At 62.5% G+C, this 87,086-nt stretch carries 73 protein-coding genes and 2 tRNA genes (1 of these 75 only partly in view); 29 read left to right on the top strand and 46 right to left on the bottom strand.

The window, feature by feature from the left end:
• A partial coding sequence (locus tag Q5H92_RS19015; RefSeq protein WP_305013139.1) for a zinc-dependent metalloprotease occupies positions 1-2,916 on the top strand: 2,916 nt, incomplete at its 5' end.
• Between the two features lie 217 nt (positions 2,917-3,133).
• Here Q5H92_RS19015 and hflX read toward each other — a convergent pair.
• Together hflX and Q5H92_RS19005 are read right to left on the bottom strand one after the other, a co-directional pair.
• Positions 3,134-4,465 carry a GTPase HflX gene (hflX, locus tag Q5H92_RS19010; protein ID WP_305013138.1) on the bottom strand — a complete coding sequence of 444 codons (1,332 nt, stop codon included), beginning with the start codon at positions 4,463-4,465 and terminating at the stop codon, positions 3,134-3,136.
• A gap of 103 nt (positions 4,466-4,568) precedes the next feature.
• Positions 4,569-4,859 (bottom strand): c-type cytochrome, encoded by a 291-nt coding sequence (locus Q5H92_RS19005; protein WP_305013137.1) that lies wholly within the window; start codon positions 4,857-4,859, stop codon positions 4,569-4,571.
• Positions 4,860-5,018: 159 nt separating this feature from the next.
• Between Q5H92_RS19005 and Q5H92_RS19000 the strand changes: the two genes are divergently transcribed.
• Positions 5,019-6,131 (top strand): glycosyltransferase family 4 protein, encoded by a 1,113-nt coding sequence (locus tag Q5H92_RS19000; protein WP_305013136.1) that lies wholly within the window; start codon positions 5,019-5,021, stop codon positions 6,129-6,131.
• 50 nt (positions 6,132-6,181) lie between these two features.
• A complete protein-coding gene (rfbC, locus tag Q5H92_RS18995; protein ID WP_305013135.1) occupies positions 6,182-6,730 on the top strand; it encodes a dTDP-4-dehydrorhamnose 3,5-epimerase in 549 nt (182 codons plus the stop codon).
• 93 nt (positions 6,731-6,823) lie between these two features.
• Here rfbC and Q5H92_RS18990 read toward each other — a convergent pair whose 3' ends face one another.
• Positions 6,824-8,131: a UDP-N-acetylmuramoyl-tripeptide--D-alanyl-D-alanine ligase gene (locus Q5H92_RS18990; protein WP_305013134.1), complete on the bottom strand. Its 1,308-nt coding sequence runs from the start codon at positions 8,129-8,131 to the stop codon at positions 6,824-6,826.
• 102 nt (positions 8,132-8,233) lie between these two features.
• On the opposite strand from Q5H92_RS18990, the gene Q5H92_RS18985 reads away from it, so the two are divergent.
• Entirely contained in the window at positions 8,234-10,561 is a 2,328-nt protein-coding gene (locus Q5H92_RS18985; RefSeq protein WP_305013133.1) for a T9SS type A sorting domain-containing protein, read from the top strand.
• A gap of 206 nt (positions 10,562-10,767) precedes the next feature.
• On the opposite strand, the gene Q5H92_RS18980 is transcribed toward Q5H92_RS18985, so the two are convergent.
• The 5 genes from Q5H92_RS18980 to msrA all read right to left on the bottom strand — a co-directional run bounded on the left by Q5H92_RS18980 (position 10,768) and on the right by msrA (position 19,154).
• Complete coding sequence (locus Q5H92_RS18980; RefSeq protein ID WP_305013132.1) at positions 10,768-11,550, bottom strand: amidohydrolase; 783 nt, start codon at positions 11,548-11,550, stop codon at positions 10,768-10,770.
• A gap of 37 nt (positions 11,551-11,587) precedes the next feature.
• Positions 11,588-12,670 carry a tetratricopeptide repeat protein gene (locus tag Q5H92_RS18975; protein WP_305013131.1) on the bottom strand — a complete coding sequence of 361 codons (1,083 nt, stop codon included), beginning with the start codon at positions 12,668-12,670 and terminating at the stop codon, positions 11,588-11,590.
• Positions 12,671-12,839: 169 nt separating this feature from the next.
• Positions 12,840-14,021, bottom strand: a complete 1,182-nt coding sequence (locus tag Q5H92_RS18970) for a methionine aminotransferase (RefSeq protein ID WP_305013130.1) — start codon at positions 14,019-14,021, stop codon at positions 12,840-12,842.
• Between the two features lie 67 nt (positions 14,022-14,088).
• On the bottom strand, positions 14,089-18,327 hold the full coding sequence (locus tag Q5H92_RS18965; RefSeq protein ID WP_305013129.1) for a PAS domain-containing sensor histidine kinase: 4,239 nt from the start codon (positions 18,325-18,327) through the stop codon (positions 14,089-14,091).
• A 152-nt stretch (positions 18,328-18,479) separates the two neighbouring features.
• On the bottom strand, positions 18,480-19,154 hold the full coding sequence (gene msrA, locus Q5H92_RS18960; RefSeq protein WP_305013128.1) for a peptide-methionine (S)-S-oxide reductase MsrA: 675 nt from the start codon (positions 19,152-19,154) through the stop codon (positions 18,480-18,482).
• A 365-nt stretch (positions 19,155-19,519) separates the two neighbouring features.
• Between msrA and Q5H92_RS18955 the strand changes: the two genes are divergently transcribed.
• Together Q5H92_RS18955 and Q5H92_RS18950 are read left to right on the top strand one after the other, a co-directional pair.
• Complete coding sequence (locus Q5H92_RS18955) at positions 19,520-19,918, top strand: hypothetical protein (RefSeq protein ID WP_305013127.1); 399 nt, start codon at positions 19,520-19,522, stop codon at positions 19,916-19,918.
• Positions 19,919-20,011: 93 nt separating this feature from the next.
• The gene (locus tag Q5H92_RS18950; RefSeq protein ID WP_305013126.1) at positions 20,012-21,016 is read left to right on the top strand and encodes a fatty acid desaturase; all 1,005 of its coding nucleotides are present in this window, start codon (positions 20,012-20,014) and stop codon (positions 21,014-21,016) included.
• Positions 21,017-21,105: 89 nt separating this feature from the next.
• Here Q5H92_RS18950 and Q5H92_RS18945 read toward each other — a convergent pair whose 3' ends face one another.
• The 4 genes from Q5H92_RS18945 to Q5H92_RS18930 all read right to left on the bottom strand — a co-directional run bounded on the left by Q5H92_RS18945 (position 21,106) and on the right by Q5H92_RS18930 (position 24,164).
• Positions 21,106-21,528, bottom strand: a complete 423-nt coding sequence (locus tag Q5H92_RS18945; RefSeq protein ID WP_305013125.1) for a hypothetical protein — start codon at positions 21,526-21,528, stop codon at positions 21,106-21,108.
• Positions 21,529-21,558: 30 nt separating this feature from the next.
• Positions 21,559-21,966 (bottom strand): hypothetical protein, encoded by a 408-nt coding sequence (locus Q5H92_RS18940; RefSeq protein ID WP_305013124.1) that lies wholly within the window; start codon positions 21,964-21,966, stop codon positions 21,559-21,561.
• Positions 21,967-22,155: 189 nt separating this feature from the next.
• Positions 22,156-22,716, bottom strand: a complete 561-nt coding sequence (locus Q5H92_RS18935) for a YceI family protein (RefSeq protein ID WP_305013123.1) — start codon at positions 22,714-22,716, stop codon at positions 22,156-22,158.
• A gap of 113 nt (positions 22,717-22,829) precedes the next feature.
• Positions 22,830-24,164: a Gfo/Idh/MocA family protein gene (locus Q5H92_RS18930; protein WP_305013122.1), complete on the bottom strand. Its 1,335-nt coding sequence runs from the start codon at positions 24,162-24,164 to the stop codon at positions 22,830-22,832.
• A gap of 268 nt (positions 24,165-24,432) precedes the next feature.
• On the opposite strand from Q5H92_RS18930, the gene Q5H92_RS18925 reads away from it, so the two are divergent.
• On the top strand, positions 24,433-27,312 hold the full coding sequence (locus Q5H92_RS18925; RefSeq protein WP_305013121.1) for a TolB family protein: 2,880 nt from the start codon (positions 24,433-24,435) through the stop codon (positions 27,310-27,312).
• Positions 27,313-27,536: 224 nt separating this feature from the next.
• Here Q5H92_RS18925 and Q5H92_RS18920 read toward each other — a convergent pair whose 3' ends face one another.
• A complete protein-coding gene (locus Q5H92_RS18920; protein ID WP_305013120.1) occupies positions 27,537-28,370 on the bottom strand; it encodes an alpha/beta fold hydrolase in 834 nt (277 codons plus the stop codon).
• 363 nt (positions 28,371-28,733) lie between these two features.
• Between Q5H92_RS18920 and Q5H92_RS18915 the strand changes: the two genes are divergently transcribed.
• From Q5H92_RS18915 to Q5H92_RS18905, 3 genes are all read left to right on the top strand, one after another.
• Positions 28,734-29,330 carry a DUF4136 domain-containing protein gene (locus Q5H92_RS18915; RefSeq protein ID WP_305013119.1) on the top strand — a complete coding sequence of 199 codons (597 nt, stop codon included), beginning with the start codon at positions 28,734-28,736 and terminating at the stop codon, positions 29,328-29,330.
• An 86-nt stretch (positions 29,331-29,416) separates the two neighbouring features.
• Positions 29,417-30,712 (top strand): AAA family ATPase, encoded by a 1,296-nt coding sequence (locus tag Q5H92_RS18910; RefSeq protein WP_305013118.1) that lies wholly within the window; start codon positions 29,417-29,419, stop codon positions 30,710-30,712.
• 5 nt (positions 30,713-30,717) lie between these two features.
• Entirely contained in the window at positions 30,718-31,329 is a 612-nt protein-coding gene (locus Q5H92_RS18905; RefSeq protein WP_305013117.1) for a DUF4276 family protein, read from the top strand.
• A gap of 33 nt (positions 31,330-31,362) precedes the next feature.
• On the opposite strand, the gene Q5H92_RS18900 is transcribed toward Q5H92_RS18905, so the two are convergent.
• The 3 genes from Q5H92_RS18900 to Q5H92_RS18890 all read right to left on the bottom strand — a co-directional run bounded on the left by Q5H92_RS18900 (position 31,363) and on the right by Q5H92_RS18890 (position 33,930).
• Positions 31,363-31,974, bottom strand: a complete 612-nt coding sequence (locus tag Q5H92_RS18900) for a DUF3885 domain-containing protein (RefSeq protein ID WP_305013116.1) — start codon at positions 31,972-31,974, stop codon at positions 31,363-31,365.
• A 61-nt stretch (positions 31,975-32,035) separates the two neighbouring features.
• Positions 32,036-33,370: an NAD(P)/FAD-dependent oxidoreductase gene (locus Q5H92_RS18895; protein WP_305013115.1), complete on the bottom strand. Its 1,335-nt coding sequence runs from the start codon at positions 33,368-33,370 to the stop codon at positions 32,036-32,038.
• Between the two features lie 116 nt (positions 33,371-33,486).
• Entirely contained in the window at positions 33,487-33,930 is a 444-nt protein-coding gene (locus Q5H92_RS18890; protein WP_305013114.1) for an META domain-containing protein, read from the bottom strand.
• A 179-nt stretch (positions 33,931-34,109) separates the two neighbouring features.
• On the opposite strand from Q5H92_RS18890, the gene Q5H92_RS18885 reads away from it, so the two are divergent.
• Both Q5H92_RS18885 and Q5H92_RS18880 read left to right on the top strand, forming a co-directional pair.
• On the top strand, positions 34,110-34,544 hold the full coding sequence (locus tag Q5H92_RS18885) for a DUF2141 domain-containing protein (protein WP_305013113.1): 435 nt from the start codon (positions 34,110-34,112) through the stop codon (positions 34,542-34,544).
• Between the two features lie 244 nt (positions 34,545-34,788).
• The gene (locus tag Q5H92_RS18880) at positions 34,789-36,624 is read left to right on the top strand and encodes a T9SS type A sorting domain-containing protein (protein ID WP_305013112.1); all 1,836 of its coding nucleotides are present in this window, start codon (positions 34,789-34,791) and stop codon (positions 36,622-36,624) included.
• A 12-nt stretch (positions 36,625-36,636) separates the two neighbouring features.
• Here the strand turns inward: Q5H92_RS18880 and Q5H92_RS18875 are convergent, their stop codons facing one another.
• From Q5H92_RS18875 to proB, 3 genes are all read right to left on the bottom strand, one after another.
• Positions 36,637-37,119: a YdeI/OmpD-associated family protein gene (locus Q5H92_RS18875; protein WP_305013110.1), complete on the bottom strand. Its 483-nt coding sequence runs from the start codon at positions 37,117-37,119 to the stop codon at positions 36,637-36,639.
• 136 nt (positions 37,120-37,255) lie between these two features.
• On the bottom strand, positions 37,256-38,506 hold the full coding sequence (locus Q5H92_RS18870; protein WP_305013109.1) for a glutamate-5-semialdehyde dehydrogenase: 1,251 nt from the start codon (positions 38,504-38,506) through the stop codon (positions 37,256-37,258).
• 1 nt (position 38,507) lies between these two features.
• Positions 38,508-39,599 (bottom strand): glutamate 5-kinase, encoded by a 1,092-nt coding sequence (gene proB, locus Q5H92_RS18865; protein WP_305013108.1) that lies wholly within the window; start codon positions 39,597-39,599, stop codon positions 38,508-38,510.
• Between the two features lie 101 nt (positions 39,600-39,700).
• On the opposite strand from proB, the gene Q5H92_RS18860 reads away from it, so the two are divergent.
• A complete protein-coding gene (locus tag Q5H92_RS18860; protein ID WP_305013107.1) occupies positions 39,701-40,285 on the top strand; it encodes a hypothetical protein in 585 nt (194 codons plus the stop codon).
• A 16-nt stretch (positions 40,286-40,301) separates the two neighbouring features.
• Here Q5H92_RS18860 and Q5H92_RS18855 read toward each other — a convergent pair whose 3' ends face one another.
• On the bottom strand, positions 40,302-41,300 hold the full coding sequence (locus Q5H92_RS18855; RefSeq protein ID WP_305013106.1) for an aldo/keto reductase: 999 nt from the start codon (positions 41,298-41,300) through the stop codon (positions 40,302-40,304).
• A gap of 283 nt (positions 41,301-41,583) precedes the next feature.
• Between Q5H92_RS18855 and Q5H92_RS18850 the strand changes: the two genes are divergently transcribed.
• Positions 41,584-42,288: a DsbA family oxidoreductase gene (locus Q5H92_RS18850; RefSeq protein WP_305013105.1), complete on the top strand. Its 705-nt coding sequence runs from the start codon at positions 41,584-41,586 to the stop codon at positions 42,286-42,288.
• A 139-nt stretch (positions 42,289-42,427) separates the two neighbouring features.
• Here the strand turns inward: Q5H92_RS18850 and Q5H92_RS18845 are convergent, their stop codons facing one another.
• From Q5H92_RS18845 to mfd, 4 genes are all read right to left on the bottom strand, one after another.
• Positions 42,428-43,900, bottom strand: a complete 1,473-nt coding sequence (locus tag Q5H92_RS18845; protein WP_305013104.1) for a PAS domain-containing protein — start codon at positions 43,898-43,900, stop codon at positions 42,428-42,430.
• Between the two features lie 59 nt (positions 43,901-43,959).
• Complete coding sequence (locus Q5H92_RS18840) at positions 43,960-44,469, bottom strand: GNAT family N-acetyltransferase (protein ID WP_305013103.1); 510 nt, start codon at positions 44,467-44,469, stop codon at positions 43,960-43,962.
• 77 nt (positions 44,470-44,546) lie between these two features.
• A complete protein-coding gene (locus tag Q5H92_RS18835; protein WP_305013102.1) occupies positions 44,547-45,236 on the bottom strand; it encodes a DUF6624 domain-containing protein in 690 nt (229 codons plus the stop codon).
• A gap of 193 nt (positions 45,237-45,429) precedes the next feature.
• Positions 45,430-48,849: a transcription-repair coupling factor gene (gene mfd / locus Q5H92_RS18830; RefSeq protein WP_305013101.1), complete on the bottom strand. Its 3,420-nt coding sequence runs from the start codon at positions 48,847-48,849 to the stop codon at positions 45,430-45,432.
• A 160-nt stretch (positions 48,850-49,009) separates the two neighbouring features.
• Here mfd and Q5H92_RS18825 point away from each other — a divergent pair, with 160 nt between their 5' ends.
• From Q5H92_RS18825 to Q5H92_RS18815, 3 genes are all read left to right on the top strand, one after another.
• A complete protein-coding gene (locus tag Q5H92_RS18825; protein WP_305013100.1) occupies positions 49,010-50,569 on the top strand; it encodes a toxin-antitoxin system YwqK family antitoxin in 1,560 nt (519 codons plus the stop codon).
• 133 nt (positions 50,570-50,702) lie between these two features.
• Complete coding sequence (locus tag Q5H92_RS18820; RefSeq protein WP_305013099.1) at positions 50,703-51,443, top strand: metal-dependent hydrolase; 741 nt, start codon at positions 50,703-50,705, stop codon at positions 51,441-51,443.
• A 412-nt stretch (positions 51,444-51,855) separates the two neighbouring features.
• The gene (locus Q5H92_RS18815; protein ID WP_369811164.1) at positions 51,856-52,854 is read left to right on the top strand and encodes an NYN domain-containing protein; all 999 of its coding nucleotides are present in this window, start codon (positions 51,856-51,858) and stop codon (positions 52,852-52,854) included.
• Positions 52,855-53,073: 219 nt separating this feature from the next.
• Here the strand turns inward: Q5H92_RS18815 and Q5H92_RS18810 are convergent, their stop codons facing one another.
• Entirely contained in the window at positions 53,074-53,556 is a 483-nt protein-coding gene (locus Q5H92_RS18810) for a PaaI family thioesterase (protein ID WP_305013097.1), read from the bottom strand.
• A 121-nt stretch (positions 53,557-53,677) separates the two neighbouring features.
• Entirely contained in the window at positions 53,678-54,139 is a 462-nt protein-coding gene (locus Q5H92_RS18805) for a GNAT family N-acetyltransferase (RefSeq protein WP_305013096.1), read from the bottom strand.
• Between the two features lie 104 nt (positions 54,140-54,243).
• On the opposite strand from Q5H92_RS18805, the gene Q5H92_RS18800 reads away from it, so the two are divergent.
• Positions 54,244-54,735 carry a YajQ family cyclic di-GMP-binding protein gene (locus Q5H92_RS18800; RefSeq protein ID WP_305013095.1) on the top strand — a complete coding sequence of 164 codons (492 nt, stop codon included), beginning with the start codon at positions 54,244-54,246 and terminating at the stop codon, positions 54,733-54,735.
• A gap of 163 nt (positions 54,736-54,898) precedes the next feature.
• Positions 54,899-55,675 carry a TerC family protein gene (locus Q5H92_RS18795; protein ID WP_305013094.1) on the top strand — a complete coding sequence of 259 codons (777 nt, stop codon included), beginning with the start codon at positions 54,899-54,901 and terminating at the stop codon, positions 55,673-55,675.
• A gap of 130 nt (positions 55,676-55,805) precedes the next feature.
• On the opposite strand, the gene Q5H92_RS18790 is transcribed toward Q5H92_RS18795, so the two are convergent.
• Together Q5H92_RS18790 and Q5H92_RS18785 are read right to left on the bottom strand one after the other, a co-directional pair.
• Entirely contained in the window at positions 55,806-56,213 is a 408-nt protein-coding gene (locus Q5H92_RS18790) for a hypothetical protein (RefSeq protein ID WP_305013093.1), read from the bottom strand.
• Positions 56,214-56,280: 67 nt separating this feature from the next.
• On the bottom strand, positions 56,281-56,814 hold the full coding sequence (locus Q5H92_RS18785; protein WP_305013092.1) for an RNA methyltransferase: 534 nt from the start codon (positions 56,812-56,814) through the stop codon (positions 56,281-56,283).
• A gap of 250 nt (positions 56,815-57,064) precedes the next feature.
• Between Q5H92_RS18785 and mutS the strand changes: the two genes are divergently transcribed.
• From mutS to galB, 5 genes are all read left to right on the top strand, one after another.
• Positions 57,065-59,758 (top strand): DNA mismatch repair protein MutS, encoded by a 2,694-nt coding sequence (gene mutS / locus Q5H92_RS18780; RefSeq protein WP_305013143.1) that lies wholly within the window; start codon positions 57,065-57,067, stop codon positions 59,756-59,758.
• A 131-nt stretch (positions 59,759-59,889) separates the two neighbouring features.
• A tRNA-Gly gene (locus tag Q5H92_RS18775) sits at positions 59,890-59,965 on the top strand.
• A 52-nt stretch (positions 59,966-60,017) separates the two neighbouring features.
• Positions 60,018-60,506: an HNH endonuclease signature motif containing protein gene (locus Q5H92_RS18770; RefSeq protein ID WP_305013091.1), complete on the top strand. Its 489-nt coding sequence runs from the start codon at positions 60,018-60,020 to the stop codon at positions 60,504-60,506.
• 8 nt (positions 60,507-60,514) lie between these two features.
• Positions 60,515-60,597 (top strand) — tRNA-Leu (locus Q5H92_RS18765).
• A 181-nt stretch (positions 60,598-60,778) separates the two neighbouring features.
• On the top strand, positions 60,779-63,253 hold the full coding sequence (gene galB / locus Q5H92_RS18760; RefSeq protein WP_305013090.1) for a beta-galactosidase GalB: 2,475 nt from the start codon (positions 60,779-60,781) through the stop codon (positions 63,251-63,253).
• Positions 63,254-63,330: 77 nt separating this feature from the next.
• On the opposite strand, the gene Q5H92_RS18755 is transcribed toward galB, so the two are convergent.
• The gene (locus tag Q5H92_RS18755) at positions 63,331-65,514 is read right to left on the bottom strand and encodes a T9SS type A sorting domain-containing protein (protein ID WP_305013089.1); all 2,184 of its coding nucleotides are present in this window, start codon (positions 65,512-65,514) and stop codon (positions 63,331-63,333) included.
• A 122-nt stretch (positions 65,515-65,636) separates the two neighbouring features.
• Positions 65,637-67,844, bottom strand: coding sequence for a T9SS type A sorting domain-containing protein (locus Q5H92_RS18750; protein ID WP_305013088.1), 2,208 nt, complete (start codon positions 67,842-67,844; stop codon positions 65,637-65,639).
• A 246-nt stretch (positions 67,845-68,090) separates the two neighbouring features.
• On the opposite strand from Q5H92_RS18750, the gene Q5H92_RS18745 reads away from it, so the two are divergent.
• Positions 68,091-68,717, top strand: coding sequence for a TIGR04282 family arsenosugar biosynthesis glycosyltransferase (locus Q5H92_RS18745; RefSeq protein ID WP_305013087.1), 627 nt, complete (start codon positions 68,091-68,093; stop codon positions 68,715-68,717).
• A gap of 152 nt (positions 68,718-68,869) precedes the next feature.
• Here Q5H92_RS18745 and arsS read toward each other — a convergent pair whose 3' ends face one another.
• From arsS to Q5H92_RS18725, 4 genes are all read right to left on the bottom strand, one after another.
• On the bottom strand, positions 68,870-69,916 hold the full coding sequence (arsS, locus tag Q5H92_RS18740; RefSeq protein WP_305013142.1) for an arsenosugar biosynthesis radical SAM (seleno)protein ArsS: 1,047 nt from the start codon (positions 69,914-69,916) through the stop codon (positions 68,870-68,872).
• A 128-nt stretch (positions 69,917-70,044) separates the two neighbouring features.
• On the bottom strand, positions 70,045-70,884 hold the full coding sequence (locus Q5H92_RS18735; protein WP_305013086.1) for an SDR family oxidoreductase: 840 nt from the start codon (positions 70,882-70,884) through the stop codon (positions 70,045-70,047).
• On the bottom strand, positions 70,877-71,872 hold the full coding sequence (locus tag Q5H92_RS18730; protein ID WP_305013085.1) for an NAD-dependent epimerase/dehydratase family protein: 996 nt from the start codon (positions 71,870-71,872) through the stop codon (positions 70,877-70,879). The genes Q5H92_RS18735 and Q5H92_RS18730 overlap by 8 nt, the downstream gene beginning before the upstream one ends.
• A complete protein-coding gene (locus Q5H92_RS18725) occupies positions 71,872-72,564 on the bottom strand; it encodes a TIGR04283 family arsenosugar biosynthesis glycosyltransferase (protein WP_305013084.1) in 693 nt (230 codons plus the stop codon). The genes Q5H92_RS18730 and Q5H92_RS18725 overlap by 1 nt, the downstream gene beginning before the upstream one ends.
• Positions 72,565-72,716: 152 nt before the next feature.
• On the opposite strand from Q5H92_RS18725, the gene Q5H92_RS18720 reads away from it, so the two are divergent.
• From Q5H92_RS18720 to Q5H92_RS18710, 3 genes are all read left to right on the top strand, one after another.
• Complete coding sequence (locus Q5H92_RS18720) at positions 72,717-73,514, top strand: DUF547 domain-containing protein (protein WP_305013083.1); 798 nt, start codon at positions 72,717-72,719, stop codon at positions 73,512-73,514.
• A 164-nt stretch (positions 73,515-73,678) separates the two neighbouring features.
• A complete protein-coding gene (gene arsM, locus Q5H92_RS18715; protein WP_305013082.1) occupies positions 73,679-74,647 on the top strand; it encodes an arsenosugar biosynthesis arsenite methyltransferase ArsM in 969 nt (322 codons plus the stop codon).
• A gap of 83 nt (positions 74,648-74,730) precedes the next feature.
• Positions 74,731-75,345 (top strand): DUF6134 family protein, encoded by a 615-nt coding sequence (locus tag Q5H92_RS18710; protein ID WP_305013081.1) that lies wholly within the window; start codon positions 74,731-74,733, stop codon positions 75,343-75,345.
• A 6-nt stretch (positions 75,346-75,351) separates the two neighbouring features.
• On the opposite strand, the gene Q5H92_RS18705 is transcribed toward Q5H92_RS18710, so the two are convergent.
• From Q5H92_RS18705 to Q5H92_RS18665, 9 genes are all read right to left on the bottom strand, one after another.
• Positions 75,352-76,512: a 3-hydroxyacyl-CoA dehydrogenase NAD-binding domain-containing protein gene (locus Q5H92_RS18705; RefSeq protein ID WP_305013080.1), complete on the bottom strand. Its 1,161-nt coding sequence runs from the start codon at positions 76,510-76,512 to the stop codon at positions 75,352-75,354.
• Positions 76,513-76,521: 9 nt separating this feature from the next.
• Positions 76,522-77,031, bottom strand: a complete 510-nt coding sequence (paaD, locus tag Q5H92_RS18700) for a 1,2-phenylacetyl-CoA epoxidase subunit PaaD (RefSeq protein ID WP_305013079.1) — start codon at positions 77,029-77,031, stop codon at positions 76,522-76,524.
• A complete protein-coding gene (gene paaC / locus Q5H92_RS18695) occupies positions 77,025-77,825 on the bottom strand; it encodes a 1,2-phenylacetyl-CoA epoxidase subunit PaaC (protein ID WP_305013078.1) in 801 nt (266 codons plus the stop codon). The genes paaD and paaC overlap by 7 nt, the downstream gene beginning before the upstream one ends.
• 11 nt (positions 77,826-77,836) lie before the next feature.
• Positions 77,837-78,124, bottom strand: coding sequence for a 1,2-phenylacetyl-CoA epoxidase subunit PaaB (gene paaB / locus Q5H92_RS18690; protein WP_190928204.1), 288 nt, complete (start codon positions 78,122-78,124; stop codon positions 77,837-77,839).
• A gap of 160 nt (positions 78,125-78,284) precedes the next feature.
• Positions 78,285-79,241 (bottom strand): 1,2-phenylacetyl-CoA epoxidase subunit PaaA, encoded by a 957-nt coding sequence (gene paaA, locus Q5H92_RS18685; RefSeq protein ID WP_305013077.1) that lies wholly within the window; start codon positions 79,239-79,241, stop codon positions 78,285-78,287.
• A gap of 174 nt (positions 79,242-79,415) precedes the next feature.
• Positions 79,416-80,489: a 1,2-phenylacetyl-CoA epoxidase subunit PaaE gene (gene paaE / locus Q5H92_RS18680; protein WP_305013076.1), complete on the bottom strand. Its 1,074-nt coding sequence runs from the start codon at positions 80,487-80,489 to the stop codon at positions 79,416-79,418.
• A 138-nt stretch (positions 80,490-80,627) separates the two neighbouring features.
• Positions 80,628-81,188 carry an XrtX-associated membrane protein gene (locus Q5H92_RS18675; protein ID WP_305013075.1) on the bottom strand — a complete coding sequence of 187 codons (561 nt, stop codon included), beginning with the start codon at positions 81,186-81,188 and terminating at the stop codon, positions 80,628-80,630.
• Positions 81,172-81,741, bottom strand: a complete 570-nt coding sequence (gene xrtX, locus Q5H92_RS18670) for an exosortase X (RefSeq protein ID WP_305013074.1) — start codon at positions 81,739-81,741, stop codon at positions 81,172-81,174. Before xrtX ends, Q5H92_RS18675 begins: the two co-directional genes overlap by 17 nt.
• Positions 81,742-81,836: 95 nt before the next feature.
• Positions 81,837-82,058 carry a PID-CTERM protein-sorting domain-containing protein gene (locus Q5H92_RS18665; RefSeq protein ID WP_305013073.1) on the bottom strand — a complete coding sequence of 74 codons (222 nt, stop codon included), beginning with the start codon at positions 82,056-82,058 and terminating at the stop codon, positions 81,837-81,839.
• A gap of 433 nt (positions 82,059-82,491) precedes the next feature.
• Here Q5H92_RS18665 and Q5H92_RS18660 point away from each other — a divergent pair, with 433 nt between their 5' ends.
• Positions 82,492-83,490, top strand: a complete 999-nt coding sequence (locus Q5H92_RS18660; protein WP_305013072.1) for an AAA family ATPase — start codon at positions 82,492-82,494, stop codon at positions 83,488-83,490.
• A 75-nt stretch (positions 83,491-83,565) separates the two neighbouring features.
• On the opposite strand, the gene Q5H92_RS18655 is transcribed toward Q5H92_RS18660, so the two are convergent.
• The 3 genes from Q5H92_RS18655 to Q5H92_RS18645 all read right to left on the bottom strand — a co-directional run.
• A complete protein-coding gene (locus Q5H92_RS18655; protein ID WP_305013071.1) occupies positions 83,566-85,506 on the bottom strand; it encodes an NIDO-like domain-containing protein in 1,941 nt (646 codons plus the stop codon).
• Between the two features lie 180 nt (positions 85,507-85,686).
• Complete coding sequence (gene mnmH, locus Q5H92_RS18650) at positions 85,687-86,703, bottom strand: tRNA 2-selenouridine(34) synthase MnmH (protein WP_305013070.1); 1,017 nt, start codon at positions 86,701-86,703, stop codon at positions 85,687-85,689.
• Between the two features lie 168 nt (positions 86,704-86,871).
• On the bottom strand, positions 86,872-87,086 hold the 3' portion of the coding sequence (locus tag Q5H92_RS18645) for a pyridoxine 5'-phosphate synthase (protein ID WP_305013069.1). Its footprint extends 499 nt past the window's final position; only the last 215 of its 714 coding nucleotides appear in the window; its start codon lies beyond the right edge, outside the window; it ends in the stop codon at positions 86,872-86,874.

The raw sequence follows: 87,086 nt of genomic DNA, 5'->3' as shown, positions 1-87,086 counted from the left end.
ACGCCGCGGGCCCTCACGGCGCAGGTGCTGGCCGGGGCCGAATCGGCCAGCCTGCGGCCCGCTGCCGACGGCAGCGGGGCCTACCTGCTGCAGCCCACGCCGCCTAACACCGGCCCCTGCGCCACCCTGGACCCCGCGGGCGCCCAGGCCCGCTCGACGGCCGCCAACCTGCCCGCGCCTTTCAGCTTTGGCACGCAGTTGCGCAGCATTCGGTACGCTATTCTGGTGACGCAGGAATATTACACCGCCAACGGCAGCACCGATGCCAGCGTGGAGCAGGCCGTGGTGACGGCCATGAACCAGATGACGGCCCTGTACTCGCAGGAACTGGCGGTGGGCTTCACCTTGGTGAAACCCACCGGTGGCAGCTACTACTTTTCGGCCGTGACCACGCCCACGCTTGCTAGTTCCGACCCGGCCACCGCCGGCCGCCTGCGCGAGCAAAACCTGGGCGAAGTGGCCGGCTTCATCAGCAGTCGGTTCGATGCCAGTACTTATGATTTGGGGCACTGTTTTCACAACACGGGCGGCGGCGTGGCCTACGTGGGCATCATTTGCAACAGCAACCTGACCTATCGGGCCGGGGCGTGGTCGGGGGTGGGCACCAGCGGATTCCGGCAGGTGCTGGCCCACGAAATGGGCCACCAGCACGGGGCCGCCCACACGTTCACGGGGCCGTGCGGCTCGGGCTCGCCGGGCAGCAACATCGAGCCGGGCGGCGGGGCCACCATCATGGCCTACACCTACGTGTGCAACGTGCAAACCCTGCAGGGCCTGGGCCCCACCGACGAAGACCATTTCAACACGCACTCGTTGCGGCAGATGCGCGACGAACTGCTCAGCGTGAGCTGCCCCACGGTGACTGCCAACGCCAACCGCCCGCCCACGCTCAACGCCGGGGCCGACTACGTGATTCCGCGCAACACGCCTTTCACCCTCACCGCCAACGGCTCCGACCCCGACGGCGATGCCCTGGCCTACACCTGGAACCAGTTCGACTACACCACCAACCTGAACGCGCTGGGCTCCATTGTGGGCACTGGCGGGCTGGCGGCCGTCGACGACCCCGAGGCGCCACTCTTCCGGCCCCGGCCGCCGCGCAGCACGCCCAGCCGCACCTTTCCCGACCTGCAGTACGTGCTGGCCAACAGCAACGGCCCGGCCGACCGTATCGGCGAGGCGCTGCCCAACGTGGGGCGCAGCCTCAACTTCGTGGTCACGGCCCGCGACCAAGTGAGCACCGGCGGCACCTTCAGCACCGACAACGTGACGCTGACCGTGGCCCCCAACACCGGCCCCTTTGCCGTGACCACCCAGAACGCCCCGGCCCTCTGGATTGCCGGGCAGACGGCCACGGTGACCTGGTCGGTGAACGGCACCGACCAGGCGCCGATTGGCGTGAGCCAGGTCCGCATCACGCTCTCGACGGATGGTGGGCAGACGTTTGGCACGGTGCTGGCCGCCAGCACACCCAACGACGGCTCGGAGGCCGTAGTTATTCCGAACGTGACCACCGCGCAGGCTCGCCTGCGGGTGGAAGCCGTGGGCAATGTCTTCTTCGATATCAATGACGTGGACTTTCCCATCGGGCCGTGCGCGCCGGTGGCTTCGCAAATCCTGCCCGCCACCAGCCTGACGGCCAACGCTGGCGACGCCGCCCTGAACCTTGCCCAGAACGCCTACAGTCTCACCGAGCTCACGGGCGCCAACCAGATTACCGGCGCCATCACCGCCACCGACGCTACCACTTTCCTGACGGACTACGACGGCAGCAGCTGCGCGCGCTACGGCGGCAACCCATCGTATTACGACAGCTACGTATTCGTGCCCTCCACCACGGGCACGTACACCATCAACACGCCCACGGGCTTTGGCAACATGGTGATTCGGGTGTACTCCGGAGCCGTCTTCACGCCCGGCGACCCGTGCCAGAATATTCTGGTCGACAATGTCGTCAGCACTTTTTTGCCGCGCAGTGTGACGGTATCCCTCACGGCGGGGCAGCCCTACACGCTGGTGCTGTCCGACTTCGGTGGCTCGCCGATGTCGGCCCCGGCCAATGGCAACTACAGCGTGACGTTCACGACTTCGCCGGCCGGCGGCACGGCCTATGCCCCGCTGCAAAGCGCTGGCTACGAATACCAATACGTGGTGGTGAATACGGCTAACAACACCGTGGTACGCATTGCCCCCACCGCCGACCTGCGCACCCTGCCCGGTGGCACCTACGACGTGTACGGCCTGCTGTTTCAGCGCAGCTACGCCGTGAGCAGCCTGCAGAACGGCACCCTCGGCAGCTTGCAATCGGCCCTGGCCGCGGTGGCGCCCTGCGGCCGGCTCAGCGGCAATGCCCGCCGCGTCACCATCGTTGGCGGGCCGCTGCCGGTGGGGCTCAGCAGTTTCACGGCCACGGCTGCCGAGGGCTGCGCCACCCGCTTGGCCTGGACCACTGCCACTGAGTCGAACAGCGACCGGTACGAAGTAGAGCGCAGCACCGATGGCCAAGCATTTGCGCGCCTCGCCGCCGTGCCCAGCCACAACCGCGCCACCGGCAGCACCTACAGCTACCTCGACCGGCAGGCGCTGGCTGCCGTGCGCTACTACCGCCTCCGAATGGTGGACACCGATGGCACGGCCACCTACAGCCCGGTAGCCACCCTCACCACCGCCTGCGCTGCCGCGACGCATCTCACCCTGGCCCCCAATCCCACCTCCGCTCGCATCGAGGTGGGCGGGCTGCAAGCCGGCCAGCAGCTGCTCATCTACAGCAGCGCCGGCCGCCTGACGTACGTCGGCACCGCCACGGGCGCCACGCAAACGCTCGACGTGCAGGGCTGGGCCGCCGGCCTCTACCTGGTGCAGGTGCTGCAGGCCGATGGCTCGTCGGCCGGCAGCCTCAAGTTCATCAAGGAGTAGCATCGACTGTTTCGCAGTTAGGGTATATCCAAACGATGTAGGGGCGGGGCCTGTCCCCGCCCGGATGCTGAACGAAATCGGTGGTTTTGCGCGACTATCCGGGCGGGGGCAAGCCCCGCCCCTACGTCAACCTGACTGCGAAACAGCTCTTAAGCAAAACGAAAGCGTCTGCCCCAACCGGAGCAGACGCTTTCGTTTTGCTTAAGAGCGGAGCTCCTTATTCCTGCTCGTAGCCCGCGTTTTGGTAGGGGTAGCGCTGCTGGTGCAGGGCGGCCACGCGCTTGGAAATCAGCTCGCGCAGCTCTTCCAGATTGGTGCGCTGCTGGGCTGAAACGAACACCACCGGGTCGTGCAGCTTGGCCATGTAGGTGGCCTGCAACTGGGCCAGCGGCGGGCGTGGGGCGGTGCCATCGTCCTCAGCGTCCAGCACTTCACCGAAGGGGTCGTGCTGCGCGTCGTCCTGCTTGTATTGGTCTATTTTATTGAATACCAAAAGCATCGGTTTGTCGGCCGCGCCGATTTCGGCCAATGTATCATTCACCACCTGAATCTGCTCCTCGAAGCTGGGGTGCGAAATGTCGACGACGTGCAGCAGCAAGTCGGCTTCGCGGATTTCATCTAGCGTGCTTTTGAAGCTCTCAATGAGCTTGGTGGGCAGCTTGCGGATGAACCCCACCGTGTCGGAGAGCAGGAAGGGGTGGCCGTCGAGCACCACTTTGCGGGTGGTGGCGTCGACGGTAGCGAAAAGCTTGTTTTCGGCGAAGACGTCGGCCTTGCCCAGCACGTTCATCAGGGTGCTTTTGCCCACGTTGGTGTAGCCCACCAAGGCCACGCGGATGCTGCCGCCGCGGGTTTTGCGCTGGGTGTGGGCCTGCTTGTCGAGGTCTTCGAGCTTCTCTTTGAGGAAGGCAATCCGGTCGCGCACGATGCGGCGGTCCGTCTCGATTTCCGTCTCGCCCGGGCCCTTCATGCCCACGCCGCCGCGCTGCTTGTCGAGGTGAGTCCAGAGGCCGGTGAGGCGGGGGAGCAAGTACTGGTACTGCGCCAGCTCTACCTGCGTGCGCGAGGTGGCCGACTTGGCCCGCAGGGCGAAAATATCAAGGATGAGCAGCGAGCGGTCCACGATTTTCACCAGCAGCTCGGCTTCCAGGTTGCGGAGCTGGGAAGGGGATAGGTCATCATCAAAAACGACCATGCTGGTGCCCTCGTGCTGCACGTATGCCTTGATTTCGGCCAGCTTGCCCTCGCCCACATAGGTGCGGATGTCGGGCTTTTCGAGGCGCTGCACGAAGCGCTTGGTGGCGGTGGCGCCGGCCGTTTCAATCAGAAACGCCAACTCGTCGAGGTATTCGGTAGTCTGGGCTTCGGACTGCCGGCGCGGGGGCACCGAAACCAGTACGGCGGTTTCCTGCTCTTTGGCGGTTTCGTAGGTGCCGTTGGCGGCGGCTTTGAGCAGAATGCGGCCGGCCCGGCCCTTCACGTTGTCGGTGGCCCCGACGTGGCGGGTGCTGTTGCCGGGCTTGCGGCCGCCGGATTGGGTATTTGCCATATGGATGGTTTGTAATCGGTATTGGATGGGTCAGAAGAGGCTAAACGCAAATTCGACCAAAAAGAACGTCACGGAGAAAGAACGTTCTGCATATCGTCCTGGCTTACTTCAACGTCAGCGAATAAGCTACCACTTGCTGCACCTCGGCCGGCGTGAGCGTTTTGCCGAAAGCCGGCATCTTGCCCATGCCATTGGTGACGAGGTAGGTGCGTCCGAAAGCGTTGAGGTTGCTCTTGGTGAGGTCGTGGGCGCCGTTGGCGCCTTTCTTGCCGTTGGCGCCGTGGCAGCGGGCGCAGTTTTTCTGGAACAGGGCCTGGCCTGGCAGCAGCGGCGGGCCCGCCTGGGCCAGCAGGGGCAGCCCCAGCAGGAGGAAGGCAGTAAATCGGAAGTTCATACGAGAGCTAACACAAAATCAGGCCACAAAGTACCGGCTTAAAGGTGAAATGGTGAGGTGGTGAAATGGTGAGTGGCCGGATAAATGCATACGGGTAAAATCCGTAGCCCCGACCTTTGCCCCAAACTCACCATTTCGCCACCTCACCAACCCACCATTTTGCGCGTCGCCCTCGTCATCAATACCAGTTGGAATATTTGGAATTTCCGGGCCAGCCTCGTGCGAGCCCTGCAGGCCGCGGGCCACGAAGTGCTGGCCATTGCCCCGCCCGATGACTATTCGGCGCGCCTCGAAACCGAGCTGGGTTGCCGTTTCGTGCCCATTCTGATGGAAAACAAGGGCACCAACCCGGTGAAAGATGCCGCCCTCACGCGCCGCTTCTACCAGATTTATAAGCGCGAGCGGCCCGACGTGGTGCTGCACTACACCATCAAGCCCAACATCTACGGCAGCATTGCGGCCAAGCTGGCGGGCATCCCCAGCATCAACAACGTGAGCGGGCTGGGCACGGTGTTTATCATCAAGAACTTCGTGAGCAAGGTGGCGCTGGGGCTCTACCGCTTCGCCTTCCGCTTCCCGGCCAAGATTTTCTTCCAGAACGACGACGACCGGCAGCTATTCCTCGATAACGGCCTCGTGCGCAAGGAAATCACCGACCTGCTGCCCGGCTCCGGCGTGGCCACCGACCGTTTTCGGCCCGCCGCCGAGTTTGTGCGCAACCAGCCCTTTGTGTTTCTGATGGTGGCGCGGGTGCTCTATGAAAAAGGCGTGGTGGAGTACTTTGAAGCCGCCAAAGCCATCCGGCAGGCCGTGCCGGGCACCCGTATTCAGCTGCTGGGCGGCCTCGACGAGGCCGGCGGCGTGGGCGTGCCCCGCGCCACGTTCGAGGAGTGGCTCAAGAGCGGCGACATTGAGTACTTGGGCCGCTCCGACGATGTAGCCGCCCACCTCCACCGGGCCGACTGCGTGGTGCTGCCCAGCTACCGCGAGGGCACCCCCAAAACCCTGCTCGAAGCTGCCGCCTGCGGCAAGCCCCTTGTGACCACCGACGTGCCCGGCTGCCGCGAAACCGTGGTGGACGGCCGCAACGGCTACCTCTGCCAGGTGCGCAGCGCCGACGACCTGGCCGCCAAAATGCTGCAAGTGCTGCGCCTCTCCGATGCCGACCTGCGGGGCATGGGCCAGAACAGCCGCTACCTCGCCGAAACCAAATTCGACGAGAAAATCGTGCTCAACAAGTACCTCGCGGCCGTGGCCGCCGTGAAGAAATAACGCCGGCCGGGCCCGTTTCGGCCGGGCCCGGCCGCCTAACTTTGCCCCCGATGCAAGTAAAAGAACACGCCCTGCCGGGCCTCCTCGAATTCATTCCCCGTCTGTTCGGCGACCCGCGCGGGGTGTTCTACGAAACCTACAGCGCCCGCCTGATGCAGGAAATGGGCCTGCCCGCCAACCTGGACTGGGTGCAGGATAACCAATCAAAATCGCAGCCGGGCGTGGTGCGCGGCCTGCATTTCCAGCGCCCGCCCCACGCCCAGGCCAAACTGGTGCGCGTGGCGCAAGGCAGCGCCCTCGATGTGGTGGTCGACATTCGGCGCGCCTCGCCCACCTTCGGCCAGCACGCCACCGTGGAGCTGAGCGCCGCCCTGGGCAACATCCTGTTTGTGCCCGCCGGTTTCGCCCACGGCTTCGTGGCGCTGGAAGAAGACACGCTGTTCCTCTACAAGTGCTCCGATTATTATGCCCCTTCTTCCGAAGGCGGCCTGCTCTGGAACGACCCCGCCCTGGGCATCGAATGGGGCGTGGCCGAACCCATTATTTCGCCCAAAGACGTCGTGCTGCCTACATTGGCGGAACTGGAAAGCCCGTTTTGAGTCATTTAACAGGTATCAATTAACATTTAACAGCCGTTCTACTTGCCCTTTAATTGGCGGCTGTTAAATGTTAATTGATACCTGTTAAATGACCTATAACAGCGGCACCAGCGTTTCCAGGCCCATGCCGCGGCTGCCTTTGAGCAGGATGTGCCGGCCGGTGATGGGCTGCCATTTTAGCCAGTCGGTGGCCGCTTCTTTGGTTTTGAAGTGCAGCGTGGTGGCGGGGGTGCTCTTGTTCCAGGCCTGCGCCATTTCGGGGCCGATGAGAATGGCCGTGCCGAACTGCAGCTCGGCCAGCAGTTTGCCCAGGGCGCGGTGCTCGTGCCCGCTGGCTTCGCCCAGCTCGAACATGTCGCCCAGAATCACCACCTTATCGGCCAGGGCGCCAGGCCGGCCGGCGAAGCTGCGCAGGGCCGCCGCCATGCTGCTGGGGTTGGCGTTGTAGGCGTCGAGAATGAGGTCGTTGCCGCGCTCAGTCCGCACCAGCTGCGAGCGGTTGTTTTGGGGGTTGTACTGCGCCAGCGCGGTGGCCACTTTGGCTGGCGCGATGCCGAAATGCAGGCCCACAGCGGCGGCGGCAGCCAGGTTGGGGAAGTTGTAGTCGCCGGTGAGCTGGGCGGCCACGTCGGTGCCGTCGGCCAGGCGCAGGGCCACGGCGGGGTCAGCGGCGAGCAGGGTGGCGGGGAAGTCGTCGGCCGGGCCGGGGTAGGAGAGGCGCGTGGGCACGGCGGCAGCCAGGCCGGGCAGGCGCGCATCCAGCGTGTTGACGAAGGCCGTGCCGCCGGTGCGGGCCAGGTAATCAAACAGCTCGCCCTTGCCCAGAGCTACGCCCTCGGCTCCGCCGAAGCCTTCGAGGTGGGCCAGGCCGATGTTGGTGATGAGGCCGTGCGTGGGCTGGGCCCACTCGCAGTAAGCCGCGATTTCGCCGCGGTGGTTGGCGCCCATCTCAATCACAGCGAAGTCGTGCTCGCCCGCGCGCAGGCGCAACAGCGTGAGGGGCACGCCAATGTGGTTGTTGAGGTTGCCGATGGTGGCCAGCACGTGGAATTGCTGGGCCAGCACAGCCGTGAGCAGCTCCTTGGTGGTGGTCTTGCCGTTGGAGCCCGTCACGGCCAGCACCGGAATGCGGAACTGCTCGCGGTGCTCTCGGGCCAGCTGTTGCAGGGCTAGGAGCGGGTCGGGGGCGAAGGTGTAGCGGGCGGGGTCGGTGGCGGCCAGGGCCTCGTCGTCGACCACGGCGTGGCTGGCGCCGGCGGCCAGTGCCTGCGGGGCAAAAGCCGCGCCCCGAAAGCTGGGACCGTTGAGGGCGAAGAAAAGCGTGCCGGGCTGGGCCTGGCGCGAGTCGGTGCTGACGAGGCCCTGAGCGGCCAGGTAGTGGGAATAAAGCGGCGTGGGCATGAACTGAAACGGGTGGCCAGGTGTAACTTGCTGCAAAGGTGGGCGTGATTTTTGTACCGCACGGTGCGGTCCTTTCTCATCACCGGCTTTCCCATGCTGCTTATGCTTCGTTCTTACGCTTTTTTGCTGGCGCTGCTGGCTTTTTCTTTTGCGGCCCGGGCCCAGGCCACGCGCTTCGGGTTTGAATACCGGGCGGCGGCCAAGGTGGTGCACGGCACCGACACGCTGGCCAATGCCTGGGCCGGCGGCTTCAACACGCCCCAATTCAGCACCATCGACCTCGACAACGACGGCCGGCAGGACCTGTTCGCCTTCGACCACGAAAGCAGCCGCGTCTACACCTTCCTGAACGTGGCCGCGCCGGGCACCACGGCCGGGCGCCGCTGGCAGTATGCCCCGCAGTACGAATCCATTTTTCCCGATAGCCTGAACGGCTGGGTGCTGCTGCGCGACTACGACTGCGACGGACGCCCCGACATCTTTACCTACGCTCCCGGTGGCAACATTGCCGTGCTGCGCAACGTGCTGGCCAACGGCCGGCCCAGCTTCCAGCTCACCACCAACCAGATTCGCTTCTCGTACGGCGCCCCGGGCACGGCCAACCTGACCATTGGCGGCTACAACCTGCCGGCCATCCAAGACGTGAACGGCGACGGCAAGCTCGACATCATGAGCTACGACTTCCTGGCGTCGGTCGTCATCGAGCAGTACATCAACACCAGCCCCGGCACTTGCGGCAGCGCCCTCACTTTCACCCGCACGGCCACCCAGTGGGGCGACCTGCGGGCCTGCGGCGGCTGCGCCGAGTTTGGCATCGGCACGGTTCCTTGCTTCACGGCGCCCCGAACCAACCACACCGGCGGCCACAGCCTGCTGCTGGTGGACCTGGACGGCGACGGCGACCAAGACCTGCTCGACGGCCGCGACAACTGCCCCGAACTCGCCAGCCTGCTCAACCAAGGCACCACCGCGGCGCCGGTGCTCACGCAGGCCGGCATCTCAGCCAGCTTCCCCTCGGCGGCCACGCCGGCGCGGGTGCCGGTGTTCCCAGCTGGCTATTCGTTCGATACCAACTTCGACGGTACCCCCGACCTGGTGGTGGCGCCCAACATGCTGACCAACCAAGCCGACCAGGTGAGCATGCGCAACAACGTGCAGCTTTTCACCAACGCGGCCGCTACCAGCGCGCCCGTTTACACCAACCAGGCCGCCGGCTTCCTGCAAAACACGATGATTGACGTGAGCGAAGGCGCCGCGCCCACCCTCGGCGACATCGACGGCGACGGCCTGCCCGACCTGCTCGTGGCCAACCACGCCGACCGCGTGAACAACGTGTACCGTGCCACGCTTACGTATTACCGCAACGCGGGCACCCGCGCCCGGCCGGTGTTTCAGCTCATCAGCAGCGACTACCTGGGTTTGTCGGCCCTCAACCTGACGGGCCTCAAGCCCGTGCTCGTGGACCTGAACCGCGACGGCGCCCTCGACCTGGCCTACGCCGCCTGGGGCCGCGGCACCAACGTCTTGTACTACATCCTGAACACGGCCCGGGCCGGCCAGCCCGCCGTGTTTGACCCCAGCACAGCGCAGTATTTCAAAGCCCAAGGACCCACCACCACCAACCCGCCCGCCACCCCCTCGCTGACGGACGGCATTCTGCCCTACCGCCAGGGCGACATGCCCTGCTTCACCGACGTGGACAACGACGGCTACGTCGACCTGCTCATCGGCACGAATGAAACCCGCGAGCCCGGCATGGCCCTGCGCTACTTCCGTAACCGGGGCCGCGGGCCGCTCGACAGTGCGTTTGTGCTGGTGAACAACGATTTCGGCCGCATTCGCGAAGCCAACGGCGTCCGCCCCTTCAACCTGGCGCCCGCCGTGGCCGACTTCGACGGCGACGGCCTGCCCGACCTGCTCACGGCCGATGTCACGGGCTACCTGCGCCTGTTCTCCAACTACCGCGCCCAGAACCCCACCCTTTTCCTGGAGCGCACCGACCTGCTCTACAACCCCCTCAAGGCCGCCTACGAGCCCACCCGGCTGGGGAAGGGCGATTATGCGCACTACGGCTTGGCGGCGGCCGACCTCAACGGCGACGGCGCGCCCGAGCTGCTGGTGGGCACGCAGGCCGGCGGCATTCTCAGCTTCGGCACCCGTAACCGCACCCCCACGGCCACTCGCGCCGAAGCCGCCGCAGCCCTGGCCCTGAGCATTTACCCCAACCCCGCCACAGCCACGGCCACCGTCGAAACCGCCCAGCCCACCCGCCTCACCGTACTCGACCTCACCGGCCGCGTGGTGCTCACGCCCGGCCTCGCCCAGCGCCGCCACGCCCTCAGCCTAACCGGCCTGGCGCCCGGCGTGTACCTGGTGCGCGCCACGGCCGCCGATGGCACGGCCGCCGTGCGCCGCCTGGCCGTGCAGTAGGGGCGAGGCGCCGTCATTGCGAGCGGAGCGAGGCAATCCGTCCTGTTCTCAGCAACCAACCTTCCAGTGTGACAACCGAAGGTCAGCGAAGCTAAAGCCCAATGAAAAGCCCCGGCGCTGCACAGTGCCGGGGCTTTGTGATGAAAGGGCATGTCTGGTTTTGAGAGAACGGATTGCCGCGGGCTGCGCCCTCGCAATGACAGGCGCTAGCCCATCAACTCGAACGCATCCCCATCCTGCAGGGCCGTGAATTTGGCTCGAAAATCCTCCAGCTCGGCGCGGCTGAGGGTGTGGGTGAAGAGGCCGTTCCGTTCGTGGACTTCCACCAGATAGGTGCCTTTGGCATCGATAAGGGCCGAGTCGCCGCTGTATTCGTGGCCGGGGCCGTCGTGGCCGGTGCGGTTCACGCCGAGGGCACAGGCCACGTTCTCGATGGCGCGGGCGCGCAGCAGCGTGCGCCAGGCAGTGCGGCGCACGGCGGGCCAATTGGCTACGTACAGGAGCAGGTCGTAAGGCTCAGTGGCTTGGTTGCGGCTCCACACGGGAAAGCGCAGGTCGTAGCACACCAGCGGGCAAATGCGCCAGCCGCGCCAGTCTTCCACCAGGCGCGTTTGGCCGGGGGTATAAGTATGCTGTTCACCGGCCAGGGTGAAGAGGTGGCGCTTGTTGTAGTAGCTCAGGCTGCCGTCGGGCCGCACCCAGAGCAGGCGGTTGTAGTAGCTGCCGTCTTCCTCGATGATAACGCTGCCCGTGACCACGGCATCGTGCGCGGCGGCGCGCTCGCGCAGCCAGGCCACAGTGGGGCCGGCCATGGTTTCGGCCTGCGTCCGCGCCTCCATGCTGAAGCCGGTGGTGAACATCTCGGGCAGCACAATCAGGTCGGTGGGCCGGGCGAGGCCGGCCAGGTGCCGGTCTATGGCCGCGCGGTTGGCGGCGGCATCGTGCCAGTGCAGCTCGGTTTGGAGGAAGGTGACGGTGAGGTCGGACATGAGGAATGCGGAGCGTAACAGAGGACCCTACAAATGATTACTGGTACTGCGCCCGATAAAACATGTGCTTACTGTTGAGTTGCAAGGGGTTTTCTTTAAACCATCCGAGAAAGCTGTTCCATTTCTCTGGATTGGCTTTCTCCCACTGTGAAAATCCCGTTTCGTCGCCAGCCAGTAGCAGCCAGTGGTTATAGGCTTCAAGGTGACCGGCTTGTTTGATTTGGCGTTGATAATCGAACAACACGTTGGGTACGTCTTTGCTGGCCGGCAGGCGGTAGTAATTCTCTACAAAATTGGTTCGAATGCGGTCCAGCGCGTTCAGATTGACGCTTTTTTCTCCAATGGTTGACATCAGCATCACCGGCTCGTATACCATGCCCCCATACGGCAGCTTTAGCTTTTTCCCCTTCACCGGCACAATGATGTTGTTCGTGCTGAAACTCACCTTCACCGTGTCGGCCCCGGTGAATTTAATTTCGCTTTTGTAGGTGTCGTACAGCAGCTTGCTAATTTCAAAGGTACGTTGGCTGTTAGGCTCCAAATTGATGAACAACTCGCCGTAAATCATGCCCCACACTTCCTCCGACGAGTTGCAGAAGAGCTTGGCGGCCCAGTAGTAATTTGAGGAAAACGCAGGCGCTACCCGGATGCCGTTCTCGAAATAGCCAATGGCTTTGTCGTACTCTTTTTGCCCCATATACACAATGCCCAGCTCCAGCGGTAGCCGCCCCGAAGCAGGAAATTTGCGCATCCCGGCCTCGTACGCTTCAATGGCTTTCTGAGGATTGCCATTATCGTCGTAAGCATTGCCGAGCAGCTCAAACGTGCGGTCGCTGGCATCAGTTAGCTTTATCAGCGGTTCAAGCATCTCCAGTGCCTGTGGATATTTCTTCTGCTGATAGTAGGCATAGCCCAACTCATATGCGTAATCCGAGCGGGCGGGGTCGAGCTTTTGCGCCTCCCGAAGCAGGCCGATGGCTTCATCGAGCTTGCCTTCGTCCATGAGTCGAATGGCATTCACGCCTTTGGCTTCAGCCTCCTGTTTCGGGGTTTGGGCAACGGCGGCCAGGCTAGTACCGAGGGCCAGTGCAAGGCTGGCTAAACGTAAGCGTTTCGACATATGGCAGGAAAATGAATGGGCCAAAGTACGGCGATGCGGCCTTCGGGCAATGGCTTTCTTTTGAAGCTGTTCTGAAACCGATAACTGCCAGAACAACGCTGCGTGGTAACGATGCTTCGCCGCTGCTTTATGCACGGGGTGCGCTACATGGCGCCTTGAAATTCCTCCTTCACCGCAGCCGGGCCGCGGCAGCTTCCAGCGTGGCGGCCTCCTTCGCGAAGCAAAACCGCACCAGTCCCTCATCAAACCCATCGTGGTAAAACGCCGACACCGGCACCACGGCCACGCCCTTTTCGCGGGCCAGGTACTGGGCGAAGGCCAGGTCGGAGGCCGGCGAGAAAGCGTCGTAGCGGGCAAGCTGGAAGTAGCCGCCGGGCACGGGCAGCAGGTCCCAGCCGCCGGTGGCCAGCAGCGTGCGGAACTGGTCGCGCTTCTGCTGGTAGAAGGGGGCCAGGCCACGGGCGTGGGCGTCGGTGGGGTCGGCTTCGAGGGCGTCGGCCAGGGCGTGCTGGGTGGGCGTGCTCACGGCGAAGGTGAGGAACTGGTGCACCCGCCGTACCTCGGTGCTGAGGGACGGCGGGGCAATGCAGTAGCCCACTTTCCAGCCCGTGGCGTGGTAGGTTTTGCCGAAGGACGAGAGCACGAAGCTCCGCTCGCGCAGCGCCGGGTGCTGGCGGGCGCTCATGCGCGACGCGCTGTCAAACACCAGGTGCTCATACACTTCGTCGCTCAGCACGAGGGCGTTGGTGCCGGCCAGCAGCTTGTCCAGCGCGTCCCAGTCCTCGGGCGTGAACACGGCGCCGCTGGGGTTGTGGGGCGTGTTCACCATCACCAGCCGGGTGCGGGCCGACACCACGCGGCGCACGGCGTCCCAGTCGGGCCGGAAGTGGGGCGACGGCAGGCGCACGTAGCGCGGCACCCCTCCTTGCAGCCGAATGGCCGGACCATACAAATCATACGCCGGCTCAAACACCACCACCTCGTCGCCGGGCCGTACCACGGCCGCCAGCACGGCATATAGGGCCTCGGTGGCGCCGGCCGTGATGGTGATTTCGGTGGCGGGGTCGGGCGCGGGGGCGTCGGGCTGGAGGCGGGCCACCTGGGCGGCAATGGCCTCGCGCAGCCGCGGCAGGCCGGGCATGGGCGCGTACTGGTGGTGGCCGGGCGTGCGAGCGTGGCGGGCCAGGGCCTCCAGCAGCTCCTGCGGCGGGTCGTAATCGGGAAAACCTTGGGCTAGGTTGATGGCGCCGGTTTCCTGGGCCAGCGCGGTCATTTGAGAGAAAATGCTGACGCCGACATCGGGCAGCTTGGATTGCAGCGACACGGTGGGCAGGGCGGAAGGAACGCTCATGGGCAAATTGGAGAAGGGTGCGGTCCAACAAAGAAAGCAACCTGCATCTTGGCTGGCGCGAGGCCGTCTACAGATGAATGCGGAACGTGGTGCCCTCGCCTACGGCGCTGCTCACCTCCAGCCGGCCGCCGTGGATTTGCACGATGCGATTGACCAGATAGAGGCCCATGCCCGTGCCCTCGACGTGGGTATGAAAGCGCCGGAAAAGCTGAAAAAGCTGGTCGCCGTAGCGCTCCATGTCGATGCCCAGCCCGTTGTCGGCCACGGTGAGGATGGGGCGGCCGGTGATGGCATCGGGGCTGCAGCTGAGGCGGACGACGGGCGCCCGCTCGGGGTCGGCATACTTCAGCGAGTTGCTGATGAGGTTGTAGAGCAGGCTCTGCAGGTTGGGCCGCACGAAGGTGATGGTGGGGCAGGTGTCGAAATCCAGCTCGAAAGTGGCCCCGAGCTGCGTCACCTGGTCCTGCAGGCTGTTAATGATTTCGGCGGCCAGCGGGGCCAGGGCCACGGTTTCTGCGGGCACCTCCTGCTGCTGGCGCTGCCCGCGCACAATGGCGCTCAGGTCGTCGATGGTGCCGAAAATCTGGCCCAGCGCCCGCTCAAAATAGCTGATGAGCTTGATGGCGTCGGGGTCGCGGAAGTAGGCCGTGCGGGTCAGCTCCTCAAAAATGCCGGCCATGTTGTTGATAGGCTGCTTGAGGTCGTGCGAGGCCGTGTACACGAAGTTGTCGAGGTCCTCATTGGTGCGCAGCAGGCGGGCGTTCTGCTCCTCCAGCTGAAGCTGCACCTGCTTGAAGTCCTGTACGTCGGTGTTGGCCCCCACCCACAGCACCACGGCCCCCGACGAGTCCCGAATAGCCTCGGCCCGCACCAGAAACCAGCGGTACTCGCCCTGCTCGTTGCGCCAGCGGTTCTCGGTCTCGAACGGCTCGCCGGTGGCCAGGCTGTGCTGCCAGCGGCGCAGGGAGGCGGGCTGGTCGTCGGGGTGCATAAATTGCTCCCAGCCCCAGTCGCGCAGCTCCTCAAAAGTGGCGCCCGTGAAGTCGTACCAACGCTGATTGTAGTAGTTGATGCGGCCGTCGGGGCGCGACGTCCAGGCCATCTGGGGTAGGGTTTCGAGCAGTTGCTGGAAGCGCGTCTGGCCGGCCAGCACCTGCTCCTGCAGCTGGCGCTGCTGGTGCACGTCAGTGCTCGTGCCGTACCACTTCACTACCTGGCCGCCGGGCGCGCGGCGGGCCTGCGCCTGGCCCAGAAACCAGCGGTACTCGCCGTCGTAGCGGCGCAGGCGGAACTCAGCTTCGTAGTAGCGCTGGCTGGCAATGGCCTGCTGCCAGCGGGCCTGCATCAGGTCCCGGTCGTCGGGGTGCACGAATTCGAGCCAGTGGGCGGCGCCGTTTTTCTCCATCGACACGCCCACGTAGGCGGCCGTGCGGTGGTTGTAGAAGTCCACCGTGCCGTCGGGGCGGGCCGTCCACACCTGCTGCGGAATGCTCTCGGCCTGAATGCGCAGCTCCTCCTCGCTCTCGCCCAGTCGGTCCTGCAGCTGGCGCAGCTCGGTCACGTCGGTATTGGTGCCGAACCAGCGCAGCACCGCGCCAGTAGCCGCGTCCCGAATGGGCCGCGCCCGGCTCAGAAACCAGCGGTATTCGCCGTCGTGCCGCCGCAGCGGGAAGGTGTCTTCGTAGGTTTCGCCGCCCGCAATGGCGGCCAGGTAGCGCGCGTTCACGGCCGCCATGTGCTCGGGGTGGTAGGCCGGGAGCCACTCCTGGGCCAGGGCCTCCTCCGGCGTGGCGCCCGTGTAGTCGTACCACTGCTGGTTGTACCAGAAAATGCGGCCGTCCTGGTCGGCCATCCAGGCCAGCTGGGCCATGTTGTTGGCCAGGGCCGTGAAGTCGGTGCGGGTGCGCTCCAGCTCCTCGGTGCGCGTTTGCAGCTCGTGCACCTCCACCGTAGCCGCGCTGAAGCCGGCCAGCTGCCCGGCCGCGTCGGCGTAGGGCTGGGCCTTGGTCTGGAACCAGCGCAGCGCGCCATCGCGTCGCCGCACCCGGAAAGTGCCCTGCCAAGGCTGGCCCTGGGCCATGGCGGCCTGTGCCACTGCACCCAGGGCGGCGCGGTCGGCCTCGTACAGTGCCTCCCAGGCCTCGTCGAGCGGGCCGGCGGGGTTCAGGCCGGTGTACTCGTAGAAGTAGGGGTTGGTGTAGGTGATGGCGCCCTGCGGGTCGAAGTTGAAGATGAACACCGGTACGGCCGCCGTGAGGGCGCGCAGCTGTTCGTCGCGCTGCTGCATTTCGGCGGTCAGCAGCTCGGCCTGCTGGCGGGCCTGCACGCGCACCGTCACGTCCTTCGAAAAGCTTAGCACGCTGTCTACCTCGCCGCGCTCGTTGCGCAGGGCCAGGTAGGTCAGGTCGACGTAGGTAAGGGTTTCGGGCTGGCCGGGGTTGCGCAAGCGCAACGGCAGCTCCTGGCGCACCTGGGTTTCGCCGGTGCGGTACACGTGGTCCAGCAGTTTGGCCAGGCCTTGCTCGGCCAGGTCGGGCAGCAACTCGGCCACGGGCTGGCCCAGGCGGGCGCGATGGCCCACCAGCTGGGCATAGGCCGGGTTGAAGAACGAGTAACGGTGCTCCGGCCCGGCCAGCGTGGCCACGAAAGCCGGCAGTTGCTCCAGAATCTGGCTGAGCTGCTGGTCCTTGGCCTCCAGGCGCTCCTGCGTCTCGTGCAGCTCATGAATATCCAGGTCGGAGCCGAACCATTGCCGCAGACGGCCGGCGGCTTGAGCGTCTTCCAGCGGCTCGGGCACACCCTGGCTCACAAACCAGCGAAACTGGCCATCGTGTCGGCGAAGGCGCAGCTCGTAGCGCCAGGGCGTGCCGGCGGCCAGCGCGGCGGCGTAGGCGGCGGCCACGCGGGCCTGGTCGTCGGGGTGCAGGCAGGCTTTCCAGGCGCGGTCAAGGTCGTCGGCGGCGGTGGTGCCGGTGTAGGCGTACCACTGCGGGCTGAGGTAAAGCACCTGCCCCTCCTGGTCGCTGATGAAGGTGATGGAAGGCAGGCTCTCGGTCACGCGGCGCAGGCGCTGGTCGGCGGCCTGGGCCTCGGCCTGCAGGGCCTGGCTGCGCTGGCGAGCCAGCACCTGCTCGGTCACGTCGATGCCGTAGGCCAGCACGCTGGTGCCGTCCTCGTCGCGCAGGGGCACGTAGCCGTAGTCGTTGTAGCGCGTCTGCGGCTCGCCAGTGGCCGGGTCAATCAACTGGGTGGGCTCCTCGAAGCCAAAGTGGGGCTGGCCGCTTTCGCGCACCTCGTTCAGCAGCCGAACGTAGCCCTGGGCGGCCACTTCGGGCAGGCTATCGGCCACGCTGCGGCCCACCACGGCGCGCTCGCCCATGGCTTCCCGGGCCTTGGCCGACAGGAAGCTGAACGTCAGCTCCGGCCCCGACATCGTGCTGATAGTCAGCGGCAGTTGGTCCAGAATGCGCTGCATGTGGGCCTGCTGCTGCTCCAGCTGCAGCTGGGCCCGGTGCCGGGCGTCCACATCGGTGCAGGCCCCAAACCAGCGCCGCACCTGCCCGGTATCGTCGCGCTGCACCATCACGTGCGAGTCGAACCAACGAAACTCGCCGTCGGTGCCGCGCATTCGGAATTCCAAATCAAACGCCTGGCCCGAACCCAGGGCCTCGCCCCAGCGGGCGTACATGCCCGGCAGGTCGTCGGGATGGATGATGCGCTGCCACAGGGCGTTGCGCGCGGCCGCATCAAGCCGCAGCACATCGTGGCCGGTGTAGTCGATGAAGCGCTGGTTGGTGTACTCCACCTCGCCCGTGGCCGAGGTGGCCCACACCAGCTGGGGCATGTTTTCGGCCAGAAACCGGAACTGCTCGTGTTCCTGCGCGGCGGCCTGCTGGCTCTGCACCTGGGCCGTCACATCCAGCAGGCGCACCAGCAGGTAGCGCGGCGCGCCGGTGGCGGGCACGGCCAGCAGCGAGGTCTGCCAGTAGCCATTCGGCGCGGTGGGGAGCGGTGCGGCCAGCCCTGCGGGGAGCAGCGTTTGCGGCGTGCCGGCCAGGGCGGCGGCGCGGGCAGCGGCCCAGGCCGGGGCGGCGGCCAGTACCGCGCCGGTGGCTTCGACGGCGGTGCGCAGCGCGGCCAGGGGCTGGCCGGGCAGGCTGGCCGCCGCTTCGGCCGACACCAGGGCGGCCAGGGCCGCGTTCAGGCCCAGCACCGTGCCGTCGAGCGCCAGCACTGCGTGCGGAGCCGGCAGCAGGTCAAACAGCAGCTCAAAATCCAGGGCGGGCAGAACGGCGGGAGAGGGCATAGCGGGCGAAACTCGGCAACACGAAGCCGGTTTATGCCGCTTCCATTACCAAAGATAAGGCCCCGGCCGTGCTCAATCAGCCCCCAGCAAAAAGCCCTGACCGATTTGGCCAGGGCTTTTTGCTGAAGCAGAAAAACAGGTTTTTCCGGCTGCTAGAGCGGGTTTTTCAAATCCTTCCGAAACGCCTTCTGCACGTGCTCCACCTTGGCGGCCGATACGTGGGTGATGTAGGGGTTTTCGGGGTGCAGGCGGTAGTAGCCCTGGTGGTAGTCCTCGGCCGGCCAGAACTTCTGGAACGGCACTACTTCGGTCACAATCTTGCCCGGGTACTCCTTCGACGCGTTGACGCGGGCAATGGTGGCTTCGAGTATTTTCTTCTCCTCGGGCGTGCGGTAGAAGGCCGCCGAGCGGTACTCCGGCCCCACGTCGTTGCCCTGGCGGTTGAGCTGGGTGGGGTCATGCGAGGCGGTGAAGAAAATGTCGGCCAGCTTCTGGTAGCTGATGATTTTGGGGTCGTAGTAAATCTGCACTGTTTCGGTGTGGCCGGTGGTTTTGTCGGCCACTTCCTCGTAGGTGGGGTTGGCCTTGGTGCCGCCGGCGTAGCCGCTCACCACCTGCTTCACGCCCTTGATTTGCTCAAAGGCCTCTTCCTGCGCCCAGAAGCAGCCACCGGCAAACGTGGCCATGGCCAGGCCCGTGAGATTGGTGGGGGCGAAGCCGGCCGTGGAGCGCGGCGGATTCTGGGCCTCGGCCGCGGGCTGCGAGCCACAGGCAAACACAAAGGCCAGCAAACTCACGCTGGCGAAGGATTTCAGTCGGTTTTTCATGGGGAATAGGGAAGTCGGAAAAGCCGGAACGGCGGGTTTCAAGAGGATAGACGCGCGAATGTCTTCACCCTTACACTCCGTCCCAACCTTGTGCAGTGCTATACGAAATCGGGCCGCCTGCGGCTTGCGGGCGCCACGGAATTAAGCTAAACCGGAAGCCGGAGCCGTTGGCTGAAAAACAGGCGATTTCAGCCGGCATGGCAAGGAGATGAAATGCGGACTCCGTATTTATTCGGGTGAAACGGGCGGTTCTAAAACAGTTAACCGGTACCTGTTAACGAGGTTCTGCCTCTAAATTTGAACCCGTGCGATATCCTTCACTACGTATTTGCCGTAGTACGCCGCACTGTCCTCCTATTCCCGCTATGTCCTTACAAACCTTACTCGAAACCCCTCACATCACCATTAGCTACGACCACCTGGAGGAATGGCTGCTGGCCGACTGGCACGGCGACCAGGACCTGACTTCGGTGCAGCACGGTGGCCACGAAATGCTGCGCCTGATGCAGGGGCAGCGCTGCCACAAAGTGCTGAACGACAACACCGGCGTGACCAGCATGTGGAGCGAGGCTGCCGAATGGGCCGGCAAGGTCTGGTTTCCGGCCATGGCCGGGGCCGGGCTGCAATATTTTGCCTGGGTGTATTCGCCCAACGTCTACAGCCGCCTTTCCACCGACCTCACCCTGCAGTTCACGGGCAGCAGCCCGGTGGTGTCGACGTTCGACGACATCGAAACCGCCAAGGTTTGGCTGCGGCAGATGTAGGCCTGCCGGCGCCTCGCGCTGAACCAATTTGCCGTATTTTTGTCTGAAAGCCCAGGCGCTGCTTCTTAGCGCCGCGCCCGCTTCCAGTTCTTTATGGCATCAGCTCCTACCGCTTTCACCGTGGCCACGGCCACCGAGCCGCACCGCGTGCGCACCCGCCAAATCATCAAGGCCCACCCCGAGGTGAAGCAGCTGATGACGCGCAACCCCACCACCTTCCTCATCGGCGCGGGCTGCGTGGTGGCCCAAGTGGCGCTGGCCTACCTGCTGCGCAACCAGGCCTGGTACTGGACCATCCCGGTGGCCTATTTGGTGGGCGCGTTTTTCTCGCACACGCTGTTTGTGGTGATTCACGAAGCGGCGCACAACCTGGTTTTCCGCAAGCTGTGGCAGAACGTGGCCACCGGCATTCTGGCCAATTTTCCGTCGGTATTTCCCACGGCCATCAGCTTCAAGAATTTCCACATCAAGCACCACGTTTTTCAGGGCGTGCACGAGCTCGATGCCGACCTGCCCGACTGGTACGAGGCCAAGCTGATTCACAACTACAGCATTGGCAAGGCCATCTGGCTGTTTTTCTTCCCGCTGTTTCAGGTCATCCGCACGGCGCGCTGCCGCGAGGTGGCCACCATCGATAAGTACGTGGCGGCCAACATCGTGGCCCAACTGGCCTTCAACGTGGCCATCGTCTACTTCTTCGGCTGGACGGCCCTGCTGTATTTGTTTCTGAGCTTCTGGTTCTCGGTGGGCCTGCACCCGCTGGGCGCCCGCTGGATTCAGGAGCACTACCTGACGCTCAGCCCCGAGCAGGAAACCTATTCCTACTACGGCCGCCTCAACGGCATCAACCTTAACGTGGGCTTCCACAACGAGCACCACGACATGCCCAGCATTCCGTGGAACAACCTGCCCAAAATCAAGGCCCTGGCGCCCGAGTTCTACGAGCCGCTGCTGGCCCACACCAGCTACACCAAGCTCTTCTTCCGCTTCCTGTTCGACCAAGAAATTAGCCTGTACTCGCGCATCACGCGCAAGGAGCGCGGCAACGCTACCCTGAAAGACCAGAGCGTGCCGGACAAGGAACTGCTGTCGGCGTAAGCCGCCGCGCCCACGTGTTTTTTGCCAAAAAGGCGACCTCCACGGGTCGCCTTTTTCGATGGCTGCAACCCGGCTCGTTGCTTACCGGCTTAGCGGTTGAGCACGCCGCAGGGCACGCCCGAGAGGTTGGCCACCACCAGATGCGGAACAGAAAGCGGCGCCCTGTAGGTGGTGCACACGCGCACCGTGGCCTGGTGGTTGGGGTCGGTATTGTAGGTGAAATATACGCGTTGGCCCCGCCGGTTGAGCAGGCTGCCAAAATCGGCGGAGTTGGTGGCCGCAATGACGTTGGTCGTGGCCAGGCTGTCGGGAGCGGGGGCCAACTGAATGGCCTTGCCAATCGGAAACTGGCTGTCGACCTGAATCAGGACGCCGTCCCAGCACTGGTCGCCCAGCACCACCCCCGAGAAACAGGTGAGCTCGGGCGGCACGCTGTCATTCTCATTTGCACAGCCGGATAAAGCGCCACTGCCAACCACGGCGAGGGCAAAAAATAGGCGTTTGGAGAACATGGCGGCGAGGAAAAACAGTTGACCAGGAGATTATCGAGTGCTGACCGAATCGCAGGACAGCGTCGAGACGTTGTTGAGCGTCACAATGGGTACGGGCGTGGTGGTGCCGTCGGCGGCCAGGCAGACCATCCCGGAGTTAGTCTGCGCGCTAGTGTAGGTGAAATGAAGGCGTTGGCCCACACGGCCCAGGTTTTGCAGGCTGCCCGAATTGGCCACCGACACCACGTTGTTGCCCAAAAACTGGTTGCCGTACGCCGAAACCGCTGGGGCCCCGATGGGATAAGCCGGGTCTACCTCAATCAACACGCCCAGCATGCAGGTGGTGGCCACCACCGTGCCGCTGTAGCATTTGGGGTGCGGGGCAGAGTCTTTGCTGCAGCCCAGCAGGGAAACGGCCAGCAGGGCAGCCAGGCCAAAAGGGGAACAAATACGAAGCATGAGCGGCGCGGGAAAAGGGTAATTATCGGAAGTACAGCCCTGACCGCCAGTCCACGCGCAGCGTTGCACCGGGCGCAAAAAAAGCGGCGGCCTCCGAAGAAGCCGCCGCTTTTTTATTGTAGCGTGGACTCTGCGAGTCCGCGCATTGCCTGGGTAAGACGCGGACTCGCAGAGTCCACGCTACAGCAATTACGCCTGCTTGGCAAACTGCACGTTGGCAATCAACTTCACGTCGTCGCCCAGCACGATGGCGCCGGCTTCGGTGATGCCACCCCAGCTCAGGCCGAACTCCTTGCGGTTGATTTTGCCGGTTACCTCAAAGCCGGCCTTGGTGTTGCCGTAGAAATCGACGGCCGAGCCGCCGTATTCGGCTTCTAGGGTCACGGGCTTGGTCACGTCTTTCATCGTGAGGTTGCCGTTGATTTTGTAGCTGTCGCCGTCTTTCACGAAGGAAGTCGACACAAATTTGATGGTCGGGAATTTGGCCACGTCGAAGAATTCTTCGCTTTTCAGGTGGCCGTCGCGCATTTCTTGGTTGGTGTCGATGCTGTCCACGTCGAGCGAAAGCTCCACCTGGGCGTTGGCGAAATCAGAGTCGCTCTCGCTCTGCATCGAGCCCTGGAAGGACTTGAACGAGCCCGTAACGGTGGAAATAACGAGGTGCTTGATTTTGAACTGCACTTCGGAGTGCGTGGGGTCCAGCGTCCATTTGGTGGCGGTGGTGGCGGCGGAAGCAGTGGTTTCAGACATGGCGGTTGGGGTTGAAAAGGTGAATTGAGAATGCAAAGCTAACAGATGTATCGACATTTAATGTTGATACATCAATTTATTTTTCAGCCTCAACAACTCTTTCGGTAATTGGTTCACACGCCCCGCGTGCCCGAGGGCTTGAGCGAAGTCAAGTCCCCGATTTTGACCGGCTTGCCGCTGTCGATGCTGTGGCGGGCGGCAATGCCCACGAGGCAGGCCATGGCGCCGTCGCGGGTACCGGCGGCCTGGCGCCAGGGGTCTTTGCCGTCGCCGGCGAAGATTTGCTTGCGCAGGCGCACGTCGCCGCCGCCGTGGCCTTCCTCGTTGTTGGGGATGCGGATGATTTCGCGCTTGCCGAAATTGGTGGTGAGCTGGATTTCGTCAAACGCCTCTTCTTCCCACGGCTGGCGCTCCTTTATCCAGGCTTCGAGCCGGCCCTTGGTGCCGTTGAAGGCAATGCGGTAGCCCTCGTAGGGCGAGTGCGTGGTGAGCGAGTAGCTGACCTGCACGTTGTTAGCGTACTTTATCTGCACGGCCATCTTGTCGAAAATGTCGATGTCTTCCTTCCACACGCAGCCATCGCGCAGGTAGCCGTCGTACTTCTCGTTGTCGGCGTAGAGGGCCATCAGGCGCTTGTCCTTCGTCATGTCGAAGTAGAACTTGCACTTGTCCTTATGCGGGCAGGGCCGGCAGTTGGTGGAGCGGAAATCGTTGTTTTTGCCGTAGAAATCGAGGCTGCCGTAGGCAAACACTTCCTGCGGGTCCGATTCGAGCCACCAGTTCATCAAATCGAAGTGGTGGGTGGCCTTGTGCACCAGCAGCGAGCCGCTATTCTGGCGCAGGCGGTGCCAGCGGCGGAAGTAGTCGGCCCCGTGGTACACGTCGAGGTACCAGTGGAAATCGGCGGCTTCCACCTTGCCAATCACGCCGGAGCGCAGCAGCTCGTACAGCTTCTGGCGGTGCGGCGAGTAGCGGTAGTTGAAGGTGACTTTCACCTTCCGGCCGGTGCGCTTTTCGGCGTCGAGAATCTGCTGGCACTTCTTCTCGTCGGTGGTCATGGGCTTCTCGGTCACGATGTCGGCGCCGTATTCCATTCCCTTCACGATGAATTCGTTGTGCGTCGCATCCACGGTGGTCACGATGAGGATGTCGGGCTTGGTTTCCTTCATCATCTTGTCGAAATCGGTGTAGGTGGGGCAGCTGACGCCCAGCATCTTCTTGCCCGTGGCCACTCGGCCGGGGTTGATGTCGCAAAGGCCCACAAATTCAAGCTGGCTGCCGAATTCGGCCAGCACGGGCATGCCCCACATGCCCAGGCCGCGGTGGCCGGTGCCCACCATAGCTACGCGCTGCTTCTTGGGGGCGAGGGTGTCGGCCAGAGCGTTGTTGGCGAGCAGCGAGCCAGCCAGAGCCGCGCCGGAGAGCTGGGTAAATTGACGTCGTTCCATAAAGAGTGGGAATGAAGGGGTTTGGAGGGTGTAAGTTGGGTGGTTTGAAGGGCATTGCGGTTGGGTTGGGGCGGGAATAGTTGCGCAATCGTTCCCGGCGATTGGGACCTCACCCCCGGCCCCTCTCCCGCGGAGAGGGGAGCCTGGCGATTAGAGGAGAAATCCAGCATTCGCGCCGCCGTGGCTCCCCTCTCCGCAGGAGAGGGGCCGGGGGTGAGGTTCCCCGCGCCTGCCGTTCTTTATGCTTCATTTCCGAAACCTGCTTCTCATGCGTCGTTTGTTGCTGCTGGGCTTCCTGGCTGCCGGCCCTGCTTACTCCCAAAGCCTGCCCGTGCTCTCCCAAAACCCGCCCGCGCTGCGCTGGCGTGAGGTGCGTACGCCCCATTTCCGGGTGCTGTATGCGGGCGGCATCGACACGGCGGCGCAGCGCACGGCCGGGCGCCTGGAGCAGCTGCACGGGCCCACCACGGCCACGCTGGGCGTGAGCCCACGGCCTATTTCGGTGGTGCTGCAAAACCAGACCACCGTGCCCAACGGCTTCGTGACCTTCCTGCCGCGCCATGCTGAGTTTTTCACCACGCCGCAGCAGGGCTTCGGGCTGGGTACCGTGGATTGGCTGGATGGGCTGATAGTGCACGAGTTCCGGCACGTGGGGCAGTTTGAGAAGGCGCGGCAGGGGGTGGGCCGCGTGCTGGGCCCGCTGCTGGGCGATGGCGCGCTGGGCGTGGCCGCCGTGGGCGTGCCGCAGTGGTTTTTCGAGGGCGACGCGGTGGGCACCGAAACGGCCCTCACGCGCAGCGGGCGCGGGCGCATCCCCAATTTCAACGTGGGCCTGCGGGCCAATCTGCTGTCGGGCCGCCGCTACTCCTACCAGAAGGCGGTTAATGGCTCGCTGCGCGACAACGTGCCCGACTGGTACGTGCTGGGCTATTTCATGACGTCCTACTTGAAGGCGCACTACGGCGCCAACGTCTGGTCGCGGGTGTTCGACCGCTACTACCGGTTTCCGTTCTACCCGTTCTCGTTTTCCAACGCCATCAGGCGCACCACGGGCCTGCGCGTGGAGCAGCTCTACGAGCGCAGCATGAGCGAAGTCGATTCGCTGTGGATGCAGCAGCACGCGGCGGCCGCCAGCCCCACCGAGCCGAATTTTACGGTGGTGAAACTGCTGCGGCAGGAAGACCTGAGTCCCATTTTTACTCAATACCAATACTCGCAATACCTGACTGACAGCACGGTGCTGGCCCTGAAAACCGGCCTCGACGACATTCCGCATTTCGTGCGGCTGAGCCGGCGCGGCGCGGAGCAAAAGGTGTTCACGCCCGGCCAGCTCAACATCCCCGAAATGCTGTCGGTGAACGGCGGCAAGGCCGTGTGGCCGGAGTTTCAGCAGGATGCGCGCTGGGGCCAGCGCATCGCCTCCGAGCTGAAAGTGCTGGATTTGCAAACTGGCCAGCTCACGCGCCTGGGCCGGGGCCAGCGCTACACCGCCGCCGCCCTCTCGCCCGATGGCCGGCGTCTGGTGGCCGCCCTCACCGATGCCGCTTACCACCACGCCCTGGTCATTCTGGATGCGCAGACCGGCGCCGAAATCCAGACCCTGCCCAACCCGCACAACGACTTCTACCAGCAGCCCCGCTGGCACCCCGACGGCCGCCGCCTGGTGGCCGTGGCCCTCAGCGCTGCTGGCAAAACCATTGCCGTGCTTGACCCCGCCACCGGCGCGGCCCAAAACCTGCTGCCCGTGGCCAACGTGAACCTGGCCAACCCGCAGCCATGGCGTGGCTTCGTGCTCTACAACTCCTCGCAATCCGGCATCGACAACCTGTATGCCGTGAGCGCCCGCACCGGCCGAACCTTCCGCGTCACCTCGCGGCCGTTCGGGGCCTACCACGCGGCTGTGGCGCCGGATGGCCGCACGCTGGCATTCCACGATTACCGGGCCACCGGCGCGCGGGTAGTGGAGATACCGCTTGATTCTACTGCCTGGGTTCCCGTGCCCGTGGCAACCAAGGACACCGCCGGCCCCTACGCCGAGACTCTGGCGGCCCAGGAGCCATCCGGCGCGCGGGTAGCGGCCCTACTGGCGCGGCCCGATTCGGCCGGGCCGCGCTACGGGGTGCGGCGGTATTCACCGCTGGCGCACGCCTTCAACCTGTTCAGCTACGGGGTGGTGCAGAGCCCCAGCGGCAACGCGGTGGCCGTAGGGCTGCGCTCGCAGGATTTGCTGAACACCACGCAGGTATTTGCCGGGCTGGGCTACGAGCAGGTGGAGCGTACCTTCAACGTGACCGGGGCGGTGAGCTACCAGGGCCGCTACCCGGTATTCGACGCCGACGTGACCTACGGCGGGCGCGATGTGTCGGTGCTGGACCGGGGCGCGGTGCTGCGCGACCAGTGGCAGTACGCCCGCCTCACCGCCGGGGTGCGCCTGCCGCTCAACCTCACCCGTTCCAAGTACCTGCAGGGGCTCACGGTGGGCACCTACTTCCTGCACGAGCAAGTGTACAACTACGACCTGCCCCGCCGGCTCAGCTTCGCCGAAGTCGGCCCCAACCTGCCGCTCAATGCCCTGCAAACCACGCTTGCCTACGCCACCCAGCTCAAGCGCAGCGTCCGCGCCGTGGCCCCGAAGTGGGGCGGCACCTTTCTGGGCACCTGGCGCACCACGCCCTTCGGCACCGGGCTGTATGCGCGGCAGTGGGGCACTCAGGCGGCGGTGTACCTGCCGGGACTGGCCCGCAACCACGCCATCCGGCTGCGCGGCGGCTACCAGTGGCAGGACCAGCTGGAGTACCGCTTTGCGCCGGCCGTCTCATTCCCGCGCGGCGAGGGCTACATCAGCTTCGACCGCCTGGCCGTGGGCAGCTTCGACTACAACCTGCCGCTGGCTTTCACCCACTGGGAGCTGGGCCGCTGGCTCTACATCCAGCGCCTGCGGGCGGCTTTTTTCGGCGACATCGCCCAGGGCAACGACTCGCGCGGTTTTTCTGCCCAGCTCAATTACCGCAACGTGGGCGTCGATGCGCTGGTGCTCTTCAATGTGCTGCGGCTGCGCACGCCGGTAGAAGCGGGCGTGCGAGCTACCTACCGGAGCAATACAGGGCAGTGGCTGATTGAGCCGCTGGCGTTCAGCCTGCGGCTGTGAGTGGTGGGGGATATGAGGAAGGTAGGAAAATGGGTAGAGGGGGAGAAATGGAATAACGCAAACAGAACGTCATGTCGAGCGCAGCCGAGACATCTCGCGTGTGGTAGTAATCAAACCCGTTTTCACGATTGAGTTACTACCACACGCGAGATGTCTCGGCTGCGCTCGACATGACGTTCTGTTTTCTTCCCACCTCCCTCTCTTTCTGTCTGCCTTACTCCCCTCTACAGCACCGTTTCGTGGTGCAGGAAGTGGTCCATGGCGGAGAGGGTTTGCTGGGGGGCGCTGAGGTGGGGGCAGTGGCCGCCGGTTTCGATGACCTTCATGCGGCTGTCGGCCAACTGCTCGTTGATGTAGTGGCCCACGGCCAGGGGCGCGATGATGTCGTGGGCCGACTGCACGATGAGCGTGGGGATGGTGAGGAAGCCCAGCTCGGCACGGGTGTCGGAGAAGAACGTGACGCGGGCGAAGTGCTTGGCAATCTCAGGGTTGGTGCGCACGAAGCTGTTGGTGAGGCCCATCACCAGCTCGGGGCTTTCCTGCTGGCCCATCATCACGGGCGCAAAGCCGTTGGCCCAGCCGTTGTAGTCGCCCTCCATGGCCGCCAGTAGCTCGTTGATGTCCTTCTGCTCGAAGCCGCCGTTATAACCCTTCTCGTTGATGAAGCGCGGCGAAGGCGACACCAGCACCATGCGCGAGAAACGCTGAGGCTCGCGCACGGCCGCAATCACGCCAATCATCGAGGCTACCGAATGGCCCACGAACACCACATCGTGCACGGCCAGGGCGCTGAGCACTTCCAGCAGGTCGTCGGCGTGGCCGGCTAGGGAGCCGTGCTTAGCGGTGGGCTGGTAGGCCGTCAGGTCCGATTGGCCGGCCCCAATGAGGTCGAGCAGCACCACCTGGTATTGGTCCTCGAAGTGCGGGGCCACGAGGCGCCAGTCGCTCTGGTCGCCGCCGAGGCCGTGCAGGAAAACAATGGTGGGCTTGTTGGGGCCAGTAGCGCCGGAAATGGTGACGTGGCTGCGCTCTAAAATGGAAGTAGCGGAAGAATTCATAAATAGCGTTTCTTGGTAAAAGAAAATTTATTGTAAAGCAAAATCTACGACAAAGGTCAAAAACTGGATTGATTGAATGAAGGATGTACCGGGTGATGGCTGCGAAAATAATCTAGTTGGGTATTATGATACCCGATAATCAGGCATTAAAAGTTTTTAATGATGGTCTGGTCGGATTATTCGGATGACTGCGTTTTATGATTATTAATTGATGCAATGTGGTTGGAAGGCAGTGGGCCGGCGGCCGGCCGGTTGTTTGGCGGCTGGTGCACCGCCCGGGGTTTGTGGAAAAGCGAGGCCGCAACCTTTGCCGGATAGCGCCGGTAAAATGGAGAATTCTTCTCCTCTTTCCACCCTCATTTTATGATGAAATACTCGTTTGTGTGGGCGGTGCTGCTGCTGTGGCTCAGCGCCTGCTCATCGGCTGTGAACGTAGAGCAGCAGCCCGGCATCAATTTCGCCAACTACCACACCTATGCCTGGGCCGACACCGAAGTCCAGACCCAGGGCGACCAGAACCCCCTGCTGCGCAGCCCCATTGCGCAGGAGCGAATCCAGCAGGCCATTGAGGGCGAGCTGAGCCAGCGCGGCCTGCGCCGCGTGGAGCGCAACCCCGACTTCTACCTCACCACCCACCTCTACGTGGAGCAGGCCGAGCGCACTGTGACCAACCCGCCGCCCGCCGGCTTCGCCTACCCCTACGCCGTGCGCTACCGCGGCGCCCTGCTCCCCGTGAACTACGGCTACTGGTACTCGCCGGCCTACTACCAGACCACCCACACCGAGCAGTACCGCGAAGGCACGCTGGTGCTCGATTTCATCGACGCCAAAACCAACAACCTCGTATGGCGCGGCTCCATGGCCGACCCCGTGGACGACCCCGCCCGCCTGGGCCGCCAGTTCTCCGAAGCCGCCAAAGACATTCTCGACAAGTTTCCGAAGGACAAAGCCGGCTCCTGAGCGAGCCACCTCTAGCGTCAAATGCTTCACGCCCGGCCCCCTCGGCCGGGCGTTGTTGTTTACTTTGTGGAAAACCCTGCTTACCCATGCTCACCCCCGCCCAGGCTCCGGCCGTGCTCCGCCTCACCTACCTGCGCATCAAAAACTACCGCGCCCTGCGCGACGTGGAGTTCCGCGACCTCACGCCCCTCACGGTCCTCATCGGCCCGAACGGCAGCGGCAAATCGACGGTGCTCGACGCGCTGGATTTTCTGGCCGAGGCGGTGCGGGGGAATCTGGTAGGCGCGTGGGAAAAGCGGAACCGGTTTCAGGGGATGCGGACGCGGGGGAGCGAGGGGAATATTGAGTTTGAATTGGAGATAGGAAAAACATTGTCATTTAACGCTCTTCGTTATTTTATCTCCGTTAATGAGGTTGATAATAAAGTTGTAGTAATAAGTGAAAAGTTAATTGAGAAAGACAAACGAGGTGAGACGAACTTGTCATTTTTGGCCGGGGAAGAGTTGCCGTATGATGAAGCGTCGGGGCTTCCAGAGTATAAATACACCGCAGCTGTAGTTCACAATAAAAAGTCAATTAAAAAGAAGCCAAAGATGATAAAAGGCTTCAATATTAGTGCTGTCGTTAGTATGATTTTTAACGGGGATAAGGACAAGTCAAGGGTGTCTTCTCTATTAGACGCAGATAATCCCATGTCTGGGCATGCGGCATATTTTATTGAAATTCTAGACTCCTACCGCTACGTCCACCTCACCGACGACCACCTGAAAGGCTTTTCCGACGCCGGCCCGCGCGAAAAGCTCTCGCCCAACGGCGACAACCTGCCCAACGTCCTCTACTACCTGCACACCAAGCACCCGGAAACCCTGGCCAAAATCACGGCGCAAATGCGGCGCTGGGTGCCGGGTCTGGTCGACATCGTGACGGAAATAACCTCCGATGAGCGGCTGCTGCTGCGCTTCCGGGATGCGCCGTTTGAGAAGCCGCTGCCGGCACAATACATGTCGGACGGCACTATGCGGCTGGCGGCGCTGCTCACGCTGCTCTATGAGCCCGACGCGGCCGGGCTGCTGGGCCTGGAGGAGCCAGAAAATGAGCTGCACCCGCAGCTGCTGGCATACCTGGCCGAGGAGTTGATTGCGGCCACCGAAACCCGGCAGCTGCTGGTGGCCACGCACTCGCCCGCGCTGCTCAACGCCCTGGCACCAGAGCAGGTGTGGGTGCTGCACAAAGGCACCGACGGCTACACCCGAGTCACCCGCACGGATGAGTTGCCGGGCATTGCGGCTATGGTAGAAGAAGGCACGCCGCTGGGCTACCTCTGGTCGCGCAATTTCTTCGACGTGGGCAACCCGCTGGATTTTCCTACTCCTGCTCAATAAGACCGATGCGGGTTGAATTTCTGGTGGAAGAGCTGTCGGCCAAAGCCGCTTTGGAGCAGCTGTTGCCGCGTTTGTTACCGGGCTGCGCGTGCCGGGTGCGGGCCTTCGAGGGCTGGCGGGACTTACTAAGCCAGCTGCCCGCTTTGCTGCAGGGCTACCATCGCCGCATTATGCAGCAAGGAGAAAGTGACCTGAGGATAGTGGTGCTGCTGGACGGCGACGGCATCTGCGCCCGACGCAAGGCCGACCTGGAAGCCCGGGCAAAGGCTGCCGGCCTCATTACGAAAGCCATGGCCGCGCCGGGCCAGGTTTTCCATGTGCTCAACCGCATTGCCGTGCAGGAGCTGGAAGCGTGGTGGCTCGGCGACCGCCAAGCCATTATGGCCGCTTACGAAGGCGTGAAGCCACATCATTTCAAAGGCATTAAGGAGCGGGAAACCGATGTGCCACTGAAACCCAGCGAAGTGCTGTGGGCCGTGCTGAAACAAGGCCGACACTTCTTGGCTGGAAAGCAAAAGACCCGTTGGGCCACCGACATCAGCCAGCACATCGAACCTGCCCGAAATAACTCTCCTAGCTTTTGCGCATTTCGTGACGGGTTGGCGGCCCTGCATTAAGCAGCATATTAGTGTCAAATAATAACCAAGTAATTACAGCCCGTCTTCCCTGCTCGACAGCCAAGCTTGGTACTTCGTGCGATAAGTGTCTCTGGCCTCCGCAGTAGGCAGAAATAAGTCGACGCCGCCATCATACGGAACTGCAATGCATTCCCGTTCGAGCGCAATGAAGAGCACCCGAGTGCAGTCGTCGGCAATGTCTTTCAGCACCGCGTCGAATTGGTGCGGGCGCCAAATTTGCTCACAGAAAAACGGCTGATAGATTCGGCCGGAATCATATTCTTCAGGGTCCATCCGATGCAAATCCGTCCGGGTGGCGGGCTCAAAAGGCAGCCCCGCAATGGATTCTAAGGTCAGGACGGAATCCAACGTGAAATCAACTTCCTCTGCGGAGAGCTCATCGTATAGATAATCGCCGGTGACCAGCAAAATGCTGGTGTCAAGCCCAAGGACGTCGGTTATTACCGCATTCTGCCTGGTCAGCAATGTTTCCCATTCGGCTTCAGTGTTTGCATACCGCTTCGACTCCGGCAAGCTGTGGATGCGAAACCATTTGTCGCCGTAATCGTGCCGGAAGTAGTGTGAAATCGGTGGCGTGTGCGGAAAGCGGGAAAGCCAGAACTGGTCAAATTGTACGGCGGTCATGTCGAATAATGAGGCGCTAATAACGGGGAATCCAGCCCAGACGCAAACTAAAAGTTCGCCCTCACACTATCGCCTTGCCCTCGTCCATGTCCGCTTCCACCAGCGGGGCCTTGGTTTTGCCGATGATGTAGCGCAGGCCCTTGTCGTAGCTGAAGTAGCTCCAGGTCCACTGCAGCAGCACCATCAGGCGGTTGCGGAAACCGATGAGCGAGACGACGTGCACCACGCTCCAGGCCAGCCAGGCTAGGCGGCCCTGCAGGTGGAATTCCTTGCCGAAGAGCTTGATGTCGGCCACGGCGTGGTTGCGGCCGATGGTGGCCATGGCGCCCTTGTCGTCGTACTCGAAGGGCTCCATGAGTTGCTGGGTGAGCACGCGGCGCAGGTTTTCGCCCAGCCGGCGGCCCTGCTGCAGGGCGGGCTGGGCCACCATGGGGTGGCCGTCGGGGTAGGCCTCGGTTTTCATCAGGGCGATGTCGCCGATGGCAAACACGTTTTCGTAGCCCCGTACGCGGTTGTAGTGGTCCACGGCGTAGCGGTTGCCGGGCAGCAGGCACGAGGCGTCGAGGCCCTTCACCGGGTCGCCCGTGACGCCGGCCGCCCAAATGAGGGTGCGCGCAATCAGCTTCTGGCCGGTGTTCAGCGTCACGGTGTAGCCGTCGTACGACTTCACCCGCGCATCGAGCCACACCTGCACCCCAAACTTCTCCAGCGACTCCAGCGCCCGCTTGGAGGCGTTGGCCGACATGCCCTTGAGCAGCACCGGCCCGCTCTGAACCAGGTGAATATCCATTTCCTTGAAGTCGATTTCGCGGTAGTCCTTCGGGAAAACGTGGGTGCGTAGCTCGCTCAGGGCGCCGGCAATTTCGACGCCGGTGGGGCCGCCGCCCACAATCACAAAGTCGAGCAGGCTGTTGAGCTGCTCCATGTCGCCGAGCTGCAGGGCCTGCTCGAAGTTGGAAAGCACCGTGTTGCGCAGCTCCAGGGCATCTTCCACGCTCTTGATGGCGATGGCGTTTTTGGCCATTTGCGCGTCGCCGAAGTAGTTGGTGGTGGCGCCGGTGGCCAGCACCAGGTAGTCGTAGCGCACGCAGCCGATGCTGGTTTCCACAATCTGGGCCGCGGGGTCCACGGCCAGCACCTCGGCTAGCCGGAAGTAGAAGTTTTCCTGCTGATTGAGAATCTTGCGAAACGGCGACACGATGTCGCCCTCGTCCAACCCCGCCGACGCCACCTGATACAGCAGCGGCTGAAAAGTGTGGTAATTCTGCTTGTCAATGAGCACCACCTGCACCGGCGCGTGGGCCAGCGCCTTGGCCAGCTCCAGCCCGCCAAAGCCGCCGCCTACAATCACGACGCGCGGCTTGCCGAGGTCGTCAATCTTCGTTAACCCTTCCATGTGCTAAACATACGGGCCGAAGGTCGGCCCTGCTGCGGCCTTTACCCGGTTTGGGCGAGCGGGGTTGTGCGCCAGATGAGCATGACCGTTCTACTACGTTGTTCTATTCCGGCTCCCTACCGCGCCGCGCGCCTGAACACCAAGCGCGGCGCCGCCGCCGTGGCATCGTAGAGCCGCAGCTCGTCGCCGCTGATTTCGTAGCGCGCCGTCAGGGCCAGGTTGTCGAGGTATTGGGTTTCCAGCGTCTGCACCGGGCAGGGCGTCTGGGTCGGAATCGGGGTGGAAAGCTGGAGCTGCTGCCCGCTGCTGAGGCTGAAGCGCCCACTGAAATTGTTGCAAGGCCCCAGGCCCACCGTGCTTTTGCCCAAGGGCGAAAACTCGATGTACGACTGGGCCGTGCCCGAATAGCTCGATGCCCCCACCGGAAAAGCATCGATGCTGGCCAGCATCCAGCGGACTTCGAGCAGCGCGGCGGTGGGCTCGGCCTCCTGGTCCTTCTCGCAACTGCTGAGGGCAAAAGTGGCCAGCAAGGCCAGGGGCAGGAGACGGCGGAACATCATACAGCAGCAGGAGAAAGAGAATATGCACAACGGGTACGCAATACTAGCAAAATAGTAGCGAAATGCGGGCGAAAAAAGTGAATCGGCTGCCCGCGTTGCCGGCCAAAACCAGCTGTTATCGAACTCTTTCCGTAAGTAGGGTTGTTGCCGGCCTACTTCCACCGTCACCCACTTTGCTTATGACCCTCTTGCCCTTCGCCTCGCTGTTTATTGGTGGTTTGCTGCTGAGCGCCGCCGCGCCCAACGAGCCCCAGTCCGTAACGGTCACCGTGACCTCGTTGGTATCAAAAACGGCCGCCGTGCGGCTTTATTTCTATAACACCCGCGAAGGCTTTTTGAAAAGCGGCAAATGGGCCTTTTCCAAATCGGTGAAGCCCGGTGGCAAGAGCGAATTCACCCTTCCTGTAGAGCTTCCGCGGGGCGAATGGGCAGTAGCCATCACCCAGGATTTGAACAATAACGATAAAATTGACAAGAATTTTCTCGGAATTCCCACCGAGCCCTATGCTTTTTCGAATAATATACGGCCCACCGTGGCCGCCCCCGGTTTCGATGAGTGCAAATTCATGGTAGACGGGCCGGGCAAAGTGGTGAGCATTGTGCTGAAAGATTAATCCCTCATTTAGAAGCTTAGGGCCATTCCCGCCGAAACAGACTGCCCCCTATGCCGCCGCATAGGGGGCTTTTTTGTGTCCGTTGGTTCGTCATAAAATCATATCACTAGTTTCCAATTAATGGACTTGTGTAGTATCATTTGTCAAATAATCAGCCTATTAGAATCGAATACTTATGTTTTTAATTGGGAATATGCCGTAATTTTGTGGTAATATTTACATGTTTGACTTTTTGAAAACGACTATGAAACGACTTTTTACTGCATCTCATCGGCCGCTGGCGGCCACTTCCATACTTCGGGTATTGAAAGCAGCCGGGCTTCTGTTGGCGTTGCTGGCCATTCCGGTGGGCCGGGCATGGGCTACGATTTACGTCGTCGCAAATCCAGACAAGCGCAATAACTACAGCCTGAATACGGGCGATGTCCTGACTATCAATTCCAACGTCGACTTTCGTGGCACAATAACCGTGCAGGGCAACAACGTCGCCATCACCAACAACGGGGAAATTACCAGCGACGCTACCCTGACGGTGAACAGCTCTGCTTCGGGCACGGTCATCAACAACTTCGGCACCGTGCCCTGCCAGACCGTGTATCTGAATGCCATCACGACCATCAACAACGGCAGCGCCAGCGTGAACAGCGGCGTGAGTTGGACGGGCTATGTGGGTAGCCGCTTCACAATGGCCCCCATCATCAACAACTACGCGAGCTGGACGGCGCAAATCCAGCCCCTGCCCGGTGGCACCATCACCAACTACGCCAATGCCACCTGGAACGCCTACATGACCCTGACGGCCAACTTGTCTATCACCAACTCCGGCAACTGGCAGTCGCAGATACAGGAAGGCAGCAGCACGCTCACCATTGTGCACAACGCGGGCAACTGGACCGGCGGTTTGGGCGACGGAAGCGGGTCGTTGCGCATTACCAATAATGCCACCTGGACGAAAGGCTTCAATTTCTCATCGGGCAGCAATAATGCCTTTACAACGGCTGCCGGCGCCACCACCACCTTTGGTAGCTATGTCGGCACGGGCGGGCAAGTCGCCATCACCAACAACGGTTCCATGGCCTTTAACGGAGGTATGGGCAGCCTCGGTACGGGTTCCAGCATGACCAACGCCGCGGGCCAGACCCTTACCCTGCAGGGCGACCTAACGAGCAACGGCACCCTAACCAACAGCGGCACCCTGAACGTATCGGGCAACTTTACAATCAGCGGCGGCACCTTCACGAACACCGGCACCGCCAACACGGGCCAGTTCACCAACAGCGCGACAGTGGCCAACCGGGGGGCCGTCGTGGTGGGCAACAACGGAAACTTCACCAACAGCGGAACCATTACCGGCACTTCGACGCTACCCCGCGCTACATTCAGAGCCGCCGCCAGCACTACCAACAGCGGAAATTTTGGGGCCGATGGCAGCTACCTGGATTTCTGCGATGCTACTCCCCCCAGTCCGGCCACCAATGGCTTCGATTCGCGGGCCGGAACCATTGGTCCAAACGTAACATATTGTGCATCAGCTGCGCCGCTGCCGGTCGAACTCACCGTCTTCACGGCGCTGGCGGCCAAAGGCAAAGTGCGGCTGCAGTGGGCCACGGCCATGGAGCGCAACAGCGCGGCTTTTGTGGTGGAGCGCAGCGCCTCCGGCGAAGGCTTCAGCGCAGTGGCCGAAATCAAGGCCCAGGGCAATTCGACGCAGGCCACGGTGTACGCGGCCATCGATGCCAAGCCGCTGGCCGGCAAGAGCTACTATCGTCTGCGGATGGTGGACCTCGACGGCACCACGGCCTATTCGCAAGTGCAGAAAGTGGATGCAGGGGCCCTCAGCCAGTCCCTCGACTTCTACCCCAACCCCGCCGCCGACCACCTCACGCTGGACCTGCGCCCCGCCCCGGCCGCGCCCTGCGAAGTTCGCATCCTGAGCCTGACCGGCCAGGTGCTGCTCAAGGCCACGCTGGTGGGCGGCCAGCTGCGGGAACTGCCCCTGGCCGGTGTACCCGCCGGCCTGTACTTGCTGCAGGTGCGCTCGGCGCAGGGCAGCACGGTGCAGCGCATGGAGAAGCTGTAGCCCAGCCCTGAATCAGTCGCCCCGAAACGGGTGCAGGCCCCGCGCCAGTCGTTCCGTGAGTGTCACGGCGCGGCGGGCGCGGGTTTCTGTTTGTTTGGCCTCGGCCACCAGCCGGGCCATGGCGCGGCGGTGCGCGCCGCTGTAGCGGTGGAAGGCGGCTTCGGCCTCGGGCCAGGCGGCGAAAGCTTCGGCCAGCTCGTCGGGCAGGTCGACGTGGTCGGGGTTGGGGTCGGGCGCGATGGCCACGTCCAGCCACTGGCCCAGGGTGATGCCCACGGCGCGGCACACGTCCTTATTCAGCATTAGGTAGCGCCCGCCGCCTTCCAGCGGCAGCAGCCCCAGCCGCAAGTCCTGCCCGTGAATACTGACAATGACCCGCTTAGCTTTGCCACCCAGCGCCGTCAGCACCTCAGCGGGTACCACGATGGTTTGCGTGGGCATGAAGCTGGGGCCGCCCGGCTCCAGCTGGGCGCGGAAGTGAATGAATGGTGTCATTGAAATGTAAAAGCACGTCATGCAGAGCGCCGCGAAGCATCTCGCGTGCAATAGTAAGCAACCTAGCTAGGAGAAGGATTACTACCACACGCGAGATGCTTCGCGGCGCTCTGCATGACGTTCACACGACATTCAATTAAGAGCTGCGCACCTGCCCTGTGCCGCGCACCAGCCACTTATAGCTGGTGAGCTCCTCCAGGCCCATGGGGCCGCGGGCGTGCAGCTTCTGGGTGCTGATGCCAATTTCGGCCCCCAGCCCGAACTGGCCGCCGTCGGTGAATGCGGTGGAGGCGTTGGCGTACACGGCGGCGGCGTCCACGGCGTTGAGGAAGGTTTCGAGGTTTTCGGCATCCTCCGAAATAATGGCTTCGCTGTGTTTGGAGCCAAATTCGACAATGTGGGCCAGGGCTTCGGCCAGGGAGTTCACGGTTTTTACCGCCATTTTCAGGGCTAGAAACTCGGTGCCGAAATGTGCCGCCGTGGCGGGGGCCAGCAGCGGGGCCGGGTAGTGCCCGGCCAGCGCGGCGTAGGCCGGGGCATCGGCGAATACTTCCACGCCGGCTGCCGCCAGCGGGGCCAGCAGGGCGGGCAGGTCGGCCAGCCGGCTTTCGTGCAGCAGCAGGCAGTCGAGGGCATTGCACACGCTCACGCGGCGGGTTTTGGCGTTGGCAATGATGGCCGTGCCGGTGGCCAGATTGCCGGTTTCATCGAAAAAAGTATGCACCACGCCCGCCCCGGTTTCGATGACGGGCACCCGCGCATTTTCTCGCACGTAGTTGATGAGCGACTGGCTGCCGCGCGGAATCACCACGTCCACGTAGCCCACCGCCGTGAGCAGGGCCTCGGTGGCGGCACGCTCGGGCGGCAGCAGCGTGGCCGCGGCTGCCGGCAGCCCGTGGCGGGCCAGCACGGGCGCGGCCACCGCCAGCAGCGCGGCATTGGAGAAAGCGGCGTCGGAGCCGCCTTTTAGCAGGCAGGCGTTGCCGGTTTTGAGGCACAGCGCCAGGCTGTCGAAGGTCACGTTAGGCCGCGCCTCGTAGATGATGCCAATGACGCCCAGCGGCACCCGCACCTTGCTCAGAAACAAGCCGTTTGGCAGGGTTTTCTGGGTCAGGATTTCGCCTACCGGTGCGGGCAGCCCGGCCACGGTGCGCAGGTCGGCAGCCATGCCGGCCAGGCGCTCGGGCGTGAGGCGCAGGCGGTCGTGGCGCGGGTCGGTGGTGGGCATGCGGGCCAGGTCCTTCGCGTTTTCGGCCAGCAGAAAGCTGGTTTCGGCCACGGTGGCGTCGGCCAGGTCGCGCAGCAGGGCCGCAATGGCGGCGGGGGCGAAGGCAGCCAGCGCTCGGCTGGCCTGCCGGGTGGCTTCGAAGAGCGGGCGCAGGTCCACGTTAGGCGAGGTCAGGGTTGAGGAAAAGGTAGTCGTAGTGCACCAGCGGGCGCTGGTGCTGCTGGCCTAGCCGCTCGTGCGCCTTGTCGGCGCCGTATTCGGCAATGCCCAGGCCCAGGGGCTGGCCCGCTTCGTCGAGGAGCTGCACAATGTCGCCTTTCTGAAACTGCCCCTCGATGCGCAGCACGCCCACCGGCAGCAGGCTCGTGGCCTGGCCCGGCGCCGTGAGGGCCGCCCGGGCGCCGGCGTTCACCTGCACGGTGGCCTTGACGGCGCCTTGGGCGTGGGCCAGCCACTTCTTTTTGCCCGACGCCGTTTTGCTGGGCCGAAACCAGGTGTTCGCCGCCGTTTCGGCCAGCACACCGGGCAGGATGTCGGCCGTTTTGCCGTTGGCGATGTGCACGCTGATGCCCAGCTTGGCCACCTTGTGGGCCATGTGGCATTTGGTGAGCATGCCGCCGCGCCCAAACTGCGAGCGCTGCGCGGTGATGAACTGCTCAAAACCGGTATCGGCCGGCGCAATTTCCCGAATCAATTCCGACTCCGGCAGGCGCGGGTCGCCGGTGAAAATGCCGTCCACGTTGCTCAGAATTATCAGCGCGTCGGCATCCAGTTGCGCGGCAATGAGGCTGGCCAGCTCGTCGTTGTCGGTAAACATCAGTTCCGTGACGGAAATGACATCGTTCTCATTCACAATGGGAATGACCTGCTGCTGCAACAATTCCTGGAAGCAGTTGCGCATGTTCAGGTAGTGCTGCCGGTCGCGGAAATCTTCCTTCGTCACCAGCACCTGGGCGCAGAGCAGGCCGTGCCGGGCCAGCAGCTCGGCGTAGGTGCTCAGCAGCTTCACCTGGCCCACGGCGGCCAGCAGCTGACGGCTGCGCACGGCATCGGCCTGGGCCGGCACGCTGATGAGGCTGCGGCCCGCCGCCACCGCGCCCGACGATACCACGATGACTTCCCGGCCCTGGGCTTTCAGGGCCACAATCTGGGCCACGAGGTGCTCCATGCGGGCCAGGTCGGGCAGGCCGTTGTCCTGGGTGAGTACGTTGGAGCCAATTTTGACGACAAGGCGGCGATAGGAGAGGGGCATGCGGCAAAGGTAGAGCCGAGGGGTAACGGCGGCGTTTTGCTGGCGGCCTCATCAGGCGAGCAACAACCCTGTAGCACTGATAATCGGCTTATATTTAGGCCATGAGGCACCGGAAGGCATGGTTTTTTACAAGCTGTCTGCTCATGGCCATGGGCTGTGGCGAACCCAGTCGGGAGAATCTGGACAGCTCCGAAAACCTGATATCGTCGCCCAAAAACGTGCTGCAAGCGCTTTCACTCGACGTGCCATGGACCTGTGCGGAAGCCGCCGACACCAAAAAAATATTCTACGAGCCCAGCCAGGATGTTTTGCTGGCCATGAAATTCGCGGAGTGTGTGAACCGGGAAAAGAATAATCAGCATCCACAACGCACCTGCGTGACCGTGGTTACCCACCGGCCCAACCCGGCCGACCCCGCCATGCTGCTCGTGGGCTATGACCCGCTCTTTTTCTCTGATTCCACCGTCGATGAAGCGGCAAAAAAGCTGCTCCAGCTGGCGAAATTTCCTGAATCGGTGGCCCCGGAGTCGGTGGTCGTTCATGCAGCCACCGGTACTTACTCGGTTCGTAACTACCTGCAGTCCATAAAAAGAACGGCCCCGCTAATTATCTTATTACCCATGAAAATCAAGGGCAATAAGTTGACGCCCGAACTATACCAAGCCGCCTGCTCCCGAATTCTATAATGGTTTGAGGCCCATCTCAACCCGCCGCCGGCGTCAGCTCGCGCAGCTGCTTGTTGATGAAATCGACCTCCTCAAACGTGAGCTGAAAATCCATGGCGCGGGCGTTTTGCACGGCCTGCTCGGGGTTGCGGGCGCCCACCAGCGCTACCGAGATGCCGGGCTGCGCCAGCGTCCAGCGCAGCACGAGCTGGCTGAGGGTGGCGTTTTTGGTTTCGGCCAGCGGGCGGATTTTGTTCAGCATGCTGTTCACGCGCTTCACGTTTTCGGGCGTGAAAAAACGGTTGCCGTTGCGCAGGTCGCCTTCGTTGAACTGTTGGCCGGGTTTCATCTTGCCGGTCAATAGGCCCAGCTGCAACGGGCTGTACACCAGAATGGCCTTGTGGTTTTCGATGCAGTACGGCACTACATCGGCCTCAATGTCGCGCCGCACCATGCTGTAGGGCACTTGATTCGAAGCCAGCTTGATGGTTTTTTCGGCTTCCTGCATCTGGGCCACCGAGTAGTTGCTCACGCCGGCGGCCCGCACCTTGCCCTGCTCGATGAGGCGGCTCAGGGCCTCCATGGTTTCGTCAATCGGCGTGGTCACGTCGGGCCAGTGCTGCTGGTAGAGGTCGATGTAGTCGGTGCCGAGTCGGCGCAGGCTGTTTTCGCATTCCCGGATGATGCTGTCGCGGCCGGCGTACTTGTACACGTCGAGGTCGTGGCCGTCGTTGTCCTTGGTTTTCATGGCGAAATCGCCCTTGGCCAAGTCCCAGCGCATGCCGAATTTGGTCAGAATCTGCACTTTGTCGCGCGGCAGGCTTTTGATGGCTTCGCCCACGATTTCCTCGCTGAAGCCCATGCCGTACACCGGCGCGGTGTCGATGCTGGTCACGCCCAGGTCGTAGCTGGCGCGGATGGCGCCCACGGCGTCGTTCTGCTCGGTGCCGCCCCACATCCAGCCGCCGGCTGCCCAGCTGCCAAAGGTGATGCGCGAAACGGTGACGCCGGAGTTGCCTAATTCTTGAAATTCCATGAGGAGTTTTGGTCTGGTTGAATGGGAGGTGGCCACGTTGGGGCCGGGGTTCTTAACCGGGCTTTCGGGGCGAAGGTTGTGAATAGAACAAGAAGAACGTCATGCTGAGCCCAGCCGAAGCATCTCGCGTGCAGCAGTAAACTCAACGATTGGATTACTACCACAAGCAAGATGCTTCGGCTGGGCTCAGCATGACGTTCTTCTTGTTCGCTGCCGCCCCCAAAACTTTTCGCCCCGTCAGTTTCTTCTAGCTCCTTCCATTGCCCTTAAAACTCCCAACGATATGAAAGTTGAAATCTGGTCCGATGTCGTTTGCCCGTTCTGCTACGTCGGCAAGCGCAAGTTTGAAAATGCCCTCAAAGCCTTCCCGCACCGCGACGAAGTGGAAGTGGTGTGGCACAGCTTCGAGCTGAACCCCGATTTTGAGCCCGTGCCCGGCGAAACCATTCACGACTACCTCGCCAAGAAAAAGGGCGTTTCACCAGCCGAGGGGCGGAAAATGAACGACTACATGACCGGCGTGGCCAAGGAAGTGGGCCTGAATTATGACTTCGACAACGTCATTCCGGCCAATACCTTTCTGGCCCATCAGCTCATCCACCTCGGCGCCCACCACGGCCGGCAGGATGCCACCAAGGAGCGCCTGATGGCCGCCTACTACCTCGAAGGCCAGAACGTGGGCGACCTCGACACGCTGGTAAAACTCGGCACCGAAGTCGGCCTCGATGCCACCGAAAGCCGCGCCGCCCTCACGGCCGGTACCTACGCCGAAGCCGTGCGCCTCGACGAGTACCACGCCCAGCAAATCAACGTGCGCGGGGTGCCCTTCTTCGTGTTTGAGGACAAATACGCCGTGTCGGGCGCCCAGCCCAGCGAGCTGTTTGCTGAGGTATTGGAGAAGGTTTACGAAGAGTTCAAGCCCGCCAAACCGGCCCTGGTTTCGCTGGCCGACGGCGACGCCTGCGGGCCGGACGGCTGCGCGGTATAGTTGTTTGACGGTCCAACAAAAACGGTCATGCTGAGCGCAGTCGAAGCATCTCTACCGCAACAAGTAATTGATTTACTGCTGCGGTAGAGATGCTTCGACTGCGCTCAGCATGACCGTTCTGATTTCGTGCTCATATGGCCTAGCCAGCACTCCCGCCGCGCAGCTGCGCCTGCAGCGCTTCGGCCTGCTGCCGGGCTAGCACCTTATCGGTCACATCCACGATGAAAGCCAGGATGCCCAGCGTCTGGTTTTGGTCGTTGAGCAGCGGCTGGTACGTGAAATCGATGTGGCGGCTTATCAGCTGGCCGGAGGCGGGGTCGGCGAGCTGCACGGGCATGTCGCGGCCCTGGAAGGGGGTACCCGTGGCGTATACCTGGTCGAGTAAGCCGATAAAGCCTTGCTCCACGGCTTCGGGGAACACCTCGGCGGCGGTCAGCCCCACCTGCGCCCGGCGGCCCGACAGCATTTGGTAATGCTCGTTTATAAACGAAAACCGGTGCTCGGGCCCGGCCAGCGTGGCGATACCCGCCGGTACCTGCCCCAAAATCTGGCTGAGCAAATCCTGCTGCTGCGCCAGCGCCGTGCGGTGCTGCTCGGCTTCGGACAGGGCGCTTTGCAGTTGTTGAGTGCGCTCGGCCACGTTGCCTTCTAGGAGCTGCTGCACTTTCAGCACCTCTTCCTGATTGGTGAGCAGCTCGGCGTTGCTTTCCTGCAGGGCTTGGTTCACGGCCGCGAGCTGGTCGTTGAGCTCCTGAATTTTTTTGCGGGCCTGCACCTGCTCGGTTACTTCGGTGGCCACCACCATGGCGCCGTAAATGCTGCCGTTGTCTTCGTAGAGCGGTACGTAAACAAAGTCCCAGTACACGGTTTCGCGGTGGCCGTTGCGGTCGTGCTGGGCTTCCATGCCGTGAGCCACGTAGGGCTCACCGGTGGCCATCACCCCATCGAGCAACTCCTCGTAGCCCATGCCGGCCACCTCCGGAAGTGCCTCAAACAGGCCCTTGCCAATGATGTCGGCCTGTTTGCGGCCCCACAGCTCGCACACCAGCGGGTTGGCAAACTCGATGATGTAGTTGGGGCCGCGGTAGGTGGCGATGGCCACGGGGGCTTGCTCAAAAATGCGGGTCAGCTCGCCGCGCTGCCGTTCGGCGGCTTCGCGGACGGCCTGCTCGCGCACCTGCGCGTCGTGCAGCCGGGCGGCGGCCTGGGTTTCGGCCGTGATGTTGACCACGGTTTGGATGATGTGCGTCACGCGGCCCTGCTCGTCGTGCACCGGCGTGTTGCGCGACTGCCAGTAGTGCTCGATAAACTGCCCGGGGTTGGCCGGGTCGGCTAGGGCGTAAAGCTGCACGGGCAGCTCGTTGGGCTGGCCGGTGGCCACTACCTGGGCCAGGGCGGCCCGCACGTCGGCCACGGAATGCGCCGCCGGGTCGTTGGGGTTGTCGGGAAAAACGTCGAAGAGGTAGCGCCCAATGAGCTCGGCGCGCGACTTGCCGGAGACGGCCAGGTAGCTTTCACTGGCGGCTTCAACAATGAATTCGGGCGAAAGCAGCACGCAGGTGCTGGGCAGGGCGCTAAAAACGGACGACAAGTCCGATGCAAGGGCGGGCATAAGGCGAAAATAAGAGCAGCCGTAAGGGAATGCGAAGTACGCAAATTCCAATTATTTGGCTACGCCCGCCGCAGCATCGGAATGTGCGGAATACCGTCCTCCACGTACATCGGGCCACACTGCTCGTAGCCGAACCCGTTGTAAAAGGCCTCTAGATGCTGCTGGGCACCAATCTTGTTGGGCTGCGGGCCAAATAAGGCATCCGAATGCAGCAGGGCCTGGCGCATCAACTCGCGGCCCAAACCGAAGCTGCGGTAGGGCGCCGCCACGATGACGCGGCCGATGCTGGCCTCGGCGTAGCTCTTGCCCGCGTCGAAGAGCCGGGCGTAGGCGGCCAGCTCGCCGGCCTCGTTGTAGCCCAGCAGGTGGTAGGCGTCGAGGTCCTGCCGGTCAATGTCCTGGAAGGCACAGTTTTGCTCCACCACGAACACCTCGGAGCGCAGGCGCAGCACGTCGTAGAGAATGAGGGGCGGAAACGATTCAAAGGCGATGCAGTGCCAGCGGATGGTCATGGGGTAGTCGGGGTATTTAGAGAAATTCAGGCCGTCATGCAGCGTGCAACGAAGCATCTTGCCCACAGCAGTAATTCTATTAATTGGATTGCATTGTGTGGTGAAGATGCTTCTGCGCTTTGCATGACGTTCAATCAGTTTTTAGGCATTTTGGCCACTTCCTGCAAGGTGACCACGCGATAGGAAATGCCCATGAGGGCCGCATTCTGCTCCACGGTGTTCTTGAAACCGGCCTTTTGGCGGCGGGCATTCACTTCGGCCGCGTCCCGGATGGGCCACACAAACGGCCGTTGCCCCTCGCGGCGGCCGGTGGCGGGGTTCAGCACGTTGTAGCCCATGGCCTGGGTGCCGTAAAGCTGCTCTTTGCCCCGGCGCATGAGCTGGCGGTCCAGCATTTGGGCGTAAAGGTAAAAGGGCAATTCGCCTTTGCTAGCCGCTTTTTTGATGAGCGGCAGGTAGCGGTCGATGTCGTTGGAATGCTGGATGACGTACCACGCGGCCTCGTTGGTTGGCTCGCCTACCAGCGACTTGCCGGGGTAGCCGTACTGCTTCAGTAGCTGCTTCACTCGCACCTGGTTGGCCGAGTCCGTCCGCATCATCTGGCGCGGAATGTAGGTGGGCAGGCTCTCGCGCGTCACGCCCAGCGCCCGGGCCACTGAGTCGGGGCGGAAGCGCTGGCGCGGGTCGAAGAGCAGGCCGCGCCACTTCTGGTCCACGGCGTAGATGCTGTCGAGCTCGTGCTTGAGGCGCGGGTTCGTCGGCGGGGCCTGGGCGACGGCCAGTTGCGGGAGTAGCGCGAGGAGCGAAAGGAGCAGGAGTTTCATAGTAATGAATGTTGCAACCTGACGTGGCGCCTCATCCCCTGCCCCCCTCTCCCGAAGGAGGGGGGGCACCAGTTTGGCTTGAGGTGAAAAGTTGGTGTTAAATCAAGTCTTTAGGTGACGACTGGCACCCCTCTCCTTCGGGAGAGGGGCCGCCCCAGAGGGGTCCCGTGAGGCGCCACGTCAGACGGAGCGGTTACGCCACCACCGCCTCTTCGCTGCCCAGCTCGCTCAGCACGCGCTTGGCCTGCTGAATGGAGCGCACTTCCTCAAACGTCACAATCAGCTGCGCCTTGTGCTCCTTGAGCTTGGCCGTGCGCGGGTGCGTCTGCACGTAGTTGAGGATGGTGCCGAACTGCTCACCCTGGAAGTAGGCCTTGTGGTCGTCGTCGGCCGCGAGGTAGCCTTTCAGCGTGTCGCGTTTGAGCGTGATTTTGGTGAAGCCCACCTTGCAGGCCTGCCAGCGCAGCCGCACGATGTCGGCCAACTGCTCCACCTCGGGCGGCATCGGCCCGAAGCGGTCGACCATGCTGGCCAGCAGCTTGCGCAGCTCCTCGGGCTTCTGGGCGCGGTCGAGCTTGGCGTAGAGCTGCAGGCGCTCCGACACGTTGCTCACGTACTTTTCGGGGATGAGCACCTGCTGGTCCGTCTCCACGTTGCACTCCTGCCCACGGCCCGCGCCGGCCGCCAGCTGCAGGCGCTGCTGCGAGTTCGCATCGCCCAGAAACAGGTCGCGGAATTCGGTTTCCTTGAGCTCCGTCACCGCTTCGTCCAGAATCTGGTGGTAGGTTTCGTAGCCCAGGTCGTTGATAAAGCCCGACTGCTCGCCACCCAGCAAATTGCCCGCGCCGCGAATATCCAGGTCGCGCATGGCCACGTTGAAGCCCGCGCCGAGGTCCGAAAACTCTTCCAGCGTGCTCAGGCGCTTGCGGGCATCGGCCGGCAGCTGGGCTACCGGCGGCGTGAGCAGGTAGCAGTAGGCCTTGCGGTTGGAGCGGCCCACGCGGCCGCGCATCTGGTGCAGGTCGGAGAGGCCGGCCAGGTGGGCGCGGTTGATAATGATGGTGTTGGCGTTGGGAATGTCGAGGCCCGATTCGATGATGTTGGTCGAAACCAGCACGTCGTACTCGCCCTCCACGAACTTCATCATGCGCTTTTCCAGCATCTCGCCGTCCATCTGCCCGTGGGCGAAGGTGATTTTGGCATCCGGCACCAGCCGCAGAATCGTGCCGGCCATCTCCTCGATGTCCTTCACGCGGTTGTGCACGAAAAACACCTGCCCGCCGCGCTTCAACTCCCGCGCCACCGCGTCCCGAATCAGGATTTCATCATACACGTGCAGTTCCGTATTCACCGGCTGCCGGTTGGGCGGCGGCGTGGCAATTACGCTCAAGTCACGGGCCCCCATCAGCGAAAAGTGCAGCGTGCGCGGAATGGGCGTGGCCGAGAGTGTGAGCGTGTCCACGTTCACCTTCAGCTCCTTGAGCTTATCCTTGGTCTTGACGCCGAATTTCTGCTCCTCGTCAATAATCAGGATGCCCAGGTCTTTAAACTTAATGTCCTTATTGGTCAATCGGTGCGTGCCAATGAGAATGTCGGTTTTGCCCTCCGCCACGCGCTGCAAAGTTTCCTTAATCTGCTTCGTGGACTTAAACCGGTTGATGTATTCCACCGTCACCGGCAGCGTGGCCAACCGGTCACGGAAGGTCTTGTAGTGCTGCATCGCCAGAATGGTGGTGGGCACCAGCACGGCCGCCTGCTTGCCATCGGCCACAGCCTTGAAGGCGGCCCGAATGGCCACCTCCGTCTTGCCAAAACCCACGTCGCCGCACACCAGCCGGTCCATGGGGTGGGGCTGTTGCATATCGTTTTTCACGTCCTCGGTGGCCTTGGCCTGGTCAGGCGTGTCCTCGTAAATGAAGCTCGATTCCAGCTCGGCCTGCAAAAAGCCATCGATGGAAAAGGCGAAGCCGGGCGCCGTCTTGCGCTTGGCATACAGCCGGATAAGGTCGGCCGCGATGTCCTTCACCTTCTTCTTTACCGACTTTTTCTTGTTCTCCCACTCCGGCGAGCCCAGCTTGCTCATGGTGGGCGGCGAGCCCTCCGCGCCGCTGTACTTGGCAATCTTGTGCAGCGAGTGAATGCTGACCGTCAGCAAGTCATCGTCCCGGTACACCAGCCGAATAGCTTCCTGAATCTGCCCGTTGATTTCCACCTGCGTCAGCCCCGCAAATCGCGCAATGCCGTAGTCCTGGTGCGTCACGTAGTCGCCCGGCTGCAGCGTTTTCAATTCGCGCAGGGTCAGCGCTTTCTTCTTCGAGAACTTCCGCGCCTCCTGGGCTCGGTAATAGCGCTCGAATAGCTGGTGGTCGGTGTACACGGCCAGTTCCAGCTGCTCATCCACATAGCCTTCGCGCAGCGCCATCAGCAAGTGCTGGAACTGCACGTTGTTGTCCAGCTCGTCGAAAATCGTCCGCAGCCGGTCGGCCTGACGCACGGTATCGGCGGTGATGATGGTGGTGAAATTGCGCTGCTGGTTTTCCTTGATATTCTTTACCATCCGCTCGAATTCCTTGTTGAAACTCGGCTGCGGCTTGGCGCTGAACTGGAACGTGTCGGCATTCTTGAAGTGGAAGCGCTTGCCAAATTCCACCACCGCGAACTCATCGAGCAGCTTCTTGAAGCTCTTGCCCGATTCAAATAAGTCGCCCGGCTTGCTCACGATTTGCATCCCGCCGGCCTCGCTCAACATCTGCTGGAAATTCGCCTCGGCTTTCTCAAATAACTCGGTCACCACGTCCAGCGTCTGGCGCACGTCTTTCACCCAAATACAGGCCGTGCGGGGCAGAAATTCGAAGAAAGCCTCCCGCGTTTCGGTCAGCATCTTGGTCTGCACGTTCGGGATAATGCTGATGCTCGGCCGCGGGTCAACCGACAGCTGCGTTTCCGGATTAAACGTCCGGATGCTCTCGATTTCATCGCCGAACAGCTCCAGCCGGAACGGCAACTCATTCGCGTAGCTGAATACATCGACAATGCCGCCGCGCACGGCGTACTGCCCCGCCTCGTACACGAAATCCGTCTTCTCAAAGTCGTATTCGCCCAGCAACTCGCCTAGGAAATTCACGTCCAGCTTGTCGCCCACCTTGGCGTTGAAGGTGTTTTTCACCAAACTCTGGCGGTTAATTACCTTCTCCGTCAGCGCCTCCGGGTAGGTCACGATGAACACGCTATTGCTGGTCGAAGCAGCCCGCGTCGTGTTGATGCGGTTCAAGGCCTCGGCGCGCATCAGCACGTTGGCATTCTCTGTTTCATCGAACTGATACGGCCGCTTGTAGGAGCTGGGGAACAGCAGTACCTCCGGCCCCTCGGGTAGCAGGTGCTGCAGGTCGGCCAGGAAATACGCCGCCTCGTCCTTGTCGTGCATGATGAATACGTGCGGGTGCTGGGCGTGCGCCACCGCTGCGGCCACCACGGCATCCTGGCTGCCCACCAGGCCGCGCAGGTGCAGGCGCAGGCCGCCGGGGTTGGGCTTGGCGGCTTCGCGCAGGCGTGAGGCCAGCACCTGCAGCTCGGGCGAAAGACGATAGAGGCGAAGAAAGTCAGCTACTTGCACAAAGAATCAGGCTAGAGGGGCAAATGGAATAGCCCGGCCGGAAGGATTTCCGGTCGGGCTGCGGGGTAAATACACCGGAGTGGGGGCGAAGGTTTCCGGAGCCGCAGCCGGGGCTGTAGCTTCGCATTCTATCCTGCCACCCCGCCGCTCCACAAAGTACATGCGCTTTTCCTACACTTTTTCGGCGGTGCTGGCGCTTGTGCTCGGAGCGGCCGCCGTGGCCCCGGCCCAAACCACCCGGCCGCTGCGCCTCGTCACCTACTACGATTCGGCCCATACCCAGCGGCGGGCCGTGTATGAGGCGCAACTGCGCGGCCCGCGCCCCGATACCGTGGCCCAGGGCCCGTTTCGGCGCTTCTGGCGCGATGGCAGCTTGGAGGAGCTGGGCCACTTCACCGCTGGCCAGGCCGACAGCACCTGGACGCGCTACTACCCCGCCCGGGCCGGCCAAGCGCCCGTCGTGGCGCGCCGCCTGCCCATGCGCGCCGGCCAGCCCGACGGCCCGTTCGTCGTCTTCCACCCCGACGGCCGGGTGGCTCAGCGCGGCAACTTCCGGCGCGGGCAGCTGGTCGATTCGCTAGTGACAACCACCAAAAACGGTAGCCCGCGCCTGCTGGCCCGCTTCGATAGCAGCCGGGCGCCGGGGCTGCACGGCGCATTCCGGCACTGGGGTGGCAGCTACACCACCCAGAGCCTCGTCATCGACTGGTTTATGAACCAAGGCCAGGGACTATCTGATGACAACCCCTATCCTCGCCGCGACCCGACGCGCTACTGGACCGGTCAGTTGGCCGCGGGCCGGCTGGTGGGCGCCTTCACGGAACACGATGCCGACGGCGAGCCACGCGCCCGGCTGGTGTACACGGCCCGCGGCCAGTGGCGCCTCAGCACCCTGTACTACCCGGCCGCCTGGCTGCGCCACGAGCAAAGCCAGGATACGCTTCTGCCCGCCGACAGTGTGGTGCACAGCCGGCCGCGGTACGAGTGGCAACCCGTGGGCCGGCGGCCCTACCTGTTGCAGCGGTACTGGCACTTCAGCTACGGCTCAACCGCCGACATGGCCTACGCCGAGTTATTTAAACCCGTCTCTTTCCGGCCAAAGCACCCGCTCATCAACGGCGACGTGGTGGGCGTAGCAAACCGGCCGGCGCAATCGGCCTTCCCCGTGCCGGCTCCGGTGCCTCTGCCCCGGCCGGCCGAATGCCGCGTCCGGCGCAGGGGCAGCGCGGCGGCCAGCGGGCCGGATTTTTACCCGCCGGCGCGCCACTACGGGCCGCCCGTGAGCCTGCAGAAACGGCGTAGCCCAGGCCGCTGGCGCCTGGGCGCCGATACCACCGGTACGGCCATCCGGCCCATGCGGCACCGCGAAACAACCTTGCCAGGCGGGCGCTGGGTAGTGGAAACGCCCTTCGTAAGCCGGACGTATTCGCCCAAAGGGCAGGTGGTGGAAGTGACTCGTTGGCGGTTGGGAGGCCGCCAACTTGAGCGCCGGTACTATACCAGCGGCCAGTGCGAGTCCGTGACCCGCAAAGGCTTGCTGGCCTCGTATAGCCGGGGCTGGAACGAAGCCGGCAAGCGCATCAGCAACGACCTGAACCGCTTGGTGGGGGTGCGGGTAGTCGAAGTGAGCAAGCAAGTCACCCGGCACGGCAAAAAGGAGGTGAGAAACCGAATCCAGCTGCGTTTTCGGAAGCCTAGGGGCAACATTCACTTCCGCTGAGGCCCGGATGATGCGCCTTGCTGTAGTTTCGTGGCCTTGTTTAGTTGTCAGTTGCTCGTTGTCGGTTGTCAGGCCCGTTACGGCCCAACTGAACGAACTGACAACCGACAACGAGCAACTGACAACTAAAACCATGCGCGGCTCTTCCCACCTGGCCATTGGCCTCATCACCGGCGTGGCCGTGGCCGGGCTGGCCCCGGGCATTCCGTTCTCGCTGGCCGGCATTGCGCTGGCCGGCTTCTCCAGCCTCGCCCCCGACCTCGACCACCCCGAAAGCCGCCTCAGCAAGCGCCTCGGCTTCACCCAGAACTACGTGCGCTGGGCCTTTGCCGCCGGCGCGCTGGCCATTGCGTCCTACGCGTATTTCCAGCTGGGCATCGGTTCTGAGCAGCGCCTCTACTACACGGTAGCGCTGGCTTTTGGGCTCATTGGCGTGGGCATGCAGGGCGGCTCGGCGCGGCGGCTGGCGCTGCTTTTCACCGGGCTGGGCACGGTGGTGGCGGGCCTTTATACCGAACAATTGTGGCTGAGTTTGCTGGGAACGTTTGTGGCGCTGGCGCCCTTCACTTCGCACCGTTCCTGGACGCATACCATCTGGGCCACGGCCCTCTGGACCTACATCGGCCACCTGGCCGACCAGCACCTCGGCTGGCGCGGTGTGGCGCTGTTTGCCGGCACCGGCTACGTTTCCCATCTCATCGCCGATTCCCTCACGAAAGCGGGCGTACGGTGGTTTTTACCCCTTTGGGACCGTTCGTTCAAGCTACCGCTCATCAGCACGGGCTCGCCCTCCGGCAACATGCTGGAGGTGGCCATTTGCACCGGCTACGGGCTGCTGGTGCTGGGCCTGGTGGTGGGCCGGATGGGGTTCTGAGCACCGGGCAAAACCGGTGGCTGGTCCAGGTTTCGTCCCCGGCGAAGGCGGGGCGCGGTTTCGTCCTAATTCACTTACTGTTGCATAAGTCGGCCAAGACCATTAGCTTCGCAGCAGATATGCCGACAAATTACGGCCGTATTCAATCTGAGACGTGCTACTATCCAGCGTTTTCAGTCGACTACGTCCACTTGTCAATTCCTTTACGATACAATTAATTTAGCCTTTTTTAGCCGCCGGCCACTGTAATAGGTTCGGCCCCGCTTCTCACTACTACTATTCTGGCTGGCACACGGTACGATGGGGCTTCGGCGCCGTGGTATCAATGGCCTTTCTGCTTCATTCCTAACACCTTGTCCCACTCAACGAAACACTTTTTCTAACCTTACCCCATTCCATAATCATGAACCAGATGAACAGCCCTTTGATTCGGGTTGGTGTCTTCTATGACGGCAACTATTTTCTAAAAATCAGCGACTATTATTATTTCCAGCACGAACGCAAGGCCCGTATTAGCCTCGAAGGACTGCACGAATACATCCGCCACCAAGTAGCCGAAGAAGAGGACGTGGACGTGCGCCTGGCACAAATCACCGACGCCCACTTTTTCCGCGGCCGTCTCTCCGCCACCGAAGCCCGCGACAAGGACCGCCTGTTCCACGACCGCCTGCTCGACGATATTCTTATGAACCTGGGCGTGCAAACGCACTACATGGCCCTCAAAACCCGCGACGGCCGCCTCCAAGAAAAAGGCATCGACGTGTGGCTCAGCCTCGAAGCCCTCGAGCTGGCCCTGCACAAAACCCTCGACGTGGTCGTGCTCATCGCCGGCGACTCCGACTACGTGCCCCTCATCCGCAAGCTCAACACCGTGGGCACCCGCGTGATGCTGCTGAACTGGGACTTCAAATACGAAGACTTCAAGGGCGAAACCCGCGTCACGCGCGCCTCACAGCAGTTGCTGGAGCAGGTGACCTACCCGGTGGCCATGCACGACGTCATCGACCGCGGCCTGCAGCAGCAGGACGAAGTAGTGGAAGCCCTGTTTGTGAACCAGGCCGAGCCCGCCGCCTTCGCGCCCAGCACGGCTGCCGCGCCCAAGCTGGCCCGCCCCACCGGCCCCACCGCCGCCGGCCCCGTGGGCACGCTTGGCATGAGCACCATCAAAAACCTGAAAAATGGCTTCGGCTTCGTGGTAATGCCCCCGAACAACCTGTTCTTCAGCTACGCCGACCTGACCGAGGGCGACTTCAACGACCTACGCGAAGGCGACTGGGTGGAATTCACGGTGGGCCGCAACCACCGCGATGAGGACTGCGCCCGCAATGTGCGCAAAGTGCCCGCCCCGCAAATGGCTGACGGCGACGACGAGTACGAGCCCGTAAGCATGCACGCCTCAGCCGAGCTGTAGGAATTCGGTTGTCATGGCACAGCGTCGCCTGTCATTGCGAGCGGAGCGAAGCAATCCGTCCTGTTCTCAGCGACCAGCCTTCTAATGTGAAAAAGCCCCGACACTGCGCAGTGCCGGGGCTTTTGCTTTCCAATAAAGGCTGTCTGATAAAAGGACGTATCTGGTTTTGACGGATGGATTGTTGCGCTGCGCTCTACTCGCAATGACGGGCGGCTTCAATTACATCACCAGCTTCGCGAAGTCGCGCTTGTTGGCCGGGTAGCGGTTGAAGGTGCCCATGCCGCGCGCTACGGCCACATCTTCCTGGCCTTCCTGCACGCGGTAGATAACGCAGCTGCTCACCACCAGCGAGTTGCCGGCGTGGTCGACCACACCGCGGGCCACCAGTGCATCGTACAGGTGCACGGCGTGTAAGTAGTTCATCTTGAACTCGACAGTGGAAACAAATTCGCCCTTAGTAAAGGCTAGGGTGAGGGCCGCCGCGCCCAGCGCTGCGTCCATCAGGCCGGCCAGTACGCCACCGTGGCAGGTGTTGGGGGAGGAGAGGTGCTCCTCGCGCACGGTCATGCGATATTCGGCGCGGCCGGGCTCGGGCACAGTGAGGGCCATGCCGTTGGCGCGGCCGTAGTGGTTCATCTGGTTGTAGGCGGCCACCATGGCAGCCAACTCGGGCACGGGGCGGGGCGGGTGGGATTCGGACATGGGAAGGACGTGAAGCGGTTTCGGGCAGCAAGTTTGGTGAAAAATGCCGGGCATTGACGGAACTCAAGTGGGTCACTCTTTTTGGTGACGCACGACCAGCCAGCTACGTTGCCGCATCGGCCTACAACTGCTTCCGCATCAGAAAATGCTGGATTTCGCCGAACAGCAGATGCGATGGCTCCACTACGGCATAGCCCAGCTTTTCGTAGAAGCGTACGGCTGCCTCGCGCGAGTGCAGCACGATTTCGGTGATTCCCGCCGCCCGGGCCTGCGCTTCCAGATACGCCACCACCACGCGGCCCAAGCCAGTGCCCGCCGCCTCCGGCGCCACAGCCATGAAGCGCACCTGGCCCTGCCTGTCGCCGGTGGGCTGCAACATGCCTACGGCCAGGGCTACGGGCGTTTCGGTAGCTTCATTGGCCAAAAGCAGCGCGTGGATGGTGCCGGGCTCGTCGTCGGCCGGTACGCGCTCGGAGCCGGGGGGCTGCTGCCAGGGCTGGCGCAACACGGCGTAGCGCAGGTGGTAGTAGGCGGCCCACTCGGCGGGCGTGCGCGGCGGACGAACGGTGGGAACGGAGCTCATGAGGAAAGAATGAAGATGAGGCGCAACCCCGGCCGGTGCGCCGCGTTACCTTTACGCCCCGGCTACGGCCGGTTTCTTGTTCCAAAACTACTTCTCTTCCCGCTATGGCCTCCTTCGACATCGTGAGCAAAGTGGACCCGCAAACCCTGGAAAACGCGGTGAACACGGCCCAGAAAGAACTCCAGACCCGCTACGACCTGCGCGACACCAAGGGCGGCATCGAACTCAACAAAAAGGAAAACACCATCCTGCTGTCGTCGGAAAACTCCATGCGCATCAAGGCGCTGGAAGACATCCTGCTCGGCCGCGTGGTAAAACAGGGCATCGACGGCACCAGCCTCGATTTCACGGCCGACGAGCAGCCTAGTGGCCAGCTTATCAAGAAAACCATCAAGGTGCGCGCCGGCGTCGATAAGGAGTTCGGCCGCAAAATCATCAAGGCCATCAAAGATGCCAAGGTAAAGGTGGAGGCCCAGATGCAGGACGACCAGGTGCGCGTGTCGGCCAAGAAAATCGACGACCTGCAGGCCGCCATCGCGGTGCTGCGCAAGGCCGATATCGGCCTGCCGCTGCAGTTCGTGAACATGAAATCCTAATTGCCGGTTGGCCGCCGCTCTGTCGTGCTGAGCACAGCGAAGGACCTTATCACGCTGACCACAGATGCTGTAATGTCATCGGCGCCGGCGCGATAAGGTCCTTCGCTGTGCTCAGCATGACAAGCACGCTTTCCATTTATTCCTCATTCTTCATTTAAAATAAGTGTACGATTTTTCGGCCTTTACCCACCCGGCTACCTGGGTTAGTTTGCTGACCCTCACGTTTATGGAAATCGTGCTGGGCATCGACAACATCATTTTCATTTCCATTGTCGTGAACCGGCTGCCCAAGGAGCAGCAGGCGCGGGGCCGCACCATTGGCCTGCTGCTGGCGCTGCTGTTCCGCATCGGGCTGCTGCTGAGCATTTCCTGGATTGTGAGCCTGCGCAATCCGCTGTTCAATCTGCCCGATTTTCCGTGGCTCGACCAGCCGTTTGGCGTGACCGGGCGCGACCTGATTCTGCTGGCCGGCGGCCTGTTTCTGATGTACAAGAGCACCACCGAGATTCATACCAAGCTGCAAGGAGAGGAAGAAGAAGAAGTGGGCAAGGGCGGCAATGCCTCGATGATGAGCATCATCGCCCAGATTGTGGTTATCGACATCGTGTTCAGCTTCGACTCCATTCTCACTGCCGTGGGCCTCGTGGATAACGTGCTGGTGATGATTGCGGCCGTGATATGCGCCATGGGCATCATGCTGAGCTTCAGTGGAGTGGTGGCCAATTTTGTAAACAACAACCCCACCATCAAAATGCTGGCGCTGTCTTTTCTCATCATGATTGGCTTCATGTTGGTGATGGAGGCCGCCCACAAGGAAATTGAGAAAGGCTACCTCTACTTCGCCATGGCCTTCTCGCTGATAGTAGAGTTGCTGAACCTGCGCCTGCGCAAGAAATCGAAGAGCAAGCCCGTGCAGCTGCGCGATTCGCAGTACGACTAAGGTTCGTTGTTAAAAAAAGAACGTCATGCTGAGCTTGTCGAAGCATCTCTACCGCTCAAGTAAACCAAATTACTGTTGCGGTAGAGATGCTTCGACAAGCTCAGCATGACGTTCTAATTTATTAGGCTGCTCAAGCCGCCAGAGCCACCACGGCGTCGGCTTGGTCGAGCACGCGACGCAGGGTCATTTCCAGCAGGCGACGGTTCAGCTCGGCGCGGTGCGGGCGGTAGAAGGCGTACTCTTCGGTGGTGAACTGGCCGGTTATCAGGCCCACCACGGTGTAGCGCAGCTTGGTGTTGCGGCCGAGCAGCTCGGCGAGCTGGTGGTGCTGGTCGGTGGGGCGCAGGGCGATGTGGTGGTCGCGCACAAAATCGGCCACTACGGCCAGCAACAGGTCGTTTTGCAGCTTGAGCACGGGCCGTAGCGTGGTGTGCAGAAAGGCGCCGACAGTGCCCTCGGCGTCGGTTGTTTCGATAGGCACAAGGGGGCGCAGGGCTAGCAGGGCGGCGTCGGGGCGGGAAAATTCGGGAGTGGACATGGCAGTCCAACCGCTGTTCATGGCAATGGTTGTCGGAGGGGCCTGGCGGGCGCGAGCGACGAACCCCCTATACCACGCCCAGCTTCACCAGCGCATCCCAAAGCACCACGCCGGCCGCCACGCCCACGTTCAGCGAGTGCTTGGTGCCAAATTGAGGAATTTCCACGGCCACGTCGCACAGCGCCAGCACGGAGTCTTCCACGCCGAAAACTTCGTTGCCCAGCACCAGGGCCAGGGGGCGGCCGGGCTCGGGCCGAAACTGGGGCAGCAGTACGCTGTCGGTGGTTTGCTCCACGGCGGCCACTTGGTAGCCGGCGGCTTTGAGGGCGGCCACGGCGGTCACCGTCTCGGCCGCGTATTCCCAGGCCATGGATTCCTCGCTGCCCAGCGCGGTTTTGGTGATTTCGCGGTGCGGCGGGCGCGGCGTATAGCCGCAGAGGTAGATTTTTTCCAGCGCAAAGGCGTCGGCCGTGCGGAAAATGGCCCCCACGTTGTGCATGCTGCGCACGTTGTCGAGCACCAAAACCACGGGGCTTTTAGGCGTACTTTTGAAGTCATCGACCGAGGCCCGGTTCAGCTCGGCCATTGTAAGTTTTCGCATGAAAATAGCGCGAACTTTGCGGTTCGCTTTGTCGGTTTAAAATGGGGTGGCCGGCGGGTTTGATGCGTTTCGTCAAGCCGCCTCCGCAACTGCGGAAGCTGCTGCCTTTTCCTTGTTCACATCAAAATGCTGCGCCCTGCAAAGGTCGCGCGCCGTTGCCTTGCCTGCACCCAAAAAAGAATTCGTCATCAAGTCCGTCGGCCCCGACCACTTCACCGTGCCCATCCCGGCCGTGAGTGAAACGCCGCTGATGAAGCAGTATTACCAGCTCAAGCAGCAGCATCCGGGCGCGGTATTGCTGTTTCGGGTGGGCGATTTTTACGAAACCTTCGGCGAGGATGCCGTCACGGCCAGCCGCATTCTCGACATCACGCTCACCAAGCGCGGCGCCGGCAGCAGCAGCGAAGTGGCGTTGGCGGGCTTCCCGCACCATTCGCTCGACAACTACCTGCCCAAGCTGGTGCGCGCCGGCCAGCGCGTGGCCATCTGCGACCAGCTCGAAAACCCCAAGGAAGCCAAAGGCCTGGTAAAACGCGGCATCACCGAGCTGGTAACGCCCGGCGTGAGCATGCACGACAACGTGCTCGAACGTCGCTCGAATAACTACCTCGCCGCCATTCACTTCGGCAAAACCGAAGCGGGTATTTCTTTCCTCGATATCAGCACTGGCGAGTTTCTGGCCGCCCAGGGCACGCTCGATTACTTGGGCAAGCTGATGCAGAATTTCAGCCCCGCCGAGGTGCTGTTCTGCAAGAAAAGCCGCTCTGAGTTTGAGCAAACCTTCGGCCCCGACTATTGCACCTACGCGCTGGACGACTGGGTTTTCGGTGCCGACTACGCTCACGACACTCTCACGCGCCACTTCCGAACTACCTCGCTCAAAGGCTTCGGCGTCGACAACCTGAAAGAGGGCGTCATTGCGGCCGGCTGCATTCTGCACTACCTCGCCGAAACCAAGCACACCGACATCCAGCACATCGCCAGCCTCGGCCGCTTGGAGGAGGACAAGTACGTGTGGCTCGACCGCTTCACGGTGCGCAACCTGGAACTGGTGCAGGCCCAGCACCCCGGCGGCGTGCCCCTCATCGACGTGCTCGACCAGACCCTGACGCCCATGGGCGCCCGCCTGCTGCGCAAGTGGATAGTGCTGCCCCTCAAGGAAGTAAGTCAGATTCAGCGCCGCCTCGATACCGTAGCCGCGCTGGTGGCCGATGAGGAGTTGCTCGGCGACCTCACCCAGCACCTGCGCCAGATAAACGACCTGGAGCGCCTGATTTCCAAAGTGGCCGTGCGCCGCGTGAACCCGCGCGAGCTGCTGCAGCTGGCCCGCGCCCTCGAAGCCGTGGCGCCCATGCGCGAGCGGCTGGCCGCCTCCGGCGTGCGCGCCCTGGTGAAGCTGGCCGACCAGCTCAACCCCTGCGCCACCCTGCGCCAGGAAATTCTCACCAAAATCAAGCCCGACGCGCCCATCCTCACCAACCAGGGCGGCGTGCTGAACTCGGGCGTTGATGCTGAGTTGGACGAGCTGCGCGCGCTGGCCTTCTCGGGTAAAGATTTCCTGCTGCAGCTCCAGATGCGCGAGCAGCGCAACACCGGCATCTCGTCGCTGAAAGTGGCTTATAACAAGGTTTTTGGCTACTACCTCGAAGTGACCAACGCCCACAAAGACAAGGTGCCCGCCGAGTGGATTCGCAAGCAAACGCTGGTGAACGCCGAGCGCTACGTGACCGAGGAACTGAAAACCTACGAGGAGAAAATCCTCAACGCCGAGGAAAAGCTGTTCGTCATCGAGCAGAAAATCTACAATGACCTGGTGCTGGCCGCGCTGGATTTTGTGCCTCAAATCCAGCAGAACGCCCGCGCCATTGGCGTGACCGACTGCCTGGCTAGCTTCGCCCTCACGGCGCGGCAGCAGCGCTACGTGCAGCCCGTGGTGAACGACGGCACCCTGCTCGACATCAAAGCCGGCCGCCACCCCGTCATCGAGCGCCAGCTGCCGCCCGGCGAAAGCTACATCCCCAACGACATCTGCCTCGACCAGGACGAGCAGCAGATTGTGGTGATAACCGGTCCCAACATGGCCGGGAAATCCGCCCTACTGCGCCAGACGGCTCTCATCGTGCTGCTGGCCCAGATTGGCTCGTTCGTGCCCGCCGACGCGGCCACGGTGGGCATCATCGACAAGATTTTCACCCGCGTGGGCGCTTCCGACAACCTGAGCAAGGGCGAAAGCACCTTCATGGTGGAAATGACCGAAACCGCCTCCATCCTGAATAACCTCTCAGACCGCAGCCTGGTGCTGATGGACGAAATCGGGCGCGGCACGAGCACCTACGACGGCATCAGCATCGCCTGGGCCATTGTGGAGCACCTGCACAACAACCCGAAGGCCAAGGCCAAAACCCTCTTCGCCACCCACTACCACGAACTCAACCAGCTGGCCGACGACTGCCCCCGCGTGCGCAATTACAACGTGGCCGTGAAGGAGGCCGACGGCCGCATCCTCTTCCTGCGCAAGCTGCAGCCCGGCGGCTCCGAGCACAGCTTCGGCATCCACGTGGCGCGGCTGGCTGGCATGCCCACCTCGGTGGTACTGCGGGCCAACGAAATCATGCATCACCTGGAAGTGGAGCGCACCAGCGCTGGCGCCGAGGATGGCGTGCCCACCGAGTTCGACGACGTGCTGGCCGGCATTGAGCCGAATGGCAATGGCAGCCGCGCGGGCATTGCGGTGCCGCCGCCCCGGCAGCCCGCCACGCCGCAGCCCCGCGCCACGGCGGCCGTGGCGACCGCGCCGCGCGCCCAGCTCAGCATCTTCGAGCCGAGCGACCCGGCCTTGGAACGCATCCGCGAACTGCTGCAACACTTGGATGTGAACACGCTCACGCCCATTGAAGCGCTGATGAAGTTGAACGAGTTGAAGCTGACGTTAGGGAAAGGTTAAATTTTTCGGGCTGAAAATGAAGCAGAAAGGCCCCAGGAGCGGAAATTTCCGCACCTGCTACTTGCATCCTCAAAAAATCGCCCTACCTTTGTCGCACCATTCAGCACAACGAAAATTGTTCTGAACCCCCTGCGAGAGTAGCTCAGTTGGTAGAGCGCGACCTTGCCAAGGTCGAGGTCGCGAGTTCGAACCTCGTCTCCCGCTCCAAAAAGTAAAAAACGCTGTCTTCGGGCAGCGTTTTTTGTTTTAGCCCAATCCGATGGCCGCCACCCGCAAATGCTTCAGCACCGATGACGAGTTCCGGGAGGCCGTGGCCGAAAGCCTGTCGGTGGCGCAGGTGCTGGGCCGCATCGCGGGTTGGTGCCGGCGGCACTACAAAACGGTGAATGCACGCATCGCCCGGCTGGGACTGGATACCAGCCATTTTACGGGAGCGGCCTGGAACCAGGGGGCGCGGTACCGCATGTTGGGCCCGGCATTTTCCTGGGAAAATATCTTGGTTGAGAATTCTACTTACACATCAACTTATCGACTGCGTAACCGCTTGATTGAGCACTGGCTAAAGGAACCCAAATGCGAAGTCTGCGGCTTGGCCGAGTGGCAACAGCAGCCTATTCCCTTAGAGCTCCACCACGCTAATGGAATCAACAATGACCATCGACTTACTAACTTGCAGGTGCTTTGCCCTAATTGCCATGCCTTAATGGGAAATTACCGTGGCAAAAATCAAAGCAGGAAAATGAGGTAACTGTTTATGCCAGAGTGGTGTAATGGTAGCCACGCGACACTTAAACTGTCGTTTCCGAAAGGGAGTACGGGTTCGAGTCCCGTCTCTGGTACTGGAAAGGTCTTTCATCAGTTGATGAAAGACCTTTTTTGTTGCCGGCGGGCTACGAGGGCTGTTGGCCGGTTTGCTTTTGATTTACACAAACGATTGTCTTGTGGCTTCCGGGAAGAAAACGGACCTTTGCTGGCCTGGGCAAACGAACGTTGTGCCCGGCTTCATCAATTGCAAATCGTATGAGCGCATCATTTGGCCGCCGGGCTTTGGGAGGACTGGCCACCTTCGTTTTGTCTTCCACGGCTTTGTTAGTTTCGGCCCAAACGCGGCAGGAATACCTGCTGACCACGGACTGGAAATTCGCCAAAGGCGAGCAGCCCGATGCGGCCAAGCCCGATTTTAAGGACGCCGGGTGGCAGACGGTGCGCGTGCCGCACGACTGGGCCATCTACGGGCCCTTCGACGGCAACAACGACCTGCAAACGGTGAAGATTGAGCAGAACCAGGAGCAGAAGGCCACGCAAAAGGCCGGGCGCACGGGCGGCCTGCCGTTCATCGGCACGGGCTGGTACCGGCGGAAACTGGCGGTGCCGGGCTTCAAAGCCGGGCAGCGGGCCGTACTATTGTTTGATGGCGCGATGAGCGACGCGCATGTGTTTGTGAACGGCAAGGAAGTGGGCAGTTGGCCTTATGGCTACAACTCGTTCTCCTTCGACATCACCTCTTATCTGAAAGCCAGCGGCGACAACACGCTGGCCGTGCGCCTGAAAAACCAGTCGGAAGCCTCGCGCTGGTACCCCGGGGCTGGCCTCTACCGCAACGTACACCTCATCGTGACCGACGACGTGCACATTCCGGTGTGGGGCACCTACCTCACCACGCCCGACATCACCGCCCAATCGGCCACTGTGAAGCTGCGCACCCAAGTGGCCGCTGGCGGCGCCCGCCCGGCGCTGCGCCTCGTGACCGAAATCAAGGATGCGGCGGGCAAGGTGGTGGCCACCAGCACCAGCAACCTGGCCGCGGCGGGCACGCCGGAATTCGACCAGACCTTGCAGGTGCCGCAGCCGAAGCTGTGGTCGCCGGAAACGCCGGTGCTGTACACGGCTTCGTCGAAGCTGTATGCGGGGCAGACGTTGAAGGACACTTACACCACGCGCTTTGGCATTCGCTCGTTCAAGTTTGAGCCGGGCAAGGGCTTCTCGCTGAACGGGCAGCCGCGCAAGTTCAAGGGCGTGTGTAACCACCACGATTTGGGGCCGCTGGGCGCGGCTATCAACGTGGCGGCATTGCGCCGGCAGCTGACTTTGCTGAAGGACATGGGCTGCGATGCCATCCGGACTTCGCACAACATGCCGGCCCCGGAGCTGGTGCAGCTGTGCGACGAAATGGGCTTCATGATGATGGTGGAGGCATTCGATGAGTGGAAGGCGCCGAAGGTGAAAAACGGCTACAGCCAGTATTTCGACGAGTGGTCGGAGCGCGACTTGGTGAACATGGTGCACCGCGACCGCAACAACCCGTCGGTGATTATGTGGAGCATCGGCAACGAGGTGCCCGACCAGAGCAACGCCAACGGCCCCATCATCGCCAAGCGCTTGCAGGACATCGTGCACCGCGAAGACCCCACCCGCCCCGTGGCCGCGGGCATGGACCGCTACGGCGACGACTTCAAGTACGGCATGGCCAACATGCTCGACATTCCCGGCTTCAACTACAAGCCCTACCAATACCCCGACGCCCTGAGCAAGCTGCCCCAGGGCTTCCTGCTGGGCTCCGAAACGGCCTCCACCATCAGCTCGCGCGGGGTGTATAAATTTCCGGTGGTGCGGGCCAAGCAGAAGCAATACGATGATAACCAGTGCTCGTCGTATGACCTGGAAGCCTGCGTGTGGTCGCAGACGCCGGACGAGGAGTTTGTGAAGCAGGACGACATCCCGAACGTGCTGGGTGAGTTCGTGTGGACGGGCTTCGACTACCTAGGCGAGCCCACGCCCTACGACGAGAAGTGGCCCTCGCACAGCTCCATGTTCGGCATTCTCGATTTGGCGGGCATGCCCAAGGACCGGTTCTACCTCTACCGCGCCCGCTGGAACCCCACCGCGCCCACCTTGCACCTGCTGCCGCACTGGACCTGGCCCGGCCGCGAAGGCCAGACCACGCCCGTGTTCTGCTACACCAACCAGCCCTCGGCCGAGCTATTTGTGAACGGCGTGAGCCAAGGCCGCCAAACCAAGACAAAGTCTGACCAGCCGCAGACGCGCTACCGCCTGATGTGGAACGACGTGAAGTACGCGCCCGGCTCCATCAAAGTAGTGGCCTACGACGCCCAGGGCAAAGCCGTGGGGGAAGAAACCCTGCACACCGCCGGCAAGCCCCACCACATCAAGCTAGTGGCCGACCGCACCAAGCTCTCCGCCGACGGCCAGGACCAGGCCTACGTGACGGCCCGCGTGGAAGACGCCCAGGGCAACCTCTGCCCCGACGCCGCCGACCAACTGCAAGTAAGCGTGAGCGGTGCGGGCAGCTTCCGCGCCATGGGCAACGGCGACCCCACCAGCCTGGAGCTGTTCCATAAGCCCCAGATGCACGCCTTCCACGGCCAGCTGGTCGCCATTGTGCAGGCCGCAAACAAGGCCGGTGATGCCGTGCTGAAAGTGACGGCCCCCGGGCTGCAAGCCGGCACGCTGCAGCTGAAAGTGGGCGCGAAATAATCCGTTGAGCAACGCAAAAAGCCCGGCTGCTAAAGAAGCAGCCGGGCTTTTGCGTTAATTAAACTCGCTTGACAGCGCTACTGGCGCACGATGCGGCGCACTTCCAAGCTAGTGGCCGTGCGCACCTGCAGCAGGTAGAGGCCGGCCTCGCAGCCGCTCAGGTTCAGCTCCTGGATGGTGCCTTGCGGGTTGGGCGCGGGCACCGAAGCCTCGGCCACGCGGCGGCCCAGGGCATCAAATACGGTGAGGGCCACTGGCTGGCTGTAGCCGGTGAGCGTGACCTGCAGGCGGCCGTCGGGCGTGGGGTTGGGGGCCACGCCCAGGCTGGTGCCGGGCTGGGCGCGCAGGGCCGAAAGCACCGTGAAGGCCGCCGAGGCGGGCGAGGTGCAGCTGCCTGCTGGGCCCGCCACTACGGTTTGCACCGTGTAGGTGCCGCCGTTGGCAATGGTGATACTCTGGCCGGTGGCGCCGGGAATAGGCTGCCCGTTGAGGTACCACTGGTTGCCAGTGGCGTAGCTGCTGGTCAGGGTCTGGCCGTTGCGGGTGATGACGGGCGTTGTCACGCCCGGCCGCACACGCACTACCACCGACGTGGTATCGCCGCACCCCGTGGTATAGCCCAACGTCGGAGTCACGCGCAAATAGTAGCGCGTCGTCACGGTGGGGTTCACCGCGATGTCCCGCGTGTTGGTGACGGCCGGCAGGCCGTTGCCGCCGGCATTGGCCGTCCACTGGTAAGCATAGGGCTGCAGCTGGGAGGTGTTGGTGGTGAAGTTCCGGACCGAGTCGGTTCGCAGTATCTGGCCTTGCAACACCATGCTGGCGCCCTGGCAAAGCGGAGGAGGCAAAATGGGTGTTATCTGGGCGTAATTGCCCCGGAATATCCGAATGATAATTACCCGGTTTTGCACGCCCTTGACGGGGCAGGCGTCGTCCTCAATTTTCAGGTTGAAGCGAATGACGCGGCCGCCGGCAGTAGGGGAGGGCTGGAAAAGCAGCACCGCCTTGGGGTTGGTGCTGCCGTTGCCCGTGAGGCGGAACGTGCCCACGTCGGGAGCGCCAAACAGGCTGGGGTCGCTGTTGAGGTTGGGTGGCAGCGTCACGGTCAGGTGCTGGTTGGCGCTGGGCGTGAGCAGGTTATCGGGGTCGGTGAAGCTGAGCTCGACCCGCGTGTAGCTGCAGGTACGCACGTCAATCCGGGTCGTATCGGGCAGGTTGGGGTTGCTGCCTACCGTGGGTGGATTGGGCAGGCTGTTGCCATTGCAATCGGCCACCACCACCGTCATTTCGCGGCGCACCGTGCCGATGACGCGGCGCACGCCGCCGATGCGGCGGTACTCGGTAACCAGAATAGCCAGCTGGTATTGGTTTGCTCCGGGCGTGGTATTCGCGTTCAAAATGCCCGGGGTGAAGGTGAGGGTGCGCGCCTGCGGGTTGAAAAACAAGGTGCGCGTGACGCCCGTCCGGGACGGGCACCGGCCTAGGGTGTCCACTCCCAGCAAAATGGGGTTGGTGGGCGTGAAGTAGATGGCGCCGGAGCCCGGGTAGTTGAAAAAACACGGGCCGCTGGGGCTCGAAACCGGCGCCAGCACCGGCGGCAGGCTGACCGAAGTGTACCGCACGGGCGTGCCACAGGCTTGCAGCGGCGCTGTCAGCGTATAAGCCAGGGAATCGCCGTCGGGCTCGGTGGCCGGGAAGGTGATGGTCGTGTTCTGCCGCCAGCATACGTATTGCATGGGAATGTCCAGCGCGTCGAACTGCGGCGAAGTATTGGCCACGGCCGTGGTGCCCTGGCTGCGGTTGTCGAGGGTGGCTTCCACGTACAGGTCGTTGCCCGTCATGTTGGTCATGTTGGTCCGGTAGTCCTGCGAGGTGCCCACGCTCAGCGCCCAGTTGCCGGGGGCGAGGGTAACGGTGGCCTGGTACGTGTACCGGTCGTAGTTGGGTAGCCCGGCCGGCCCCTGGCACGGCCCGGCCGAAACGGCGGCACAGAACGGATTGCCCATTTCCACGGCGCCCTGCTGCACCAGCGGCGCCGTGAGCGTGGCCGTGGCGTTGCAGCCGCCGTTGCGGCATTCCAGGGTAAAGGGCAGGGGCACAATGCCCGAGCAGTCGCGGTAGAGGCGAAACTTGACGCGGTATTGATTATTGCCGAGCGAGACATACGTCAGGTCGCCGCCCAGCAGGTGCGACGCGCGCACCTCGGAAACAGCCCCCAGCCCCATCAACAGCCAAACAAGAAGTAGTAGCTTGTATCTCATGGTTGAAATCGGAAAAGAAGGAAAAATGCACTACGGCAGGCAGGTGCGGCGAAACGCCTAATGGTTCCGTCGCACCGCCTTGCTTCAAGCCAAAGCCTGATGGCCCCGAAAGCGCCGCCGTGCTATTGCCGCACAATGCGGCGCACTTCCAGGCTGGACGCGGTGCGCACCTGCAGCAGGTAGAGGCCGGCCTCGCAGCCGCTCAGGTTCAGCTCCTGCGTGCTGCCCTGCGGGTTGGGCGCGGGCACCATCGCAGCCGATACTTTCCGGCCCAGGGCATCGAGCACCGTCAGGGTGACGGGCTGGGCGTAGCCGGTGAGCGTGACCTGCAGGCGGCCGTCGGGCGTGGGGTTGGGCACCACGCTCAGGCTGGTGCCGGGCTGGGCGCGCACGGCCGAAAGCACCGTGAGCGCCGCCGAGGCCGGCGACACGCAGCTGCCCTGCGAGCCGGCCACGTAGGCCTGCACAGTATAGGTGCCGCTATTGTTCACTGTCAGATTCTGGCCGGTGGCGCCGGGCACTACCTGCGCGTTGCGGAACCACTGGTTGCCGGTGGCGTAGCTACTGGTCAGGGTCAGGCCGTTGCGCGTTACCACGGGGGGCGCCACGGCGGGTAGCACGCGCACCAGCACCGAAGCGGTGTCGCCGCATACACCCTGGGCAAAGCCGAGAACCGGCGAAATGCGCAGCAGGTAGCGGGTCGTGACGGTGGGGTTCACCGCGATGTCGCGCGTGTTGGTCACGGCCGGCAGCCCGTTGCCGCCCACACTCGCCGTCCACTGGAAGGAATACAGCTGCGCCTGCGTCGTGTTGGTGACGATGCGCCGAATCGAATCGGGGCGCAGCACCCGGCCCTGTAGCACCGTAGAAGACCCCAGGCACAGCACCGGCGGGTTATTCAGGCTCACCATGGCAAAATTGCCGCGCAGCACGCGAATAACGATTACGCGGTTTTGCACGCCCTTGACCGGGCAGGCGTTGTCTTCGACGCGAACATTGAGCCGGATAATGCGCCCAACCGTAGCCGGCGACGGCTGGAAGAAGAACACGCCCTTGGGATTGGTAGTGCCATTGCCGCTGAGGCTGAACGAGCCCACATCCCCCGAGTCGAGCAGGTTGGGGTCGGTGTTGATGTTGGCGGGCAGCGTCACGGTTAGCAGCTGGTTGGCGCTGGGGGTGCGGATGTTGTCGGGGTCGGTGAAGTTGAGCTCCACGCGCGAGTAGTTGCAGCTGCGCACGTCAATCCGCGTCGTGTCGGCGGTGTTCACCACATTGGTGCCGGAGTTGATGGTCACCGGGTTAGACTGCACGGGGTTGGGCGTGGCGTTGGTGCCGCAGTCCATCACAATCAGGGTCGCCTCGCGGCGCACCGTGCCAATGACGCGGCGCACGCCGTTGATGCGGCGGTACTCGGTGATGAGCACCGCAATCTGGTACTTGTTGGCGCCGCTGGCCGGGCTAGTGGCAGAATTGTAGATGCCGGGCGTGAACGTAATGGTGCGCGCCTGCTGGTTGAAAACAAACGGCCGCACCACGCCGGTTCTCAGCGGGCAGGTACCCACCGTGTCCAGCCCTAGCTGAATGGGATAGGTAGGGCTGTAAGTGCCGCTGGCTTGGCCCGAAAAGGTAAAAGTGCACCCCGGTGACTGGGTGATTACCGGCGCGATGCTCGGGTAGGCATTGTAAGTAACGGGCGTGGCGCAGGCCTGCAGCGGGGCGGCCAGCGAGTACACCAGCGAGTCGCCATCGGGCTCGGTCGACGAGTAGGTGATGGTGGTGCGCTGCTTCCAGCACACGTACTGAATCGGAATGTCCTGCGGGTCGAACTGGGGCGAGTTGTTGGCCACGGCCGTGGTGCCCTGGTTGCGGTTGTCGAGGGTGGCTTCCACGTACAGGTCGCCAGCCACGATGTTGGCCAGCGCCGGGCGGGCGCTCTGGCTGGTGCTCAAAATCCATTGCCCGGGCGGCAGCGTGACCGACGCCAGGTACTCATACACATCGTAGCTGGGCAGGCCCGCGGGCCCCTGGCACGGCCCCGCCGACACGGCCGCGCAGAAAGGGTTGCCTGCCTGTACGGAGCCGGTCTGCACAAACGTGGCTTGCACCGTGGCCGTGGAGCTGCAGCCGTTGTTTTTGCAGTTCAGGTCAAAAGTGGTGGGCGCGATGCCCGAACAGTCGCGGTAGAGGCGAAACTTGACGCGGTACTGGTTGTTGCCCAGCGATACGTAAGTCATATCGCCGCCCAGCAGGTGGGAGGCCCAGGCCACGGGTGCGCTGCCCAGCAGGCCGGCCAGAAGCAACAAAAGAATCAGGGGTAAACGGTTTCTCATGTGTGAAAGGAAAATAGAGGTGAAAAGAAAATGGTGAATAGAAAAGAGCGCGGCATTAGCCGCCTGCAGCACCGACCAATCCCGGATTCAGGGGTTTGAAGCAGGATATTAGTGCTATGCTGTTGTATTTATTCCTTCCGCAATTTTGGTTCCATAATTCCGATAAATTTTTTATCCGAGCAATTATTGCGGAGTTATACCCGCCGTTGGCCCTAGCTTGCCGCCCACTACCCAGCCGCTACCCTCATGCCGACACACCCTGATTTCAGCTTAAACCACCTCCTCGTTTTCGCCCGCGAGCCCGTACTGGGCCGCGTCAAAACCCGCCTCGCCGCCGACATTGGCCCCGAAGCTGCCCTGACCGTGTACCGCGAGCTGTTAAGCATCACCGCCGCGGCCATCACCGCCGCCCGCGTGCCTGCCACCGTGTGGCTGGCCGAAGCCCCTGCCGCCGCCGATGCTGCCCAGCCCCGCACCGAATGGCCCGGCCTACCCTGGCGGGCGCAACCAGCCGTCGAGTCGCTCGGCGAGCGGATGCACCACGCCTTCGGCGAAGCCTTTGCCAGCGGTGCCACCCGCGTCGTCATCATCGGCACCGACTGCCCCGGCCTGACGCCCGCGTTGCTGCAAGTCGCTTTCGAGGCGCTCGAAACCCACGACATGGTGGTGGGCCCGGCCGATGACGGCGGGTATTACCTGCTGGGAATGCGGGAGTTGCAGGCAGAAATATTTATCAACAAAAACTGGAGCACTGCCACCGTGCTATCCGATACCTTGGCCGATGCCGCCCGGCTGGGCCTCCGCGTGGCGCAGTTGCCGATGCTGCACGACGTGGACTCAGGGCGGGATTTGGATAGGTGGCGGGGGCGGTAGAACGACTATTTGGGGTAAACGCGCACGTCATGCAGAGCGGAGCGAAGCATCTCGCTTGTGGTAGTAAACCAATCGACTGAGTCACTACCACAAGCGAGATGCTTCGCTCCGCTCTGCATGACGTTCTTTTTCCTTATTCCAACAAAAAATCCTTACGCCACCGTACCGCCGCAGCTGGAGCCGCTGCCGGCGGTGCAGCCGTAGCAGTGCTGGTTGACGACGATGGGGCGCTGGGCCAGGGCGGCGGCGTCAAAATCGCGGATGTGCTGCACGGTGCTGGCTACATGCAGGTCCAGCATCTGGTTGAAATCGCAGTCGTAGAGGTCGCCGTCCCAGCCTACCGAAATGGTGTTGCGGCACATTACGCCAGCCGCCGCCACGGGGTTGAAGGCGTTGACCAGCTTTTCCATGTAGCCCGCGTAGTTACCCGATTCAATCAGGTAATCGAGGTAGCGGCTCACGGGGATGTTGGTGATGGCGAACAGCTCGTTGAACACGATGCCGTGGTCGCGCATCAGTGCCTTCTTGAATTGGTCTTGCAGGCCCTTTTGCGAGCCGGGTAGGAAAGCGCCGGCGGGGTTATACACCAAGTTCAGCACCAGGCCCGAACCGGGCTGGCCGTAGCCCACGACGTTCAGCATTTTCAGGGCCCGAATGGAGTCTTCGAACACACCGTCGCCGCGCTGGCTGTCGGTTTTGGCGGCGCTGTAGAAGGGCAGGGAGCTTACCACCTCCACGCCGTGCTTTTTGAAGAACTCGGGTAGGTCGTGGTATTTCTTGTTGGCCACGATGATGGTGAGGTTGCAGCGCACCAGCACCTTGCGGCCCAGCTTGCTGATTTCCTCCACGAACCAGCGGAAATCGGGGTTCATCTCGGGCGCACCGCCGGTGAGGTCTACCGTCGGGATGTCGGTTTGGGCCAGCGCGTCGAGGCAGTACTGCATCGTTTCGCGGGTCATGATTTCCTTGCGGTCGGGGCCGGCGTCCACATGGCAGTGCTTGCACACCTGGTTGCACATTTTGCCCACGTTGATTTGCAGCACGGCCGGCGCCACGGGCGTCAGCGGAAACAGCGCCGCCTCCCGCAGCTTCTCGTGGAAAAGCGGTAGGTGTAGTGTCTCGGCCACCTCGCGGCGCAGCACAGTGAGCTGGAAAGCAGAATCGGCGAGCTGGTTGCCAGTGGCTTTGAGGGACTTAATCATGCGGATTAATAATGAACCTGGATAGTGCGGCAAAGGCGCAACCGTAAAAACCTTAGCAAGTTATTGGATGAGACCGACTGCCGAACCTTACGAAAAAGCCGACGCCCACAGATTGACCAACCCCGTCATTCATAGAAATGTCGCATCCGCCGAATGGTAGTCAATACCACCCAGTCGCCGAATCGGGGAAAGTACGTGTGCACCAGCACGATGAGCTGGCCCAGCGCCGAAATAACGGTGCGCTGCCGCCGCCGCCGGATGTGCCGCACGATTATGGCCGCCACCTCGGCCTGGGTTTTTTGCCAGCGCGGCGGGCGGTGGGCAATGGGCACGGGCTGCCCGTCGGCGGCCAGCACGCGCTTTTCGGGGTCGTTCTGGGTGAAGCCGATGTGCACAACCCCGAAATGCACGCCCGTGTCGGCCAGCTCCAGCCGCAGGGTGTGGGCCAGGTTGGCCACAGCCGCCTTGCCCGCACAATAGGCCGAGCCGCTGGGCATGCCATTCAGGGCTGATATAGAGGAAATAAACGTGACGCTGCCCCGGGCCTTTATCAAATGCGGCAGCGCCGCCTTCAGCGGAAACACCGAGCCGTACACGTTGCTGTCCATCACCTGCTTAAATACGTCGGGCTGCATATCGGCGAAATACGCCCGCTGTGAAATGCTGGCATTCGTCACCAGAATGTCGAGCCGGCCGAAGGCATCAATGGCCGTATTTACCAACAGTTCGCATGCCGCGTAATCGGTCACGTCGGCCACGCAGCTAGCCACGGTAAAACCCGCAGTTTCCAAAGCGGCGCGGGTTTGGCCCAGGCGCTCGGCGTTGCGGCCGTTGAGCACCACGGCGGCGCCGCTTTCGCACAACAGGCGCGCGGTTTCGCGGCCGATGCCCGACTCGGAACCCGTGACAATGGCCACCTGCCCGGCAAATGGGCCGCGGCGACCGGCCGGCCCGGCATCAGACATAGTGGTGGGCTTTAAACCAGGCAAAGGATTCGGCAACGGCTTCGATGATGGGAGTTTGGGGCAGGGCCAGTTCGGCCACGGCTTTCCGGGCCGTAAAGTAATGGCCGTCGTTAGCTACGGCCGCCATGGCCGCATTCAATTGGGCCGACCGGCCGGTGAGCCAAGTCTTTACGTCGCAGAGTTGCCCGTAGATTGTGGCCGCGCCCGACGGGATGGGCCAGCGCGGCGCGGCCACGCCTAAACAGTTGCTGAACAACGTGAATGCTTCGCGGTAGCTCAAGTTTTCATTGCCCAAAATGTACGACTCACCCACGCGGCCCATCGTCAGCGCGTTCACGGTAGCCACGGCCACGTCGCGCACGTGCACGTAGTTTTTGCCGCCGGGCGGGTAGCCGGGCAGGCGGCCATGGTACAGTTCCAGCAGCAGCGCGTTGGAAGTCGGTTTCACGTCGCCCGGCCCCAGCATGAAGGTGGGATGGACCAGCACGGCCGGCAGGCCCTCGTCGGCGGCCAGGCGCACTAGCTCCGTGGCGGCCACTTTGCTGTCCATGTAGTCGAGGCCGTAGCGCTGGCCGGCATACGGTCGGGTTTCATCGCCGGGCTGCTGCCGCGTGCCAAAGCCGAAAACGTTGGCCGTGCCCACGTACACGAAGCGTCTCACGCCAGCAGCGCGGGCCAGGCGCAGTGCATTCTCGGTGCCGCCGATGTTCATGAGTCCCACCGCTGGGTTGCGCGCCGGGTTCACCTGGGCCAGCGCCGCCGCGTGAATAATGGATTCGCAGCCGGCTACTAGGGAGAGTAAACGAGCCGGGCTGGCGGGCCGGGCCAGGTCTTCTTCGCAATACTCCACGTTCCACTCGGCCGGGAAGGGCGGTGCGGTGCCGGGCCGCAGCAGCGCCCGCACGGGGTGGCCGCGCCGCACCAGTTCCGCTACCAAATGGCGTCCCAGGAAGCCGTTGGCGCCGGTTACGAGTACGGGGCCCGGCATCAGCGGTAGTTGAGCAGGGCCTTGTAGGTGCGGGCGATGCGCGGCGGCGCTACGTTTAGAAAGAACATGGTGAAGGCCGTGAGGTTGGCCAGCTGCACGCGGAGCCAGCTGTTGGTTTCGTATTTACGAGCCGATACCACCACGTCCTGCGGCACGATGTAGAACGAGGCTACGCGCCGGATGCGCCGGATGATTTCGAAATCTTCCATGATGACAAACCGCTCGTTAAAGCCCCCCAGTCGCTGAAATAAAGCCTTGGTAATGAACAAGGTCTGGTCGCCGCCGCGGCTCATGATGCCCTTGAAGCGCGTGCCGTAGCTGTTGATGCGCAGCAGCGGGTGCGTCGAATCGAAGCGGAAGCGGTAGCAGCCGGCCTCGTGTCCATCGGCCACCGCTTGCCGGATGGTGGCCACGAAATCGGGGTGAATGCCGACATCGGCGTGCACAAAGTAGAGGATGTCGCCGGTGGCATGGGCGGCGCCGTGGTTCATCTGGGCGGCGCGGCCGGGCCGGGGGCTGACCAATACGGTAGCGCCGGCCTGGCTGGCCACCGACGCCGTGCCGTCGGGGCTGGGGGCGTCCACCACCAGAATTTCGACCGCGCCGGCTGGGGCGTGGCGGCGCAAATCGGCCACCAACCGGGCAATGTTGGGGGCTTCGTTAAAAGTGGGGATGATAACGCTGAACGTCATGGCAGTGGGAAAGGAAGCGCAACTTCCGGCTTTTTCGGCAAACTTGGCGCGGATGTTTTCCGGAACGTACGCACGGATGGGGTCGGTGCGTGTGGCTAAGGTCAATCTTTTTCGTGGCCTCCGCGCGTATATTCCGGTCACCAACCTTGATTATGAAAAAAAATGCCATTTTTCTTCTGACTGCCAGCACTTTCGCGGCGGTTTTGGCTCCGGCCATTCCGGTGGTTGCGGCTGGTCCCCGGGCCGCTGCCGTGGCTCCCGGTGCCACCACGGCCGTCGACCATTCAGCTTTTGATAAGCTGCTCAAAAAACACGTCAACGACAAAGGTTTGGTCGATTACAAAGGTTTCAAAGCCGATGAAAAGACCTTCAACCAATACCTCGACCTGCTGAGCAAGAACAAGCCCGCCAGCAGCGCCAGCAAGCAGGAACAGATGGCTTTCTGGATAAACGCCTACAACGCCTACACCATCCGCCTCATCCTCGACCACTACCCGGTGGAAAGTATCAAGGACATCGGCTCGAAAATCAAAATCCCGTTCGTCACCACGCCCTGGGCCATCAAGTTTTTCAGCATCGGCGGCGAGAAGATGAGTCTCGACAACATCGAACACGGCACCCTGCGCAAGAAATTTGACGACCCGCGCATCCACTTCGCGCTGGTGTGCGCCTCTATGAGCTGCCCGCGCCTGCGCAACGAAGCCTACACCGCCGCCAAACTCGACGCCCAGCTCGATGACCAAGGCCGCGATTTTCTGAACAATCCGGCCAAAAACAAGATTGGCAAGAGCGGTGCCCAACTCTCCAAGTATTTCGACTGGTACAAAGGCGACTGGACCAAAAACGGGCAGTCGGTGGCGAAATGGGTAAACAAGTATTCCACCACCAAGATTGACGAGAAAACGCCCATCAGCTACCTCGATTACAACTGGAAGCTGAACCAGCAGTAAGGGCAGGAAGGCAGAATTATCAAGAACGTCATGCTGAGCGCAGTCGAAGCATCTCTACCGCGAGAGTAACTAATTACTGATACGGAAGAGATGCTTCGACTTCGCTCAGCGTGACGTTCTGTCCCTTGAATAACATCACAAACGCGCTTTACAATCTCCACTAAATGAGTTACCTCGATACCACCGCCGACGTGTACCGCCAGGCGGCCCAGGAGCCCCAGGTGGGCCTGTGCTGCACCACCAACCCCGTGTGGCAGCTGCCCGGCCTGAGCATTCCCAAGCGCATGCTGGCCATGAACTACGGCTGCGGCAGCACCGTGAACCCGCGCGACCTCACCAACTCGCCCACCGTGCTCTACGTGGGCGTGGGCGGCGGCATGGAGCTGCTGCAATTTGCCTACTTCAGCCGCCGCCCCGGCGCCGTCATCGGCGTCGATGTGGTGGACGAGATGCTGGAAGCCTCGCGCCAGAATATGGAAACCGCCGAGCAGGAAAACGACTGGTTCCGGAGCGAGTTCATCGACCTGCGCGCCGGCGACGCCCTGCACCTGCCCGTGGAGGACGAAAGCGTGGACGTGGCCGCCCAGAACTGCCTGTTCAACATCTTCAAAGCCGACGACCTGCGGCGCGCCCTGCAGGAAACCTACCGCGTGCTCAAGCCCCACGGCCGCCTCGTGATGTCGGACCCCACCTGCGAGCAGCCCATGAGCGACGAACTGCGGGCCGACGAGCGCCTGCGCGCCCTCTGCCTCACCGGCTCGCTGCCGCTGCAGGAGTACCTGAACATGATTACCGAAGTGGGTTTCGGCACGGTGGAAGTGCGTGCCAAGCGCGCCTACCGCGTGCTGGCCCCCAGTCACTACGCCACCGATGAGCTCATCTATATCGAAAGCGTGGAAGTGTGCGCCATCAAAGACCCCATGCCAGCCGATGGGCCATGCATCTTCACGGGCCGCACGGCCATTTACTACGGCGGCGAAGAACTGTTCGACGACCAGAAAGGCCACGTCCTCATGGCCAATCAACCCTTGGCCGTGTGCGACAAAACCGCCGGCGCCCTGCTGGCGTTGGGCCGCAACGACATCTTCGTGTCGCCTTCGACTTTTCACTACGACGGCGGCGGCTGCTGCTAGGTAGCTGGTTTTCTAAACTTTTTTTTCAGAACGTCATGCTGAGCCTAGTCGAAGCATGACGTTCTTTTTTGTTGCCATAACTCATGCGAAAGCTACCCGTGCTGCTCAGCCTCTGCGCGCTTCCGTTAGCTAGTCTGGCTCAGTCGGCCAAGCCCGCCGCCGAGGTGCGCCGCTACGCCATTGAAGTGGCCGGCCTGCGCGTGGGCACCATGACGGCTACGCGCCAGCCACCAACTGGCCCGGAGGAAGTGTACACGCTGGTGAGTGACGTGAAAGTGAACTTCCTCTTCTACCACTTGAAAATTTACTACCAGGTGATGAACCGCTTCCGCAACGGCCAACTCCTGCTCTCCACCGTCGAAGCCCACACCAACCAAGGCGATTTCCAGTCGCGCACCGAGTGGAAAGGCGACCATTACACCATTCTCGCCGACCAGTACAAGCACCACTACGAAGCCACCGAGAAGCAGCCCATCCGCTACGCCGTCACCAACCTGTTCTTCGCCGAGCCGGCCAATCAAACCCGTGCTTTCGCAGAGTATTTCGGCGATTATTTCGCCCTGAGCCGCGCCAAAGACGGCACCATTCGGGCCGTGCGAGATGGCCGCGAGGACGAGTACCAGTACGCCAACGGCCAGCTGGTCACCATCATCAAGAAGAACCCGCTTAAAAACTTCATCATCCGGCTGCTGCCGTGATACGCGCTACAACTCGGCAAACGTCTGCCCGGCGCGCACCATGCGGCGCAGCAACGGGCTGGCGCGGTACCGGTCCTCATGGTACTCATCATAGAGCGCATCCAGCGTGCCCAGCACCTGCGGCAAACCCAACTCATCGGCCCAGGCCAGGAGGCCCTTGGGGTAATTTACGCCCTTGGTCATGGCCAGTTCCAGGTCGGCTTTTGAGGCCACGTTGAGCGCCAGCGCATCCACGGCTTCATTGATAAGCATGGCGAGGATGCGCGTTAGAATCTGCTGGCCCAGTACTTCGTCGCGGGTGGGCTCAGGAGGCGTGGCGCCTTCGGCGTAGCTGTAGAAGCCGCGGCCCGACTTGCGGCCGTAGTAGCCAGCCTCGAAGAGGCGCTTTTGGGTGAAGGAAGGCTTGAAGCGCGGGTCGAAAAAGAAAGCGGTGAACACCGATTCCGTGACGCGGTAGTTCACGTCGTGGCCAATGAAATCCATCAGCGCAAATGGGCCCATGCGGAAGCCTCCCAGCTCGGTCATGGCCCAGTCGATGGTGGCCATGTCGGCCATGCCTTCTTCCAGCAGCCGGATGGCTTCGCCGTAGAAGGGCCGCGCCACGCGGTTCACGATGAAGCCGGGCGTGTCTTTGCACAGCACCGGCAGCTTGCCCCAGCTTTGCACCAGTGCCCGCATTTCCTCGGCTAAGCCTTCCCGCGTCTGCACCGCCGGAATCACCTCCACCAACGCCATGAGCGGGGCGGGGTTGAAGAAGTGAATACCGATAAACCGCTCCGGCCGCTGGCAGGCCGCCGCGATGGAGGCAATGGACAGCGACGAAGTATTGCTGGCCAGGATGCAGTCGGCCGAAACCACCATTTCGACTTGCTTGAACACCTGTTGCTTCACGCTCAGCTCCTCCACAATGGCTTCGAGTACTAGCCCGCAGCCCGCAAAGTCTTGCATATCAGAAGTGGGGCGTACGCGGATGATGGCAGCTTCTGCTGCCTCGGTGGGCATTTTGCCCTTTTCGGCTAGCTTGCGCAACGCAGTGGCGATGCCGGTGGTGGCTTTCTTCAAAGCCGCGGCGCTCTGGTCGAGCAGAAACACCTCGTGCCCGGCTACGGCTACCACTTGCGCAATGCCCGCGCCCATGGCGCCGCTGCCGATAATTCCGATTGTCATTCGTTTAACTTAGTTGTGGCACTTGAAATAGTCGAATGGCTCCAGACAGTCGTCACACTGGTAGTGCGCCTTGCAAGCCGTGGAGCCAAACTGGCTTACTAAGTGCGTGTGCGTCGACTTACAGACGGGACAGCGCACGGCGGTATCCTTGCCGAACAAGTTGAGCATGTGCCCCGTAGCCGTGCCATCAACCGGCGGGGCAATGCCGTAGGCCTCTAGCTTGTCGCGGCCGGCCTGCGACATCCAATCGGTCGTCCAGGCCGGGCTGAGTTGGTTGTGAATGACCACATTTTGGTAGCCCTCCGCCAGCAGCCGCAGCCGGATTTCGGTGGCAATGACGTTCATGGCCGGGCATCCCGAATAAGTGGGCGTGATGGTCACGGCAATTTGCTCGCCCGTCACTTTCACGCCGCGCACGATGCCCAAATCCAGAATGCTGAGTACCGGCACTTCCGGGTCGCTCACTTCCTCCAGCAACTGCCAGACGCGGGCTTCGGTGGGAGCAGCGGCCGTTACCACGTCAGGCCGGGATAGGTGCGCTGCATGTACTGCAACTCCGACAACAGGTAGCCCAGATGCTCGGTGTGGCGGCCGGTTTTGCCGCCCAGCTGGGCGAAGGCGGGCGCGGGCAGCGGCACCGTGGCCTCGGCAAAAACGTGCGCAGTATGCGCCTGCATCTCGGCCAGCAATGCGGCGTAGTCCGGTAGCACGCCGATTTCCTGCAAGGCGGTTTCGGTGGCGGTGGGCGTCGTCAGCTCGCCCCCGAAGCGCCAGAGCGTGGCAATGGCTTTGTCGAGACGCTTGCGGCTCTCGTCTGTGCCATCGCCGAGACGAATGACCCATTCCGAGCTCCATTTCAGATGGTACGCGGCTTCTTTCACCGACTTCTCGGCAATGGCGGCCAACTGCGTATCGGGGCCATCCTTCAGCTTACGCAGCAGGTGGTAGTGGAAATTATCGAACAGAAACTGGCGCAGAATGGTATGCGCAAAGTCGCCGTTGGGCTGCTCCACCAGCAGCGGGTTGCGGTACTCCACGGCGCTGCGCAGGTAAGCAAGGTCGTCCTCGGTGCGGCCCTGGCCTTCGAGCTCGGCGGCGTATTGGTAGTAGCTGCGTGCTTCGCCCAGCAGGTCAAGCGCGATGTTGGCCAGGGCCAAATCCTGCTCCAGCACGGGGCCGTGACCGCACCACTCCGAGAGGCGGTGCGCCAGAATCAGGCTGGTATCGGCCAGTTGTAGCACGAAAGGAAATAGCTGGTTAGAAGCCGCAGCGGGAACCGAAGTAGCCGGCGTTTCGGGCAAGGGAGCAGACATAAACAGCGGGCTTACATGTGTTTGATGGAATCCGGCACTTCGTAGAACGTGGGGTGCCGATAGACTTTATCGGCGGCCGGGTCGAAGAAGGCTTCCGAGTCGTCGGGGTTCGAGGCGTGAATGTGCTTTGACTCCACCACCCAGATACTCACGCCCTCAAGGCGACGCGTGTACACGTCGCGGGCATTTTGCACGGCCATGGTGGCGTCGGCGGCGTGCAGGCTGCCCACGTGCTTGTGGTCAAGCCCCTGCTTGCTGCGGATAAAAACCTCCCAGAGAGGCCATTCAGACTGATTCATTTCGCTTTTTGTTGATTGCTAAAAAAGAACGTCATGCTGAGCGGAGTCGAAGCATCTCTACTGCGCAACGCAATTCAGTCAACTGGATTTACTCCTGCGGTAGAGATGCTTCGGCTGCGCTCAGCATGACGTTCTTTTTTCTTTGTCACTCGCCAGAAATCTATGCCGCTACCGCCTCCCGCGCCGCGCGCTTGGCCGCGTGGGCATTGGCGGCCTCGCGCACCCAGGCACCGTCTTCGTGGGCTTGCACGCGGGCCTGCAGGCGCTCGTGGTTGCAGAGGCCGTTGCCCTTCACCACGGCCCAGAACTCGTCCCAGTTCACTTCGCCGAAGTCGTAAGCCTGGCGCTCTTCGTTCCATTTCACGGCCGGGTCGGGCACGGTCAGGCCCAAGAATTCGGCCTGGGGCACCATCATGTCCACGAATTTCTGCCGCAGTTCGTCGTTGGTGAAGCGCTTGATGCGCCAGTTCATGCTCTGGGCGGTGTTGGGCGAGTCGGCGTCTTTCGGGCCGAACATCATCAGCGTGGGCCACCACCAGCGGTTGAGGGCTTCCTGGGCCATTTCCTTCTGCACCGGCGCGCCTTCGCACAGCGTCTGCATCACCTCGAAGCCCTGGCGCTGGTGGAAGCTTTCTTCCTTGCATACGCGCACCATGGCCCGTGCATATGGGCCGTAGCTGGTGCGGCACAGCGGCACCTGATTCAGGATGGCAGCACCATCCACCAGCCAGCCCACGCAGCCCATGTCGGCCCAGCTGAGGGTGGGGTAGTTGAAAATGCTGCTGTACTTGGCCTTGCCCGAGTGCAGGTCGGCCAGCATCTGGTCGCGGGTGGTGCCCAGCGTTTCGGCGGCGCTGTAGAGGTAGAGGCCGTGGCCGGCTTCGTCCTGCACCTTGGCCAGCAAAATGGATTTGCGCTTGAGCGAAGGCGCCCGCGTAATCCAGTTGCCTTCGGGTAGCATGCCCACCAGTTCCGAATGCGCGTGCTGCGAAATCTGGCGAATCAGGGTTTTGCGGTAAGCGTCCGGCATCCAGTCCTTGGGCTCGATGCGCACGTCGGCGTCGATGCGGGCCTGAAACTGCTCTTCCGGGGTGAGGACTTTTTCGAGGGTTTCCATGGGACTGGGTGGGATGGTGGTGAGTGGAAGGGGAACAATAATTATCAGAACGTCATGTCGAGCGCAGCCGAGACATCTCGCGTGTGGTGGTAACTCAATCGTCAGGATTACTTCGGCACGCGAGATGTCTCGGCTGCGCTCGACATGACGTTCTTTTTCGGGTAGTCAACGTTCTTACTGGTCAAAATCAACCGTCACTTCCGGCGTTACCGGCCGGGCCTGACAAGTCAGAACATAACCTTTGGCTACTTCCGTTTCCGAAAGCGAGTAGTTTACGTCCATCTCCGTGCTGCCGGCCGTCACGCGGGCGCGGCAAGTGCTACACATACCGTTTTTGCAGGAATATGGCGCATCGACGCCAATAGCCAGCAGGGCATCGAGCACCGTGTCGCCGTAGTACGACATGGCCAGCGGGTAGGCGCGGCCATCGAGGCGCACCGTCACCTGACTTTTTTGGTCGTCTTCGCCCACGGCATGAGCGGCGGCTTTCACTGCCGTTGCGCCCTTAGTGGAGGCAAACAACTCAAAATGAATTTTTTCCGGCGCCACGCCGGCCTCTGCCAGCGCCTGCTTCACGCCGTGAATCATCTCCTCGGGGCCACAGATGTAGGCCTCATCAAGCTGCGCGGCGGGCACCATCTTCTGCAGAAACTCGGTGGCCTTGGCATAGTCCAGCCGGCCGAAAAACAGGTCGCTGTCGCCTTGCTCACGGCTCAGCACGTGGTATACGCTGAGGCGGTTCAGAAACTTATTCTTCAGGCCCTCAATAGCTTCCTTGAAGATGATGGAGTTGCGGCCCCGGTTGCCGTAGATGAGGTACACTTGGCTGTCGGGCTCGGTCAGCAGCACCGTTTTGGCGATGCTCAGGATGGGCGTGATGCCGCTGCCGGCCGCGAACAGGGCGTAGCGTTTGGCCTGCGTCGGGTGCAGCGCGGGCGAGAAACGGCCCTGCGGTGGCATCACGTCCAGCGTGTCGCCCACGTGCAGGCCATCCATGGCCAGCGTCGAGAAGCGGCCTTCGGGTACTTTTTTGATGGCCACGCGCCATTCGTCATCGAGCGGGCTGCTGCAAATGGAGTAGGAGCGCCGCAGCTCTTCGCCCTGATGCTCGCGGCGTAGCGTCAGGTACTGGCCGGGCGTGAAGCGGAACGTTTCGCGCAGCTCGGCCGGCACGTCAAATGCCACCGAAACACAGTCGGGCGTTTCGCGGCGGATATTCCTGATTTTCAGCTGGTGAAACCGGCTCATGGGTGGGAGGGGAATGAGCAGTAGAAGCGACTGGCCCGCGGGTAACTACTAGCCAGCACTGCAGGCTAAGAACGTCAGCCGGGCACCGACGCGTTTCCAAAAGTAGTCATTATAACCCAAAAAGCTAACGAGTGTTTGTTATTCCACTGGTGTCACTTCGGCCCCTGTAGGTTTTAAAGTCTGGCCGGCTGGCGGGGTTTGGGGCGGGGCAACCAGGCCCTTTCGCAGCAGCACAAACAGCGCGGCAATCGGCAGGGGGCTGATGATGAAATCGAGCAACTGCCGGCTAAGGCGATAGGCCCACTCCACGTCGCCGCCCAGCTTGCCCAGCATCACGAGCGCCACGTACACCGCCAGTGCGCCCGCGTAGAGGCGCCACACCAGCCGCCACTGCCCGGGCAGCAGCACGCGCAGCAGCAGCAGACTCACGGCCAAGTAAACTGCCGCGTAAGTGGCCACCGCCGGCAGCAGCCGCTTCACCACACTGCCGTTGATGCCCTGCTGAAAGGCGGCGGCTTGCCGCTGCAGCCCTAGCGCCGAAAGAACGCGTTGCCACACGCTGGTCAGAAATAGAACAATTGGCTCCTCGTAGAAGCCCAGCAGCAGCAGCGCCAGTAGCAACAGGGCCACCAACGCCCAAGGCTTGGGCGCGGGCCGGGAAGCCGGGAGGACGGGCAGCGTATCAGCTCCGCGCGGCATCGGCGGGGGGCGGGGTATTGTCGAGGGCCAGGCGGCGGGCCCACAGCATCCAGAGGCCAAAAATGCAGCCGTACACCACCACGTTGAAGGTGTAGTGGTGGTTAAAATCGACGGTTTGGTGCGAGTAGTGGTGGTTGATGGCCAGGCCCGCCACGCGCAGCACATTCAGACTCCAGATAAGGGCAATGCCAGCCGGGATAAACCACGCCTTGCGGCGCCACGGCCCCGGAAAGGCCAGTACGAAACCGCCAAACAATGCATACAGTACCAGGCCGTTGCAAGCCGGGAATACAATCACTGAGGGCTGCCCGCTCATGAGTAGAAGCTGCGCATCGGTGGGCGCGATGGCCGCATCAAACCCCAACACTTGCAGCAAAGCTGTGCTGGCGGCGGCAATCTGACTGCACAGCGCGGCGTCGAGCCGGCCATCTGGCCCCAACCACTGCTGGTAGGCAAAAAACCAGGTCAGGTACATCGCCCCGGCCACAAGCAGGAAGCGAAACAGCAGGCGGTTATCGGGCGGGGCGCCGGTGGCGGGAGCGGTGGGATGCATAAAGCGGATATAAGGACGACTGCAAAGCTGCAAAAAACGACGGCCCACCAATCAAGGAAGGCCGTCGGACTGACACATACGCCAAGCGGCGACGGTTATGATTTTTTGCGGCGGTTGCGCAGGTGCTTGATGCCGTAGGCCACGCCGCCGGCCAGCAGGAGCGAAACACCGCCGTCGAGCGGGGTGGCGGTGGGGTCTACCGTTGGAGGCGTGCCCGGGCCAGGGCCGCCGCTACTGGGCTGGGCCAGCAGGGTTCCACCAAAGGCTATGATGAGCGTGAGTGCTGGCAGTAAGCGGTTTAGGAGAAATGATTTCATGCGAAAAGGCTGAAGTGGTGAAGAAAGGCGGTGAATATCGGCAGGAGTAAATGTAAAGCAATATTTTGGAATGCAAACCCTTTCCCACAGGTACAGGATGAGTTTGTATTGCAATTTTATCATGGAGTCATTCAATAATAACGCAGCCGTAGCACTAAGGCGGCAAGCACGGTTTTGAAGACTTTTAAAATACTTCATTTAATAACCTCACAGTTGCCGCCCATATACGTCGGAAGCCAGCCGGAGGGTGTCGCTGTCAGCTGGCGTCGCTGGTTCCCGGGCAGTAGTGGCGGGCACGGTGCTGGTGGCCCATGCCGTCGGGAGCGTGGCTGCTGCTGGCTCCGCCGCCAACCCGGCCGCACCTGCCAGTCCTGTAGCGGCAGCCGAACGCAGTGCCTACCTTGCGCCTTTCAATTTGGCTTGCTATTCCGCTATGCTTCCTGCTTCCGATGCGCCTCTTCCGGCGGCTTCCCCCACCGATTACCATCCCCTCATCCGCCAGGTCTTTGCCGAGATGGGCAAGGTGGTGGTGGGCCAGCAGTCGCTGCTCACCCGCCTGCTCATCGGCCTGTTCACGGGCGGGCACATCCTGCTCGAAGGGGTGCCCGGCCTGGCCAAAACACTCACCATATCCACACTGGCTAAGGTGCTGCATCTGCATTTTCAGCGCGTGCAGTTCACCCCCGATTTGCTGCCCTCCGACCTGGTGGGCACCATGATTTACAACCAGAACCAGTCCATCTTCGAGGTAAAGAAAGGGCCGATTTTCGCCAACCTCGTGCTGGCCGACGAAATCAACCGCTCGCCAGCCAAGGTGCAGAGTGCCCTGCTCGAAGCCATGCAGGAAAAGCAGGTCACCATCGGCGATACTACCTACCCGCTCGACCTGCCCTTTCTGGTGCTGGCCACCCAAAACCCCGTGGAGCAGGAAGGCACCTATCCGCTGCCCGAGGCCCAGGTCGACCGCTTCATGCTGAAAGTGCACGTCGACTACCTCAAAAAAGCCGACGAGCTGGAGGTAATGCGCCGCATGGCCAACCTCAGCTTTGTGGAAGACGTGCAGCCCATTCTCACCAAAGCCGACATCTTTGGCATCCGCCAGCAAATCAACCAGGTGCAGATTTCCGATACGCTGGAGAAGTACCTCATCGAACTAGTATTCGCCACCCGCCGCCCGGCCGACTACGACCTGCCCGAATTTGCCCAGGCCGTGCAGTTTGGGGCCAGCCCGCGGGCCAGCATTGCCCTGCACCGCGCCGCCAAAGCCGTGGCCTACCTCGAAGGCCGCGACTACGTGCTGCCCGAAGACATCAAGGAAGTGGCCGCCGACGTGCTCAACCACCGCATCCTGCTCACCTATGAGGCCGAGGCCGACGGCATCCGCACCCAGGATTTGATTGAGGCCATCCTGCGCAAGGTGCCCATCAGCTAGACGGGGCTTTCCGAAGGCTATAAAAAAAGGGCTGACCATGCGGTCAGCCCTTTTTTGGTGCAAAGCGGGAGGCGGTTATTCCACCACCACGCGCTTCACTACGAGGTCGTTGCCGGTTTTCAGCGTCAGCGAGTACACGCCAGCGGCGAGGCGGCTCACGTCGAAATCGGCGGTGCCGCCGGCGGCGGGCAGGTTCAGCTGGCGCACGAGCACCGTCTGGCCCAGCGCGTTGCTTAGCGTGGCGGTGGCGGCGTGCAGGCTGCCGGCCGGCACCAGCAGCTGGAAGCTGCTGTGGGCGGGGTTAGGCGCCAAGCCCACCGTGGCGGCCAGGGCTTCGTTGCGGGTGGCCGAAATTACAGTCAGGCGCAGGTTGTCGATGCCAATGTCGTCGTTGCCGAAATCGGAAGTGGCCTGGAAGCGAATAACGCTGGTAGCCGACGTGCTGGGGATGGTGACCGTGCGTGAGCTAAAAGATGCGCTAACGCCAGCCGTGACCAAGGCCGTGGTGCTAAACGTGGCCCCGCCGTCGGTGCTCAGGAATACCTGCAGCTGGTCGGTTCCGGTCGGGTTAATGTAATCAAAGGTCAGCGTTTTAGTGCCTGTGCCGCTCAGGTTAGCGTACAGGTCGAGCTTGCCGAGAAGGCCGCCGTCGGCAGGTGCATCGGTACCGTAGGTGTGGAAACGGGCCGAGTGCGAACCGGCGCTGGCAACTGGGGTGTAAGCACCGGTCGCAGCTCCCGTCAGGAAGCTCCAGTTGGCCGAAGCGCCGTCGTCCTCACGACGCCAGGAGGCATCGGTAGTCGCAGGCATGTTGCGCCAGTTAACCGTGGGAAGGTCGCGGGTGCTCAGGCCGTTAACCCAAGGCCCTTCGAAGCTTTCGGTGTAAGGCAACGTAACGTAAGTAGCTGCCGGAGGCGTGCCGGTGGTGGTGAGCAGGCCGCCCAGCGTGGCGCCGGCGCCGGCGCTGCATACACCCTGGATGGTGACCTGGTAGGTGGTGCCAGGCAGCAGGTTGGGAATGGTAACGGGCGAAGCAGTAGGTGCTGGGGTGAGGGTTTGAACGGCACCACCAGCAGTATAAGTCACGTTGTAGCTCGTGTTGCCGGAGCCCGGGGTAAACGTCAGTACGATTGAGTTGTTCGTGGTGCTGACGTTGGATACTGTGATGTCGCCACAGGATGCGCCAGGCACAAAGCGGTAGGTACGGCCCGCATCCGGCAGGAAGGTCTGACGGATGTTGTGGCCGTTGCCCAAGGTGGGGTCAAGGTATGGGCCCGCGGCGAACGTAGTGGTTGACCACGCCGCTGACGAAAGTTTCGAGGCCACCACCGAAGAAGCCGGGGCCGAGCCTTTGATGCCTACAGCGGCATACTTGGCGTTAGCTGTGCCCGTTCCGACCACGGCTGCCCCGTACACGAACTCAATGTTGTTGGTGGTTTCGTAAAGCTTAACCTGAAACGAAACGTTGGCCAGCTGAGACGTGATGACGGTCGGAACACTAGCGGCTGCTGCCTGAGGCTTATCGGATACGTTTTTCCACTGAATAGTGCACACCCGGTTCGGGGCCGTGCCGGTGGTTACCACCCGGTACTCCGTGCCGCCGGCCGTGCCGGGGCCTAGGTCAAGGTTAAGCGGGGCAATCAGGTTGACATCTGCGGTGTTGGTGCCCGAAATAGGACCCGTTTCGGGGGCCTGAGCGTATGTTGGGAAGGCCGCTGCCGACGATGGCGCCGCGCTGCCCAATCTAATAAGCCCGTTGGTGTTCAGCACAAACTGGGTAAAGGTGGCACCGTTAAAGCTGAAGCTAAAGCCAATGGCCTGCGCCGTCGAGTTCGCGTCGTCGGTGTTGGCGGTGGTGATGGCAGTGCCTGTGGTGCCTAGGTCGGTGTAAGTGCCCGCCACGTTGGTAGCATTGCTGGGGGCGTAGTTGAATTGGGCGTGCGCCGCGAAAGGAAGCAGTGCCACCGGCAATAACCGGCTGGCTCGTTTCAGCCGAGTTTGTAGGGATGAGGACATGAAAAAGGGGAAAAGGTGGTGAATATGAAAAGGGGAATAAATGAGAAACAAAACGGCAACGGCCAATCAACTAAATACGGCCGTAGTCTAAACCGGTGCCCAAATTACGACAGCCGCCGCCAAACCGCTCAGGTAATTTCGTGGACAAAGACACGCAATGCGGAATCTGGCGTTGCATGCTTACGTGAATTGCCGTAAAGAAGCTGCATTCTCGGCGGGGTTGCAGTCGGTCACGGGCACAAAGGTGCGAGCCGGCTCGCCGGGGCGCTGGGTTAGGCCGTAGGTGTAGGTCTTGTCGTAATAATCGAGCACCAGCTCCACCATGCGCGCAAAGTCGCCGGCTTCCACGGCGGCCAGCGCCTGCTGGGTGGCCAGGCCGCCCAGGCGCTTGCGTAGCCGCTCAATGGCTTCGGCCAGCAGGGCGGGGCTTTCGGCGCCGTACTCGGCGGCCAGCTTGGCCACGCGGGTGGCGCGGGGCACTTCCAGCACGTAACGCGGCGAGGTCCGCATCTGCTCAAACAAAGCCGGCGGAATGGTGAGCCGTCCAATCTGGCGGCTTTCGTCCTCTACCCACACCGGTGCATCGGTGGGCAGCTGCAGCAGGGCGGCGGCTAAGTTGTTTTCAAACTGTTCCTGCGTGGGCTGGGCCGGCTGGCCAATGCTGCCGAAGGCCGAGCCCTTGTGGTGGGCCAGCCCTTCGAGGTCGAGCACGGGCTGCTGGTGGGGCGCGGCGGCCAGGGCATGCAGCACGTCGGTTTTGCCGCTGCCCGTCAGGCCACCCAGCACGCGCCACTGCCGCGGTGCATCGAAGGAGGCCAGCACCGCCCGGCGGTAGTCCTTGTAGCCTTTATCGAGCAGATGGACCTTGAAGCCGGCCAGCTCCAGCAGCCACAGCACCGCGCCGCTGCGCATGCCGCCGCGCCAGCAGTGCAGCCGCACTTCCTTGCCCGGAGCCAGCTTCTTGGCCTGCTTCACCATCTGTGACATCTTCGGCCCGAAGAATTCCAGGCCCAGGTGCACGGCCCGCTCCTGGCTCACCTGCTTATAGGTGGTGCCGATGCGGGCCCGCTCCTCGTCGGTGAACAGCGGCAGGTTGAGGGCGCCCGGCACGTGGCCCTGCGCAAACTCAATGGGCGCCCGCACGTCGAGAATGGGGTAGGGCAGGTCTTCGAACTCGGCGAGGGGGTGGCGGGGCATGTGTTTGAGGAAAGAGAACAAGAAGGAAACAGCCCGTCATGTCGAGCGCAGCCGAGACATCTCGCGTGCTGACACTACTCTTTTTTCTTGCGATTGGATTACTTCGACACGCGAGATGTCTCGGCTGCGCTCGACATGACGGACTGCTTATCAGTTATGCAATAGAGACTACCGCAGCTGCCGTCGATACAGCTGCACCGTATTCTCCAGCCCCAGGTACAAGGCATCGCATACCAGCGCGTGGCCGATGCTCACCTCGGCCAGCTCGGGCAGCTGCTGGTGCAGGAAGGCCAGGTTGTCGAGGTCGAGGTCGTGGCCGGCGTTCACGCCCAGGCCCAGCTGGCCGGCGCGGGCGGCGGTGGCGCGGTAGGGGGCCACGGCGG

Origin of the sequence: Hymenobacter mellowenesis, assembly GCF_030581005.1 — a bacterium.
Taxonomy (GTDB): domain Bacteria; phylum Bacteroidota; class Bacteroidia; order Cytophagales; family Hymenobacteraceae; genus Hymenobacter; species Hymenobacter mellowenesis.
The sequence above is the reverse complement of the archived record's forward strand: the minus strand, read 5'-3'. Positions and strand labels throughout refer to the sequence as shown.

Bases quoted from the DNA above. Each gene is read 5' to 3' on its own strand.
- Q5H92_RS19005 (WP_305013137.1), bottom strand. From the start codon at position 4,859: ATGAACTTCCGATTTACTGCCTTCCTCCTGCTGGGGCTGCCCCTGCTG.
- Q5H92_RS18905 (WP_305013117.1), top strand. From the start codon at position 30,718: ATGCGGGTTGAATTTCTGGTGGAAGAGCTGTCGGCCAAAGCCGCTTTG.
- Q5H92_RS18820 (WP_305013099.1), top strand. From the start codon at position 50,703: ATGCGCGGCTCTTCCCACCTGGCCATTGGCCTCATCACCGGCGTGGCC.
- paaB (WP_190928204.1), bottom strand. From the start codon at position 78,124: ATGAATCAGTCTGAATGGCCTCTCTGGGAGGTTTTTATCCGCAGCAAG.
- Q5H92_RS18880 (WP_305013112.1), top strand. From the start codon at position 34,789: ATGAAACGACTTTTTACTGCATCTCATCGGCCGCTGGCGGCCACTTCC.
- Q5H92_RS18755 (WP_305013089.1), bottom strand. From the start codon at position 65,514: ATGAGATACAAGCTACTACTTCTTGTTTGGCTGTTGATGGGGCTGGGG.
- Q5H92_RS18895 (WP_305013115.1), bottom strand. From the start codon at position 33,370: ATGGAAGGGTTAACGAAGATTGACGACCTCGGCAAGCCGCGCGTCGTG.
- Q5H92_RS18945 (WP_305013125.1), bottom strand. From the start codon at position 21,528: ATGTTCTCCAAACGCCTATTTTTTGCCCTCGCCGTGGTTGGCAGTGGC.
- Q5H92_RS18825 (WP_305013100.1), top strand. From the start codon at position 49,010: ATGCGCTTTTCCTACACTTTTTCGGCGGTGCTGGCGCTTGTGCTCGGA.
- Q5H92_RS18750 (WP_305013088.1), bottom strand. From the start codon at position 67,844: ATGAGAAACCGTTTACCCCTGATTCTTTTGTTGCTTCTGGCCGGCCTG.
- paaC (WP_305013078.1), bottom strand. From the start codon at position 77,825: ATGTCTGCTCCCTTGCCCGAAACGCCGGCTACTTCGGTTCCCGCTGCG.
- proB (WP_305013108.1), bottom strand. From the start codon at position 39,599: ATGCCCCTCTCCTATCGCCGCCTTGTCGTCAAAATTGGCTCCAACGTA.
- Q5H92_RS18810 (WP_305013097.1), bottom strand. From the start codon at position 53,556: ATGTCCGAATCCCACCCGCCCCGCCCCGTGCCCGAGTTGGCTGCCATG.
- Q5H92_RS18710 (WP_305013081.1), top strand. From the start codon at position 74,731: ATGCGAAAGCTACCCGTGCTGCTCAGCCTCTGCGCGCTTCCGTTAGCT.
- Q5H92_RS18990 (WP_305013134.1), bottom strand. From the start codon at position 8,131: ATGCCCACGCCGCTTTATTCCCACTACCTGGCCGCTCAGGGCCTCGTC.
- Q5H92_RS18955 (WP_305013127.1), top strand. From the start codon at position 19,520: ATGTCCTTACAAACCTTACTCGAAACCCCTCACATCACCATTAGCTAC.
- Q5H92_RS18920 (WP_305013120.1), bottom strand. From the start codon at position 28,370: ATGAATTCTTCCGCTACTTCCATTTTAGAGCGCAGCCACGTCACCATT.
- Q5H92_RS18890 (WP_305013114.1), bottom strand. From the start codon at position 33,930: ATGATGTTCCGCCGTCTCCTGCCCCTGGCCTTGCTGGCCACTTTTGCC.
- mnmH (WP_305013070.1), bottom strand. From the start codon at position 86,703: ATGCCCCGCCACCCCCTCGCCGAGTTCGAAGACCTGCCCTACCCCATT.
- Q5H92_RS18935 (WP_305013123.1), bottom strand. From the start codon at position 22,716: ATGTCTGAAACCACTGCTTCCGCCGCCACCACCGCCACCAAATGGACG.
- Q5H92_RS18970 (WP_305013130.1), bottom strand. From the start codon at position 14,021: ATGAGCGTTCCTTCCGCCCTGCCCACCGTGTCGCTGCAATCCAAGCTG.
- Q5H92_RS18910 (WP_305013118.1), top strand. From the start codon at position 29,417: ATGCTCACCCCCGCCCAGGCTCCGGCCGTGCTCCGCCTCACCTACCTG.
- Q5H92_RS18915 (WP_305013119.1), top strand. From the start codon at position 28,734: ATGATGAAATACTCGTTTGTGTGGGCGGTGCTGCTGCTGTGGCTCAGC.
- Q5H92_RS18800 (WP_305013095.1), top strand. From the start codon at position 54,244: ATGGCCTCCTTCGACATCGTGAGCAAAGTGGACCCGCAAACCCTGGAA.
- Q5H92_RS18805 (WP_305013096.1), bottom strand. From the start codon at position 54,139: ATGAGCTCCGTTCCCACCGTTCGTCCGCCGCGCACGCCCGCCGAGTGG.
- Q5H92_RS18845 (WP_305013104.1), bottom strand. From the start codon at position 43,900: ATGCCCGCCCTTGCATCGGACTTGTCGTCCGTTTTTAGCGCCCTGCCC.
- Q5H92_RS18815 (WP_369811164.1), top strand. From the start codon at position 51,856: ATGAACAGCCCTTTGATTCGGGTTGGTGTCTTCTATGACGGCAACTAT.
- arsM (WP_305013082.1), top strand. From the start codon at position 73,679: ATGAGTTACCTCGATACCACCGCCGACGTGTACCGCCAGGCGGCCCAG.
- Q5H92_RS18675 (WP_305013075.1), bottom strand. From the start codon at position 81,188: ATGCCGCGCGGAGCTGATACGCTGCCCGTCCTCCCGGCTTCCCGGCCC.
- paaE (WP_305013076.1), bottom strand. From the start codon at position 80,489: ATGAGCCGGTTTCACCAGCTGAAAATCAGGAATATCCGCCGCGAAACG.
- paaA (WP_305013077.1), bottom strand. From the start codon at position 79,241: ATGGAAACCCTCGAAAAAGTCCTCACCCCGGAAGAGCAGTTTCAGGCC.
- Q5H92_RS18720 (WP_305013083.1), top strand. From the start codon at position 72,717: ATGAAAAAAAATGCCATTTTTCTTCTGACTGCCAGCACTTTCGCGGCG.
- xrtX (WP_305013074.1), bottom strand. From the start codon at position 81,741: ATGCATCCCACCGCTCCCGCCACCGGCGCCCCGCCCGATAACCGCCTG.
- Q5H92_RS18940 (WP_305013124.1), bottom strand. From the start codon at position 21,966: ATGCTTCGTATTTGTTCCCCTTTTGGCCTGGCTGCCCTGCTGGCCGTT.
- Q5H92_RS18745 (WP_305013087.1), top strand. From the start codon at position 68,091: ATGCCGACACACCCTGATTTCAGCTTAAACCACCTCCTCGTTTTCGCC.
- Q5H92_RS18730 (WP_305013085.1), bottom strand. From the start codon at position 71,872: ATGCCGGGCCCCGTACTCGTAACCGGCGCCAACGGCTTCCTGGGACGC.
- Q5H92_RS18725 (WP_305013084.1), bottom strand. From the start codon at position 72,564: ATGACGTTCAGCGTTATCATCCCCACTTTTAACGAAGCCCCCAACATT.
- Q5H92_RS18665 (WP_305013073.1), bottom strand. From the start codon at position 82,058: ATGAAATCATTTCTCCTAAACCGCTTACTGCCAGCACTCACGCTCATC.
- Q5H92_RS18840 (WP_305013103.1), bottom strand. From the start codon at position 44,469: ATGCTTCGTTGCACGCTGCATGACGGCCTGAATTTCTCTAAATACCCC.
- Q5H92_RS18930 (WP_305013122.1), bottom strand. From the start codon at position 24,164: ATGGAACGACGTCAATTTACCCAGCTCTCCGGCGCGGCTCTGGCTGGC.
- Q5H92_RS18925 (WP_305013121.1), top strand. From the start codon at position 24,433: ATGCGTCGTTTGTTGCTGCTGGGCTTCCTGGCTGCCGGCCCTGCTTAC.
- msrA (WP_305013128.1), bottom strand. From the start codon at position 19,154: ATGAAAAACCGACTGAAATCCTTCGCCAGCGTGAGTTTGCTGGCCTTT.
- Q5H92_RS18860 (WP_305013107.1), top strand. From the start codon at position 39,701: ATGAGGCACCGGAAGGCATGGTTTTTTACAAGCTGTCTGCTCATGGCC.
- Q5H92_RS18885 (WP_305013113.1), top strand. From the start codon at position 34,110: ATGACCCTCTTGCCCTTCGCCTCGCTGTTTATTGGTGGTTTGCTGCTG.
- Q5H92_RS18835 (WP_305013102.1), bottom strand. From the start codon at position 45,236: ATGAAACTCCTGCTCCTTTCGCTCCTCGCGCTACTCCCGCAACTGGCC.
- Q5H92_RS18735 (WP_305013086.1), bottom strand. From the start codon at position 70,884: ATGTCTGATGCCGGGCCGGCCGGTCGCCGCGGCCCATTTGCCGGGCAG.
- Q5H92_RS18655 (WP_305013071.1), bottom strand. From the start codon at position 85,506: ATGTCCTCATCCCTACAAACTCGGCTGAAACGAGCCAGCCGGTTATTG.
- mutS (WP_305013143.1), top strand. From the start codon at position 57,065: ATGAAGCAGTATTACCAGCTCAAGCAGCAGCATCCGGGCGCGGTATTG.
- Q5H92_RS18790 (WP_305013093.1), bottom strand. From the start codon at position 56,213: ATGTCCACTCCCGAATTTTCCCGCCCCGACGCCGCCCTGCTAGCCCTG.
- hflX (WP_305013138.1), bottom strand. From the start codon at position 4,465: ATGGCAAATACCCAATCCGGCGGCCGCAAGCCCGGCAACAGCACCCGC.
- Q5H92_RS18875 (WP_305013110.1), bottom strand. From the start codon at position 37,119: ATGACACCATTCATTCACTTCCGCGCCCAGCTGGAGCCGGGCGGCCCC.
- Q5H92_RS18770 (WP_305013091.1), top strand. From the start codon at position 60,018: ATGGCCGCCACCCGCAAATGCTTCAGCACCGATGACGAGTTCCGGGAG.
- Q5H92_RS18950 (WP_305013126.1), top strand. From the start codon at position 20,012: ATGGCATCAGCTCCTACCGCTTTCACCGTGGCCACGGCCACCGAGCCG.
- Q5H92_RS18785 (WP_305013092.1), bottom strand. From the start codon at position 56,814: ATGCGAAAACTTACAATGGCCGAGCTGAACCGGGCCTCGGTCGATGAC.
- Q5H92_RS18900 (WP_305013116.1), bottom strand. From the start codon at position 31,974: ATGACCGCCGTACAATTTGACCAGTTCTGGCTTTCCCGCTTTCCGCAC.
- Q5H92_RS18850 (WP_305013105.1), top strand. From the start codon at position 41,584: ATGAAAGTTGAAATCTGGTCCGATGTCGTTTGCCCGTTCTGCTACGTC.
- Q5H92_RS18965 (WP_305013129.1), bottom strand. From the start codon at position 18,327: ATGCCCTCTCCCGCCGTTCTGCCCGCCCTGGATTTTGAGCTGCTGTTT.
- Q5H92_RS18985 (WP_305013133.1), top strand. From the start codon at position 8,234: ATGCTTCGTTCTTACGCTTTTTTGCTGGCGCTGCTGGCTTTTTCTTTT.
- Q5H92_RS18975 (WP_305013131.1), bottom strand. From the start codon at position 12,670: ATGTCGAAACGCTTACGTTTAGCCAGCCTTGCACTGGCCCTCGGTACT.
- Q5H92_RS18660 (WP_305013072.1), top strand. From the start codon at position 82,492: ATGCTTCCTGCTTCCGATGCGCCTCTTCCGGCGGCTTCCCCCACCGAT.
- rfbC (WP_305013135.1), top strand. From the start codon at position 6,182: ATGCAAGTAAAAGAACACGCCCTGCCGGGCCTCCTCGAATTCATTCCC.
- Q5H92_RS18705 (WP_305013080.1), bottom strand. From the start codon at position 76,512: ATGACAATCGGAATTATCGGCAGCGGCGCCATGGGCGCGGGCATTGCG.
- Q5H92_RS18855 (WP_305013106.1), bottom strand. From the start codon at position 41,300: ATGGAATTTCAAGAATTAGGCAACTCCGGCGTCACCGTTTCGCGCATC.
- Q5H92_RS18980 (WP_305013132.1), bottom strand. From the start codon at position 11,550: ATGTCCGACCTCACCGTCACCTTCCTCCAAACCGAGCTGCACTGGCAC.
- galB (WP_305013090.1), top strand. From the start codon at position 60,779: ATGAGCGCATCATTTGGCCGCCGGGCTTTGGGAGGACTGGCCACCTTC.